At 66.6% G+C, this 112,621-nt stretch carries 115 protein-coding genes and 2 pseudogenes (2 of these 117 cut by a window edge); 66 read left to right on the plus strand and 51 right to left on the minus strand.

Translation table 11 applies throughout. The features are described from left to right. The 3 genes in view from D575_RS0103890 to nadA are tightly spaced (at most 43 nt apart) and all read right to left on the minus strand, a layout consistent with a single transcriptional unit that may run on beyond the window. A protein-coding gene (locus tag D575_RS0103890) for a DUF86 domain-containing protein (RefSeq protein ID WP_018144603.1) crosses the window boundary here: on the minus strand, positions 1-275 show its 5' portion. It extends 67 nt beyond the left edge of the window; 275 of the gene's 342 nt are visible here — the first part of the coding sequence; the start codon lies at positions 273-275; the stop codon falls past the left edge of the window. 4 nt (positions 276-279) lie between these two features. After that, the gene (locus D575_RS0103895; protein ID WP_018144604.1) at positions 280-591 is read right to left on the minus strand and encodes a nucleotidyltransferase family protein; all 312 of its coding nucleotides are present in this window, start codon (positions 589-591) and stop codon (positions 280-282) included. 43 nt (positions 592-634) lie between these two features. After that, positions 635-1,717, minus strand: a complete 1,083-nt coding sequence (gene nadA / locus D575_RS0103900) for a quinolinate synthase NadA (protein WP_018144605.1) — start codon at positions 1,715-1,717, stop codon at positions 635-637. A gap of 134 nt (positions 1,718-1,851) precedes the next feature. Between nadA and D575_RS0103905 the strand changes: the two genes are divergently transcribed. Both D575_RS0103905 and D575_RS0103910 read left to right on the plus strand, forming a co-directional pair. Further along, positions 1,852-2,283, plus strand: coding sequence for a hypothetical protein (locus D575_RS0103905; protein ID WP_018144606.1), 432 nt, complete (start codon positions 1,852-1,854; stop codon positions 2,281-2,283). Further along, positions 2,280-2,819 (plus strand): protein disulfide oxidoreductase, encoded by a 540-nt coding sequence (locus tag D575_RS0103910; RefSeq protein WP_018144607.1) that lies wholly within the window; start codon positions 2,280-2,282, stop codon positions 2,817-2,819. The genes D575_RS0103905 and D575_RS0103910 overlap by 4 nt, the downstream gene beginning before the upstream one ends. A gap of 59 nt (positions 2,820-2,878) precedes the next feature. Here D575_RS0103910 and D575_RS0103915 read toward each other — a convergent pair whose 3' ends face one another. Next, complete coding sequence (locus D575_RS0103915) at positions 2,879-3,178, minus strand: HigA family addiction module antitoxin (protein WP_018144608.1); 300 nt, start codon at positions 3,176-3,178, stop codon at positions 2,879-2,881. 24 nt (positions 3,179-3,202) lie between these two features. Then, entirely contained in the window at positions 3,203-3,481 is a 279-nt protein-coding gene (locus D575_RS0103920) for a type II toxin-antitoxin system RelE/ParE family toxin (protein WP_081612096.1), read from the minus strand. 252 nt (positions 3,482-3,733) lie between these two features. Here D575_RS0103920 and D575_RS0103925 point away from each other — a divergent pair, with 252 nt between their 5' ends. The 4 genes from D575_RS0103925 (at position 3,734) to D575_RS0103940 (ending at position 5,070) form a co-directional block, all read left to right on the plus strand. After that, on the plus strand, positions 3,734-3,985 hold the full coding sequence (locus D575_RS0103925) for a type II toxin-antitoxin system Phd/YefM family antitoxin (protein WP_081612091.1): 252 nt from the start codon (positions 3,734-3,736) through the stop codon (positions 3,983-3,985). After that, entirely contained in the window at positions 3,982-4,236 is a 255-nt protein-coding gene (locus tag D575_RS0103930) for a Txe/YoeB family addiction module toxin (RefSeq protein ID WP_018144611.1), read from the plus strand. Before D575_RS0103925 ends, D575_RS0103930 begins: the two co-directional genes overlap by 4 nt. A 211-nt stretch (positions 4,237-4,447) precedes the next feature. Further along, complete coding sequence (locus tag D575_RS0103935) at positions 4,448-4,690, plus strand: type II toxin-antitoxin system Phd/YefM family antitoxin (protein ID WP_018144612.1); 243 nt, start codon at positions 4,448-4,450, stop codon at positions 4,688-4,690. Then, positions 4,690-5,070 carry a type II toxin-antitoxin system VapC family toxin gene (locus D575_RS0103940; RefSeq protein ID WP_018144613.1) on the plus strand — a complete coding sequence of 127 codons (381 nt, stop codon included), beginning with the start codon at positions 4,690-4,692 and terminating at the stop codon, positions 5,068-5,070. Before D575_RS0103935 ends, D575_RS0103940 begins: the two co-directional genes overlap by 1 nt. A 143-nt stretch (positions 5,071-5,213) precedes the next feature. Here D575_RS0103940 and D575_RS0103945 read toward each other — a convergent pair whose 3' ends face one another. Beyond that, on the minus strand, positions 5,214-6,080 hold the full coding sequence (locus D575_RS0103945; RefSeq protein ID WP_018144614.1) for an SUMF1/EgtB/PvdO family nonheme iron enzyme: 867 nt from the start codon (positions 6,078-6,080) through the stop codon (positions 5,214-5,216). Between the two features lie 314 nt (positions 6,081-6,394). Here D575_RS0103945 and D575_RS0103950 point away from each other — a divergent pair, with 314 nt between their 5' ends. The 9 genes from D575_RS0103950 (at position 6,395) to D575_RS0103990 (ending at position 14,340) form a co-directional block, all read left to right on the plus strand. Continuing rightward, a complete protein-coding gene (locus D575_RS0103950; RefSeq protein ID WP_018144615.1) occupies positions 6,395-6,919 on the plus strand; it encodes a GspH/FimT family pseudopilin in 525 nt (174 codons plus the stop codon). A gap of 140 nt (positions 6,920-7,059) precedes the next feature. Next, entirely contained in the window at positions 7,060-7,542 is a 483-nt protein-coding gene (locus tag D575_RS0103955) for a GspH/FimT family pseudopilin (RefSeq protein ID WP_018144616.1), read from the plus strand. An 18-nt stretch (positions 7,543-7,560) separates the two neighbouring features. Next, on the plus strand, positions 7,561-8,028 hold the full coding sequence (gene pilV / locus D575_RS0103960; RefSeq protein ID WP_018144617.1) for a type IV pilus modification protein PilV: 468 nt from the start codon (positions 7,561-7,563) through the stop codon (positions 8,026-8,028). Between the two features lie 2 nt (positions 8,029-8,030). Then, positions 8,031-9,137, plus strand: coding sequence for a PilW family protein (locus D575_RS0103965; protein ID WP_018144618.1), 1,107 nt, complete (start codon positions 8,031-8,033; stop codon positions 9,135-9,137). A gap of 13 nt (positions 9,138-9,150) precedes the next feature. Beyond that, positions 9,151-9,669, plus strand: a complete 519-nt coding sequence (locus D575_RS0103970) for a PilX N-terminal domain-containing pilus assembly protein (RefSeq protein ID WP_018144619.1) — start codon at positions 9,151-9,153, stop codon at positions 9,667-9,669. Between the two features lie 69 nt (positions 9,670-9,738). Continuing rightward, positions 9,739-13,005: a pilus assembly protein gene (locus tag D575_RS0103975; protein WP_026182041.1), complete on the plus strand. Its 3,267-nt coding sequence runs from the start codon at positions 9,739-9,741 to the stop codon at positions 13,003-13,005. 40 nt (positions 13,006-13,045) lie between these two features. Further along, on the plus strand, positions 13,046-13,465 hold the full coding sequence (locus D575_RS0103980) for a type IV pilin protein (protein WP_018144622.1): 420 nt from the start codon (positions 13,046-13,048) through the stop codon (positions 13,463-13,465). A 256-nt stretch (positions 13,466-13,721) separates the two neighbouring features. Further along, a complete protein-coding gene (locus tag D575_RS0103985) occupies positions 13,722-13,952 on the plus strand; it encodes a type II toxin-antitoxin system Phd/YefM family antitoxin (protein ID WP_017942638.1) in 231 nt (76 codons plus the stop codon). 1 nt (position 13,953) lies between these two features. Continuing rightward, a complete protein-coding gene (locus D575_RS0103990) occupies positions 13,954-14,340 on the plus strand; it encodes a type II toxin-antitoxin system VapC family toxin (protein ID WP_017942637.1) in 387 nt (128 codons plus the stop codon). A 216-nt stretch (positions 14,341-14,556) separates the two neighbouring features. On the opposite strand, the gene typA is transcribed toward D575_RS0103990, so the two are convergent. From typA to speA, 3 genes are all read right to left on the minus strand, one after another. Beyond that, positions 14,557-16,377, minus strand: coding sequence for a translational GTPase TypA (typA, locus tag D575_RS0103995; protein WP_017942636.1), 1,821 nt, complete (start codon positions 16,375-16,377; stop codon positions 14,557-14,559). A 458-nt stretch (positions 16,378-16,835) separates the two neighbouring features. Continuing rightward, the gene (locus D575_RS0104000) at positions 16,836-17,078 is read right to left on the minus strand and encodes a YcgL domain-containing protein (RefSeq protein ID WP_018144623.1); all 243 of its coding nucleotides are present in this window, start codon (positions 17,076-17,078) and stop codon (positions 16,836-16,838) included. A gap of 4 nt (positions 17,079-17,082) precedes the next feature. Beyond that, positions 17,083-18,987, minus strand: coding sequence for a biosynthetic arginine decarboxylase (gene speA / locus D575_RS0104005; protein ID WP_018144624.1), 1,905 nt, complete (start codon positions 18,985-18,987; stop codon positions 17,083-17,085). A 315-nt stretch (positions 18,988-19,302) separates the two neighbouring features. Between speA and speE the strand changes: the two genes are divergently transcribed. The 3 genes from speE (at position 19,303) to D575_RS0104025 (ending at position 20,877) form a co-directional block, all read left to right on the plus strand. Then, positions 19,303-20,154, plus strand: a complete 852-nt coding sequence (gene speE / locus D575_RS0104015) for a polyamine aminopropyltransferase (protein WP_018144626.1) — start codon at positions 19,303-19,305, stop codon at positions 20,152-20,154. Positions 20,155-20,365: 211 nt separating this feature from the next. Further along, entirely contained in the window at positions 20,366-20,593 is a 228-nt protein-coding gene (locus tag D575_RS0104020; protein WP_018144627.1) for a ParD-like family protein, read from the plus strand. Beyond that, a complete protein-coding gene (locus D575_RS0104025; RefSeq protein ID WP_018144628.1) occupies positions 20,593-20,877 on the plus strand; it encodes a type II toxin-antitoxin system RelE/ParE family toxin in 285 nt (94 codons plus the stop codon). The genes D575_RS0104020 and D575_RS0104025 overlap by 1 nt, the downstream gene beginning before the upstream one ends. Before the next feature lie 137 nt (positions 20,878-21,014). Here D575_RS0104025 and fetB read toward each other — a convergent pair whose 3' ends face one another. The 6 genes from fetB to folB form a co-directional block, all read right to left on the minus strand. After that, positions 21,015-21,821 (minus strand): iron export ABC transporter permease subunit FetB, encoded by an 807-nt coding sequence (fetB, locus tag D575_RS0104030; RefSeq protein WP_018144629.1) that lies wholly within the window; start codon positions 21,819-21,821, stop codon positions 21,015-21,017. Then, positions 21,812-22,432 (minus strand): ATP-binding cassette domain-containing protein, encoded by a 621-nt coding sequence (locus tag D575_RS0104035; protein WP_018144630.1) that lies wholly within the window; start codon positions 22,430-22,432, stop codon positions 21,812-21,814. Before D575_RS0104035 ends, fetB begins: the two co-directional genes overlap by 10 nt. A gap of 332 nt (positions 22,433-22,764) precedes the next feature. Continuing rightward, complete coding sequence (locus D575_RS0104040; RefSeq protein WP_018144631.1) at positions 22,765-24,018, minus strand: ammonium transporter; 1,254 nt, start codon at positions 24,016-24,018, stop codon at positions 22,765-22,767. Positions 24,019-24,052: 34 nt separating this feature from the next. Further along, positions 24,053-24,391: a P-II family nitrogen regulator gene (locus D575_RS0104045; RefSeq protein ID WP_012981610.1), complete on the minus strand. Its 339-nt coding sequence runs from the start codon at positions 24,389-24,391 to the stop codon at positions 24,053-24,055. 68 nt (positions 24,392-24,459) lie between these two features. Further along, positions 24,460-25,173 carry a TorF family putative porin gene (locus tag D575_RS0104050; protein ID WP_018144632.1) on the minus strand — a complete coding sequence of 238 codons (714 nt, stop codon included), beginning with the start codon at positions 25,171-25,173 and terminating at the stop codon, positions 24,460-24,462. Between the two features lie 280 nt (positions 25,174-25,453). Continuing rightward, positions 25,454-25,819, minus strand: a complete 366-nt coding sequence (gene folB, locus D575_RS0104055) for a dihydroneopterin aldolase (protein WP_018144633.1) — start codon at positions 25,817-25,819, stop codon at positions 25,454-25,456. Between the two features lie 73 nt (positions 25,820-25,892). On the opposite strand from folB, the gene D575_RS0104060 reads away from it, so the two are divergent. Next, positions 25,893-26,918, plus strand: a complete 1,026-nt coding sequence (locus D575_RS0104060; protein WP_018144634.1) for an amidoligase family protein — start codon at positions 25,893-25,895, stop codon at positions 26,916-26,918. Between the two features lie 49 nt (positions 26,919-26,967). Next, the gene (locus D575_RS0104065; protein ID WP_018144635.1) at positions 26,968-27,735 is read left to right on the plus strand and encodes a gamma-glutamyl-gamma-aminobutyrate hydrolase family protein; all 768 of its coding nucleotides are present in this window, start codon (positions 26,968-26,970) and stop codon (positions 27,733-27,735) included. A 48-nt stretch (positions 27,736-27,783) separates the two neighbouring features. Here D575_RS0104065 and msrA read toward each other — a convergent pair whose 3' ends face one another. From msrA to def, 13 genes are read right to left on the minus strand one after another with little or no spacing between them, the layout of a single operon-like run. Then, positions 27,784-28,416, minus strand: a complete 633-nt coding sequence (gene msrA, locus D575_RS0104070; protein WP_018144636.1) for a peptide-methionine (S)-S-oxide reductase MsrA — start codon at positions 28,414-28,416, stop codon at positions 27,784-27,786. An 11-nt stretch (positions 28,417-28,427) separates the two neighbouring features. Beyond that, complete coding sequence (locus D575_RS0104075) at positions 28,428-29,588, minus strand: PQQ-dependent sugar dehydrogenase (RefSeq protein ID WP_018144637.1); 1,161 nt, start codon at positions 29,586-29,588, stop codon at positions 28,428-28,430. A gap of 42 nt (positions 29,589-29,630) precedes the next feature. Next, positions 29,631-30,458, minus strand: a complete 828-nt coding sequence (locus D575_RS0104080) for a DNA-formamidopyrimidine glycosylase family protein (RefSeq protein WP_018144638.1) — start codon at positions 30,456-30,458, stop codon at positions 29,631-29,633. Positions 30,459-30,468: 10 nt separating this feature from the next. After that, positions 30,469-31,446, minus strand: coding sequence for a lysophospholipid acyltransferase family protein (locus tag D575_RS0104085; RefSeq protein WP_018144639.1), 978 nt, complete (start codon positions 31,444-31,446; stop codon positions 30,469-30,471). Then, positions 31,443-31,802, minus strand: coding sequence for a tetratricopeptide repeat protein (locus D575_RS0104090; protein ID WP_018144640.1), 360 nt, complete (start codon positions 31,800-31,802; stop codon positions 31,443-31,445). Before D575_RS0104090 ends, D575_RS0104085 begins: the two co-directional genes overlap by 4 nt. Before the next feature lie 40 nt (positions 31,803-31,842). Continuing rightward, positions 31,843-33,297 carry a TrkH family potassium uptake protein gene (locus D575_RS0104095; RefSeq protein ID WP_018144641.1) on the minus strand — a complete coding sequence of 485 codons (1,455 nt, stop codon included), beginning with the start codon at positions 33,295-33,297 and terminating at the stop codon, positions 31,843-31,845. A gap of 13 nt (positions 33,298-33,310) precedes the next feature. Then, a complete protein-coding gene (gene trkA / locus D575_RS0104100; protein WP_018144642.1) occupies positions 33,311-34,690 on the minus strand; it encodes a Trk system potassium transporter TrkA in 1,380 nt (459 codons plus the stop codon). 23 nt (positions 34,691-34,713) lie between these two features. Beyond that, positions 34,714-36,093 (minus strand): sigma-54 dependent transcriptional regulator, encoded by a 1,380-nt coding sequence (locus D575_RS0104105; RefSeq protein WP_018144643.1) that lies wholly within the window; start codon positions 36,091-36,093, stop codon positions 34,714-34,716. Further along, positions 36,090-38,291, minus strand: coding sequence for an ATP-binding protein (locus D575_RS0104110; RefSeq protein WP_018144644.1), 2,202 nt, complete (start codon positions 38,289-38,291; stop codon positions 36,090-36,092). Before D575_RS0104110 ends, D575_RS0104105 begins: the two co-directional genes overlap by 4 nt. After that, positions 38,276-38,854, minus strand: a complete 579-nt coding sequence (locus D575_RS0104115; protein WP_018144645.1) for a DUF4390 domain-containing protein — start codon at positions 38,852-38,854, stop codon at positions 38,276-38,278. The genes D575_RS0104110 and D575_RS0104115 overlap by 16 nt, the downstream gene beginning before the upstream one ends. Beyond that, positions 38,854-40,212, minus strand: coding sequence for a 16S rRNA (cytosine(967)-C(5))-methyltransferase RsmB (rsmB, locus tag D575_RS0104120; protein WP_018144646.1), 1,359 nt, complete (start codon positions 40,210-40,212; stop codon positions 38,854-38,856). The genes D575_RS0104115 and rsmB overlap by 1 nt, the downstream gene beginning before the upstream one ends. Continuing rightward, on the minus strand, positions 40,212-41,177 hold the full coding sequence (gene fmt, locus D575_RS0104125; RefSeq protein ID WP_018144647.1) for a methionyl-tRNA formyltransferase: 966 nt from the start codon (positions 41,175-41,177) through the stop codon (positions 40,212-40,214). The genes rsmB and fmt overlap by 1 nt, the downstream gene beginning before the upstream one ends. Further along, on the minus strand, positions 41,177-41,710 hold the full coding sequence (def, locus tag D575_RS0104130) for a peptide deformylase (protein WP_018144648.1): 534 nt from the start codon (positions 41,708-41,710) through the stop codon (positions 41,177-41,179). Before def ends, fmt begins: the two co-directional genes overlap by 1 nt. Before the next feature lie 142 nt (positions 41,711-41,852). Here def and D575_RS0104135 point away from each other — a divergent pair, with 142 nt between their 5' ends. The 16 genes from D575_RS0104135 (at position 41,853) to D575_RS0104210 (ending at position 57,272) form a co-directional block, all read left to right on the plus strand. Next, complete coding sequence (locus D575_RS0104135) at positions 41,853-43,013, plus strand: LysM peptidoglycan-binding domain-containing protein (RefSeq protein ID WP_018144649.1); 1,161 nt, start codon at positions 41,853-41,855, stop codon at positions 43,011-43,013. Positions 43,014-43,034: 21 nt separating this feature from the next. Next, positions 43,035-44,174, plus strand: coding sequence for a DNA-processing protein DprA (dprA, locus tag D575_RS0104140; RefSeq protein WP_018144650.1), 1,140 nt, complete (start codon positions 43,035-43,037; stop codon positions 44,172-44,174). After that, positions 44,171-44,656: a DUF494 family protein gene (locus D575_RS0104145; protein WP_018144651.1), complete on the plus strand. Its 486-nt coding sequence runs from the start codon at positions 44,171-44,173 to the stop codon at positions 44,654-44,656. The genes dprA and D575_RS0104145 overlap by 4 nt, the downstream gene beginning before the upstream one ends. Positions 44,657-44,797: 141 nt before the next feature. After that, positions 44,798-47,368, plus strand: a complete 2,571-nt coding sequence (locus D575_RS0104150; protein ID WP_018144652.1) for a DNA topoisomerase I — start codon at positions 44,798-44,800, stop codon at positions 47,366-47,368. Further along, entirely contained in the window at positions 47,355-47,960 is a 606-nt protein-coding gene (locus D575_RS0104155) for an L-threonylcarbamoyladenylate synthase (RefSeq protein WP_018144653.1), read from the plus strand. Before D575_RS0104150 ends, D575_RS0104155 begins: the two co-directional genes overlap by 14 nt. Before the next feature lie 16 nt (positions 47,961-47,976). Then, positions 47,977-48,906: an oxygen-dependent coproporphyrinogen oxidase gene (gene hemF, locus D575_RS0104160; protein WP_018144654.1), complete on the plus strand. Its 930-nt coding sequence runs from the start codon at positions 47,977-47,979 to the stop codon at positions 48,904-48,906. A 23-nt stretch (positions 48,907-48,929) separates the two neighbouring features. Then, the gene (hemB, locus tag D575_RS0104165) at positions 48,930-49,946 is read left to right on the plus strand and encodes a porphobilinogen synthase (RefSeq protein WP_018144655.1); all 1,017 of its coding nucleotides are present in this window, start codon (positions 48,930-48,932) and stop codon (positions 49,944-49,946) included. Then, on the plus strand, positions 49,943-50,791 hold the full coding sequence (gene aroE, locus D575_RS0104170; protein ID WP_018144656.1) for a shikimate dehydrogenase: 849 nt from the start codon (positions 49,943-49,945) through the stop codon (positions 50,789-50,791). The genes hemB and aroE overlap by 4 nt, the downstream gene beginning before the upstream one ends. 102 nt (positions 50,792-50,893) lie before the next feature. Continuing rightward, a complete protein-coding gene (locus D575_RS0104175) occupies positions 50,894-51,556 on the plus strand; it encodes an OmpA family protein (RefSeq protein WP_018144657.1) in 663 nt (220 codons plus the stop codon). 190 nt (positions 51,557-51,746) lie between these two features. Beyond that, positions 51,747-52,193: a type II 3-dehydroquinate dehydratase gene (gene aroQ, locus D575_RS0104180; RefSeq protein ID WP_018144658.1), complete on the plus strand. Its 447-nt coding sequence runs from the start codon at positions 51,747-51,749 to the stop codon at positions 52,191-52,193. Positions 52,194-52,202: 9 nt separating this feature from the next. Beyond that, on the plus strand, positions 52,203-52,658 hold the full coding sequence (accB, locus tag D575_RS0104185; RefSeq protein ID WP_018144659.1) for an acetyl-CoA carboxylase biotin carboxyl carrier protein: 456 nt from the start codon (positions 52,203-52,205) through the stop codon (positions 52,656-52,658). A 51-nt stretch (positions 52,659-52,709) separates the two neighbouring features. Next, positions 52,710-54,056, plus strand: a complete 1,347-nt coding sequence (accC, locus tag D575_RS0104190; protein ID WP_018144660.1) for an acetyl-CoA carboxylase biotin carboxylase subunit — start codon at positions 52,710-52,712, stop codon at positions 54,054-54,056. A gap of 31 nt (positions 54,057-54,087) precedes the next feature. Then, entirely contained in the window at positions 54,088-54,969 is an 882-nt protein-coding gene (prmA, locus tag D575_RS0104195) for a 50S ribosomal protein L11 methyltransferase (protein ID WP_018144661.1), read from the plus strand. Positions 54,970-55,197: 228 nt separating this feature from the next. Next, on the plus strand, positions 55,198-55,845 hold the full coding sequence (locus D575_RS0104200; RefSeq protein ID WP_018144662.1) for a DUF3426 domain-containing protein: 648 nt from the start codon (positions 55,198-55,200) through the stop codon (positions 55,843-55,845). Between the two features lie 111 nt (positions 55,846-55,956). Continuing rightward, positions 55,957-56,949, plus strand: a complete 993-nt coding sequence (gene dusB, locus D575_RS0104205; RefSeq protein WP_018144663.1) for a tRNA dihydrouridine synthase DusB — start codon at positions 55,957-55,959, stop codon at positions 56,947-56,949. Then, positions 56,946-57,272, plus strand: a complete 327-nt coding sequence (locus D575_RS0104210; protein ID WP_018144664.1) for a helix-turn-helix domain-containing protein — start codon at positions 56,946-56,948, stop codon at positions 57,270-57,272. Before dusB ends, D575_RS0104210 begins: the two co-directional genes overlap by 4 nt. A gap of 93 nt (positions 57,273-57,365) precedes the next feature. On the opposite strand, the gene D575_RS0104215 is transcribed toward D575_RS0104210, so the two are convergent. Then, positions 57,366-58,127 (minus strand): inositol monophosphatase family protein, encoded by a 762-nt coding sequence (locus tag D575_RS0104215; protein WP_018144665.1) that lies wholly within the window; start codon positions 58,125-58,127, stop codon positions 57,366-57,368. Positions 58,128-58,288: 161 nt separating this feature from the next. Between D575_RS0104215 and D575_RS0104220 the strand changes: the two genes are divergently transcribed. Next, positions 58,289-58,606, plus strand: a complete 318-nt coding sequence (locus D575_RS0104220; protein ID WP_018144666.1) for a DUF2322 family protein — start codon at positions 58,289-58,291, stop codon at positions 58,604-58,606. 18 nt (positions 58,607-58,624) lie between these two features. Here D575_RS0104220 and D575_RS0104225 read toward each other — a convergent pair whose 3' ends face one another. Genes D575_RS0104225 through D575_RS0104235 form a run of 3 tightly spaced genes read right to left on the minus strand, consistent with a single transcriptional unit; the run spans position 58,625 to position 60,143 of the window. Further along, positions 58,625-59,209 (minus strand): histidine phosphatase family protein, encoded by a 585-nt coding sequence (locus tag D575_RS0104225; RefSeq protein ID WP_018144667.1) that lies wholly within the window; start codon positions 59,207-59,209, stop codon positions 58,625-58,627. Further along, positions 59,206-59,763, minus strand: coding sequence for a 1,6-anhydro-N-acetylmuramyl-L-alanine amidase AmpD (ampD, locus tag D575_RS0104230; protein ID WP_018144668.1), 558 nt, complete (start codon positions 59,761-59,763; stop codon positions 59,206-59,208). The genes D575_RS0104225 and ampD overlap by 4 nt, the downstream gene beginning before the upstream one ends. After that, positions 59,760-60,143, minus strand: coding sequence for a thioredoxin family protein (locus D575_RS0104235; RefSeq protein ID WP_018144669.1), 384 nt, complete (start codon positions 60,141-60,143; stop codon positions 59,760-59,762). Before D575_RS0104235 ends, ampD begins: the two co-directional genes overlap by 4 nt. Positions 60,144-60,229: 86 nt before the next feature. On the opposite strand from D575_RS0104235, the gene D575_RS0104240 reads away from it, so the two are divergent. Further along, the gene (locus D575_RS0104240; RefSeq protein ID WP_018144670.1) at positions 60,230-62,281 is read left to right on the plus strand and encodes a UvrD-helicase domain-containing protein; all 2,052 of its coding nucleotides are present in this window, start codon (positions 60,230-60,232) and stop codon (positions 62,279-62,281) included. Positions 62,282-62,283: 2 nt separating this feature from the next. After that, positions 62,284-63,078 carry an endonuclease/exonuclease/phosphatase family protein gene (locus tag D575_RS0104245; protein ID WP_018144671.1) on the plus strand — a complete coding sequence of 265 codons (795 nt, stop codon included), beginning with the start codon at positions 62,284-62,286 and terminating at the stop codon, positions 63,076-63,078. On the opposite strand, the gene D575_RS0104250 is transcribed toward D575_RS0104245, so the two are convergent. Next, positions 63,041-64,768, minus strand: coding sequence for a potassium/proton antiporter (locus D575_RS0104250; RefSeq protein ID WP_018144672.1), 1,728 nt, complete (start codon positions 64,766-64,768; stop codon positions 63,041-63,043). The two genes, D575_RS0104245 and D575_RS0104250, sit on opposite strands and share 38 nt — an antisense overlap. Before the next feature lie 88 nt (positions 64,769-64,856). Here D575_RS0104250 and D575_RS0104255 point away from each other — a divergent pair, with 88 nt between their 5' ends. Continuing rightward, positions 64,857-65,816, plus strand: coding sequence for a lipid A deacylase LpxR family protein (locus D575_RS0104255; protein WP_018144673.1), 960 nt, complete (start codon positions 64,857-64,859; stop codon positions 65,814-65,816). Positions 65,817-65,826: 10 nt separating this feature from the next. On the opposite strand, the gene D575_RS0104260 is transcribed toward D575_RS0104255, so the two are convergent. Further along, complete coding sequence (locus tag D575_RS0104260) at positions 65,827-66,795, minus strand: MBL fold metallo-hydrolase (RefSeq protein ID WP_018144674.1); 969 nt, start codon at positions 66,793-66,795, stop codon at positions 65,827-65,829. A gap of 160 nt (positions 66,796-66,955) precedes the next feature. On the opposite strand from D575_RS0104260, the gene D575_RS0104265 reads away from it, so the two are divergent. From D575_RS0104265 to dut, 3 genes are read left to right on the plus strand one after another with little or no spacing between them, the layout of a single operon-like run. Then, positions 66,956-67,558, plus strand: coding sequence for a DUF502 domain-containing protein (locus D575_RS0104265; protein WP_018144675.1), 603 nt, complete (start codon positions 66,956-66,958; stop codon positions 67,556-67,558). Positions 67,559-67,568: 10 nt separating this feature from the next. After that, positions 67,569-68,786 carry a bifunctional phosphopantothenoylcysteine decarboxylase/phosphopantothenate--cysteine ligase CoaBC gene (coaBC, locus tag D575_RS0104270; RefSeq protein ID WP_018144676.1) on the plus strand — a complete coding sequence of 406 codons (1,218 nt, stop codon included), beginning with the start codon at positions 67,569-67,571 and terminating at the stop codon, positions 68,784-68,786. A 20-nt stretch (positions 68,787-68,806) separates the two neighbouring features. Beyond that, positions 68,807-69,268, plus strand: coding sequence for a dUTP diphosphatase (gene dut / locus D575_RS0104275; protein ID WP_018144677.1), 462 nt, complete (start codon positions 68,807-68,809; stop codon positions 69,266-69,268). Between the two features lie 24 nt (positions 69,269-69,292). On the opposite strand, the gene hmpA is transcribed toward dut, so the two are convergent. Then, a complete protein-coding gene (gene hmpA / locus D575_RS0104280) occupies positions 69,293-70,474 on the minus strand; it encodes an NO-inducible flavohemoprotein (RefSeq protein ID WP_018144678.1) in 1,182 nt (393 codons plus the stop codon). A 175-nt stretch (positions 70,475-70,649) separates the two neighbouring features. Between hmpA and argB the strand changes: the two genes are divergently transcribed. Further along, entirely contained in the window at positions 70,650-71,528 is an 879-nt protein-coding gene (argB, locus tag D575_RS0104285; RefSeq protein ID WP_018144679.1) for an acetylglutamate kinase, read from the plus strand. Here the strand turns inward: argB and D575_RS0104290 are convergent. Then, on the minus strand, positions 71,518-72,186 hold the full coding sequence (locus D575_RS0104290; protein WP_018144680.1) for a DUF4124 domain-containing protein: 669 nt from the start codon (positions 72,184-72,186) through the stop codon (positions 71,518-71,520). The two genes, argB and D575_RS0104290, sit on opposite strands and share 11 nt — an antisense overlap. Between D575_RS0104290 and D575_RS0104295 the strand changes: the two genes are divergently transcribed. Continuing rightward, on the plus strand, positions 72,179-72,940 hold the full coding sequence (locus tag D575_RS0104295) for a sulfite exporter TauE/SafE family protein (protein WP_018144681.1): 762 nt from the start codon (positions 72,179-72,181) through the stop codon (positions 72,938-72,940). The genes D575_RS0104290 and D575_RS0104295 overlap by 8 nt on opposite strands. A 250-nt stretch (positions 72,941-73,190) precedes the next feature. Here D575_RS0104295 and D575_RS0104300 read toward each other — a convergent pair whose 3' ends face one another. Together D575_RS0104300 and D575_RS0104305 are read right to left on the minus strand one after the other, a co-directional pair. Beyond that, positions 73,191-75,374, minus strand: a complete 2,184-nt coding sequence (locus D575_RS0104300; RefSeq protein WP_018144682.1) for an HAD-IIB family hydrolase — start codon at positions 75,372-75,374, stop codon at positions 73,191-73,193. Beyond that, the gene (locus D575_RS0104305; RefSeq protein ID WP_018144683.1) at positions 75,371-76,768 is read right to left on the minus strand and encodes a glycoside hydrolase 100 family protein; all 1,398 of its coding nucleotides are present in this window, start codon (positions 76,766-76,768) and stop codon (positions 75,371-75,373) included. Before D575_RS0104305 ends, D575_RS0104300 begins: the two co-directional genes overlap by 4 nt. Before the next feature lie 113 nt (positions 76,769-76,881). Here D575_RS0104305 and D575_RS0104310 point away from each other — a divergent pair, with 113 nt between their 5' ends. From D575_RS0104310 to D575_RS0104325, 4 genes are read left to right on the plus strand one after another with little or no spacing between them, the layout of a single operon-like run. Further along, positions 76,882-77,523, plus strand: a complete 642-nt coding sequence (locus D575_RS0104310) for a TetR/AcrR family transcriptional regulator (protein ID WP_018144684.1) — start codon at positions 76,882-76,884, stop codon at positions 77,521-77,523. A gap of 16 nt (positions 77,524-77,539) precedes the next feature. Next, the gene (locus tag D575_RS0104315) at positions 77,540-77,986 is read left to right on the plus strand and encodes a cytochrome c (RefSeq protein WP_018144685.1); all 447 of its coding nucleotides are present in this window, start codon (positions 77,540-77,542) and stop codon (positions 77,984-77,986) included. A gap of 7 nt (positions 77,987-77,993) precedes the next feature. Beyond that, the gene (locus tag D575_RS0104320) at positions 77,994-79,133 is read left to right on the plus strand and encodes an efflux RND transporter periplasmic adaptor subunit (protein WP_018144686.1); all 1,140 of its coding nucleotides are present in this window, start codon (positions 77,994-77,996) and stop codon (positions 79,131-79,133) included. Then, complete coding sequence (locus D575_RS0104325) at positions 79,130-82,219, plus strand: efflux RND transporter permease subunit (protein WP_018144687.1); 3,090 nt, start codon at positions 79,130-79,132, stop codon at positions 82,217-82,219. The genes D575_RS0104320 and D575_RS0104325 overlap by 4 nt, the downstream gene beginning before the upstream one ends. Positions 82,220-82,232: 13 nt before the next feature. On the opposite strand, the gene D575_RS0104330 is transcribed toward D575_RS0104325, so the two are convergent. Next, positions 82,233-83,312, minus strand: coding sequence for an EAL domain-containing protein (locus D575_RS0104330; protein WP_018144688.1), 1,080 nt, complete (start codon positions 83,310-83,312; stop codon positions 82,233-82,235). A gap of 116 nt (positions 83,313-83,428) precedes the next feature. Here D575_RS0104330 and msrB point away from each other — a divergent pair, with 116 nt between their 5' ends. Further along, positions 83,429-83,827 carry a peptide-methionine (R)-S-oxide reductase MsrB gene (gene msrB, locus D575_RS0104335; RefSeq protein WP_018144689.1) on the plus strand — a complete coding sequence of 133 codons (399 nt, stop codon included), beginning with the start codon at positions 83,429-83,431 and terminating at the stop codon, positions 83,825-83,827. Positions 83,828-83,881: 54 nt separating this feature from the next. Continuing rightward, a complete protein-coding gene (locus tag D575_RS0104340) occupies positions 83,882-85,081 on the plus strand; it encodes an MFS transporter (RefSeq protein ID WP_018144690.1) in 1,200 nt (399 codons plus the stop codon). A gap of 952 nt (positions 85,082-86,033) precedes the next feature. Here D575_RS0104340 and D575_RS0104350 read toward each other — a convergent pair. The 4 genes from D575_RS0104350 to gshA form a co-directional block, all read right to left on the minus strand. Further along, on the minus strand, positions 86,034-89,174 hold the full coding sequence (locus tag D575_RS0104350; protein WP_018144691.1) for an efflux RND transporter permease subunit: 3,141 nt from the start codon (positions 89,172-89,174) through the stop codon (positions 86,034-86,036). Further along, positions 89,171-90,283 carry an efflux RND transporter periplasmic adaptor subunit gene (locus tag D575_RS0104355; protein ID WP_018144692.1) on the minus strand — a complete coding sequence of 371 codons (1,113 nt, stop codon included), beginning with the start codon at positions 90,281-90,283 and terminating at the stop codon, positions 89,171-89,173. The genes D575_RS0104350 and D575_RS0104355 overlap by 4 nt, the downstream gene beginning before the upstream one ends. 76 nt (positions 90,284-90,359) lie before the next feature. Beyond that, the gene (locus D575_RS0104360; RefSeq protein WP_018144693.1) at positions 90,360-91,376 is read right to left on the minus strand and encodes a glutathione S-transferase family protein; all 1,017 of its coding nucleotides are present in this window, start codon (positions 91,374-91,376) and stop codon (positions 90,360-90,362) included. 149 nt (positions 91,377-91,525) lie between these two features. After that, positions 91,526-93,112, minus strand: a complete 1,587-nt coding sequence (gene gshA / locus D575_RS0104365; RefSeq protein WP_018144694.1) for a glutamate--cysteine ligase — start codon at positions 93,110-93,112, stop codon at positions 91,526-91,528. 175 nt (positions 93,113-93,287) lie between these two features. Between gshA and D575_RS0104370 the strand changes: the two genes are divergently transcribed. The 10 genes and pseudogenes from D575_RS0104370 (at position 93,288) to D575_RS0104420 (ending at position 100,464) form a co-directional block, all read left to right on the plus strand. After that, the gene (locus D575_RS0104370) at positions 93,288-94,145 is read left to right on the plus strand and encodes a helix-turn-helix domain-containing protein (RefSeq protein WP_018144695.1); all 858 of its coding nucleotides are present in this window, start codon (positions 93,288-93,290) and stop codon (positions 94,143-94,145) included. Positions 94,146-94,284: 139 nt separating this feature from the next. Continuing rightward, positions 94,285-95,373 (plus strand): class I SAM-dependent methyltransferase, encoded by a 1,089-nt coding sequence (locus D575_RS0104375; protein WP_018144696.1) that lies wholly within the window; start codon positions 94,285-94,287, stop codon positions 95,371-95,373. 162 nt (positions 95,374-95,535) lie between these two features. Then, positions 95,536-95,697 (plus strand): hypothetical protein, encoded by a 162-nt coding sequence (locus D575_RS14360; protein ID WP_018144697.1) that lies wholly within the window; start codon positions 95,536-95,538, stop codon positions 95,695-95,697. Positions 95,698-95,731: 34 nt separating this feature from the next. After that, positions 95,732-96,184 carry a DUF302 domain-containing protein gene (locus D575_RS0104390; RefSeq protein WP_018144698.1) on the plus strand — a complete coding sequence of 151 codons (453 nt, stop codon included), beginning with the start codon at positions 95,732-95,734 and terminating at the stop codon, positions 96,182-96,184. A 45-nt stretch (positions 96,185-96,229) separates the two neighbouring features. Continuing rightward, positions 96,230-96,844 (plus strand): hypothetical protein, encoded by a 615-nt coding sequence (locus D575_RS0104395; protein WP_018144699.1) that lies wholly within the window; start codon positions 96,230-96,232, stop codon positions 96,842-96,844. After that, entirely contained in the window at positions 96,844-97,365 is a 522-nt protein-coding gene (locus D575_RS0104400) for a TlpA disulfide reductase family protein (RefSeq protein WP_018144700.1), read from the plus strand. Before D575_RS0104395 ends, D575_RS0104400 begins: the two co-directional genes overlap by 1 nt. Before the next feature lie 126 nt (positions 97,366-97,491). Then, positions 97,492-97,890 (plus strand): hypothetical protein, encoded by a 399-nt coding sequence (locus tag D575_RS0104405; RefSeq protein WP_018144701.1) that lies wholly within the window; start codon positions 97,492-97,494, stop codon positions 97,888-97,890. Positions 97,891-97,935: 45 nt separating this feature from the next. After that, a pseudogene (locus tag D575_RS14655) lies at positions 97,936-98,109 on the plus strand (UDP-2,3-diacylglucosamine diphosphatase); the annotation flags it as partial. A 50-nt stretch (positions 98,110-98,159) separates the two neighbouring features. Continuing rightward, on the plus strand, positions 98,160-98,561 hold the full coding sequence (locus D575_RS0104415; protein ID WP_018144703.1) for a hypothetical protein: 402 nt from the start codon (positions 98,160-98,162) through the stop codon (positions 98,559-98,561). Between the two features lie 217 nt (positions 98,562-98,778). Continuing rightward, positions 98,779-100,464, plus strand: a complete 1,686-nt coding sequence (locus D575_RS0104420) for an alpha/beta-hydrolase family protein (RefSeq protein ID WP_018144704.1) — start codon at positions 98,779-98,781, stop codon at positions 100,462-100,464. A 12-nt stretch (positions 100,465-100,476) separates the two neighbouring features. Here D575_RS0104420 and D575_RS0104425 read toward each other — a convergent pair whose 3' ends face one another. Beyond that, complete coding sequence (locus D575_RS0104425; RefSeq protein WP_018144705.1) at positions 100,477-100,893, minus strand: ABZJ_00895 family protein; 417 nt, start codon at positions 100,891-100,893, stop codon at positions 100,477-100,479. Between the two features lie 94 nt (positions 100,894-100,987). Then, positions 100,988-101,350 (minus strand): hypothetical protein, encoded by a 363-nt coding sequence (locus D575_RS0104430; RefSeq protein WP_018144706.1) that lies wholly within the window; start codon positions 101,348-101,350, stop codon positions 100,988-100,990. A gap of 250 nt (positions 101,351-101,600) precedes the next feature. Here D575_RS0104430 and D575_RS0104435 point away from each other — a divergent pair, with 250 nt between their 5' ends. Further along, a complete protein-coding gene (locus D575_RS0104435) occupies positions 101,601-102,248 on the plus strand; it encodes an outer membrane protein (protein WP_018144707.1) in 648 nt (215 codons plus the stop codon). Positions 102,249-102,284: 36 nt separating this feature from the next. On the opposite strand, the gene D575_RS0104440 is transcribed toward D575_RS0104435, so the two are convergent. Then, positions 102,285-105,461, minus strand: coding sequence for an efflux RND transporter permease subunit (locus D575_RS0104440; protein WP_018144708.1), 3,177 nt, complete (start codon positions 105,459-105,461; stop codon positions 102,285-102,287). A 3-nt stretch (positions 105,462-105,464) separates the two neighbouring features. Further along, positions 105,465-105,884 (minus strand): annotated as a pseudogene (locus tag D575_RS13600) (efflux RND transporter periplasmic adaptor subunit); the annotation flags it as partial. A 209-nt stretch (positions 105,885-106,093) separates the two neighbouring features. Here D575_RS13600 and D575_RS0104450 point away from each other — a divergent pair. Then, positions 106,094-106,930, plus strand: a complete 837-nt coding sequence (locus D575_RS0104450) for a zinc-dependent peptidase (protein ID WP_018144710.1) — start codon at positions 106,094-106,096, stop codon at positions 106,928-106,930. Continuing rightward, positions 106,927-107,334 (plus strand): flagellar basal body-associated protein FliL, encoded by a 408-nt coding sequence (gene fliL, locus D575_RS0104455; RefSeq protein WP_018144711.1) that lies wholly within the window; start codon positions 106,927-106,929, stop codon positions 107,332-107,334. The genes D575_RS0104450 and fliL overlap by 4 nt, the downstream gene beginning before the upstream one ends. 133 nt (positions 107,335-107,467) lie before the next feature. Here fliL and D575_RS0104460 read toward each other — a convergent pair whose 3' ends face one another. Continuing rightward, positions 107,468-107,764, minus strand: coding sequence for a hypothetical protein (locus D575_RS0104460; protein WP_018144712.1), 297 nt, complete (start codon positions 107,762-107,764; stop codon positions 107,468-107,470). Between the two features lie 86 nt (positions 107,765-107,850). Continuing rightward, positions 107,851-109,764, minus strand: a complete 1,914-nt coding sequence (locus D575_RS0104465) for an ABC-F family ATP-binding cassette domain-containing protein (RefSeq protein WP_018144713.1) — start codon at positions 109,762-109,764, stop codon at positions 107,851-107,853. Positions 109,765-110,029: 265 nt separating this feature from the next. Between D575_RS0104465 and D575_RS0104470 the strand changes: the two genes are divergently transcribed. Next, entirely contained in the window at positions 110,030-110,953 is a 924-nt protein-coding gene (locus tag D575_RS0104470) for a GGDEF domain-containing protein (protein ID WP_018144714.1), read from the plus strand. Positions 110,954-110,971: 18 nt separating this feature from the next. On the opposite strand, the gene D575_RS0104475 is transcribed toward D575_RS0104470, so the two are convergent. Further along, a complete protein-coding gene (locus D575_RS0104475) occupies positions 110,972-111,910 on the minus strand; it encodes a hydrogen peroxide-inducible genes activator (RefSeq protein WP_018144715.1) in 939 nt (312 codons plus the stop codon). Continuing rightward, the gene (locus tag D575_RS0104480; RefSeq protein WP_018144716.1) at positions 111,907-112,263 is read right to left on the minus strand and encodes a DUF3301 domain-containing protein; all 357 of its coding nucleotides are present in this window, start codon (positions 112,261-112,263) and stop codon (positions 111,907-111,909) included. Before D575_RS0104480 ends, D575_RS0104475 begins: the two co-directional genes overlap by 4 nt. A gap of 96 nt (positions 112,264-112,359) precedes the next feature. On the opposite strand from D575_RS0104480, the gene D575_RS0104485 reads away from it, so the two are divergent. Further along, positions 112,360-112,621 carry the 5' end (the start) of an inositol monophosphatase family protein gene (locus tag D575_RS0104485; protein ID WP_018144717.1) on the plus strand. The gene runs 569 nt beyond the window's last position, so only the first 262 of its 831 coding nucleotides appear in the window; its start codon is at positions 112,360-112,362; its stop codon lies beyond the right edge, outside the window.

Below are 112,621 nucleotides of genomic sequence, written 5' to 3' on the forward strand. Positions count from 1 at the left end.
CAGATCGTGTCGCTGTCGATACCCAGATAGGCATGGATCAGCCGATTGCGGGTAGCAACGATCATGCGCCAGGGAATATCCGGATGCGCCTCCCGGACCTCGGGGGGCACATGACTGGCAGCCTCGCCGATCAGCTCGAGGTTACGGAGTACGGCGTCGAAGACGAGCTCATTCCGTATGAACATGTCGCGATCAAGACCATCCGTATAGGCCATCGCCTTGCGAGCGAACCGAATCATGTCGTCCAGATAGAAACGCCACTCGCGCCCGGCCATGGACTCAGACACGGATCGCCTCGCGCTCGACGAACGGACGAAGCTCGGCGCGCAGAGCTTTTTCCGAGACCAGATCCACCGGATACCCCAGAAGATCCTCGAGGTAAAACTGCACACCGAAATACTGTTGTGCGGAGGCCGGGCCGTCGTAACCCACCAGGATATCGACGTCACTCTGCTCTCCGGCCTCGTCGCGGGCCAGCGAGCCAAACAGCGCCAGGCCGCACACGCCGAATTCGCGTTCGAGATACGCACGGTGATCTCTGAGCGCCTTCAAGACGGCGGTACGGTCCAGCCTGCGAGACATTTGGCCCATTACATCGTCCTGTTAATGCCCGTCGGTCATCCCGGCAAAGTGCTCAGGCGTCGCCTTCGGTGGCCTTGCGGTGTTCGGCGGCGAAATCGAGCATGCGCTGGGTGGCGACCAGGGCCTTCTGGCGCGCGGTCTCGTCGACGAAGATCTCGTTCTTCGCCGGCTCGTTGGTGTCTTCCAGCGTCTCGGCCAGCGAGACCAGGTCGTTCATCGCCATCCACGGGCAGTGCGCGCAACTGGTGCAGGTGGCGCTGTGGCCACCAGTGGGCGCCTCGATCAGCTTCTTGTCCGGCGCGGCCTGCTGCATCTTGTAGAAAATGCCCTTGTCCGTCGCGACGATGAATTCCTGTTCCGGGCGGTCCTTAACCGCCGCGATCAACTGGCTGGTGGACCCCACCACATCCGCCTGGTGGATCACCTCGCGCGGGGATTCCGGGTGGACCAGCACGGCGGCGCCGGGATGGCGCCCGCGCAGGTCTTCCAGCGCCCAGGAACGGAACTCGTCATGCACTACGCAGGAGCCGTCCCACAGCACCATGTCGGCGCCGGTAGTACGGCGAATGTAATCGCCCAGGTGCTTGTCCGGGGCCCAGAGCACCTTCTTGCCCTGGTCGCGCAGGTGCTCGACCAGCGGCACGGCGATGCTGGAGGTGACGACGTAATCGGCCTGCGCCTTCACGTCCACCGAGGTATTCGAATACACGACCACGGTGTGGTCCGGATACTGCGCGCGGAACTTCGCGAACTCGTCCGCCGGGCAGCCCAGATCCAGCGAGCACTCGGCCTCCAGCGTCGGCATCAGGACGCGTTTCTCGGGACTCAGGATCTTGGCCGTCTCGCCCATGAAGCGCACGCCGGCGACCACCAGTGTCTCCGCGGGGTGCTCCTTGCCGAAGCGCGCCATCTCCAGGGAGTCGGACACGCAACCGCCGGTCTCGTCCGCCAGGCGTTGCAGGGATTCGTCCACGTAGTAATGCGCAACCAGCACCGCGTTGCGCTCGATCAGCAAGCGCTTGATGCGGCGCACCAGCTCGTCGCGCTGGGTGTCGGTCAACGCGTGCAGCGAGGCCGTCACATGGTCCGTGCGCGGCACGTGGAAGATCGGTTTTTCGGCCACCGGTGCGTTCATCTGCCCTCTCACCCCAGGATCCGGGGTAGATCATCGTCTTCTAATAGTACGACAGGCCCCAGGCCGCTGTCGTTCCTGCACATTGTGGGGTCGTATCGGCGCATCCCAACCGGCCCGCCTATAATGTTGCGGCCATGACCGAGCTGAAGCAGCAATACAAGGCGATGACGTTCGAGGAACGCATGGACCTGGCCCTGTCCGCGGACCTCGCGGACCAGTGGCGCCCGCTACTGGTACGCGACCAGCACGCCCAGGTGAAGGCGTATTTCTCGCGGCGCATGGACCTGACGCCGGAAGAGGTCGTCCTCCTACTGGCCGACCCGAACCAGACCGTGCGCCTCAACTGCGCCAAGCGCCCGGACCTGACCCCGGACCAGGTGGAGGCCTGCGTAAATGACCGCGACCCCAACCTGCGCTACTTCGTCGCGCGCAATCCGCTGTTGACCGAGGCACAAAGGGAACGCCTGATGAAAGACGAGGACGAACTGGTACGCATCGCCGTGCGCAAGGGCCCGAAGACCCGCGGCACCCGCGCACGCCCTGGACAAGCCGAGATGATCCGTTGACCGAGACCCCGCCAGAAACGCCGAAACGCCCCAAGCCCTCGCGGCGCCGCCGCGCGCTCAGCTGGGGCATCCAGATCGGGCTCGCGCTGGTGATCTTCCTGGCGGTGCGCGCCTGGATGGCGCGCGACATGGTCGAGGGCCCGGCGCCTCAATTCGAGGCCCATCTTCTGGATGGAACGCCCGTTTCGCTCGCGGACTACGCGGACGAACCCATGCTGCTGCACTTCTGGGCCACCTGGTGCCCGATCTGCCGCCTGGAGGAAGGCGAGATCGTGCGCCTGTCGCAAGGCCACCCGGTGCTGACAGTCGCCATGCAGTCCGGCGTCAAGGAAGAGGTGCTCGACCACCTGAACGAACGCGAGCGCGAACTGGCCGTGATCAACGACCCGGAGGGCGCCCTCGCCGCACGCTACAACGTGCGCGGCGTCCCGGCCAGCTTCATCATCAACCCCGACGGCGAAATCGTCTTCCGCAAGCAGGGCTACGCCCCGCCGCTCGAACTGCGCCTGCGCCTCTGGCTCGCCCGCTGGCTGTAGCGGCACCGCCCGACACGGTGCAGTTCGCTTCGCTCAGTGCACCCTACGTCCAACCGTGATCACGCGGCGCGGGGTTCGATCTCGCTACGCACGCGGTCGGCGAGTTCGATCTGGGCACGCCGCAATTCGTATTCAACCTGGAGGTTCAGCCAGAAACGCTCGGAAGTACCGAAATAACGCGCCAGCCTCATAGCCGTGTCGGCGGAGACGCCCCGGCGCTCGCGCACAATGTCATTCATGCGCGTCGTCGGCACGTGCAATGCCCCGGCAAGCGCGTTCACACTAAGCCCTAGCGGAGCAAGAAACTCCTCGCGCAGGACCTCGCCTGGATGGATGGGCCGCATACCGTTTGTAGTCATGGTCTAACCTCCTTCGGGAACCCTTCAGTGGTAATCGACGATCTCCACGTCCTCGGCACCCTCGTCCGTCCACCGGAAACAAATGCGCCACTGGGCGTTGATGCGAATGCTGTGCTGTCCCGCACGGTCGCCTGAGAAGGCCTCCAGCCGGTTCCCCGGCGGTGACCGCAAATCCTGCAGCTTCTCCGCCGCTTGAAGCTGAATCAGCTTGCGTTCCGCGATCATTCGGACGCTCGACCAGCGTCGACTCCTGCCCGTTTCGAACAGCGCCCAGGTTTCCCTACACCGAAAGCTCTTGATCATGTGCACATGAATATAACGCTTAACGGTAAGCAGCAAACCAATGGCGCAGCTCGCTTCGCTCAGTGCACCCTACACCCAGCCAGCCAGCCCTGCGTAGGATGCTGTTGAGCGCAGCGAAACGCATCGCTCCCGCCTTCCCCGGCCCATACCCCCCACTACGCCACGATCACTGGACCAACTGGCTTGCGGCTACCCGCCCCTTTATGTACATTATTCTGTACATGTACATCCCCAACCTCCCAGAGGTACCCCATGGACGCCATTAGCTACACCGCAGCCCGGAGTAATCTGGCCAAGACGATGGAAAAGGTCTGCGAGGATCACTCCACGATCATCATCACCCGCAACAAGGCGCCCTCCGTGGTCATGATGTCACTGGAAGACTTTGAGGCCCTGCAGGAAACGGCCTACCTGCTTCGGGCGCCAGAGAATGCTCGACGCCTGCTGGCATCGGTCGCCGAACTGGAAAAGGGAGGGGGCAAGGAGCGGAGCCTGGAGGAGTGAGGCTGCTCTTTGCTGAACTTGCCTGGGAGGACTATCTCTACTGGCAACGACACGACAAGAAAACGCTTCGCCGCGTGAACGAGCTAATCAAGGCCATCCAGCGCGACCCGTTCACGGGCATCGGGAAACCCGAACCGCTCAAGCACAACCTTGCCGGCTACTGGTCCCGCCGGATCGATAGCGAACACCGCATCGTCTACAAGGTGGACAACAATACCCTGCTGATTGCGCAGCTCCGCTACCACTACTGACCGGAACCATCGGGCGCGCCACCGTTCGCAACCAAGCGAACGGTGCTGTTCGCTTCGCTCAGTGCACCCTACACCCAGCCAGCCAGCCAGCCCCGCGTAGGATGCTGTTGAGCACAGCGAAACGCATCAAAATGGCCGTGGCCAGCAACCCAGCTTCTTGACCCCCAACGCGCACAAGTTACACTTCAAAGTGTAACCAAGGGAGGCCGCCATGGAAGCCACCACCAAGGACATGCGCCTGCACAGCCGCGAACTGCTCGCCGCCGTGGACCGGGGCGAGGAGATCGAGATCACGTATCGAGGCCGCCTGCGCGCCAAATTGGTCCCATACCGGAGCGCCGCGGCCCCGCAAGCACGCGCCGCCCACAATCCTCTGTTTGGACTCTGGCGGGACCAGCAAGGCTCGGTTGACGACTACGTCCGACGAATCCGGCAACCGAGGAAATTCAAGTAATGCTAGTGGACACGGATGTCCTGATCTGGAATCTGCGCGGGAATCAGCGAGCCGGCGAATGGCTCGACCGCTCGCCGGGATTCACAGTGTCCGCCGTAACGTACATGGAGCTCATCCAGGGCCTGCGCGACCAGACCGAATTCCGCGCGCTGCGTCAAGCCGTCCAGTACTGGGATGCCCGCATCCAACCGGTAAGCGAAGCCATCTCGAACCGCGCAACCTTCCTTGTCGAGACCTACGCCCTCAGCCACAACATGCAGATGGCCGATGCGCTGATCGCGGCGACCGCTACACAGCTGGGCCTGCCACTCATCACGGCCAACGATCGGCACTATCGGCACATTGAGGGTTTGGAAATACACCTGTTTCGACCCGAATAACGGATCGGTGCAGTTCGCTTCGCTCGGTGCACCCTCCGTCCAGCGAGCCCCGCGTAGGATGCTGTTGAGCGAAGCGAAACGCATCACGCCCGCAACAGCCCACCCAGCGGCTCACCCTGCACCGCGACCTCGCCCGGTACGCCTCAAGCGTCCAACTCCCGCAGGACGCGGAAGCCCAGGTTGGTATCCATCTCGTCGATGTTGCGGCGGCGCCGGGCCGCGCTGCGCGTATTCACGGCAGGGTCGAACCACGAACCACCCTTGGTCACCACCCACTCGTTGTCCGGGTCTCGGCGATAGACGCCGTCACGCGGCAGCGACTGGTGTCCGTCGTGCCAAGGGGTGGAGGTGAACTCCTGCACGTTACCGTGCATGTCGTACAACCCCCAGAGGTTCGGCTGGAAGCTGCCCACATCCAGCGGGCGCGACAACGGGAAACACGCCGGGATATACCACCTGCGCCGCTGGCGCCGCTCCTCGTACGGAAACAGCGAATTGAAGTGCACGTCGCGGCACCCCACCACCTCGCCAAAGGCGAACGGCGTGCGCGTGCCCGCCCGACAGGCGTATTCCCACTCCGCCTCGGTCGGCAGACGATAGCGCTTGCCCGTCTCCTCGCTCAGCCAGTCGAGATACTGCTGGATGCTGTCCGGCTTGATGTTGAAGATCGGCATGCGCGGGGTGCTGGGCCACACCAGCCACTCCCAGGGTTCCCAGCCGGTCGCCGCCTGGAAGGCCTCCCAGTCCTCGAGCGTGACCTGATAGCGCCCCAGGGCAAACGGCCGCTCCAGCAACACAAAGCGCCGCGGCCCCTCATGCGGCTGATGACCATACTCCGAGGCATCCGAACCCATCTCGAACTCCCCGGCCGGGATCACCTGCAGCTCCGGCGTCGGCGCGCCGGAACGTGCCTCGTCACGAAAGCCGACCGACACACCCGCCTGGAGCGCCGCCTGCTGCTGCAGATCCAGCAGATCTGCCTGATCCAACCGCTGCACGTCCTTCACCATGGGTCTGCTCACCTCCAGCACCTTCAATTTCGCAGCAGACGCTACATCCCGTCACTGCCAGGCCTACCCCGTCATTGCGAGCGAAGCGAAGCAATCGCCTGCATGAGCCCGCACGCTGCTGCGATATCCAGCCCAACCGGCGACCCGAACTACCCGGCAGTGCTAACAACGCCGTAGCGGTTCCTGCCACCGACGTCACCACCCAGTAGGCAAGTACCAACGCCCGAGGTTTGCCCAGGGCGCACCGCCGGTTGCACACGCGGTGTCACCATTTTACGCTCCGAATCTTGTTTGGACTCAGGGAGGAGTCGAACATGCCGCACACGCGTGGATTCACGCTGGTGGAACTGCTGGTCACCCTGCTCGTGGCGTCGATCCTGCTCGGTATCGGCGCGCCCGCCTTCGGCAACCTCGTCGAACAGACCCGCCTCACCACCACGACCAACCAGTTCCTCACCACCCTGCACATGACCCGCAGCGAGGCGATCCGCCGCGGCGCCCTGGTCACGCTGTGCACCTCCACCGACGGTGCCACCTGCACCGGAACAAGCTGGGATGCCGGCTGGATTCTCTTCGCCAATCCAAGCCGAGCCAACCAGCCATCCGGCCCCGACAGCATCCTGCGTATCGGCAGCGCCTGGACCAACCCGAGCGTCGCGGTAACCGGAAATCAGCCCGTAAGCCAACGCGTTTCCTACAACGCCCTTGGCCAGACTGAACGTCTCTCGGGCGCCCTGCTCATGGGCACCATCACGATCTGCGCCACAGGCGACGAAGGCCGCGCCGTCGTCATCAGTAGCGCCGGCCGGCCCCGCGTCGAAACGTCCGACTGTACCTGAGCCCGCCCCGGGGCCTCCCCGAGCGGCGTCTCCCGAACCGCTCGTCGGCGCGATTCGACCACTAAGCCGACCAACCCTTGCGGTGCAGCCGCCGCATGCTTATCACTAAGGTTACGGAAACTCCGAACGGCTGACGCCTAATGACCCGACCCCTCGGATTCACCCTCATCGAACTGATGATCACCCTCGCGGTTCTCGTCATTCTGGCGACGATCGCAGTGCCTGGTTTTCAAAATCTTGTCGAAAACAATCGCACGACCACACAGACCAACGAGCTAGTTACCGCACTGAACTCTGCTCGTAGCGAAGCGATCAAGCAAGGCGTGGAAGTCAGCGTCACGGCGTCCGGTAACTTCGCGTCCGGCTGGTGCGTCCACGCAGGGGACAACTGCAGCGGCGACAACATCATCCGACAATATGGGCAGGCCACAAGCATGAGCATTACCTCCTCCCCCGAAACAGACCAGATCACCTTCGATGGCCGGGGGGCAAAGTCCGAGCCCGCGGGTGCGTTCACGCTCACCGTGGCGCCTGAAGACTGCCCTGCTGGCGCTTCCGAACGCGCCAGGCAGATCCAGATCGTAAACACGGGGCGCGTCAGCGTGAGCCGGGCCGACTGCTAGGGAGGAGCGGAATCGATAATGAGACAACCGACACAGCATCCCACCCGCACCCAGAACGGTGGCTTCAGCCTGATCGAAGTTCTTATCGCGGTCCTCGTACTGGCGATCGGGCTCTTGGGGCTTGCAGGGCTGCAAACCACCTCCATGCAGCACAACCATGATGCCCAGCTACGAACGCAAGCCACGCTTCTGGCATACGACATGGCCGACCGCATGCGCGCCAACCGCGAAGTCGCACGAACAACCAACAGCTATGAGTCATCGTTCACCGAGTCCGCATGCACCGACGGATTCGTTTCGACTGCCTCCTCTGTCGCTGCTCGCGATCTGGACGAATGGCGCAACCAGCTTTCCTGCTACCTGCCGCAAGGCGACGGCCAGATACAGCGCAACGGAGACACCCTAACCATCACTGTTCGCTGGACCGAGCGAGAAGCCGACAATCCAGACAACCAGCGCGATTTCGTTTTCCGCACGAGACTTTGAACATGATGACGCACGCTAGCCACTCCCGCGCATCCAAGCGCAGCCGAGGCCTCTCCCTGATCGAGCTCATGATCGCACTTCTGATTGGCTTAATGCTGATCGCGGGCGCTATTCAGATTTTCCTGGGCACCAGCCAGACCTATCGCCTCCACGAAGGCATGTCTCGCGTCCAGGAGAACGTCCGATTCGGCATGGAAACCATGCAACGAGACGTCCGGATGGCCGGCTTCACCGGCTGTGCGCGCAACCTCTTCAACTGGTTGGACCCAGACGGCTCCGAATACAGCGACGCCCTGATGGGCGGAATGCCAGTCGCCGGATGGGAATTCTCCAACACCGGACCGGGCGATTCCTACACCCTTGGCACCACGGGAAGCTGGACCAACGGGGCCGGCGAAGCACTCAGCGCAACGATCGCAGATGCCGCCCGCCCGGGCTCCGATGTCCTGGTCCTCAATCGAGCAGAAAGGCTGGATGTAACATTGTCCGGGAACCCCAGCCCCCCAGCGAACACCATCAACACGGATGGAGCGAGCGGCATACCCCAAGGCACGATCATTGCGGCAGTAACCGCCACGTGTTCCGGCGGCGACATCTGGCAAAAAACAAACCAAGGCACTGCTGTGAGCCTACCCAAGGGTGTGGGCGGGAACCCTGGGAATATAACGCCCGATGGTGGTTTCTCCCAAGTCTACGACAACAACGCAAGCATCTATGAATGGGTGAGTGTTGCCTATTTCATCGGGACCGGAGCCAACGGGGAACCGGCACTCTTCCGCCAGCGCGTCGGAGGTGCCGGGGCACCAACGGGTGGCTGGCCCCAAGAAGAACTAGTCGAGGCGGTCGAAAACATGCAGGTACTGTACGGAGTGGATACCAATAACAACAAAAGCGCCAACCAGTACATCACCGCCGCCGACGTCACAGACTGGGACCAAGTCGTGAGCGTCCGCCTGTCCCTCCTCATGGCAAGCGGAGACCGCGTGAATAGCCAGGCGGAATCACGCACTCACACCCTGCTCGGAACGCAGATCGACCGCGACCAGGCCGACCGACGCATCCGGCAGGTAGCGACCACGACCATCGGCCTGCGCAACCGTCTGGACTAAGGGAATGCCCCCCATGCAAGAACATCCCAGAATCGGCGTAATCTGCCCCACTTCCCGACAACGTGGCAGCGCGCTGATCGTCGCACTCGTGATGTTGCTGCTGATGACGCTGATTGGTGTCACCGCCATGCAGACCACGATTCTCCAAGAACGCATGGCGGGCAACACCCGCGACCGGCAAATGGCGTTCGAGGCGGCGGAAGCGGCCTTGCGTGAGGGAGAATCCTTTCTCTCGAACCCCAGCAGCACGGCGGGATTTCTGGACCCAGCGGAGCCCGGGGACCCGCCCGTATGGGATACCGTTGACTGGCTGGGTTCCAGTGCCACCTCAGTCACGTTCTCGCAGACAGGCACCGAGCTGGTCCGCAATCCGGCCTACATCATCGAAGAACTCGGGATCGCCTCGGACGAGCTGAATCTGGCTGCAGACGAGCCCGCACCCGAAACCCGCATGTACCGGATCACTGCCACCGGATGGGGCGGGAGCGAAGGCGCGATCGTCCGGCTGCAAACGTCATACCGACGTGACTAACTCTTTGGCAGCCCGTAATGGGGAGACCCCATTTGCTGGGCGCCATATGCACCTCTGGAGCCAAACACCATGTCATATCGCCACAAGACCCTGAATAAGCTAGCAAGCGCAGGCTTGGCACTGGCGCTGACCTCTTTCGGGGCCGCCGCCCAAGCCTCCGTGAGCATCGCCCAGAGTCCAGTTCTGCTGGCCGGGACCAACGTTCCCCCCAACGTGATGATGCTCTTCGACACGTCGGGCTCCATGCTGAACATCGTGGAAGACAAGCCCTACGATCCGAACGAGAACATTTTCTGTTCGGCAGGCACTACGCTCGAATACTCCGGCAGCAGTGACCAGATCGATATCCTTATCGACGGCACCACGGTCCAGATCGAACAACAGAACAGTAACTATCTGTGGGGTATAGAAGCCTGCTTCGACTCCGATCAAACCTACAACGCAAGGCTGCACGCGGATATGGATGCAGACGACGGCACCCGGGTACCGGGAAACTACCTCCCTGCGTCATACAGCGGCCATTACTTGAACTGGTATTTCGACACCTTCGAAAGCGGTGAACGGCACAATTCCTTGACCGAAACACGGCTCGAAGTCGCGCGCGCCGCTGCGGCCGCGATTGTTGAAACGACCAACAATGTACGCATGGGGTTGGCCCGCTACTCAGACGAACCCGATGACAGTGCCGATACTTACTTGCCGGCGCATATCCTGGTCGGCATCGACGACATTGACCAGACGCGAACTGCGCTCCTGAACAAGATCCAGGGCCTGCCCGCCAACGCGCTCACCCCCTTGGCCGAATCGCTACACTCACTCGGCCGATATTTCGTCCAAGGACACAATAACAAACTCACCCTCCACCCCGACGGAGGGCCGTTCGAGCCTTCTACGCATAATGCGTACGACATCTTCAATATCGAACCGACATACGAACCGGGTGTCTCCTCCAACTCTCCAATCGAGCAGTTCTGCCAGGCCAGTTTCATCGTCACGATGACGGATGGCCGCCCCCAGGCGGACCGGGCGCTCAGCACCCACAACATCCCCCAATACATCGACTACGACGGCGACTGCACCGGCACCGGGGCGAACTGCGATACGTTTGACCGGAAACCGCACCAAAGCTACGAGAGCCTGGGCAGCGACTACCTCGATGACATTGCGATGGCACTGTTCGACATCGACTTGCGCCCCGACTTGACCGACTTTGATGGAGAACCGGTCAAGAACAACATCCGCAGCTACCTGATTGGCTTCGGCGAAGACGATGTCCTGAACGACCCCCTGCTTCAAGACACCGTGGACCAGGGGGGCGGCGAGTTTTTTGCAGCCCGCAATGCATCCGAGCTGGCCGGGGCATTCCGCGATGCGCTTGGGCAAGTGCTCGACGTGGGCCGGGCATCGGGAGCCGCCATCACGGCCAACTCGACCCGCCTGGATGCCGGAACCCGGATCTATCAGGCGCTTTTCGACAGCACGGACTGGACAGGCGACCTAATCTCCCTGGTCATCAACGAATCGGACGGCAGCGTGGACGACCAGGAATGGAGCGCCGCCGAACAGATGCCGGTCCATCAGGATCGGAGAATCTTCACGTTTGATCCCGATGCGGCTAACGGGATCGCCTTCCAATGGGGTGCGCTGACGCCGGACCAAAAGGAGGCCCTCGCAGAAAATGACGCCACCCTCGGTCAGCAGCGTCTGGAATTCCTCAGGGGCGACCAGTCCAACGAACTCAACCAGGACGGCGGCAGCTTCCGCGTACGCAGTCGCATCCTGGGCGACATCATCAACTCGGACCCGGCCTTCATGGGCGAGCAGGATTTCGGCTACCAGCGGCTGCCCAGCGAGGACGAGGCCGACCACTATGGCCCCTTTTTGGTCGAAACCAAACGCGGACGCACCCCGGTCCTGTTTGTGGGCGCGAACGACGGCATGCTACATGCCTTCAATGCCGAAACCGGCACAGAGTTGTTCGCCTACGTCCCGGACGCCGTCTTTCCCTATCTCGAGCAGCTAACACGTCCCGGGTACAACCACCGGTTTTTCGTCGATGGGGCTCCACGGGTCGTGGATGCATACCTGCCCGAACGCGGGGGCTGGCGCAGCATCTTGGTTGGCAGCACCGGCGCCTTTGAAGGCCAAACCGGTAGCAAGGGTGCGATCTTCGCACTGGACGTCACCGATCCCGAAAACTTCGACGCCAACGATGTCATGTGGGAGTTCACACATGACGAACTCGGTGTCGCGATCGGACAGCCTGCTATTGCACGACTCCCAGACGGAAACTGGGTCGCCCTGTTTGGCAACGGCTATAACAGCGTTTCACACCAGGCTCAACTCTTCATGGTCAACCTTGCGGACGGAAGTCTCCACCGTCGGATTAATACGGAGCGAGGCGGCGACGAAGACGAAGACAATAGCAACGGCCTGGCGACCCCTGTCCCGGTCGACCTGAATGGCGACCGGGTGACGGACCGTATCTATGCGGGCGACCGGCTCGGCAATCTTTGGGCCTTCGACACCAACAACCAGGACAACTGGCGATCGGCCTACCGGTCAGGGCAGACCCCACTGCCATTGTTCACGGCAGCGGCACCTGACGGCCGCACCCAGCCCATTACCGTACGCCCCGAGGTAGGACGACATCCGGATGGCGGCCAAATGGTGTTCTTCGGAACCGGCCAATTCTACGAGACCGGGGCCAACCTGGTCCCCTCGGATCCGTCCATACAGACGTTTTATGGGATACGCGACGACAACGGTAACTCGCCGGTCGGTAGCCGGGACAACCTTCAACAGCAGACGATCGAGTTCGAAGGCTCCGCCTCCCAGGACTCGACTGCGGACTATCGCATCTATTCCGACAACCAAGTGTCGTATTCCACACGGAGCGGGTGGTACCTGGATCTGAAATCCCCTGTCGAGGGGCCCAATGGCGAGCGGGTCATCAGCCGGGCAGTGCTTCGAGATGACCGCATCATCTTCGTCAGCGTCACCCCGTCCGCCACACCCTGTTCCACCGGCGGCTTCAGCTGGCTCAACGAGCTCGACGCAATCAACGGCTCGCGCCTGGATTACGCCGTCTTCGACATCGACGGGGATGGCAGCTTTGATGCTGGCGACCGGATCAGCATCCCTGGGACCGACGGCGAAATGGCCCACGGTGGCGGGCGCCGAATCAACGATCTGGTAACGTCCCCATTCGTCATGGACACCGGCGGTGAGGTTGAACACAAGTACCTCAGTGGCGCCAGCGGAGAAATCACCACGATCGACGAGGCCGCAAGCGGTGTCGAGATGGGGCGCCAATCCTGGGAACAGATCCGATGACACCCGCTCGAAGCAAAGCCAACCACACGGGGCCCGACCAATGAACCAACCTAGAAAGGCGTCAGCCGGCTTCACGCTGATCGAACTCATGATCGTGGTTGCCGTGATTGGCATTCTCGCCGCGATCGCCTATCCCGCCTACAACCGATTCGTCGAGAACAGCCGCATGGCAACCGCTCAGGGGGACCTGATGGAACTGGCTCAGTTTATGGAACGCCAGTACTCAGTGAACAACCGGTACAACTCCAACGTGAGCGATGCAGGGGATCTACCCTTTCAGGCATCCCCTCGGGACGGCGGCACTACGGTCTACACCTTCTCGTTCCAGGCAGGCCCTGACGCAAATTCGTTCACCCTGCAGGCCGCCCCAGCCGGCCCCCAGACGGGACACCGCTGCGGTACGCTAACGCTCGACAACACAGGAGTCCGCGGGGCGGCCGAAACGGACTGCTGGAACTGACCTTCGGCTCCCTTGGCCACGACACGAGAAGGCGGCCGGGGGCTTGCCCGCAACGTGCTCGTCACAGCGTCAAACGTTGCCTTTTGACTTGATGGCGCGCAAGACGCGCGTTGCGAGAGACCTTCGGGGTCAAACCTTGCCTTTTGCGCCGGGCCTGGCGGAGACCCAATCGACGGAGTAACCCGCTGAAACGATTGATTGATGCAACGCCGGCATATAGGCTTAGTCATAGGACTTAGTCAGATGAGGCGAGCTCATGAGCACAACGGTCAACGTACACGAAGCGAAGACGCATCTGTCCCGCTTGCTGAAGCGCGCGCATGATGGCGAGGAAATCATCCTGGCGAAATCCGGCCGGCCGTATGCACGACTGGTGCCGCTGGAGCCCACTCCGCAACGGCGCCAACCCGGGCGCGTAACGGGCCAGGTTGAAGACGCATTCTTCGCCCCCTTGCCGGAGGATGAACTCGCCGCCTGGGAGCAGTAGTGTGCGAGTCCTGCTCGATACCCATGCGTTGCTCTGGTGGTTCACAAACGATGCGCGGCTATCGGCACGCGCACGGGAAGTTATTGGAGACCTGGAAAGCACCGTCCTCGTAAGCGCCGCCAGCGCATGGGAGATTGCGACCAAGCACCGTCTGGGCAAACTGCAAATTGGCGGTGTGGTCATCCAGCGCTTCGATGAGCTGGTCACCGCAGATGGCTTTACGCATCTGGCCGTTAACTACTCGCAAGCCATTCACGCCGGGACGTATTCCGTCGACCATCGCGACCCGTTTGACCGCATACTGGCTGCCCAGGCAGAGCTCGAGCAGATCCCCTTACTGACCACCGATCCGGCCTTACGCGACTTTCCGATACGCTGCGTCTGGTAACACGCTGGCCCGCCCGACTCGACTCATCGTTCATGGTAAAACCGACAACCCTGAACTCCGGGGGTTGCGGCATGGAAATCCCGGATAATAGCTTTGCGATTTCCGGGATGACGAAAATCGTGGTCCCAGCGGACGAGACACAAAAAAGCGCCCGGCAGATGATCCGACCGGGCGCTTCTGTCTGCCCTGCCCACTGGCGGGGCGTTGGCGTCGGCCTTACGCCGAGGCGGCGCGGGAGGCCTTCTTGCGTTCGTGCTCCAGCAGGAACTTCTTGCGGATGCGCAGGCTTTCCGGGGTGACCTCGACCAGTTCATCGTCATCGATGAACTCGATGGCTTGTTCCAGCGTCATGCGGATCGGCGGCGTGAGCTGGATGTTCTCGTCGGTGCCGGAGGCGCGCACGTTGGTGAGCTGCTTGGCCTTGAGCGCGTTCACGACCAGGTCGTTCTCGCGCGAGTGCAGGCCGATGACCATGCCCTCGTAGACCTCTTCGCCGGGGCCGATGAACATCTTGCCGCGACTCTGCAGGTTGAACAGGGCGAAGCCCGGCGCCTTGCCGGCGGCATTGGCGATCAGCACGCCGTTCTGGCGCGAGGCCACGGCACCGCTCTGATACGGGCCGTAGTGGTCAAAAACGTGGTGCAGGATGCCGGTGCCGGAGGTGGCCGTCATGAACTCGGTCTGGAAGCCGATCAGCCCGCGCGACGGGACGATGAAGTCCAGGCGCACGCGGCCCTTGCCGTCCGGGACCATGTTGGTCATGTCGCCGCGGCGTTCGCCGAGCTTTTCCATGACGGTGCCCTGGTGCTCTTCCTCGACGTCCACGGTGACGTGTTCGTAGGGCTCCTGCTTCACGCCGTCGACTTCCTTGATGACCACCTCGGGACGCGCGACCGCCAGCTCGTAACCTTCGCGGCGCATGTTCTCGATCAGGATGCCCAGATGCAGCTCGCCACGGCCGGACACCTTGAACTTGTCCGGGTCCTCGGCCTCTTCGACGCGCAGGGCGACGTTGTGCTTGAGCTCTTCCTGCAGGCGATCGCGCAGCACACGCGAGGTGACGTACTTACCCTCGCGGCCGGCCAACGGCGAAGTGTTCACCTGGAAGGTCATGCTGACGGTCGGCTCGTCGACGGTCAGCGGCTCCATCGCCTCGACGTGGTTCGGATCGCACAGGGTGTCGGAGATGAACAGCTTGTCCATCCCGGTGAAGGTGATGATGTCGCCGGCGCGGGCCTCTTCGACCTCCACACGTTCCAGGCCGTGGAAGCCCATGATCTGCAGCATGCGGCCATTGCGGATGCCGCCTTCGCGGTCGACGATCTTGACCGAGGTGTTCGGCTTGATGCGCCCGCGCTTCACGCGACCGATGCCGATCAGGCCCTGGTAACTGTTGTAGTCCAGCGAGGAGATCTGCATCTGGAACGGCCCGTCCGCGTCGACGTTCGGCGGCGAGACATGCTTGACGATCGTCTCCAGCAGGCAGGTCATGTCGCCTTCGGTCACGCTGGAATCCATGCCGGCAAAGCCGTTCAGCGCAGAGGCGAACACGATCGGGAAATCCAACTGCTCGTCGGTCGCGCCCAGGCGATCGAACAGGTCGAACACCTGATCCACGGCCCAGTCGGGGCGCGCGCCGGGGCGGTCAATCTTGTTGACCACGACGATCGGCTTGAAGCCCATCGCGAAGGCCTTCTGGGTGACGAAACGCGTCTGCGGCATCGGGCCGTCCACCGCATCTACCAGCAGCAGCACCGAGTCGACCATCGACAGCACGCGCTCGACCTCGCCACCGAAGTCGGCGTGTCCGGGGGTGTCGACGATGTTGATGCGGTAGTCCTGCCATTCGATGGCCGTGTTCTTGGCCAGGATGGTGATCCCGCGTTCTTTCTCGATGGCGTTGGAGTCCATGATCCGCTCGCCGTGGTCGCCACGCTTGTCGAGGGTGCCGGACTGGCGCAGGAGCTGGTCGACCAGCGTGGTCTTGCCATGATCAACGTGGGCGATGATGGCGATGTTGCGAAGCTTCTCGGTCATGGAATGCAAACTCTAGATACTGGCAAAAGGGCCGACACTATACAGAGTTATGCGTTGGCGCGCTGAGACTTCCACGTTTTCAGCGCAGGCTCCGCGCGCTTGCCCCCGTCATCCCGGCCAAAGCGCGGCGCAGTTCGCCCCGACAATGCCGAGCGACCTCGTCATCCCGGCCGCAGCTCGCCGCGACCATGCGGTGCTCCCACGTCGTCATCCCGGCCGCAGCGCAGCGAAGAGCAGGGATCTCCCACGCCGGATACCCCCAAGGCCTGGCCAGACCACGGCGCACGAGATCCCGGATCACCGCTGCGCGGTGTCCGGGATGACGGGGGAGAGGCCGGTGCCCAGGACGCCGAAGAGGGCGCCAGCGGCAGGGTGACGACGATATGCAACGATCCGGGGTGACGGAGAGGGTCCCTCCCCCCAGGTCGACGGCAAGGGCCCAAGCGGCTAGGTCAGGGCTAGCGGTCTTCTTCCGGAGGCGGGAACTGGAGGTGGAAGCCCTGCTCATCCAGGTTGGCGAGGACCTTCTGCGGGTCTTCCTGGGCCAGGGTGCGTTCCGGGGTCAACTCGAATTCCAGCGCGAACTCCAGGCGACCGAGCGCCCGAACCACGCCCTCGGGGAGTTCGGAGAAATCATCCTTCTCCGGGAGATACACATAGGTATCGGCACGCTTGGTCGCGCGATAGACGTAACACTGCATGGGTTCAGTCCTCGAGATAGGTGTAGCCGGTCAGGCCGTGTTCCAGTTCCGCCAGCAGGCGCCCGGCGGCCTCGCCGCGCAGGCCGATGGCATCGATCTTGGCGCGGAAGGCGCGGCGCAGGTCGTCCGGGGCAAAGTGCACGTAGGAGAGCAGCTCGTCCACGGTGTCGCCGCGCTCGGGGTTCAGCAGGCGGTAGCCGCCCTGCTCGGTCAGCTCCACGTTCACCGTGTCGGTGTCGCCGAACAGGTTGTGCAAGTCGCCGAGGATCTCCTGGTAGGCCCCGACCAGGAAGATGCCGAGATAGTAGGCCTCGCCCGTTTTCCACGGGTGGAGCGCCAGGGTGGTGTGCGTGCCCTCGCGCTCTACGTAGTGCTCGATGTGGCCGTCGGAGTCACAGGTCAGATCCTGCAGCACGGCGCGGCGGGTCGGGGCCTCGTCCAGGCGGTGCAGCGGCATGATGGGGAAGATCTGGTTGATCGCCCAGGTATCCGGGATCGACTGGAACACGGAGAAATTGCAGAAAACCTTGTCCGCCAGCTTGTCCGTCAGCTCGGCATGGATCTCGGCCGGCAGCGCATCCGGCTGTGCCAGCAGCCGCTGGCACAGGGCGAAATAGATCGCCTCGGCGCGGGCCCGGTCCGCCAGCGACAGCATCCCGCGAGCGAAGCGCGCCTGCAGATCGGACAGGCCGAAGGCGGCGTCGTGATAGATCTCCGAGGCCGGGCGCCCGCGCTCGTCCAGCAGCGCCCGCATCGCGGCGATCTCGGGCAGCTCGTCGTCCGGCGCGGGCGGGATAGCACCATCCCCCGGTGCCGGCTCGCAGTCGATCACGTTGGTGATCAGCACCGCGTGATGCGCGGTCAGTGCCCGCCCCGACTCGCTGAACACCTCGGGCATGGCGAGATCATGCTCCTCGCAGATGCGCTTGAGCGGGCGCAGGATGTTCAGCGCGTATTCCTCCACCGAGTAGTTAATGGAGCACTCGTTGCGCGAGCGCGACCCCTCGTAGTCGATACCCAGGCCGCCGCCGACATCCACCACCTGAAGCGCGGCACCCGCTTCGGTCAGCGCCGCGAAGTAACTGGCCGCCTCGCCCATGCCATTCTGGATGTCGCGGATGTTCGCGATCTGCGACCCCATGTGGAAGTGCAGCAGCTGCAGCCGATCCAGCCAGCCGAGGCCACGCAGGCGCTCGAGGATGCCCAGCACATCCGCCGCGGACAGGCCGAACTTGGCCTTCTCGCCACCAGTGTTCTGCCATTTGCCCTTGCCGATCGACGCCAGGCGCACGCGCAGCCCCAGAAGCGGGGCGATATCCATGTTCTCGGCCTGGCGGATGACCTCCTCCAGCTCCGAGGGCTTCTCGATCACGATGTAGACGCGGTGACCGAGCTGGCGCCCGATCAGCGCCAGACGCACGTATTCGCGGTCCTTGTAGCCGTTGCAGATGATCGCGGCGCCCGGGCGCGACTGCGCGAGCACGGCCATCAGTTCCGGCTTGCTGCCGGCCTCCAGCCCCACCCTCGGGGTAAAGCCCTCGGCATCCGGCGCATCGCCCGCCGCCAGGATCTGATCCACCACGCTGCGCTGCTGGTTCACCTTGATCGGATAGATCGCCGTGAACGCGCCCTGGTAGTCCAGCTCGCGTGCGGCCGCATCGAAGGCCCGCGCCAGGCGGCGCACACGCCCGTCCAGCACGTCCTGGAAACGCACCAGCACCGGCGGCCCGATATGCTCCTCGCGCAGCCGCCCGGCCAGCTCATGCAGATCGACACCCGGGTGATCCGGCCAATCCGGTCGCCGCATCACCACATGGCCAGCGTCGTTCAGATCGAAAAAGCCACCATTCCAGTGGTCGATCCCGTAGGTGGCGCGGGCCTCATCCAGATTCCAGGGCGTGACAGACATGGCGGTTCCGGGTTTCACAGCGGGTATATCCCCGTCATTGCGAGGAGCGAAGCGACGCGGCAATCGCCTTCCATGTCCACCGGAACGTCCAGGGCGAGCAGCGCAACCAAACGCACTGCCCTCGTTCAGGAGATTACTCGCTACGCTCGCCCTTCGGGCCGGCCGGCGGCCGCTCAACGCAGCTAAGCTGCTTTTGTGCTTCGTCGCCTACGGCTCCTCGCAATGACGGGGAGGTTCAGAGTTGCCCGCAGGATACAGGGCACTATCATAGCGGCGCATCATACCGTCCACCGCATCCGCAAGGGGAGCCGCCCAATGGCACTCGACAACAACTGGTTCAGCGAACCGCACGAAAACATGGCGCTGTCCCTGCGCATCAAGCAGAAGCTGCACGAAGAACAGACCCCGTACCAGAAGATCGAGATCTACGAGACCGAGGCCTTCGGCAACCTGATGGTGATCGACGGCTGCGTGATGCTCACCGGGCGCGACAACTTCATCTACCACGAGATGATGTCGCACCCGGTGCTCTACTCGCACAGCGCCCCGAAGAACGTGGTCATTATTGGCGGCGGCGACTGCGGCACCCTGCGCGAAGTGCTCAAGCACGACGAAGTTCAAAAGGCCGTGCAGGTGGATATCGACGAGCGCGTCACCCGCTTGGCGGAGCAGTACTTCCCGGAGCTGTGCGACGCCAACGACGACCCGCGCGCCCAGCTCCTGTTCGACGACGGCGTGCAGTACCTGCAGGACGCCACGCCCGGCTCCGTCGACGTGATCATCGTCGACTCCACCGATCCGGTGGGCCCGGCCGAGGGCCTGTTCTCCACCGCCTTCTACAAGGACTGCGTAAAGGCCCTGGGCCCGGATGGCCTGCTGGTACAGCAAAGCGAATCGCCGCTGTTGCATACCGAGAGCATCATCCGCCCGATGCACGACAGCCTGCGCGCGGCCGGCTTCATCGATGCATTGACGATGCACTTCCCACAACCCACCTACCCCTCTGGCTGGTGGACCTGCACCATCGCGGCGAAGGACGCCCCGGTGTCCTTCCTGCGCGAGGAAGCAGCCGAGGAGGCGACGTTTGTCACCCACTACTACAACGCCGCCATCCACCGCGCCGCCGGTGCCACGCCCGAGTTCTTCCGCCGCAAGCTGTTCGCCTGACGGAACCAGCCGCCCCGGTGGTTTTTTGCCAGCCCAGGGGCTCCAGCCAACGCCTGTGATGCGGTTCGCTGCGCTCAGCGCATCCTACGGGGGCTCCGACTAGCGTCCGTCGTAGGGCGCATTGAGCGCATGCGAAATGCACCGATCCAGTGATTGCGAACCATGCAGGGCCGCGCTAATCTGACTACATTTGTAGTAGAGGAGGCACGCCATGAGTTTGCCCGTCCGCATTGATGAGACGCTGTATCAGCAGGCCCGGGCCCACGCCAAGGCCGAGCACCGGACCATCGCTGGTCAGATCGAGTTCTGGGCCGAAGTGGGACGCACCGCCATGGACAACCCGGACCTGCCCATCGACTTCGTCTGCGAACTGCTGATCGCTCGTGCCGAGGGCCGGGAACTCGCCACCCCGTTCACCCCCGAGGGCAAACGCGACTAATGGCCGCGGACGTGGAGGTGCTGCAAAGCACTCGCTTCCGGCGCGCCTACAAGCGCCTCCATCCCGCCCAGAAGGCCGACGTAGACGCCGCGGTTGCCGAGATCGTCCGCAATCCCGAGATCGGCACCAGCAAGAAAGGGGATCTGGCCGGGATCATGGTCCACAAATTCAAGTCGCGCGAGCAACTGATGCTGCTCGCCTACGAGTACGACCCCACCACGCGCCTCCTGCTCCTGCTGGGCACACACGAAAACTTCTATCGAGATCTGAAACGCGGCTCGTAGGGTCTGCACGCGCAGGGGGTCGCGAAACCCACGCCATGTGATGCGGTTCGCTGCGCTCAGCGCATCCTACGAGGGCTCGGCCGCGCGTCGCAGGGCGCATTGAGCGAATGCGAAATGCACCGTTCGGGCGGATAGGGCTACGTGTGACGGCCCGGCTTGAGGCGGTCGAGGCGCAGGCGCTCGCGGGTGTCGAACAGGCGGCGGGAGGCGAACCAGACCGCGCCGAGGGTGCCGAAGCCGGTTCCGGCGGTGATCAGGAACATGATCAGGATCTGGTACTTGACCGCCTCCACCGGCGGGGCGCCGGCAAGGATCTGGCCCGTCATCATGCCTGGCAGGCTAACGATGCCGGCGGCCGCCATGGCGTTGATGGTCGGCATCAGGCCGGAGCGGGCAGCCTCGCGGCGCATGGTGGCGACGGCCTCGCTCCAACCCGAGCCCAGCGCCAGGCGGGCCTCGATGGTGCGGCGCTCGCGCCAGACCGTCTGGGTCAGGCGGTCCAGCCCCAGCGCGATGCCGGTCATGGTGTTGCCCAGCAGCATCCCCAGCAGCGGGATGGCGTACTGCGGCTCCCACCAGGGCGAGGGTCCCACCATGGTGGTCAGCGCGAGCACGGTGACGGCAAAGGCCGAAACGAACATGGTGACCGCACCGATCCCGTAGCCCCACAGCCCGGAAAAACGGCGCTGCTGGCGCGCCATCACCTCGTAGCCGGCGATCGACACCATGACCAGCGCCATCAGCGCCACCCAGCCCAGGTGCGCGTGGTCGAACAGCGTCTGCAGCACCAGGCCGATCAGCAGCAGCTGGATCACGGTGCGCGCCCCGGCGATCAGCAGGCTGCGCCCCAACCCCATGCGCGCCCAGATGGTCAGCCCAGCCAGGGCGACAACCAGCAGCGCCGCCAGCGTCAGATCCAGCGCGGAAAGCGAGATCAGGTCCACGCGTTAACCTCCAACTGGCCATCGCGAATGGTCAGGATGCGCCCACCCAGACGCTGGCGCTGCAGCGTGTCATGACTGACCCATAGTGCCGCCGCCTCTTCTTCGGCCAAGTACGCCCGCACCGCGCGCTCGATGCGCTTGGTGTTCTCCAGGTCCAGGTTGGCGGTGGGCTCGTCCAGCAGCAGGACACGGGGCCGGTTCAGCAGCGCGCGCACCAGACCCAGGCGCTGTTTCTCGCCGCTGGAGAGACGCTCGACTTCCCACCCCAGCGAGGCCTCGGGCAACGCGACCTGTTCCAGCAGGTGCAGGGCCGCCTCGCGCGAGAAATCGGCCGGCAGGTGTTCGTCCACGCGCTCGCCCCACCAGGCGGTCTCGGCCGGCACATAGGCCACGCGCCGGCGCCACTGGACCGGCAGCATGGCGTCGCGCGCCTCGCCGTTCAGCATCACCTCCCCCGTGCTGGGGTCGAGATCCGCCAGGGCGCGCAACAGCAGGGACTTGCCGGCACCCGAGGCGCCGGTGACCTGCACCAGTTCGCCCGGCTGAACCGCCAGGTCCAGCGGGCCCAGCTGGGCTGTTTTCAGTTGTCGGACGTCCAGCAGGCGATCCATGCGACAGGCTTCCGGTGCGGCAAAAGCGGGATCGTACCCGAAGCCAGGGTACGGGGATGAATGGCCGGACCGGGAGACGCTGCTTGCTGGGAAGAGAGCCGGCCGGGGTGTTAGTAACCCGCGGGCATCAGTCGCAAGAACCGCCGCGGGCGGGGGGGTCGCGGGCAAGCCCGCTCCCACAGGGTGTGCCGAACAAAAAAAGGGCGCCCGATAAAGGGGCGCCCAAAGGCCAACATCCAAGTCCTGGGAGACTGTCTTGTCGGCGTCGGAGGAGACGATGTATCGGGATCGAGCCGGGTTACGGCCCGACCCCGGTTTCAGGTTAAGAGGCTTTATTGCTTCCCGGTGAACTCCGGGTAGGCCTCGAGACCGCACTCGGCGATATCGGCGCCCATGGCTTCGTCCTCTTCGCTCAGGCGGATGCCCATCACCGCCTTGAGGATCGCCCAGACGATCAGGCTGGCCACGAAGACGAACACGAAGATGGCGAGCAGGCCCACGATCTGGCCGAAGAAGGTCGCATCCGGGTTGGACAGCAGGACCGCCATCACGCCCCAGATACCGGCCGTCCCGTGCGCGGAGATTGCACCAACCGGGTCGTCGATCTTCAGCTTGTCGAGGGCGACGATCGAGAACACCACGATCACGCCACCAACGGCACCGATGATCATCGCCAGGACCGGGCTGGGCATCAGCGGCTCGGCAGTGATGGACACCAGCCCCGCAACCGCTCCGTTCAGCGCCATGGTCAGGTCGGCCTTGCCGAAGATCAGACGGGTGGTGATCAGCGCGGCCACCACACCCCCGGCCGCGGCCAGGTTGGTGTTGGCGAACACGGCGGCCACGGCATTGGCGGACTCGATGTCCGACACCTTCAGCTCGGACCCGCCATTAAAGCCGAACCAACCCAGCCACAGGATCAGCACACCCAGCGTGGCCAGCGGCATGTTGGAACCCGGAATGGCGTTGATCTTGCCATCCGCGCCGTACTTGCCCTTGCGCGCCCCGAGGAGCAACACACCGGCCAGCGCCGCAGCGGCACCCGTGAAGTGGACGATGCCGGAACCGGCGTAGTCGAGGTAGCCGATCTGGTCGAGGATACCGCCACCCCAGCTCCAGAAGCCCTGGATCGGGTAGATGAAGCCGGTCAGCACGACCGCAAAGGCCAGGAAGGCCCACAGCTTCATGCGTTCGGCCACGGCACCCGAGACGATGGACATCGCGGTGGCCACGAACACGACCTGGAAGAAGAAGTCGGCACGATCGGAGTAGTAGATGTCACCACCGCTACCCAGCACGTCCGCGACTGCGTTGTCGCCGCTGATCAGGAAGCCCAGCCCCGGGATGATGGAGCTGAGACCATCGCTGTACATGATGTTATAGCCGATCAGCATGTACATGATGCTGGCGATCGAATACAGGGCGATATTCTTGGTTGCGATTTCGGCCACACTCTTGGTGCGCACCATACCGGCCTCGAGCATGGTAAAGCCCGCGGCCATCCACATCACCAGTGCACCGGCCACCAGAAAGTAAAAGGTGTCCATCGCATAGGCGAGTTCGACAACTTGCTGTTCAATTTCCATGATTGAAATTCCTCATTCGCTGGAAGGCAAAGGTTTAAAGCGCTTCCGGTCCGGTTTCGCCCGTGCGAATGCGCACGACCTGCTCCACCGGCGTAATAAAGATCTTGCCGTCGCCGATCTTGCCCGTGCTGGCGGACTTTGAAATGGCCTCGACGACCTGGTCGACCAGGTTTTCGTCAACGGCCACTTCAAGCTTCACCTTGGGCAGAAAATCGACTACATACTCGGCACCGCGATACAACTCGGTATGACCGCGCTGGCGACCAAAACCCTTCACTTCGGTCATGGTCATGCCCTGCACGCCGATCTCCGAGATCGCCTCGCGAACATCATCAAGCTTGAACGGCTTGATCACGGCGGTAATCATCTTCATGTCAGACTCCTGTGGGCGGGCCCGTCGGAACACGGACCCGCCTTTGCATTAAGAGGTAATAGCCGGCTTCAGAACGTCTTGGACCAGCCCACCCAGGCGCCCAGGTCCTCGTCGGATTCGTCGACGTACTCGAGGTTAAGGCTGAATTCGCCCCAGTCCCCGGCGTCGCGCGCCAGGCTGGCGGTATAATGGGTGTAGTTTTCGGCATCGGAATCGTCGAAGCGGGTACGACCCACGAGGAACCCGGCGCTGTAGACATCCATGAACGGGATATCCAGACCGGCGTAGAAGTACATGTCGTCATCCTGCAAGGCCGAGTCATCACTGTCGTGAACAACATAGGCCATGCCGCCGTAGAGACCGACGGTGCCAGTATCAAAGCTGACTTCCCCGTAGATCTCGCCAAAGTCGGCGCTCAGGGAGCCGGTATCATCCCGGGCGTCGGGATAGGCGTAATAGATGTAACCGACGTCATATCCGAACCCGCTGGCGAACTCGTCGGCGAATCCGGCATAGAGATCGAGTTCGTAGCTGGTGTCATCACCAAAATCGACGTTCGACAGCCAGGTTCCGGCGTAAAACCCGGAGGCATGCTCGTAATCAATGCCGCCCTGAATGGCCGCACCGTCATCGCTTTCGGAAAAGCCCCGGAAGTAGTAGTTGGACACCGCACCAATGTTCACGGACAGCTCCGCGGCGGCGGTGGAGGTAAACGCGACGCCACCGGTGGAGCCTACGGTGAGGACAGCAGCGGCCAGCGCGGAACGGGTGAACTTCTTCATATTGGTCATCTCCCAGATTGGTCAATCGAGTGTCGCGTAGTCGACACCCGGTCCTTGCACGGGCTGTGCCAAGTACCAAAAGGGAGCAAAATCGGCTTTTCACAACACGTGTTGCGGCCGAACCACGAGGTTTTGCCTCTGGATGGTGCGCACTAAAAGTGCACACGCACCAAAAGCGTGCGCTCAACAAAAAGTGTGAACACGGTCCGGCCTCCGCACGGGGCAGACGCGGAACAAGAGACAGGAAAGCGGGCCGGAAGGACCCGCAGGAGAAGAGGGGCTAGTCGGACGTCGCGAGGGTGCCGCGTTCGATCTCGATGCCGACCTCGCGTACACCGGGAACGGCCCCGGGCTTGCCCAGCTTGATGCGCACCCAGGGGGTGCCGAACTGGGCCATCAGGGCCTCGGCGATCTCTTCGGCCAGGGATTCCAGCAGCGCGTGCGGCTCGCGCGTGACGATGGCACGCACCGCGTTGGCCACCGCCTCGTAATCGACGGTATCGCCGATCTCGCCGGAATAGGCGGCGATGCGGGTATCCGCCGCCAGTTCGATGTCGAATCGCAGGCGGCGCTGGATCCGCTGTTCCCAGTCGTAGACACCGACAACGGCATCAATTTCGAGGTCGCGCAGATAGATTCGATCCATGGGCTCGGCGGGCTCCTGTAGGTCGGCGCCTATCCTACTGCCCGGGCCGCACGAGGTACACCGAGCCGTTATCATGGAGCTCTCCTTGCACGGCTTCGAGACACGCATGAGCGAGCCCTTCCACGACCTCCCGTGGCCCGACAGCCCCGAGGGCGAACCGCGTCGCATCGGGGTAGAGATCGAGATGGCCGGGGTCTCGCTGGAGATTATGGCCGAAGCAGTAAAGGCCGAATTCGGGGGGGAGATCGTGCCGGACAGTGCGTTCGTCGCCCGCGTGCGCGATACCGATGTCGGCGACTTCCAGCTGGAACTGGACGCCCGGGTGCTGAAGGACCGTGCCTACCGCGAGCATCTCGCGCGCCTCGGCATCTCGCTGGACGACTCCGACAAGGCGGCGCTGGATCGCTGGCTGGCCGACGCCGCCGGCCGCCTGGTCCCGCATGAAATCGTGGCCCCGCCGATCCCGGTGGCCGACCTGCCCCGCCTGGACCGGGTACGCGCGGCCCTGCAAGAGGCCGGCGCCCAGGGCACCGAACGCTCGTTTCTCTACGCCTTCGGGTTGCAGATCAATATCGAGATCCACCGTACCGATGCCGAGTGGCTGCTGGCGATCCTGCGCAGCTTCCTGCTGATGGCCGAGGCCCTCACCGCGGCCGGCGCAATCGACCTGGCACGGCGACTGTCGCCCTACATTCGCGCGTTTCCCGGGCCCTTTGTACGCCACATGCTGGACCCGGACTTCCAACCCGATCAGGCCGGCCTGATCGATGCCTACCTGGCGCACAGCCCGACCCGCAACCGACCACTGGACCTGTTGCCCTTGTTTGCCCACCTGGACCCGGAACGGGTCAACGCCGCACCGGTGGAACACGACTTGATCAAACCGCGCCCGGCCTTCCATTACCGCCTGCCGAACTGCGAGATCGACGACCCGGACTGGAGCCTGGCGCGACCGTTCAATGGCTGGGTCGAGGTGGAACGTCTGGCGGCGGATCCGGAACGCCTGGAGCGCCTGTCGCGGGAATACCTGGACCGCCCCGGCCAGGCCCTCGGCCGCTGGGCCGACGACTGGAGCCAGCGCCTCCGTGACTGGTTCTGACTCGGCTCCCAATGCAACCAGCCGGGTCACGCCCCAAGCCCGTCGCCCGGTGATCGCGATCACCGGGCCGGACCAGGGCGGGGGTCCGGCCTGGCTGTTCACCGCCCTGGCGGTGTGGCGCGCGGGAGGCCGCCCTTTGCGGTTGCGTCCGGGGAGACCGCGCGGCCGTTGCCCGTTCGACGGACTGATCGTGGGCGGCGGGGCGGATGTCGACCCCGAGCTCTACGGCGAGACCCTGCCCGACGGGCCGGATGCGGCCGCCATCCGCCAGGCGGAGCGCCGCCTCTCGCAGCGCCTGATCGGCTACCTCTTCTACCCGGCCCTGTGGCTTCTGCGCCGGCTGTTCCAGTCGCACGGCGGCGTACTGGACGTCGACCGCGACCGCCTGGAGAAGGCCCTGATCCACCGCGCGCTGGACGATCACCGGCCGATCCTCGGCATCTGCCGCGGCATGCAGCTGGTCAACGTGGTGCGCGGCGGCACGCTGCAGCGCGATCTGGGCGAGTTCTACGTGGAAACACCACAGGCCCGCAGCCTGTTGCCGGTCAAGCCGGTCCAGCTGGAGCCGCGCAGCCACCTGGCGGACATCCTGGGCGACGCCACGCTACACGTGAACGCCCTGCACAATCAGGCGGTGGATGGCCTGGGTCGCGGGCTAAGGGTCGCCGGCCGCGAGAGCAGCGGCGTGGTACAGGCGATCGAGGCCGACCGCGGCTGGTGCATCGGCGTGCAGTGGCACCCGGAATACCTGCCCCAGAAGCGCCGCCACCAGCGTCTGTTCCACGCCCTCGTTCAGGCCGCCGCCAATACAGGCTAAAACCCGATTCACCACCAAGCGCACGAAGACATGAAGAAGGGCAGGCGCTTAGACCGGGTACGGCACGGAGAGGCCGCCGAGGCCGCAGTAGCCGTGGGGGACCTTGGCCAGGTATTGCTGGTGATCCTCTTCGGCGAAATAGAACGCCGGCCCTTCGACGATCTCGGTGGTGATCGTTCCGCCCCGCGCCCTGTCCAGCGCGGCCTGGAAGCGTTGGCGGCTGGTCTCGGCGGCCGCCAGCTGGTCGGCATCGGTGGTGTAGATCGCGGAGCGGTACTGGGTACCGACGTCGTTGCCCTGGCGCATGCCCTGGGTCGGGTCGTGGCCTTCCCAGAAGGTGCGGAACAGCGCATCCAGGTCGACTCGCCGCGGATCGAATACCACACGCACCAGTTCGGTGTGCCCGGTCTGGCCGCTGCATACCTCGCGATAGGTTGGATTCGGGGTATAGCCCCCACCGTAACCGACGCTGGTGGAGTACACCCCGTCCAGCTGCCAGAACAGGCGCTCGGCGCCCCAGAAGCAGCCCATGCCGAACTGAATCACCTGCATGCCCTCGGGGTATGGCGGCGCCAACGGGGTTCCCAGCACCATGTGGCGCTCGGGAACCGGCATCGGCTCCTCGCGCCCGGACAAGGCCTGCTCGGGCGCGGGCATGCGCGGCTCGGAAAATGCGAACATCGGCGACTCCATCAGTCGGCCGGGGTGAGCCGGATCAGCTCCCCCGGGTTGTGGTCGGTCAGTACATAGATTGCGCCTTCGTGCACGCGCACGTCGCGCACACGGCGATCCAGATCCGGCAGCACCTCGGACTCATTGACCAGGTCGCGCCCGTCGAAGGTCAGGCGGCGCAGTGTCTGGTGCGCCAGTCCGCCGACCAGCAGGTCACCATCCCAGTCGGCAAAGGCCGGATCGCGCAGGATCGCCATGCCGGACGGGGCAATGGAAGGCGTCCAGTGATGCAGCGGTGACTCCATCCCCTCCTTCTCGGTCAGACCCTCGCCCACCTGGCCGCCACGGTATTCCTCGCCGTGGGTAATGACCGGCCAGCCGTAGTTCAGGCCAGGTTCAATGATGTTGACCTCGTCACCCCCGCGCGGGCCATGCTCGTTCTGCCAGAAGGTGCCGGTCTCGGGGTCCATCACCATGCCCTGCGGGTTGCGCACACCCCAGGCCCAGATCTCCGGGCGGGCGTCGGGTTCATCCACCAACGGGTTGTCATCCGGCACCGAACCATCGTCATGCAGCCGGATGATGCTGCCGATATGGGTGGAGGTGTCCTGCGCATGATCGCGATCGCCGCGGTCACCCACGCTGATGTACACGTACCCGGCCTGGTCAAACACGATGCGGCTGCCGAAGTGGCGGCCGCCGCTGACACCCGGCTCGGCGGTGAACAGCGTCTCCACGTCCTGCAGCTCGCCATCCTGGAAGCGCCCACGCGCCAGGCGGGTCGTCAGTCCGCCCTCCACGCTCGCCGAGTAGGTGAAGTACAGCCAGCGGTTTTCGGCGAACTCCGGATGCAGGGCAAGATCCAGCAAACCGCCCTGGTTGCGCGCCTGCAGGTCGTCCGGCAACCCCGGGACCAGCGCGCCCTGCCCATCGAAGGCCTCGGCGTCCTCGAACCAGCGCAGGGTGCCCGGGCGCTCGCTGATCAGTGCACCGCCGTCGGGCAGGAAGGCGATGGCCCAGGGGTGATTCAGTTCCTCGTGCAGCACGCTGACCTGCAGATCCTGCTGCCCGCCCTCCAGGCCCTCGGCCGAGACCCCGGAGGACCCGGTGCATGCCACCAGAAGGCCCACGGTCATGGGAACCACCGTTACACGTCCCAGGATATGTTGGCGCTTGCTCATGGCTCGCTCCTTGTTCGGTCCGATGTCCATTGGTACCTGTGTTCAGGCGACGGGTTCCCTCGGCTGGCAAACAGGGCACCAGTACGTCGAGCGGCCGTGTTCGCCCAGCAGGGCATATTCGACCGGTGCGCCGCACTGCCGGCAGGGCTCGCCACGGCGGCCATAGACGTTCAGGAACGCCCCCTCCTCCGCGCGCTCGCGGGTGATGCGCGGACCCGGCTTCAGGTTGCGCCGCAGCAGCCGCTCGGCATCGCGGTACAGCCCCGCCAGCACCCGCTGCGATACCTGCCCGAGAGGCCACAGCGGGTGACAGCCTTGCAGGAACAGCACCTCTGACTTGTAGATGTTCCCGATGCCCGCCGCCAGCGACTGATCCAGCAGCACATCCAGGATCGGGCGCGCCGGGTCCGCGACGGTCCGCACCCGCATGACCACGGCATCCAGGTCGATCGCCGGGTCCAGCAGATCAGGGCCGACACGGGCATCCAGACGCGGGACATCCGCCGCCCCCGCCGTGCGCGGGCGCCACTGCAGCTCGCGAGGATGAAAGCAGACCAGCACCCGCTCCGGGAGGCTGAGGATGGCCCAGGCACTGGAGGCCGGCTTGTGCCAGGCGACACCCGGGGCGTACTGGTGCCAGGTCCCGTACATCCCCAGGTGGGTGCGCAATTGCCACGGCCGGCCATCCGCAGCTGCAAGATCCAGCAACAAGTGCTTGCCCCGGGCCTGCACGGTCCCGGCGGTCATCGCGCCATGCTCGAGCAACGGATCGCCGCGCCGGGCGCGGGTCGCTACCGCAGTCAGCGTGGCGCCCTCCAGTACCGGCCGCAACGCGGCGGCCAGCTTGTGGATCGTGTCGCCCTCGGGCATGCGGGCGGGATCAGCGCTCGCGCGCGGGGTACAGGCGCGGCTCGCCCTCGGGCCGGGTGCGGAACAGGCGCATGGACCACAGGTACTGCGCCGGGGCCTGCTCGATGCCACGCTCGATGGCGGCGTTCATCTGCCGCGCATCGACGGCATCATCCCCCGAGGGATAGTCTTCCAGGGGCGGCCACAGGCGCATCACGTACTGGTCCGCCGCCGCGTCATACCAGGCGAAGCTGGGCAGGACCGCCGCCTTCGACATGCGCGCCAGACGCGCCAGCGCGGTCAGCGTGGCCTTCTGCACACCGAAGAAATCCACGAATACCGCGCCCTCCGCGCCCAGGTCCTCGTCCGGCAGGTAATAGAAGAAGCGACCGCGCTTGAGCTGGCGAATGGCCGGGCGCAGGCCCTGGCCGCGGGCGAAGATATCGCCGGAATAGCGCGTGCGGCTGCGGTGGTTGATCCACTCCAGCACCGGGTTCTTCATCGGCTTGGCGAAGGACACGCCGTCGAACATCTGACTCATGCGCACGCCGCCGTAATCCAGCCCCAGGGAATGCGGCGCCAGGATGATCACTGGCGTCCCGCCGGAGCGCAGGCGCTCGTAGTGCTCCAGACCCTCGATGCGAATGCGGGCGGCGTGCTGGCCGGGCTTGCCGAACCACAGCAACCCGTAGTCCAGCGCCGTCTGCGCCTGGTAGCGGTAATAGGCCTCCAGGCGCTGGGCGCGCTCCGCGGCGCTCATCGCCGGGAAGCACAGCTCCAGGTTGCGCTCGACCACCGCCCGACTGCGCCCGGCCAACCGGCGAATCAGCCGGCCCAGCCCGCCGGCGAGACCGCGCACGGCCGGGCGCGGCAACTCCTGCAGCACCCAGGCCAGGCCCAGCAACAGCCAGCTGCCCCAGTAACGCGGGGCGAAGTGCGCGGCGGTCAGCGGGGCCTGGTAGGCACCAGCACCCTCGCGCCGCCCGGTTTCGTCGTCGACAGCGCTCATGCGCCCCCGGCACCGTCGGTGGGCCCGTCCGTGGCGGCCTGCTGCTTGCGGGCGCGCTTGGCGTAGACCTCCATCTCCTTCGCGGCCTGCAGATCACCCTTCTCGGTGGCCACGCGGATACCGCGCTCGCAGGTGGACAGGGCCGACTCGGGGCGCTCCAGCTCCACCAGCGTCTTCGCCAGCAGCTTCCAGGCCGCGGAATAGCCGCCGTCCAGATCCAGCGCCCGTTGCAGATGGGGCACTGCGGCCTCCAGCTGGCCATCGGTCGCCAGGGCATTGCCCAGCGAGAAACGCAGCATGGCGGAATCCTGGCCGCCGTCGAGCATATTCTGGAAGCGTTCGATCATGTCGCTCATGGGGTACCTCCCTCGGCGCGTGCCGATACGTACAGTCAGGCTAACGCCGCCAGAAGGCGGGCGACAGAAGCACCAGAACGGTAAAGATTTCCAGGCGCCCCATCAGCATCGCAACCACCAGGACCCACTTGCTGAAATCGTTGATCGACTGGAAGTTGGGCCCGACCTCGCCCAGACCGGGACCCAGGTTGTTCAGCGAGGCCGCCACTGCCGAGAACGCGGTGACCTGATCCAGACCGGATGCCATCAGCCCCAGCATCATCACTACGAACACCATCACGTAGGCCGCCAGGAAGCCCCACACCGCCTGCACGACGCGATCCGGGGCCTCCTTCCCGTTGACCTTCACGGCGATCCGCGCGTGCGGGTGGATCAGACGCTTGATCTCGCGCAGCCCCTGCTTCACCAGCAGCAGCACGCGCACCACCTTCATGCCACCACCGGTGGAACCGGTACAGCCACCGATGAACGACAGGAGGATCAACAGCACAGGCAGGAAACCGGGCCACAGGTAGAAGCTGTCTGTGGCATAGCCCGTCGTGGTCGCAATGGACACGACATGGAAGACCCCGCGGCGCAATGCATCCCCGAACTGATCGGTAAACCCGCTCCAGAGCATGAAACCGACCACCAGGACGATCGCCGAGCCGAGCACCAGGAGGTAGGCGCGTAACTCCTCGTCCCGCCGGTAAGGCTTCCAGGTCGCGCGGTGCAGCACCAGAAAGTGGAGAGCAAAGTTCATCCCGCCCAGAACCATGAACGCGATGGCGACCATCTCGATCGCCACGGAGTCGAAATGACCGATGCTGGCGTCATAGGTCGAAAAGCCACCAATCGCCACGGTGGTGAAGGAGTGCGCAATCGCATCGAAGGCATCCATGCCGGCGGCCCAGTAGGCCAGCGCGCAGGCCACGGTCAGGCCCAGGTAGATGTACCAGAGGTTGCGCGCGGTCTCGGCGATACGCGGCGTCAGCTTGTTGTCGCGGATCGGCCCCGGGGTCTCGGCCTTGAACAGCTGCATGCCGCCCACGCCCAGAAGCGGCAGGATGGCCACCGCCAGCACGATGATCCCCATGCCGCCCATCCACTGCAGCTGCTGGCGATACCACAGCAGCGCCCGCGGCAGATCATCCAGCCCGGTCAGCACGGTGGCGCCGGTCGTGGTCAGCCCGGACATCGACTCGAAGGCGGCATCGGTGAAGGACACGTGCAGGTTCGGATCGAGGTACAGCGGTGTCGCCCCGGCGATCCCCAGTCCCAGCCAGAACAGCACCACCAGGATGAAGCCGTCGCGCGCCTGCAGGTCCTGGCGCATGCGGTACAGCGGCGCCCACAGCAGACCGCCCATCAGCAACAGGAGGGCGAAGGCCTGCAGGAACACGTACGCGGTGGACTCCCCGTACAGAAAGCCGATGGCCGCCGGCGGCAGCATCGCCAGACTGAACAGCGTCAGCAGGACACCCAGCAGCCGGGCCGTGGAGGCGAGATGGAGCATCCGCGCGCTGCGCCTAGAAAAACAGCGCCGTGGGCTGGAAGAGGCGCTGCACCTGCTTCACCTTGCGCCGATCGGTCACGAACAGGATCACGTGGTCTCCGGCCTCGATGACCGTGTCGCGATGGGGGATGATGACCTCCTCGCCCCGCACCACCGCTCCGACGCGAGTGCCCTCGGGAAAGTCGATCTCGTCGATCCGGCGGCTGACCACCTGCGACGTCCGGGCATCGCCGTTGACCACGGTCTCGATCGCCTCGGCCGCACCGCGGCGCAGGGCATGCACGGTGGCGGTTCCGCCCTCGCGCACCCGCGCCAGCAGCGCACCGATGGTCGCCTGCTGTGGCGAGATCGCGACATCGATCGTCCCGCTTTGCAGCAGGTCCACGTAACTCGGCCGATTGATCAGCGACATCACCTTGCGCACGCCCCAACGCTTGGCCAGCATCCCGGCGAAGATGTTCGCCTGGTCGTCGTTGGTGACCGCGCAGAACACGTCGCTGTGCTCGACGTTGATGGATTCGAGGAAGCGGTCATCCGAGCTGTCCCCGTGCAGCACCAGGACATTGCTGGGTAGCGTCCGCGCCAGATGATCGGCACGCTCGGAATCGCGCTCGATCACCTTGACCCGGTAGCGCTTGCTGAGCGTCTCGGCCAGGCGCTCGCCGATGTTGCCGCCACCGGCCACCATGATTCGCTTGTAGGGCTTTTCCAGCTTGCGCAGCTCCGAGGTCACCGCGCGGATGTTCTTCTTCGCCGCGACGAAGAACACCTCGTCATCGGCCTCGATCACCGTGGAACCATCCGGCTGGATCGAGCGATCCTTGCGGAAGATCGCGGCCACCCGGGTCTGGATGCCCGGCATGTCGTTTTGCAGATTCTTCAGCTCGTGCCCGACCAGCGGGCCACCGTAGTAGGCGCGCACCCCCACCAGCGAAACTCGGCCCTCGGCGAATTCCAGCACCTGGAGCGACCCGGGGTGCTCGATCAGGCGCTGGATGTGGCTGGTCACGATGGCCTCGGGCGAGATCAGCATGTCCACCGGCATCGCGTCCTGGGCGAACAGCGCCGGGGTCTCGTGATAGTCGCGGGCCCGCACACGGGCGATCTTGGTCTCGATATTGAACAGCGTGGAGGCCACCTGGCAGGCGACCATGTTGGTCTCGTCCGAGTTGGTAACCGCGATCAGCATGGACGCGTCCTGCGCACCGGCTGCCTCCAGCACCGAGGGGTGCGCGGCAAAGCCGTGCACGGTCTTGATGTCGAAACGATCCTCCAGCTCCGCCAGCATCTCGGCGCGGTAATCGACCACCGTAATGTCGATCCCGTCGGCGCTCAGCGCCTCCGCCAGCGACTGCCCGACCTGCCCGGCCCCGAGGATGATGATGTGCTTCATGCGTCTCCCGTCCCGGAGCAGGTTCAGCTATCGGTTTTCACGCGCTTGGGGTCGATCCCCAGCGCCTTGAACTTGCGGTACAGGTGCGTGCGCTCCAGCCCCACCCGTTCCGCCAGGCGCGTCATGTTGCCCTCGGAGCGCTCCAGCTGTTGCTGCAGGTATTCGCGCTCGAACTGTTCGCGCGCCTCGCGCAGCGGCAGATCGGGGATGGCGACCGTCCCCTCGCCGCCCTCCTCGGCGCGCTGCGGCTGCCCGCTGAGGGTCCGCTCCACCTCGTCGCGGGTGATCTCGTCGCCCGAGCCCAGGATCATCAGCCGCTGCACCAGGTTGCGCAGTTCGCGCACGTTGCCCGGCCAGTGGTACTGCTGCAGCCGTTCCAGGGCCGGACGCTGGAAGGCGCGCGGCGGCAGCCCCTCCTGCTGGTGCAGGTGGCGCATATGACACTCCAGCAGTTCCGGGATGTCTTCGGGGTGCTCGCGCAGGGGCGGGATGGTCAGTGGCAGGACATTCAACCGGTAGTACAGGTCCTCACGGAAGTGGCCCTGCTTGACCGCCTCGGCCAGGTCGTACTGGCTCCCTGCGATCACGCGCACGTTCACACTGATGGGCTGGTTGCCGCCGATGCGGGTGATGCGCTGGGTATCCAGCGCATGCAGCAACCGCCCCTGGGTCTGCAGATCCATCTCCGCGACCTCGTCCAGGAACAGCACGCCACCCGCCGCCTGCTCCAGCAGCCCATAGCGCACGTGTTCTCCCTGCTCGCTGCCGAACAGCTCGGCGATCGCCTCCTCGCCCGAGAGCGACCCCACCGAGACCACGATGAACGGGCTCTCGCGGCGCGCGCTGCGCGCATGCAGCAGCCGCGCGAAGGTCTGCTTGCCCACGCCTGGCTCGCCGGTGATCAGCACCCAGGTATCGTGCTGCGCCATGCGCTGCACCTGGTCGCGCAGGTTCACCATGGTGGCGCTGTCGCCCACCGGGTCGGCCACCGTACCGGCGTGGCGCTTCAGGCCCACGTTCTCGCGCTGCAGGCGTGCGGCCTCCAGGGCATTGTTCAGGGTGATCAGCAGCTTGTCGATGGACAACGGCTTCTCGATGAAGTCGTAGGCGCCCAGGCGCGTGGCATCCACAGCGGTCTCGACGTTGCCGTGACCGGAGATCATCACCACCGGGCAGGGCAGCCCCTCGTCATCGCCCCACTCCTTGAGCAGGGAGATCCCATCACCGTCCGGCATCCAGACATCCAGCAGGATCAGGTCCGGGCGGCGACTGCGACGCTGCGCCTTGGCCTCGGCCACGGAGCCGGCGAGTGCTACCTGATAGCCCTCGTCCTCCAGCACATCCTGCAGCAGCATGCGGATGTCCGGCTCGTCGTCGACTACGAGTATGTAGGCTTCGCTCATTCGGGCTCCTCGTGAACCACCGGACCATGCTCCACCGGGATGCGGATGCGGAAGACCGCCCCGCCCGGCCCGGACTCTGCATTATGGCACTCAATCATGCCGCCATGCTCCTCCACGATCTTCTGCGCGACGGCCAGACCGAGACCGGTTCCACGCGGCTTGTCGGTGGTGTAGGGCTCGAAGATGCGCTCGAGGAACTCCGGCTTGATGCCCGGGCCGGTGTCGATCACGCGCAATTCGATATGCGGCCCGGCCGAGTCGTCGAGATACGCCGTGGCGACATGCACCTCCATGTCCTCGTGGCCCTCGCCCGCCTCCAGGGCGTTCTTGATCAGGTTGTGCAGCAACTGGCGCAGACGCCCGGCGTCGCCATGGATTCGCGGCAGGGACGCATCCAGCGTGACATCGACCCGCGAGCGCCCGTCCTGGTCCAGGTACAACTCGCAGACGTCCCGGATCAGCTGGTTCAGATCCACCGACGCGCGCTCCAGCTGCGGGGCCTGGGCATAGTCGCGGAAGGCGTTGACCAGGGTCTTCATCGCCTCCACCTGCTGCACGATGGTCCCGGTGGCGCGATCCAGCACCTCGCGATCCGCCCCCTCCAGCACCTTGCCCAGACGCCTTGAGAGGCGCTCGGCGGATAACTGGATCGGGGTCAGCGGGTTCTTGATCTCGTGCGCCAGGCGGCGCGCCACCTCGCCCCAGGCGGCGTCACGCTGGGCCTTCAGGAACTCGGTCATGTCGTCGAACACGATCGCGTGCAGACCGCGGCTGGACCCCGAGGTCGGCAGCCACACCGCACGGGTCATCAGCACCTTGCGCCCGCTACGGGTGAACACCACCACCTGGCGCGACCATTCTTCTTCCTGGCGCACCAGGGCATCGCTGATCGCCTCGAAAAACTGCGCCACCAGCGGGCACTCGGCGCCCACCTCCGACATCACCCGGGTGCGCGCCCGCTGCAGGTCGCACTCCAGGATCTCGCTGGCCGCGGCGTTCGCGGTACGCAGGCGCAGGCTGCCATCCAGCGCCAGCACGCCGGAGCGCAAGTGTTGCAGCACGCTCTCCAGGTAGGCGCGCTCGGCGTCCAGCAGGCGGCGGTTGCGTTCCGCCTCGTCGCGCGCCTCGTTCAGGGTGCGCGTCATGGTATTGAACGACTGCACCAGGAAACCCAGCTCGTCGGCGCGCTGCACCGCCAGGCGGGTGCTGTAGTCGCCCTGGGCGACCATGCGTGTGCCCTGCACCAGGTCGGAGATCGGGCGCACCATGCGCCGCGCCACCAGCAGCCCCGCCCACAGCGCAGCCATCAGCGAGATCGCCAGCGCCAGTGACAGGGTGAACACAAAGCCCTGGATCATCGGCCCGCGCAGGTAGGCGAATTCGCGATAGTCGGCGAAGGCGTCCTGCACCCGTAGCGACAACGCGCTCATGCGCGGGTCCACGGGGTAGATGCCCTGCAGGATACGGTTCTCCGAGCCCGGGCGGCGGCTGCTGGTGGTGGCCACCACGCGGATGATCAGCGAGCCGTCGGGCTGCGGCTCCAGCCGCGAATACGGCTGTTCCGGGCGCACCCGCATCAGGATGTCGGACCCGGGCGGGGTCGGCAGACGACGGATTGGACTGTCGGTGCTGGAGGCGATAATGCGGTTGTTGGAGCCGACCAGAGTCAGCTCCTGCGCCCCGACCTGGCGGCGATAGTCGTTCAGCGCCAGCGGCACCAGCCCCTCCGAGACCCCCTCGAGATCGCTCATCAGTTCCTGGGTCTCGTTCGCCAGCTGGCGCACCCGCAGATCCAGCGACGAGCGCGACAGCTCCAGCGCATCCTCCAGCGCCGACTCCACGCGCACGTCGAACCACGAATCCACGCCCTCGTTCAGGAACTTGAAGGAGAAGTAATAGACAACGGACACCGGCAGCACCGCCACCAGCATGAACACCGCAACCAGGCGCAGGGTCAACCGGCTGCCGGGGACCCCGCGGCGATACTGGATCGCCATGCGCGCGACCTGATAGATGATCAGCCCGCCCAGCGCCACCAGCACGGCGACGTGGAACACCAGCAGCCACAGGAACAGCTGCTCGAAGCGCGCCTGGTTCTGGGCCGCATCGCCCATCACTACCAGCGAGGTCAGCAGCAGCACGAACAGGAGCCCGATGCCGAACAGCCCCCACGGGAAGCCCCTCAGTCCAGCGACCATCGCCGCCACTCCTGTCGCGTCGTCAGGTCACCGCGCAACCCGGCATCCAGCTGCAGGGGCAGAGGCAGCGCCGAGTACACCAGCATCAGGCGCGCCGCCACGTCGAACTCCCCGGGATTCGCGCGCGCCGAAGCGGGAATGCCATCCAGGCGCAGCCGGCCCAGCCGCCGGGCGACCTGGTCCAGGGCATCCCCCAGGGTCGGTTTCAGATCCATGCGCTCGTCGGTCACCGCGGTTACCAGGTAGTGCCGGTTCAGCGCAAAGTATTGCAGCTGGACCCGGCGGGTCTCGCTCGCCAGGGTGTCGCGCCCCACCCGGCGACCGCGCTCCAGACGGGCCTCCGCCTCGAACTCCAGGGTCACGCCGTTGGCCAGGGCAGCTTCCAGCACGGCGGGCAGACGCATGTCGATATCGAGACGCACCAGCACAGTGGTGTCGTCCAGCCACAGGTGATTGGCGCCGCGGATCTCCACCGCCGCAGCCGGCGCAGGCAGCGCCAGCAGAGCAAACAGGCAGCACAGCGCCACGAAGGGCCCGCGCCACGGGGAGGCGCCGCTCGGCATCAGGGGGCCTGCTTCTCCAGGAGCGCATAGTAGAAGCCATCGCCGCCCTCGAGCCCCAGCGGCAGCGACACGCCGACCTCGCGCGGCCGGCTTCCGGGGATCCCCGCATCGCCGTTCACGGGAAGCACCCGCGCATCCGCGGTCGCGGCCACGAACGGGGCCACAACGGCCTCGTTTTCCGGCGACAGCAGCGAGCAGGTGGCATACAGCAGCCGCCCGCCCGGGCGCAGCAGGCGCCAGGCGCCGGCCAGCAGGCGGGCCTGCTCCGCCGCCAGGCGCGGGATGTCCTCGGCTCGGCGCAGGGTCTTGATATCCGGGTGACGCCGGATCACGCCGGTGGCGGAACAGGGCACGTCCAGCAGGATCGCGTCGAAGGCCTGGCCGTCCCACCAGTCGTCGGTGGCCTCCAGGTCGGCGGCGACCAGACGGGCGTCGAAGCCCAGCCGGTCGAGATTCTCGCGCACCTGCTCGAGGCGTTCCGGGTCATTGTCCAGCGCGGTGAGGTCCAACTGGCCACCGGCGCGCTCCAGCAGGTGCCCGGTCTTGCCGCCCGGGGCCGCGCAGGCATCCAGCACCCGCTCCCCCGGCTGCGGATCCAGCAGGTGCCCGGCCCATTGCGCCGAGGCGTCCTGGACCGACAGCGCCCCGTCGGCAAACCCCGGCAGCGCCCCGACGTCGACCGGATTCTCCAGGGTCAGGGCGCTGGCGAGCACCGGGTGCGGCCGGGCCGGCGTCCCCGCAGCGGCCAGCGCCTCCAGCGCCGCCTCGCGGCTGTCACGGTGCAGGTTCACCCGCAGGGTCATCGGCGCCGGCAGCGTCGAGGCCTCCAGCAGCGTCTCCCAGTCCTCGGGCCAGGCGTCGCGAATCGCCTCCAGCAACCAGTCCGGGACCGCATAGCGCAGGCCCGGCTCCGCCTCGATCCGGGCGGCCAGCGCATCCTGCTCGCGCAGGGCACGGCGCAGCACCGCGTTGATCAGCCCCACCGCGCCGGGTCGATGGATCTCGCGCGCCAGCTCGGCCGTCTCGCGCACCGCCGCATGATCCCGCGTACCGAAATGCAGGACCTCGGCCAGGCCCTGCGCCAGCAGCACGCCGATCACCGCATCCTTCTTGCGCAGCGGTCGGTCGAGAAACCCGCCGACCAGCCCCTCCAGCTGCGGATACCAGCGCAGGGTGGTGTAGGCCAGGGCCTGCACCCAGGCGGCATCGCGCGCCGCGAGCCCCTCGGTCACCAGCTCCACCGCCCGGGTCAGCGACTGCCCCTGCAGCACCACGCGTTCGACCGCCTCCAGCGCACGCTGACGCGGCGAACGCGAATCCACCCGCGAGGGCACCACACGCTTTTGCTTGCCTGCCATTAGACCGCCCCCATCAGGGTCTGACCAACCAGGTCGGCATTACGAGCCCAGTCGGCCGCCGCGACCGGGCGACGTCCCGGCAGCTGCACCGTTTGCAGCCGCAGGATGCCGTCGCCCGTGGCCACGTCGACGCCGTCCACCCCAGTATTTCGAATCGTCCCCGGCGCCGCCTCGGCCGGTCCGGCAAACGGGGTCGCGGCATACACCCGCACCACCTGCCCCTGCCAGCCGGTCTGGGCCACCGGCCAGGGGTTGAAGGCACGTACCTGGCGATCCAGGGCGACGGCCGGTTGCGACCAGTCCATCCAGGCCTCCTGTTTCTCCAGCTTGCGGGCATAGGTGGCCTGCGCATCATCCTGCGGCAAGGAGGCGGACTCGCCAGCGGCAATCGCCGGGAGCTGCTCGACCAGCAGTGCGGCGCCTTCACGGGCGAGAACGTCGTGCAGGTTTCCGGTGGTGGTCTCCGGCGTAATCGTCACACCCCGGCAGGCATGCACCGGGCCGGTATCCAGCCCCGGGGCCATCTGCATCAGGCAGACCCCGGTCTCGGCATCCCCCGCGAGGATGGCACGATGAATCGGCGCCGCGCCGCGCCAGCGCGGCAGCAACGAGGCATGGATATTGAGACCGCCGAGCGGCGGGATCGCGAGCACCGCGCGCGGCAGGATCAGCCCGTAGGCCGCCACGATCAGGATATCCGGGCGCCAGGCCGCGAGCGCCGCCTGGGCCTCAGGGGTTTTGAGACTCTCCGGCTGCACTACCGGCAGCGCCGCGGCCTCGGCGACCTGCTTGACCGGGCCGGGGCGCAGCTTGCGCCCGCGCCCCGCCGGGCGGTCCGGCTGGGTGTAGACCGCGACCGGCGCATGCCCGCTCTCGATCAGGGCCTGCAGCGCCGGGACTGCAAAATCGGGCGTCCCGGCATAGACGATGCGCAGGGAGTCGACGTCCGTGTCCGCCACCCCCATCAGACCGCGGGGACCGCGGCCTTGTCACCCGCCCCGGTGCGGACGCCCTGCTTCTCCAGCTTCTTGCGAATGCGGCTGCGCTTCAGGCTGGACAGGTAATCGACGAACAGCTTGCCGTCGAGGTGGTCGATCTCGTGCTGGATGCACACCGCAAGCAGCCCGTCGATTTCCAGCTCGAAGGGCTGGCCATCGCGCCCCAGGGCGCGCACACGGATGCGGTCGGCACGCTGCACCTTTTCGTAGAAACCGGGCACGGACAGGCAGCCCTCGTCCATCTCCTCCTCGCCCGAGGTCTCCAGGATCTCGGGGTTGATCAAGGCATGCGGCTCGCTCTGATCATCGGAGACATCCGCCACCAGCACACGCTTTTGCACGTTGATCTGGGTGGCCGCCAGGCCAATGCCCGGGGCCTCGTACATGGTCTCGAACATGTCGTCCACCAGGGTACGGATCTCGTCATCCACCTCGGCGACCGGCTCGGCCTTCAGGCGTAGCCGGGGATCGGGGAAGTGCAGGATTTCACGCTTGGCCATGAAAAAACCTCAAACTTTGTACTGTACAGACGTCGCAATTCTGCTAACGTTGGACCGCAATATCCGCGGAGTTGCGTCATCCGACTGGGGCCGGGCCACAGGAAGGCTCGGGGAGCGCGCGGACCTGACAGGGGACACTAAAATGTACAAGACCAGGGCCACCACGACCTTCGTTCTGCCGGGCATTCTCTTCAGTGTAACGCTGTTGCTGAGCGCCTGCGCGGCCACGCCAGAGAATGGCAGCGCCGAAACGGCTGTATCCGACACCAGCGAAACGCAAGCTGCCGCCCGCGAGTCGCGCAACGCACTGGAACGACGCAGCTCCGCCGAGGCCGAGCCGGAGATCCGCGAATCCGCGCCGGAACGCTACGTCGTCAAGAAGGGCGACACGCTCTGGGATATCTCCGCGATGTTCCTGCAGGACCCCTGGTACTGGCCAGAGATCTGGCTGGTCAACCCCGAGATCGAGAACCCCCACCTGATCTATCCGGGTGACGTGCTGAGCATTCATTACGTGGATGGCCAGCCGCGCATCATGGTCGACGGCGGCCCGCGGGTGCGCCCGACCCATCGCCTGTCGCCCGAGGCCCGGGTGGTGGAGCGCGACGAGGACATCTCCCCCATCGCCACCCTGCAGTCGTTCATGTTCCGGCCGCAGGTGCTGGACGAAGAGACCCTGGAGAACGCGCCGTATGTCCTCGCCTCGCAGGACGAGCGCGTGATCTTCGGCCCCGGCGACCGCGTCTACGTGCGCAACGCCGAAGACACCGAACGCTACGAGCTCTACCACATCGTGCGCCACGACGGCATGCTGATCGACCCGGATACCGGCGAGGAGCTGGGCGTCGCGACCCTGCCGGTGGGCGAGGCGGAGATCATCGAGCCGGGCAACGTCGCCCGCGCCGATATCCGCAAGGGCGAACGCGAGGCCATCCGTGGCGACCGCCTGGTGCCCTACGCCGAAGAGCAGGACCGGCTGTTCGACATTGGCCGCGCGCCGGCCGGCGCCGAGGGTACGATCATCTCGCTGTTCGACGCCATCAGCCAGATCGGCCAGTTGCAGGCCGCCATCATCAACCGCGGCGAGCGCGACGGCATCGAGAACGGTCACGTCTTCGCGGCCTTCACCGCCGGACGCGAGGTGCGCGACCCGATCAGTGATCGCGCCAACGACGTGGTCACCCTGCCGGAAGAAGAAGTCGGCACCGTAATGGTCTTCCAGACCTTCGAGAAGGTCTCCTACGTGCTGGTAACCGAGGCCGAACGCACCCTGCGCGAGGGTGACAAGGTTCGCGCCCCCTGACCGGACTTGCGGCCTGGCTTCATGCGTGATGCCGGAACGGCGGCCGCTCCGCACCAGGACTGGCTACGCCTGATCAACACCCCCGGCCTCGGCCCGCGGCGCATGCTGCAACTGGTCGAGGCCTTCGGCACTCCGGGCAACGCGCTCGACGCCCCCGCCGCCGAATGGCAGCGCGCGGGCATCGACCTCAAGCTGGACGATGCCGCGCGCCAGGCCCGCGACAAAGGGGCCGAAGCCGACCGGGCCTGGCTGGATGCCGATCCCCGGCATCACCTCCTGTGCCTCGACGACCCCGCCTATCCGCCCCTGCTGGCCGAGCTCCCCGACCCACCGCCAGTGCTGTACCTGAACGGCAACCCGGAACTGCTGCGCGCCCCGCAAGTGGGGATCGTCGGCAGCCGCGAGGCGACCCCGCAGGGCGAGCGCCTGGCCAGCGAATTCGCGCGCGAGCTGGCCACGGCCGGGCTCACGGTCACCAGCGGCCTGGCGCGCGGCATCGACGGCGCGGCCCACGAGGGCGCCCTGGCCGCACCCGGCGGGCGCACCATCGCGGTGGTCGCCACCGGGCCCGACCGCATCTACCCCGCCCAGCATCGCCGGCTCGCCCACCGCATCGCGGACCATGGCCTGGTGGTCTCGTTATGGCCCACCGATACCCGGCCGCTGGCGCGGAACTTCCCGCAGCGCAACCGGGTGATCAGCGGGCTTTCGCTGGCCACCCTGGTCGTCGAGGCGGCCCTGAAGAGCGGTTCGCTGATCACCGCGCGGCTGGCCGCCGAGCAGGGGCGCCAGGTCTATGCGGTCCCGGGCTCGGTACTCAGCCCCGCCAGCCGGGGCTGCCACCAACTGATCCGCGACGGCGCCCAGCTGGTGGAATCGGCCGACGAGATCCTTGACGACCTCGCGGACTGGCTTGGCGTGGCGCCCAACGCCCCTGCGTTCCCGTCCGAACCCGCCGGCGAACCGCTGGACCCGGAGCAGGAACGCGTGCTGAACGCGATGGGGTTCGACCCGGTCCCACTGGAAACCCTGCGCGAACGCACCAAATTGACCATCGAACAGCTTTCATCCATGCTGGTTTTGCTTGAACTCCATGGCCGCGTGGCCGCCCTCGACCACGGACGCTACCAGCGCCTCGACGCAGGATCCCCCGAATCATGAACGAGAACGTGCTGGATGTGCTCATGTACCTCTTTGAGCACACCATCGACGAGGAATCCGACGAGGAGCCGGACCGCTCGGAACTGGAGCGCCACCTGGTGGAGGCCGGTTTCGCCCGGCGCGAGATCGATCGCGCCCTCGGCTGGCTGGACCGCCTGATGAGCGAGGCCCCGTTGGCAGGCCGCGGCGGGGACGGTGCCGCCCAGCGGATCTACGCCCCCGAGGAGCGCAAGCGCCTGGACACCGAGTCTCACGGCTTCCTGCTGCACCTGGAGCAGAACGGCCTGCTGACGGCCGGTACCCGCGAGCTGGTGCTGGATCGCGTCATGGAGCTGGATGCCGAGGAGATCGACCTCGACCAGCTGCGCTGGGTGGTGTTGATGGTGCTGTTCAACCAGCCCGACGACGCGATCGCCTATTCCCGCCTGGAAGAGGTCATGCGCGACGACTCGGGCCCCAGTGCCGTGGATTATCTGCACTGATTGCCCCGTCTTCCGGTGGACACACGGTAGCCACGGGCGATTTCCTCATCTAGTCTTTAGCGCCCGTGAACCCGGTTGCATGCTTGCAACCGCCACCGCCCCGACACGGAACCCGCTGCCACGGAGACGGTCCCGAGCCACATGAGCAAGCACCTCGTCATTGTAGAGTCCCCCGCCAAGGGCAAGACCATCGAGAAGTACCTGGGTCCCGACTACCAGGTCCTCGCCTCGTATGGCCACGTACGCGATCTCGTACCCAAGGAGGGCGCGGTGGATCCGGAAGACGGCTTCCGGATGAAGTACGACATCATCGAGCGCAGCGAGAAACAGATCGAGGCGATCGCCAAGGCGCTGAAGAAGTCCGACGACCTGATCCTCGCGACTGACCCCGACCGTGAAGGCGAGGCGATCTCCTGGCACCTCCACGAGGTCCTGCGCGAACGCGGCCTGCTGGAAAACCGCGACGTGCACCGGGTGGTGTTCCACGAGATCACCAAGAAGGCGATCCAGGAAGCGATCGAGCACCCGCGCGACCTGGCCCAGCCGCTGATCGACGCCCAGCAGGCGCGCCGCGCGCTGGACTACCTGGTCGGCTTCAACCTCTCGCCGCTGTTGTGGCGCAAGATCAAGCGCGGCCTGTCCGCCGGGCGCGTGCAGAGCCCGGCCCTGCGCATGATCGCCGAGCGCGAGAACGAGATCGAGGCCTTCGTCGCACGCGAGTACTGGACGCTCGACGCCCTGACCGAACGCCAGGGCCAGTCGTTCACCGCGCGCCTGACCCACCTGGACGGCAACAAGCTGGACCAGTTCGACCTCAACAGCACCGAACTGGCGCACGACGCCCAGAAACGCCTGACCGACGCCGCCAGCGGCGAGCTCCGGGTCGCCAAGGTCGAGAAGAAGCAGCGCCGCCGCAACCCGGCCGCGCCGTTCACCACCTCGACCCTGCAGCAGGAGGCCTCGCGCAAGCTCGGCTTCACCGCCAGCCGCACCATGCGCACCGCCCAGCAGCTCTACGAAGGGATCGATCTGGGCTCCGGCGCGATCGGCCTGATCACCTACATGCGTACCGACTCGGTGGCCCTGGCCGGCGAAGCGATCGGCGAAATCCGCGGTCTGATCGAGGAGCGCTACGGCGCCAACAACGTCCCCGACAGCCCGCGCCAGTACAAGACCAAGTCCAAGAACGCGCAGGAGGCCCACGAGGCCATCCGCCCGACCTCCGTGCGCCACGTGCCGAACGAGATACGCGATCGCCTGAGCAGCGACCAGGCACGCCTGTACGACCTGATCTGGAAGCGCACCGTCGCCTGCCAGATGATCCACGCGACCTTCGACACCGTCGCTGCTGACCTGGTCCCCGGCGACACCGAACACCGCTTCCGCGCCACCGGCTCCACCCTGGTCGACCCCGGCTTCATCGCGGTCTACCAGGAGGGCCGCGACGACACGCAGGACGACGACGAGGACAAGCGCCTGCCGGAAATGGCCGAGGGCGACAGCGTCAAACTGAACGAAGTCACCGCCGACCAGCACTTCACCGAGCCGCCGCCGCGCTACACCGAGGCCAGCCTGGTGAAGACGCTGGAGGAATACGGGATCGGCCGCCCCTCCACCTACGCCAGCATCATCTCCACCCTGCAGTCGCGCGAGTACGTGGAGATGGATGGCAAGCGCTTCATCCCGACCGACACCGGCCGGATCGTGAACAGCTTCCTGACCCAGCACTTCGACCGCTACGTGGACTATGACTTCACCGCGAAGCTGGAAGACGAGCTGGATGCCATCTCGCGCGGCGAGAAGGACTGGGTCCCGGTGCTGGAAGCGTTCTGGGGCGACTTCCGCGACCGGGTGAAGGAAAAAGAAGAGAACGTGACCCGCGCCGAGGCCGTGCAATCGCGCGAGCTGGGCCCCGACCCGCAAAGCGGGCGACCGGTCAGCGTACGCCTGGGCCGCTTCGGACCGATCGTGCAGATCGGCACCAAGGACGACGAGGAGAAGCCGCGCTTCGCCGGCCTGCTGCCCGGGCAGAAGATGGACAAGGTCACCCTCGAGGAGGCGCTGGAGCTGTTCAAGCTGCCGCGCGATCTCGGCGAGACCCCCGAGGGCGAACCGGTGATGGTCAACATCGGCCGCTTTGGCCCGTACGTGAAGTACGGCTCCAAGTACGCGTCGCTGGGCCCGGACGACGATGTCTGGACCATTGAGCTGCCACGCGCGCTGGAGGTTGTCGCCGAGAAGAAGAAAAAGGACGCCGAACGCTTCATCAAGAGCTTCGACGCGGAAGGCATCCAGGTCCTGAACGGGCGCTACGGCCCCTACGTGACCGACGGCAACAAGAACGCCAAGATCCCGAAAGAGACCGACCCCAAGTCCCTGACGCTGGAACAGTGCCAGGAACTGATCGCCGCCGCCCCGGAACGCAAGGGCCGCGGACGCAAGGGGGCGGCCAAGTCCACGGGCAAGACCGCTGCCAAGTCCTCTAGCAAGGCCGAGGGCAAGTCCGCCAGCAAGACGTCGGCCAAGTCGACCGCCAAGTCGACATCCGCGAAGAAACCGGCGACCAAGAAGAAGGCCACCGCCAGCAAGACGGGCGCGAAGAAGACCACCGCCAAGAAGACCCCGGCGAAGAAGTCGTCTTCTGCGAAGTCCGCCGGCGCTGGCGGCAACCGCCTGAGTGCCGAACCCTCCGGCGATCGTGGATCGGAATAACGCCCCGCTGCTGACCGCCGAGATCGATCCCGTCGCGCACCACGTGCGCGACGGCGGGGTGATTGCCTACCCCACCGAGGCGGTCTTCGGCCTTGGCTGCCGCCCGGACGCGCCGGAGGCGATCCAACGGATCCTGACACTGAAGGGTCGACCGGCGGCCAAGGGGCTGATCGTGGTCAGCGACCGGCTCGACCGCCTTGCCCCCTGGCTGGCCCCGCTGCCCGCCGACCGCCAGGCCGAGATCGACGCCAGCTGGCCCGGCCCCACAACCTGGCTGCTACCCGTAACCCCTGACTGCCCCATCCTACTGCGTGGCGAACACGACAGCCTGGCCGTGCGCGTAACCGCCCATCCAGCCGCACGTGCGCTGTGCGCCGCCGTCGACAGCGCGCTGGTCTCGACCAGCGCGAACCGCGCCGGCGCGGAGCCCTGCCGCACCTGGGATTGCGTTACCTCACAACTCGGGGCGGACATCGATGCGATCCTGCAGGCAGAATGTGGCGGGCGCGACGCCCCCAGCGCGATCCGCGACGCCCGCACCGGCGCCTGGCTCCGGGGTGGACCGGAACCCGACGCGAACACCGACCACTGATCAACCGGGACGCAGCATGAGCCAGGACAACGTCTCCATCGAGCGCGTAATCGACTACCTGCAGGGCCTGCAGGACCGCATCTGCCAGGGCCTCGAGGGCCTGGACGGCCGGGCCCGCTTCGAGGAGGACGCCTGGGAGCGCCCTGCCGGCGGCGGCGGGCGCACCCGCGTGCTGCGCGAGGGCGCGGTGTTCGAGCAGGCCGGGGTGAATTTCTCCCACGTGATGGGCGACAACCTCCCGGCCTCGGCGACCGCCCACCGTCCGGAGATGGCCGGGCGCTCGTTCCAGGCCACCGGCGTGTCCCTGGTGATCCACCCGCACAACCCCTTTGTTCCGACCTCGCACGCCAACGTGCGCTTCTTCATTGCCGAGAAGCCCGGCGAGGACCCGATCTGGTGGTTCGGCGGCGGCTTCGACCTGACGCCCTACTACGGCTTCGACGAGGACTGCACCCACTGGCACCGTACCGCCGAGGCCGCCTGCCGCCCGTTTGGCGAGCACCTCTACCCGGCGCACAAGAAGTGGTGCGACGAGTACTTCCACCTCAAGCACCGCGACGAGCCGCGCGGCGTGGGCGGGCTGTTCTTCGACGACTTCAGCGAGGGCGGCTTCGAGCATGCCTTCGGCTACATGCAGAGCGTGGGCAACGCCTACCTCGACGCCTACGCCCCGATCGTCGAGCGCCGCCGCGCCACCGACTTTGGCGAGCGCGAGCGCCAGTTCCAGCTCTACCGCCGCGGGCGCTATGTCGAGTTCAACCTCGTCTACGACCGCGGTACCCTGTTCGGCCTGCAGTCGGGCGGGCGCACCGAGTCGATCCTGATGTCGCTGCCGCCGCTGGTACGCTGGGAGTACAACTACCAGCCGGCGCCCGGCACGCCCGAGGCCGAACTGTACGAACGCTATCTGAAGCCGCGCGACTGGCTCGCCGAGACTGCCGGCTGACTCCAAACACGCAAGGACCTGGCATGACCGCACCGATCGCCCCCTATCCCGCCGGCCGCCCGCGCCGAATGCGCCGCGACGGCTTCTCCCGCCGCCTGATGCGCGAACACCACCTGCGCGCGGACGACCTGATCCTGCCGGTATTCGTCACCGAGGGCGAGGGCGTGCGCGAGGCGGTGCCGTCGATGCCCGGCGTGGAACGCGTCTCCATCGACCAGCTGCTGGAAGAGGCGGCCGCCGCCGTGCGCCTGGGCATCCCGGCACTGGCGCTGTTTCCGGTGGTGCCGGGCGAGAAGAAGAGCCTGGACGCACAGGAGGCCTGGAACCCCGAGGGCCTCGCCCAGCGCGCGGTGCGCGCACTGAAGGCGGACCACCCGGAACTCGGCGTGATCACCGACGTGGCCCTGGACCCGTTTACCACCCACGGTCAGGACGGCATCATCGACGACGACGGTTATGTGGTGAACGACATCACCACCAAGGCCCTGGTGAAGCAGGCGCTGTCGCACGCAGCGGCCGGTGCCGACGTGGTCGCCCCCTCCGACATGATGGACGGGCGCATCGGCGCGATCCGCGGCGCCCTGGAGGACGGCGGGCGCGTGCACACGCGCATCCTCGCCTACTCCGCGAAATACGCCTCCGCCTTCTACGGCCCGTTCCGCGACGCGGTGGGCTCCGCCGGCAACCTCGGCAAGGGCGGCAAGGAGACCTACCAGATGGACCCGGCCAACGGCGACGAGGCCCTGCACGAGGTCGCGCTGGATCTCGCCGAGGGGGCCGACATGGTGATGGTCAAACCGGGCATGCCGTACCTCGACGTGGTGCGCCGCATCCGCGACGAATTCCGGCGCCCGACCTTCGTCTATCACGTCTCCGGCGAATACGCGATGCTCAAGGCCGCCGCCGAACGCGGCTGGCTGGACGAACGCGCCTGCGTGCTGGAGGCCCTGACCGGCATGAAGCGCGCCGGGGCCGACGGCATCCTCACCTACTACGCCCGCGCCGTGGCCGAATGGCTGGCAGAGGACGCGGCGCGATGAGCGAGCCGCGCCCGGATCGTTATGCCGTGGTGGGCAACCCGATCCACCACTCGCTGTCCCCGCGCATCCACACCCTGTTCGCCGAACAGACCGGTCAGCACCTCGTTTACGAGGCCCGCCTGGGGACGCCAGGCCAGTTTGCCGAGGAGGTCAACGCCTGGTTCGCCGAGGGGCTCAAGGGCCTCAACGTGACCGTTCCATTCAAGGAGGAGGCCTTCGCCCTGGCCCGGGTGCTGAGCGACCGGGCGCGCCATGCCGGGGCAGTCAACACCCTGTGGCGCGATGGCGACCACCGGATCCACGGCGACAACACCGACGGCGTCGGCTTCTGTCGCGATCTCGACCGCCTCGGCTTCGACGTGCGCAATCGCCAGGTCCTGATCCTGGGGGCCGGAGGCGCCACCCGCGGCCTGCTGCAGCCGCTGCTGGAAGGCGCACCAGAGGTGCTGATCATCGCCAACCGCACCGTGGCCCGCGCCGCGGGGCTGGTGGATGCCTTCCGGGATATCGCCCCGGCCACCCGGCTCTCCGCCTGCGGCCTGGACGCCCTGCCGCAGGGCCCCTTCGATCTGGTGGTCAACGCCACCGCCACCGGTCTCGGCGACGATGCACTGGTGCTCCCCGACCACCTCGTCCACGCGGACAGCCTGGCCTATGACCTGGTCTACGGCGCCGGCGCCAAGCGCTTCCTGGACTGGGCCGCCGGCGCGGGCTGTGTACGCGGCAGCGACGGCCTCGGCATGCTGGTGGAACAGGCGGCCGAGGCCTTCTCCATCTGGCGCGGGGTGCACCCCGAGACGGATCCCATTCTGCGTCAACTGCGTCACGAAATCGCTCCCGAATAGCCCACCCACAACCCGGGTTCATGGACGGTTCACGCGCCGCAGCGCAAGCTGAACCTATTGCCCCGTATCCGCACGGGGCCAGCGAATACTGGGAGATTCATCATGCAACGCATTCTTGCTCTGGCCGTCACCAGCGCCCTGGTACTGGTGGTGGGCTGCACCACCACGGATCCGTACACCGGGGAAGAACGCGTCTCCCGAGCCACCATCGGGGCCGGCATCGGGGCCGCCACCGGTGCGGTGCTCGGCAGCGTCACCAGCAGTCGCAACCGCACCCAGCGCGCCATGATTGGTGCCGGCATCGGGGCCCTGGCCGGTGGCGCCATCGGCAACTACATGGACCGCCAGGAGGATGCCCTGCGCGAACAGCTGCGGGGGACGGGCGTCAGCGTGACCCGCGACGGCGACAACATCATCCTCAACATGCCGAGCAACATCACCTTCGATTTCGATCGCAGCGAGATCAAGCCGCAATTCCATGACGTCCTCGACTCGGTCGCACTGGTGCTGGAGGAATTCGACCAGACCGGGATCGAGGTCGCCGGGCACACCGACAGCACCGGCCGGGTGGAATACAACATGGACCTCTCCGAGCGCCGTGCCGAGAGCGTGGGTCAGGCCCTGATCCGCCGTGGCGTACAGCCGGTGCGGGTGCACACCATCGGCCTCGGGCCGCACCAGCCGGTCGCTACCAACGACACCGATGCCGGCCGCGAACAGAACCGCCGCGTCGAACTCACCCTGTTCCCGCTCACCGCCGACTAACCCGCACGTTCCGGCCCGGCCCCCGACGCTCGCCGGGGCGCCGGGCCGACCCCATTCTGGCGACGTCTCCAGCGCCTCGCGCTGGACACTCCTACCCTTCCTGCGGCAGAATCCCGATCATTCGCTGCATCGTGATTTTTCGGTGCAATCGCGTCCATTCTCGACAGGATCGCTACCGATTCCCCCTGCCATGGCGTCCATACTGCTGCTCAACGGCCCCAACCTGAACCTGCTGGGACAGCGGGAGCCGGAGCGCTACGGCGTACAGACCCTGGCGGACATCGAGACCGACCTTAAAGCCCGGGCGGAACAGGCCGGCGCAACCCTCGACTGCTTCCAGAGCAATCACGAGGGCGACCTGATCGACCGCATCCACGCCGCCGCCGGCGAGGGCGTGGGCGTGGGGCACATCCTGATCAATCCGGGCGGCCTGACCCACACCAGTGTCAGCCTGCGCGATGCCCTGCTGGGCGTCGCCATCCCGTTCTACGAGATCCATATCAGCAACATCCACGCCCGCGAGCCCTTCCGCCAGACCTCGCGCCTGAGCGATGTCGCCGCCGGCCTGGTCAGTGGCTTCGGCGTCATTGGCTACCGGCTGGCGCTGGATGCGGCGCTTGCAGCTATCAAGGACTAAGAGGCTTCCATGGACATTCGCAAGGTCAAGAAACTGATCGACCTGCTCGACGAGAGCGGTATCCACGAGATCGAGATCCACGAAGGCGAGGAGTCGGTGCGCATCACCCGCTCCGCCAGCGGGACGCCCATGGCCGCCGCCCCGGCCCCATTGCCCCCAGCGGCGCCCGCCGCCGCGGCGGCCCCGACCGCAGCCCCGGCGGGCGCGACAGAGGCCGTACCGGAAATGGACGGTCATCGGGTCACCGCACCCATGGTCGGCACCTTCTACCGGGCCCCGAGCCCGGGCTCCAAGCCGTTCGTCGAGGTCGGCCAGACGGTGGAGGCCGGCGAGACCCTCTGCATCATCGAGGCCATGAAGATGCTCAATCCGATCGAGGCCGACCAGGGCGGCACCATCCGCGACATCCTGGTCGAGAACGGCAACCCGGTGGAATACGGGCAGCCGCTGTTCATCATCGGATGAACCCATCCGCCGGGCGTCACATTCCCGGCTTCGCTGGAAACAGGTTCGAGCATGTTTGAGAAAATTCTGATCGCCAACCGCGGCGAGATCGCCCTGCGGGTCCTGCGTGCCTGCCGCGAGATGGGCATTGCCACCGTCGCCGCGCATTCCAGCGCCGACCGTGACCTGAAGCACGTTCGCCTGGCGGACGAGTCGGTATGCATCGGCCCCGCGGCCTCGGGCGAGAGCTACCTGAACATTCCCGCGCTGATCGCGGCCGCCGAGGTCACCGACGCCGGCGCGATCCACCCGGGCTACGGCTTCCTGTCGGAAAACGCGGACTTCGCCGAACGCGTGGAGTCTTCGGGCTTCGCCTTTATCGGTCCGCGCGCCGAGACCATCCGTCTGATGGGCGACAAGGTCTCCGCGAAGCAGTCGATGCTGGAGGCCAACGTGCCCTGCGTGCCCGGCTCCGGCGGCGCCCTGGGCGACGACGCGGACACCAACCTGGCGCTGGCGCGCGAGATCGGTTACCCGGTCATCATCAAGGCCGCCGCCGGCGGTGGCGGGCGCGGCATGCGTGTGGTGCACACCGAGGGCGCGCTGCTGAACGCCATATCGCTGACCCGCAACGAGGCGCAGCAGGGGTTCGGCAATGACACCCTGTACATGGAGAAGTACCTGGAACACCCGCGCCACGTGGAGTTCCAGATCCTCGCCGACAGCCACGGCAACGCCGTCTGCCTGGGCGAGCGTGACTGCTCGATGCAGCGACGCCACCAGAAGGTCATCGAGGAGGCACCGGCCCCGGGCATTACCGATGACCAGCGCCAGGCCATGGCCGAACGGCTGATCCGCGCCTGTCAGGAGATCGGCTACCGCGGCGCCGGTACCTTCGAGTTCCTGTACGAGAACGGGGGGTTCTATTTCATCGAGATGAACACCCGGCTGCAGGTCGAGCACACCGTCACCGAGCAGGTCACCGGCATCGATCTGGTGCGCGAACAGATCCGCATCGCCGCCGGGGAACCCCTGGGCTACACGCAGGACGACGTGCGCATCACCGGTCACGCGATCGAGTGCCGCATCAATGCGGAAGACCCCCGTACCTTCATGCCCAGCCCCGGGACCATCCAGCAATACCACGCGCCGGGCGGACCGGGCATCCGCATGGATACCCACATCTACAACGGCTACATGGTGCCGCCGCACTACGACTCCATGATCGGCAAGCTGATCGCCCACGGCAACAGCCGCGAGATCGCGCTGGCGCGCATGCGCGGGGCGCTGGGCGAGATCGTGGTCGACGGCATCCAGACCAACGTCGCGCTGCACCACGACCTGATGATCGACGCGAACTTCCAGCGCGGCGAGACCGATATCCACTATCTCGAGAAGAAGCTCAAGGCACAGGCCTGACCCTTCCCCCTCGCGCCACGAGCCTGATGCCATGAGCCTTGCCGAACTTGAATGCCAGATCAGCCCGGAACAAGCCGAGCCGCTGGAGGACACCCTGTTCGAACTGGGTGCCGTCAGCGTCGAGCTGTTCGACGCGGCAGACGAACCCCTTTTCGAGCCGCCCCTGGGCACCCATCCCCTGTGGTCCACCGTGCGCCTGAAGGCGGTGTTCCCGGACACCACCCAGGCGGACCTCGCCGCCGCCGCGCTGGCGCGCCAGGCGCAGGCCCCGGAGGCGATCCAGGTCCAGGCGATCGAGGACCAGGACTGGGTCCGCGCCGGGCTGGACGGTCTTGGCGCCATCCATTGCGGCGGCGCGCTCTGGATCGTGCCCTCCTGGGAGGACGAACCGGCGATCGAGGAAGGCACCTTCGTGCGCCTGGACCCCGGTCTTGCCTTCGGGACCGGCAATCACCCGACCACCGCGATGTGCCTGGCCGCCCTGGCCCAGCAGCCACCGCGCGATCAAGAGGTCCTCGACTACGGCTGCGGCTCAGGCATCCTCGCGATCGCCGCCCTGAAGCTGGGCGCACGCCATGCACTGGGCATCGACATCGATGAACAGGCCGTGCAAGCCACCCGCAGCAATGCCGACTCCAACGCCATCCCGCCCGCACAGCTGGAGACGGGGCTGACCGATCACCCTGTGCCCGGCGCGGCCTATGACCTGGTGCTGGCCAACATCCTCGCCAAGCCGCTGATCGATCTGGCACCGGAGTTGGCTCGGGCGGCGAAACCGGGCGCACGCATCCTGCTCGCCGGGCTGCTCGAACGCCAGGCAGACGAAGTCATCGCGGCCTACTCTGACACCTTCGATATCGGCGTCGAGGACTGCCGCGAAGGCTGGGCCCTGCTCGGCGGCCGCCGGCGCTAGGGAGACGCTGAGTCATGGACGCGCCCGGCCGGGTCGATCGCTCTCAACGGCAAGGCGCCGCAAGCACAGGATCGCCCGGCTGCACCAACGAGCCGCAAGCCCATCAGCAGGCCCCATCGGGCGAATCCTCGCGACACCTGACGCCCAGCCCGTAGGATGCTGGCCCGCTGCCCCCAATGCGGCGTCACCCACGCCCTCGCCCGCGGGGCCAAGCTCCGTCAGAGGCGAGTGCACTGCTCCAATTGCGATGCCGAGTTCGATCTGTTCCCGGCACTGGAGATCGGCGGCGCGGGCGAACGCGTGTTGGGCCAGGGGCTCCTCCCGGCACGGCAGGCGCCCCTCCACGCCATCGAGCGGGCTCCGGGCGCTGCAATACCCCTCAACATCGAACGCCACGCAAGCCCCCTGGGCTCGGCAGGCGCAACACACCGGCGCTCCTGGCCGGGGATCGTACTGGCCGCCGCCCTGATGCTGCTGCTGAGCGCCCAACTACTGGCAATCCCGCCCGTGGCACCGGACCAGAGCGCCCAGCTGACCCAGGCCCGGGCGCAAGTGTGCGCGACCCTCCCCTGCCCGACCTGGCACCCGCGGCGCGCCCCTGGACAAATCCGGACCTCGGCGCCCAATTTCTTCACCACCAGCGATGGCACTCTGCACCTGCAATTCGTGCTCGAGAGCCCGATCCGGCAGGCCTGGCCGATCCTCGATATTCGCCTGACCGACCAGCTGGGGACGCCCCATGGCACCCTCCGGCTGACCCCCGACGACTACACCGACACCCACGCACCGATGAATGCCCACTCCCCCCATTCCGTGCGTCTGGCCGTTGCCAGTCCTCATGGCCACATTGCCGGCATCGAAATCCAGCCCCGGTAATTCCCGGGTCCAAGCTCGCGCGCATTCACATGCGTCTCGCGATCGACCGCACCGGAAAGCGCGCAGGTTAGCTGCTAGACTGGCCCGCTTGCTCCCGACCCGATAGCCCCGATGCAGCTCGGAACTCACCACTTCCCCGACCCTGTCGTGTTTCTGGCGCCGATGGCCGGGGTCAGCGACCGTCCGTTTCGGTTACTGGCCCGCCGCCTGGGGGCCAGCGCGGCGGTATCCGAGATGGTGACCTCCGACACCCGACTATGGACCAGCGACAAGAGCCGCCACCGCCTGGATCATCGCCAGGAGCCGCGCCCGCGCATCGTACAGTTGCTGGGTAACGAACCCGAGGCCCTGGCCGAGGCTGCGCGCGAGAACGTTCGCCGCGGCGCCGACGTGATTGATCTGAACCTCGGCTGTCCGGCCAAGAAGGTCTGCAGCAAGGCCGCCGGATCGGCGCTACTGGGCGAGCCGGAACGGGTGCGCGAACTGCTCCAGGCGCTCACCACCGCGGTCACGGTCCCGGTGACCCTGAAGATGCGCCTGGGCCTCGACCGCGAACGGATCAACGGCGAGACCATCGCGGCCATTGCCGAGGACTGCGGCATTGCGATGCTGACCGTGCATGGCCGCACGCGGGCCGATGCCTATCGCGGAGAGACGGACTACGCCGCCATCGCGCGCATCGTCCGGGCCGTTTCCATCCCCGTGCTTGCCAATGGCGACATCACCGGCCCCGAAAAGGCCCTGCAGGTACTGGATACGACCCGCGCGGCGGGCGTGATGATCGGGCGTGCCGCCCAGGGCCGGCCCTGGCTCCCGGGTCAGATCCGGGCCGCGCTGGCGGGCGAACCGATACCGCCGGCACCCGGGCGCGCCGCCCGCCTGACCCTGATCGAGGAGCACATTGGCGAACTGCACGCCCAATACGGCGAACCGCAGGGCGTGCGCATCGCGCGCAAGCACCTGGGCTGGTATCTTCAGGGCCTGGGTCTCGACGAGGCCCGCACCCGGGCGGCCCGGGCTGACCTTCTCGCCGCCCCCACGGCCAGCGAACAACTGTGGCGCCTTCGGGCCCACCTGACGGGAATCGCAAGCGAGGCTGCATGAGCATGAACATGCCACTCGAACAGGACCCTGAGGTCCACGAGACGCCGGTTGCAGGCGTGCTCCCGTCCGACTGCGTGCTGGCCGAGTCCGTGCGCCATGCACTGGACCAGTACTTCGAGACCCTGGATGGGCAGAGCAGCCACGATCTCTACGCGCTGGTGATGAACGAGGTGGAGCGCCCCCTCCTGGCCAGCGTGCTGGAGCGCTGCGGGGGCAACCAGAGCCGCGCGGCGGCCCTGCTCGGACTCAACCGCGCCACCCTGCGCAAGAAGCTGCGCACCCACGGACTGGTGGGAACCAACGGGAACGGCGCCGGAGAATAGCCTCCGGCGCCGGCAACCCCACGCGCCCCAACCGAGGCGCCGGGAAGGCGCTTATCCATACGCGACCAACAGTCGCTCGGGTTTGGGCGACTGCTAGCCCTTCCAGCCCAAGCGGGTCAGGGCCGTACGATGCAGTTCCGGGGTGGCCGCGGCCAGGACATTCGCGGTCTGCAGGTCCAGTTCGCCGCCAGAGAGGTTGGTGAACACGCCCCCCGCCTCGCGCACGATCACCGCCAGTGCGGCGATATCCAGGATATTCACGTCCGACTCGACGATCAGGTCGATGCTGCCGCGCGCCAGCAGGTGGTAGTGGTAGAAGTCGCCGTAGCCACGGGTGCGGTTCACTTCGGCCGTGATGCTACCCAGTGCCTTCCAGGCTTCAGCATTCTGCGCCAGGGACTTGAGGTTGCCGGTGGACAGGGAGGCCCGACCCAGATCAGTGGTCTTCTCGACCGCGATCGGGTCGCCATTCAGGAACGCGCCCTGGCCCTTTTCCGCCCAGGCCCGCTCACCAAACTGGATGCCATTGGACAGCCCCAGGATCAGATCGCCCTTGTACATCAGCGCGATCTGGGTGGAGAAGAACGGGTAGCGGCGCACGAAGCTCTTGGTGCCGTCGATCGGATCGATCAACCAGACGTAGTCGGAATCCATGTCCGACTGCCCGGTCTCCTCGCCGTAGAAACCGTGATCCGGGAAGTGCTCGCGGATCACCTGGCGGATCGCCTGTTCGCTCTCCACGTCGGCCCGGGTCACCGGGGTATCGTCGGGTTTGGTTTCAACGTCGACACCCGCCTCGTAATAGTGGCGGATTACCTTCTCGGCGGCATCGGCGGCGGCCTGGGCGGCCTCCATGAACGCGCTTCGCGACATGTTCGTGTCCCCTCGACAAAAGCCGCTATCTTAGCATGTGGCGCCTTCGTCGCTGACCCGGCGCGACCCTGCCGCCTTCGCGGGTTGGTTGTCGCCACCGGGTCATGCCCCGATAATGCCGCCATTATTTCGAGGAGCCCGACATGTCCAAGAAGCTGCCCGACGTCAGCAATATCGAACGCCTGGAATTGTTTGGCGAAGACTACAACCCCACCGCGACCATCGAAAACGTGGAAGGCCAGAGCCTGTCGCTGCAGATCTACTATCAGCTGGCGCTGGACTTCGGCGGCATCGGCCCCAAGGCGGCCAACTCGGGGCTGCTGATGTACGGCAACCACGCCGATGACGCCCGCGCCAACCCCGGCAAGCACCCGAACATCGATCGTCTGATCGACGTGCTGAACAACGACTTCTACCTGTCGGTGAAGGCCGTCCCCAAGCGCAGCAACCAGGCCGGGTAGACCGGAGCTGCGTCCGACTCAAACCCGGTTGGCGTGGATCAGGCGCCAGCCCCGGGTCGGGTGCCGGTGCAGGCGAGTGCGACTGGCATAGTCGCATTCCAACTGGAACAGCCGCGCGTCCGGCACCCCCATCACCCAGCCCACCAGGGCGCGGATCACCCCGGCGTGCACGACCAGCAGCACGCGCTCGGCCTCCAGGGGCCGCAACGCCGCCTCGAAGCCGGTCTCCACCCGCCGCCGAAAGTCCGCCAGCGGCTCGGCCCCTGCCGGCCGCGCGTGGACTGGGTCGGCGTAGAAGGCTCGGTACTCCTCCGGCCGGTCACGCTGAAGCTCAACCCGGGTCCGCCCCTCCCAGTCGCCGAAGCCCACCTCGCGCAGATCCGGCGCCAGGGACAGCGGTAAATCCTGTCCGGCGGCGAGGCGTTCAGCGAAGGCGCGGCAACGCTGCATCGGCGAACTGACCACGTACTGCCAGCCGGCCTCGCCTTTCACCGCCTGCTCCATCTGGGCCCACCCGCGCGGGCTCAGCGGATCGTCGCAGCCATGACCGCGATAGCGCTGACCGCCCTCCGGCTCCCCGTGGCGCAACAAATCCACGATCATGCCGTCACCGCCTGCAATTCCCGCCGCAGGCGCGTCCAGTCGAAGCAGGGCCCGGGGTCCGTCTTGCGCCCCGGCGCAATATCGCTGTGACCCACCAGCCCATCCGCGCCAATACCGGGGTAGCGTGCCCGGAGCCAGTCCACCAACCGCGCCAGTTCGGCGTACTGCGCCGGGGTGAACGGGTCCTCGTCGGTCCCCTCGAGTTCGATCCCGATGGAGAAATCGTTGCAGCGCTCGCGTCCGCACCACTGCGACGCCCCTGCATGCCAGGCACGGCGGGAGAACGGCACGAACTGGGTGCCCCCCCCGTCGCGGTTAATCAGCACATGGGCGGAGACATGCAACGCCGCGATCTCGGCAAAGTAGGGATGGGCCTGCGGATCCAGCCGGTTCTGGAACAACTCGGCGATATGCGGTCCACCGAACTCGCCGGGCGGAAGACTGATCGCATGCACCACAATCAATTCCGGGTCCTGTCCCGGCGGGCGGGCATCCTGGTTCGGGCTTTCCACCACGCGCGCGGGCGGCCACCAGTCGATGTCGTTCGAGGTCATGGTGCCTCCTCGGGTGGGCGCGCGAGGCAGGCGGTCAGCGCCTCGCGCAGCAGGGGCAACCGGGGCGGGGCCTCCAGGCGACCGTGGTAGGCGCCCTCCTGGAACACGAACAGCGCCGGCAGATGGAAGACCTCGAATTCGCGCACCAGGGCGGTATCCGTCTCGGCGTCCACCACGAACAAGGCGGGCGCATCCGCGGCCGCCTGCCACTCCGCCAGGACCCGCCCCATCACCTTGCACGCGCCGCAGCCCTGGCGCGTGAACAGAATCACCGCCGAGCCCGGCTCATCCATCAGGCGCTGATGAAAATCAAACTGGGTCAGACGCGGGAGCGACCCGTCCGTCCCGGCCGCGGCTGCAGTGCCCGACACATCGGTCAATGGCTTACCCTCACCGTTACTGTCTTTATGAATGCTGGATCGTGGGTTAGTTTACGCGCCCCGCTGAGAAGGAATCGATCACCCCGGTGTCTGAACTGAATCCTCAACAACAGGCCGCCGTGACCACCACGGACCACCCACTGCTGGTGCTGGCCGGAGCGGGGTCGGGCAAGACGCGCGTGATCACCGAGAAGATCGCGCACTTGATCGAGCAGCGCGGGCTCGAGGCGCGCCGCATTGTTGCCATCACCTTCACCAACAAGGCCGCGCGCGAGATGCGCGAGCGCGTGCAGGGCCGCCTGGCGCGCGAGCAGGCACGCGGGCTTAGCGTCTCCACCTTTCACACCTTCGGGCTCAATTTCCTGCGCCGCGAACTGCAGGCGGCCGGGCTGCGTGCCGGCTTCTCCATCCTCGACCCGGGCGACTGCCGGCAGTTGCTGCGCGAGATCACCTACCGCGACGACACGGGCTCCGAGGTGGACGCACTGGTCGCGCACATCAGCCGCTGGAAGAACGACCTGATGACGCCGGCGGAGGCGCTGCATGAGGCGAGTCAGATGACCGACGCCCCGGAGGCCATCGCCGCCGCCAACCTCTACCCACGCTACGAGGACGCCCTGCGCGCCTACAACGCAGTGGATTTCGACGACCTGATCAAGCGCCCGGTGGACTGCCTGCGCGACGATCCGGAGCTGCGTAACCGCTGGCAGGACCGCATCCGCCACCTGCTGGTCGACGAGTACCAGGACACCAACTCCGCGCAGTACCAACTGGTGCGCCTGCTGGTTGGCGTCAGTGATGGACTGACGGTGGTGGGCGATGACGACCAGTCGATCTACGCCTGGCGCGGCGCGCGCCCGGAAAACCTCGTGCGCCTGCAGGACGATTTCCCGCGCCTGGAGGTAATCAAGCTGGAGCAGAACTACCGCTCCACCAACCGCATCCTGCACACCGCGAACGCGCTGATCGCGAACAACCCGCACGTGTTCGAGAAGCGCCTGTGGAGTGCGCTGGGCGAGGGCGAAAAGATCGAGGTCATCGGCTGCTCCGATGCCGACACCGAGGCGGCGCGCGTGGTCTCCGAGCTGATGCGCCGGCGTTTCCGTCTCAACGCGGGCTGGGGGGATTTCGCGATCCTCTACCGCAGCAACCACCAGTCCAGGCTGTTCGAGAAGCTCCTGCGCGAGCAGGGCATCCCCTACCGCCTGAGCGGCGGCCAGTCGTTCTTCGAGAAGGCCGAGATCAAGGACCTGGTTGCCTACCTGCGCCTGCTCGCCAACCCGGACGACAACACCGCGTTCCTGCGCGTGGTCAACGTCCCGCGCCGCGAGATCGGGCCAGCCACCCTGGAAAAGCTCGGCCACTACGCCAACCAGCGCGGCACCTCCCTGTTGCAGGCCGCGCGCGGCGCCGGTCTTTCCGAATACATGGATGCCCGCGCCCAGGCCCGGCTGGAGCGCTTTACTGACTGGATCGATGGCTTCCAGGGCCGCGGCGCGGAAGAGTCCCCGGACGTCCTGCTACGCGGCCTGGTCGAAGACATCGACTACGAATCCTGGCTACTGGAAAACAGTCCCAACCCGCGCGCAGCGACCCGGCGCATGGACAACGTGCGCGAATTCATCGACTGGGTCGGGCGCATGGGCGGAGCGAACACCACGGCCGAATACGGTGATGACGAGGCCGAGGACACCCGCAGCATGGGCCTTGCCGACATCGTCAATCGCATCAGCCTGATGGACATCCTCGATCGCAACCGGGATTCCCAGGACGGCAACGAGTCGGTACAGCTGCTGACCCTGCACACCGCCAAGGGCCTGGAGTTTCCGCATGTCTGCCTGGTCGGCTTCGAGGAGGAACTTCTGCCACACCGCGTCAGCGTCGAAGACGACTCCATCGAGGAGGAGCGCCGCCTGGCCTATGTTGGCCTGACCCGCGCCCAGCAAACCCTGCTGATCACCTACGCCCAAAGCCGAAGCCGCTATGGCGAAAGCCTCGATTGCGAGCCCTCGCGCTTTCTCGACGAACTCCCCGAGGAGCATCTCGACTGGCCCGACGCCAAGCCGCCGGACCCCGAGACCCAGCAGCTCACCGCCCGCGCCCACCTCGCCGGCCTGAAGGCCATGCTCGAAAAGTAGGGATGAGGCTCGTCAGCTGGAATTGCAACGGCGCGTTGCGCAACAAGCTCGATGCAATCGCCAGACTGGATGCCGATGTACTCGTCGTTCAGGAATGCGAGGATCCCGCTCGCTCGACTCCGGCCTTCCACCAGTGGGCCGGCAATTACCTCTGGGCCGGCGAATCACGGCACAAAGGCATCGGGATATTTCCGCGAAAAGGCCATTCGGTTCGAGCCCTGCACTGGTCCGGAAACTTTCAGCTGCCCGGGCTTTCCGGGACCAGCCCGGCCCTCGAATGGGCAACGGACGATCTGAAACTATTTCTGCCGTTCGTGCTGGACGAGAATCAGGTCTTCATCGCCGTCTGGACCAAGGGCAGTAACCAGCAGGCCTTTCGGTACATCGGACAATTCTGGAAATACCTCCAGATCCACCGCGAACAAATCCGTCAGCATCAGGCGGTCATCGTTGGCGACTTCAACAGCAACACGGTCTGGGATCGCCCCGACCAATGGTGGAATCACACCGACGTCGTGTCCGAACTCGAGGCAATCGGGCTGCGAAGCCTTTACCACCACCAGTTCGACGAATCACAGGGCGGCGAGTCCCAGGCCACGTTCTATCTCCAGCGAAACGCGAACAAGCCTTATCACATTGACTACGCCTTCGTACCCCGCGACCGGCTGGCACAGTGCGCGATCGAAATCGGCTACCCGACCGATTACTGGCTGAAAGTCAGCGACCACATGCCCCTGCTTTTAACCTGGCAGGATATGATCACGAAGGCTTCAGCAGCTTCAAGCCGACGCGGGTGATGCGGGCGCCGTCCATTTCGCGGATGACCAGGCGCATCGGGCCGAGATCGACGGCATCGCCGACGACCGGTTCGGCCTGGAGCTCGCGACGCAGATAGACCTCCAGGGTTTCACCCTGGCGTTCGGGCGGGACCGGGGCTCCATAGGCCATGCCGACTGCGCCCAGCTGGGCGTCGCCGTTGAGCGCGAATTCGCCGAACACGCTGCGCTCGGTGAGGCGTTCCGGCACCTCGTCCTTGGGCACGAACAGGCGGTCGAGATCATGCAGATCCGCGGGCGTGACCATGATGTAGAGGTGGTCGCCGGCGTGCAGATCCAGCAGCTCCAGGGTCTCCAGCAATTTGCCCTTGCGCAGATGCGCCACCACCCGCGCGCTGCCCGGCAAGCGGAAATTCGACCAGGCCTCGCGCACCACCGGGGTGGTCTCCGCCAGACGGTAGCCGACCAGCTCCATCTCCTGCTGCCCCGGAATGTCGAGCTCGGTGCGCTGCACCCGCGCGGTGGTGGGGGGCAACTCCAGCCCCAGCCAGCGTGCCGAGGTCGCGACGGTCCAGCCCTGCACCAGCAGCGAGATCAGCACGACGAAGAACACCACGTGGAAGAAGTAGCCAGCCAGTTCCAGCCCGGCCAGCAGTGGGAACAACGCGAGGATAATCGGCACCGCCCCGCGCAGACCGACCCAGGAGATGAATACCTGCTCGCGCCAGGGAAAGCGGAACGGATAGAGGCAAATCCACACCGCCAGCGGCCGCGCGATCAGGATCAGCACGGCGGCGACCAGGCCGGCGTCCAGCGCCACCGGCGGGAGCTCGGACGGGGCGACGATCATGCCCAGCATCAGGAACATGCCGATCTGCGCCAGCGAGGCGATGCCGTCGTGGAAGCGCTTGATGTTCTGCGAGGCCTCCAGCGGTCGGTTGCCGAGCAGCAGCCCCGCCAGGTACACGGCGAGGAACCCGGAACCGCCGACCAGCCCGGTGAGCCCGAAGATGGCCAGTGCCCCGGCCATCGCAAACAGCGGATAAAGCCCGGCCGCCATCGGCACCCGGTTGATCAGCGCGAGCAGGGCAAAGCCGCCACCCACCCCGAGCAACGCGCCCAGGCCCATCTGCTGGACGAACTCGACCAGCACCACCAGGCCGAACTGCTGTTCCGGCATCAGCAGCAGTTCGATCAGCACAATGGTCAGGAAGATCGCCATCGGGTCGTTGGAGCCGGACTCGATCTCGAGCGTGGCGCCGACACGGCTCTTCAGCTCCAGCCCGCGCGAGCGCAGCAGGGAGAACACCGCCGCAGCATCGGTGGACCCGACAATCGCCCCGAGCAGCAGCCCCTCCAGCCAGGACAGTCCCAGCCACCACACGGCAAACGCCCCGGTCAGCCCCGAGGTGACGATGACCCCGAGTGTGGCCAGGCCCAGCGCCGGTTTCAGCCCGATGCGGAAATTGCGCGCCGGTGTGCGCATCCCGCCGTCGAACAGGATGATCGCCAGCGCCGCCGAGCCGATCAGATAGGCAACGGTGATATTCTCGAACACCAGACCGCCCGGGCCTTCCGGGCCCAGCAGCATCCCGATGACCAGAAACACCAGCAACAGGGGCACACCCAGCCGCGAGGTGATCACGCTCGAAAGGATGCTCCCCAGCAGCACGATCGCGGCCAGGAAGATGATCTGGTTGGAGAGGTCCATGCGCCAATCATACCGGAACGCCCCCGCATCCCGACGGCGCTCCACCCGCTGGAGAGAGGCTGGCCTGCTGGCCACGGCACTCCTGTGCGTGGCGGTCGCCAGCCCAACCAGCCTGGCCGGGAGCGGCGTGGATGCCCTGCACTTCGAATTCGAGAACGACCTGTTCGGGGGCGAGGATCGCTACTACACCAACGGGGTTCGCATCGGCTGGACGCGCAGCGAGGAACGCGTGCCACCCTGGCTGCGGACTGTGGCGGACAGCCTGCCGTTCTTCATCCGTCGCGAGGAGCCCGAACGCCTGAAGGCGGCGATCCACCTGGGTCAGAACATGTACACCCCGGAGGACATCGAGCGCACGTTACCGGACCCGGATGATCGGCCCTACGCCGGCTGGCTGTACCTGAATTTCAGCATGGCCGCGGAACACGAAGACCGACTGGACCGCCTGCAGGTCACGCTGGGCACGGTCGGCCCGGCCTCCCTGGCCGACCGTACCCAGAGGGAGGTCCACAACTGGTCCAGCGCGCCGGAGCCGCAAGGGTGGGATCACCAGATCGGCAATGAACCGACGCTGATGCTGGCCTACGAGCGCCAGTTGCGCGGCCGGTCCCATCGCACGCAAAACGGCTGGGGTGCCGACCTGACCCCGCACTGGGGCGCGGCGGCCGGGACACCCTTCACCTTCGCGAATGCCGGTGCCATCGTGCGCGCGGGGCGCAACCTGCCGGGCGATTACGGCCCGCCCCGGATCCGGCCGGCCCTGTCCGGCACCCACACCTTCGAGACCACCGCGCGCGCCGGCGGCTATGCGTTTGCCGGTGTCGACACGCGGCTCATGCTCTACGACCTGTTCCTGGACGGCCCGGTCTTTCGTGACGGACCCTCGGTGGACAAGCACCCCGTGGTGGGCGAGCTCACCGCGGGGTTCGTGTTCCATGTGGGCGGGGTGCGCCTGGGCTACACCCATGTCTGGCGCTCGCGCGAATTCAGCGGCCAGGCCAAGGGCGCGGCCGAGTTCGGCTCGCTGCACGCCACCTGGCAGTTCTGAACGCCGGGATTCAGAACACCGCAGCCTCGACGGCCGGGTAGGTAGTGGCCACCGAGCGGTCGATCTTGTCCTCGAAGCCGGGGTAGTGATCGATCAGATCGGCCATGCGCTCGCGCACCAGCGGCACGGTCTCGAAATCGGCCAGCCCCTGTTCCACCCCTTCCTCAATCGCATCCCAAAGGGTGACCAGATAGCGCTGCAGCCGGTCCAGCGCCTGCGCATCCTCCAGCCGACCGTGGCCGGGTACGACCACCGCCGGTTCCAGCGCAATCAACTCGTCCAGCAGGTCGATCCATTGCGCGACATCGCCATCCCAGACCGACGGCGCACGATCGCTGTAGACCACGTCCCCGGCCAGCAGGACCCGCGTCTGCGGCAGCCAGACGCTCAGGTCTCCCGGCGAATGGGCACCCCCGGAGGGAAGGATCACGACCTCGGTGCCGCCGAGATCACGGGTGATGCGCTCGTCCACCGCAACATTCGGCAACAGCGGCGTGGTGTCACCGGTCGCGCCCTCGGTCATCTCGCGGAAATTCTCGACCCAGCCGTCGCCCTCCGCCTCCATGCGGGCTAGCGCGTCGGAACCGGCCATGATCTCCGGGTCGGAATCGGCGAAGGCGTGGTTGCCCAGCCAGTGATCCCCGTGGCTGTGGCTGTTCACGATCCAGCGCACCGGTTGATCGGTAACCTCGGCAATCGCCTCGCGCAGCGCCACACCCATGGTCTCGGAAGACCCGGTGTCGAACACCAGCACCCCGTCGTCGGTCACCACGAACGCCATGTTCGCGTTCCAGCCGAGGTTCTCGCGACTGGGGAGATCCCGCGCCGGCGTCATCACCGCATAGACGCCCGGCGCCACCGCCTCGGGCGTCATCGCGTAGTCCTCGGGCGCGGCCGCGTCCGATGGCCCCGCGACGGAGGCCTGCGGTAGCGCAACCGCCGAGACTACCAGCGCCAGCAACCCGGTCCATCTGCTCATGATTCACTCCCTCTACCGGCAATAATGCCGCTCAAACCCAATTCATAGACTGCACCCGATCACGGAAGTGCCGCCCCGAGCAAGCGTGGACCGGCAGCCGACCGTACTGCGGACGCGGATGCGTTAGCATTCCGGAGATCCCCCCTGCACGGAGCCTGTTGTGCGCCGAATCTCCCGCACCTTCCTGACCGGCCTGGCCGCGATCCTCCCGGCCGCGATCACGCTGGCCCTGCTGTGGTGGCTGGGCAGCACCGCCGAGGATGTCCTCGGGGGCCTGCTGCAGGCCGTCCTGCCGGATCTGCTCTACTTCCCGGGCATGGGGATCCTGGCCGGCATCGGCCTGATCTTCGGCCTCGGGGTGTTGCTGCAGGCCTATGTCGTGCGCTGGCTGTTCGACTGGCTGGAGGGCCTGATGCAGCGCATCCCCGTGATCAAGACGATCCACGGCACCGTGCGCGACGTCACCAACCTGCTCTCCGGCGACATCCATCAGCGTTTCGGGAAGGCCGTGCTCGTCACGTTCCCCGGCACCGACTTCAAACTGGTCGGCTTTGTCACCCGCGAGGACTTCGAGGGCCTGCCGGACAACCTGGGGGGGCCGGAGACGCTCGCGGTCTACATGCCCATGAGCTACCAGATCGGCGGCTACACCCTGATGCTGCCGCGCGAGCGGGTCGAGCCGCTGGACCTGCCGCTGGAGGATGCGATGCGCTACGCCCTGACCGCCGGCGTCTCCGCGCGCCAGGACAAGGGAACCGGGTAGAATCCGGCGCATGACGGAACACGACACCCAGCCCCGGATACTGGTCGGCATCAGCGGCGGCATCGCCGCCTACAAGGCCTGCGAGCTGGTGCGCGAATTGAAGCGCGCCGGCTGCGCGGTGCGCGTGGTGATGACCGCGGGCGCCCGCGCCTTCGTGACCCCGCTGACCTTCCAGGCCCTGTCCGGCGCGCCGGTGCGCACCGAACTGCTGGATGCCGAGGCCGAATCGGGCATGGACCATATCGCCCTGGCGCGCTGGGCCGATCGCATCGTGGTCGCCCCCGCGAGCGCCAACCTGATCGCCCGCTACGCCCAGGGCCTGGCGGACGACCTGCTGAGCACCCTGCTGCTGGCCACCACCGCGCCGGTCACCCTGGCGCCGGCGATGAACCACCGCATGTGGGCGCATCCGGCCACGCAGGCCAACATTGCGACCCTGGTCGAACGCGGCGTGACCCTGATCGGACCCGACAGCGGCGACCAGGCCTGCGGCGAGCAGGGCGAAGGCCGCCTGCGCGAGCCGGCCGCGATCGCGCGCGAACTGCTGCAGCCGGCAGACGCCCCGCTGGCCGGCCGCCAGGTGCTGATCACCGCCGGCCCCACGTTCGAACCCATCGACCCCGTGCGGTTTATCGGCAACCGCAGCTCCGGGCGCATGGGCTTCGCCCTGGCCGCGGCGGCGCGCGACGCCGGAGCGCGGGTGACGCTGGTGCACGGCCCCACCGCACAGGCCGTGCCCGCCGGCGTCGAGGGCGTTGCCACCGAAACCGCCGCCGCCATGCACGCCGCGGTGATGGAACGCCTGCCCGCGACCGACATCCTGATTGCAGCAGCGGCCGTGGCCGACTACCGTCCGGCCGCACCACAGACCCACAAGCTCAAGAAGTCCGACCCCACGATGAACCTGGCCCTGGAACGCACCCAGGACATCCTCGCCGACGCCACGCGCCAGGCGGCCACGCTCCCCCGGCGCCCGTTCCTGGTGGGCTTCGCCGCCGAGACCGAGGACCTGCGCGAGCACGCCGACAGCAAGCGCCGAAACAAGGGGCTCGACCTGATCGCGGCCAATCGCGTCGGTGAGGGCCTCGCCTTCGGTACTGCCGCCAACGAGCTGCTGTGTCTGTGGGAGGGCGGCGAGCGCACGCTGCCGAACCAGCCCAAGGCCCAACTGGCGCGCGCGCTGATCGACCTGGTCATCGAGCGCCTGAACCCACGCGAAACAGATTAGTCATTGCCAAGGAACCCCGGATGCCCGTCCCCGAGATTGACCTGAAGATCCTCGACCCGCGCATGGGCGCGGACTTCCCGCTGCCCGCCCCGGCTACCGACGGCTCCGCCGGCGTGGACCTGCGGGCAATGATCGGGGCCCCGCTGACGCTGGAGCCGGGCACGGCCGAGCTGATCCCGACCGGGCTGTCGATCCACATCGAGGACCCGGGCTATGCCGGGATGATCCTTCCGCGCTCCGGGCTAGGACACAAGCACGGCCTGGTGCTGGGGAATCTCGTGGGCCTGATCGACGCCGACTACCAGGGCCCGCTGATGGTCTCCTGCTGGAACCGGGGCGCGAGCGCCTACACACTCGAGATCGGCGAGCGCCTGGCGCAGCTCGTCATCGTCCCGGTCATCCAGCCGAAATTCCGCGTGGTCGAGGACTTCGAAGAGACCACCCGCGGCGCGGGCGGCTTCGGGTCTTCGGGCCGGGGCTGACCCCGGCCCGGCACCCCAACCGCGTCAGGTCTCCAGCGCGGAGGCGGGCCCGAAGAACTCGTAGTTCACCCGGTCGTCCGGGATACCCAGCCCGCGCAGGTGGGCGCGCACCTGCTGCATGAAGGGTTTCGGTCCCAGGAAATAGACATCCACCTCGCGGCTGTCGGGCAGCCACTCGGCGAGCTGCTCCCGGGTCAGGAAGCCTTCCGCATGCGGCTGGTCGCCGGCACGCGGTTCGCTGTAGCAATAACGACGCGTCAGACCGGACATCTGTTCTGCCTGACGTTCCACCCAGTCGTGGAACGCATGCACGCCACCGTGTCGCGCACAGTGGAGAAAGTGCACCTCGCGACCGTCCGCCAGCGCCGCCTCGGTCATCGCCACCGCGGGCGTAATCCCGATCCCCGCGGTCACGAAGGCCACGGGGCGATCCGACGTCCGCAGCACGAAATCGCCGGCCGGCGGGAAGACATCCAGCACGTCGCCCTCCTGAACCCGGTCATGCAGGAACGTCGAGGCAACACCGCCCGGCTCGCGCTTGACGCTGATGCGCAGGCTCTTGCCGTTCGCCGCCGCCGACAGGGAATAGTTCCGCCGTACCTCCTTGCCGTCGATCATCAGGCGCAGCCCGAGGTATTGCCCTGGCTGGTGCGGCGGGACGGGCTGACCGTCCACCGGCTGCAGATAGAACGAGGTGATCTCCTCGCTCTCGGGGAACTTGCGCTCCACACGAAAGGCGCGGGCACCACGCCAGCCGCCGGGTTGCTGTTCGTGCGCGGTGTACACGCCCTCTTCGGCCTCGATCAGGATGTCGGCCAGTTGCTGATAGGCCGCGCCCCAGGCCTCCAGCACCGCATCGGTCGCGACCTCCTCGCCCAGCACCTCGCGCATGGCCTGCAACAAGCAGGTGCCGACAATCGGGTAATGCTCGGGCTGCACCTGCAACGACACGTGCTTGTTGACGATCTGGCCCACCAGCGGGCCCAGGGCCTCCAGGTGGTCGATGTGCCGTGCGTAATTCAGGACCGCATTGGCAAGGGCCCGTGCCTGTTCGCCACTGGCCTGATGCGCCTGGTTGAACAGCGGCTGCACCTCCGGGTAGTCGCGCAACATGATCTCGTAGAAGTGACGGGTGAGGGCTTCGCCACCGGATTCCAGCAGCGGCACGGTTTGCTGGATGATCGCCTTCTGTTCGGTCGAGAGCATGGGACACCTTCGTTTGTTGTATGTGGTGCGCAGCTTTATACCCGCCACGGCGTCACCGGTCAAACCATGCATATCGAATCGACCTTCACGGAGACGCTGACCATGGCCGCCCCGACGCACCCGCAAGGCGGGGTGCTAAACTGCACGGCTGCGAAACCCGACAACCGGACCCGCCATGGATACCCAGACGGCCCATTCCGTTGCCCACGTACTGATTGAAGCGCTGCCCTATATCCAGCGCTTCGCAGGCAAGACCATCGTGATCAAGTACGGCGGCAACGCCATGACCGAGGACCACCTGAAGGCCTCGTTCGCGCGTGACATCGTTCTGCTCAAGCAGGTCGGCGTGAATCCAGTGGTCGTGCATGGCGGCGGACCGCAGATCGGCGAACTGCTGAAACGCCTGGGCAAGGAGACGGAATTCGTCAACGGCCTGCGCGTGACCGACCGCGAGACCATGGACGTGGTGCAGATGGTGCTCGGCGGGCTGGTGAACCAGGAGATCGTGTCGCTGATCAACCGCTTCGGCGGCCGGGCCGTCGGCCTGACCGGCAAGGACGGGCAGATGATCCGCGCGACCCCGTTGCGCGACTACAGCGCGGCCGAGGGCGAACCCAGCGTCGACCTGGGCCATGTCGGCCAGGTGGAAGGTGTGGACCCGAGCATCGTCCACACCCTGGATCAGAGTGACTTCATCCCGGTCATCGCCCCAATCGGCTTCGACCGCGATGGCAAGGCCTACAACATCAATGCCGACACCGCGGCCGAGAAGCTCGCCGTGGTGCTGGATGCGGAGAAGCTGTTCCTGCTGACCAACACCCCGGGTGTGCTCGACGGCAGCGGGGCGCTACTACCGCGCCTGGCCGCGCCGGAGGTGGATGCCATGATCCGCGACGGCACCATCCACGGCGGCATGATCCCGAAGATCCGCTGCGCCCTGGATGCCGTGCGCAGTGGCGTGAACGCCACCCACATCGTGGACGGCCGAGTGGAACACGCGGTGCTGCTGGAGCTGCTGACCGACCAGGGTGTGGGGACGTTGATCAGTCGTTAACGCGGCCGTTCAGCACCAGTTGCTGAAAGTCGCGGCGGTCCAGATCCAGGCGCTCGTGGATCGCGGACAGGCGCTCACGCTGGCCCCGACGGTACTGGCGCTCGCGGGCAATGCGCGCGTCCAGCTCATCCAGCTCCGCCCGGTAACGATCCGCCAGCGAGGAGTTTTCATTGGCGCCGTCCAGCTGCCGGCGGATGCGCTCGCGTTCACGCAACAGGGTCTTTTCCTGGGCCTCGCTGCGCAGGACATTGCCGCCAATCGATCGCTCGCGGCGCTCGCGCAGCTCCTCGATCTCCTCCAGCGAGGTGTAAGCCCGGCGCAACTGGTGCTCGCGCGCAACTCGATCCTGACGCGCGCGCTGCGTCGCCTCCAGGTTGCGTTCCGCCTGCTCGCGCTCGGCCGCGGCCTGCGCCCGCTCCTCGGCGCTCATCGGGGCCGGCAGGATCTCGCGCATGCGCCCCTCGGAGTCGTAGATGCGGCGTTCGCGCTGGCTGGTCTCGGGCTGCGGGGTGCTGGAATAGTGTACGGTCCCGTTATCATCCACCCAGCGGTAGATATCCGCCTGGACCGGGACCGCGAGCCCCAGCAACAACGCACCGGCCAGCGCCGGGCGAAAAAGCCCTGACCGCTGCCCATTCCACACACCCCAAATGACCATTTTCGAACACCTCGGACTCGTCTTCATCGCCATCGTGGCCAACGGGTTCTCCGCGTTGGCCGGTGGCGGGGCGGGCCTGTTGCAATTGCCCGCCCTGATTTTTCTGGGCCTTCCCTACCCCGTGGCACTGGCCACCCACAAGATCGCATCCGTGGCCCTGGGTGCCGGTGCCGGCCTGCGCCACTTCAAGAAAAGCACATTCGAGCCCGGGCGCCTAGCCATTATCCTGCTGGCCGGTCTGCCTGGGGTGTTAATCGGTGCCTGGCTGGTGTTGGGGATCCCGCCGCGGGCCGGCGAAATCGCCCTGGGTCTGCTGACCATCGGCCTCGGCTGGTACTCCTGGCGCCGCCCGCAGCTCGGGCAGGTGGTGCGCGAGATCGGCTTTTCCTGGAGCCACGCCCTGATCGGCGCGGCCGGTCTGTTCCTGATCGGCATCCTGAACGGCTCGCTGGCCTCGGGCACGGGGCTAATGGTCACCCTGTGGCTGGTGCGCTGGTACGGCATGAACTATACCCAGGCGGTCGCCTACACCATGGTCCTGGTCGGCCTGGTCTGGAACGGGGCGGGCGCCCTGATGCTCGGGACGCTCGGCACGGTGCAGTGGGACTGGCTGCCGGCGCTGCTGGTGGGCAGTTTTGTTGGCGGATATCTGGGCGCCTGGGCGGCCCAGCACTACGGCAACCGCCTGGTCAAACGCGCCTTCGAGGTCGTCACCGTCCTCACCGGGATCGCCCTGCTGCTGCCCGTGCCCTGACAGAAAAAGAAAGCACGGGAAGGAAGAAGGGAGGCCCGGAGGGGCGTTCAGTACGATGCGGTTGAGCGCAGCGAAACGCACCCATTCCCGCAGCGTGCCAGTCCCTTGATGGGATTCGCTGCGCTCATCCCATCCTACGACCCGGTGGCTGGCTGAACGTCTTTGCTTATCAGGTCCGGCCTTCCAGCCTCCCTGGGAATGGCTGCTGACCTGGAACCCGCTCCTTCGTGTGCTTCGGGGTGAAAAAGACCTATTCTTCGGCCTCGGCGTCGCCCGGGCTTTCGCAGCGGTTGAGGAGGTCGAAGTGCTCGATCCCTTCGAGGAGGCCCCGCGCGTGCGTGGCCCCGGCGAAGAAGATGCGCTGGAAGCCGCGCAGGCTCTCCAGCTCTGGCTGATGGTTGCCCACCACCGTCCCCAGCAGGCGCCCACGCAGCATGTCCTCGTCGTTGCCGGAATCGCCGGCGACCAGCACGTGCTCCAGCGGGATGCCCCACTTGTCGGAGAGATAGCGCACCGCCAGGCCCTTGGAGGCGCGCACCGGCAGCAGGTCGAGGAACCGGTCGTGCGAGTAAATCACCCGGGCGTGCAGGTCCTCGCGGTATAGCCGGCTCTCCACCGCCTTCGCATCCAGACTGCCGGGCGGCTCGACGAAAAAGCTGACCTTGAATGCGCGCTGGTCCACATCCGGCTGAAGGACCAGATTTTTCTCCTGCTGCAGACATTCGCGCAGCCGGTCCGGCTCCCAGCGATGACTGATATGTCGCGCCCAGCCGCGATCCTCGGTCTGCTTGGTGCCGTAATGAATCTCGCTGCCCACCGAGGTGATCCAGACGTCCGGGGTGGGCACGCCATGCTCCTCGAGGATCGCCGCGGCCGAATCGATGCGCCGTCCCGTGGCCACGCCGAAGGCGACACGCTTGCGATTGCGCTTGAGCCAGGCGACGAAGGCACGAGTGGCCTTGTCATCGCCCAGCAGGGTGTTGTCGATGTCGGTGATCACGGCGCGATCCATCTGCGCCAGATGACCGGAGACCCGGCGCTCGTGGTGGCGCTCCTGGCGCACCTCGCGGGTCAGCGACTTCACCAGTTTGACGTATTTCTCGGCGTGGCCGTCCCAGGAATAGTGCTGGCGCACGCCCTTGAGCCCGGCGCGCGAGTAACGCTGCCAGCGCGGACGATCCGCCAGGATGGCCTGGATCGCGGCGGCGATGCCCTCCGGGTCCAGCGGATCGATCAACTGTCCGTTGTGGCAGCGCGAGATGATCTCCTCCGGTCCGCCGTCGTTGGTGGCCACGATGGGGGCGCCGCTGGCCGCGGCCTCGATCAGGGTCAGGCCGAAGGGCTCGGTCAGCGCCGGGTTCACGAACACGCCCTTGCTGGAGGCCACCAGGCGGTAGAGATCCGGCACGTCGTCGGAGTCGTGGTGCTTCGGGTAGGCCACCAGGCCATGCAGGTCGTGGCGATCGATCCGCAGGAGCAGATCGGTCATGACGTCGCGCGCGCCCTTGTCGAGGTCGGCGATGTCGTCACGGTTACCAGCAACGATCAGCAGGTTCGCGTTCTCGCGCAGCCAGTCATTCCCGGCGTAGGCCTCCACCAGGCCGCGGATGTTCTTGCGCTCGTCGGCGCGCGACAGGGCCATGATCAGCGGGCGATCGGGGGTTTCCAGGAAGCGCCGGACGGCGGCCCAGATCGGGGGCTTACGCTGGCCCCGCTTCGGCGGATGGAAGCGCGTCAGGTCCGTGCCCGGCGGAATCACCTCCATGCGCTCCGGCTGATAGTTGTCGTAGGTCGCGTACTGTTCCCCGATCTCCTGGCGGGTACTGGCAATCACGCGGTGGGCATGGGCCAGCGCCTCCTCCTCCGCATGAATGCGGGTGGAGATGTTGTAGCGCGCCTCGATGTCGGCATCCGACATCCCGCTCTCGCGCAGGCGTTCGCGCTTGACCCGCCCCAGCGAGTGGCCGGTCTGCAGCATCGGCGCGCCCAGCAGGTTCGACAGCTGCACCGCGACATGCCCGGCATCGGCGTAATGCCCGTGGATCACGTCCGGCCGCAGCCCCACCCGCCGGATATGCCCCAGGGCGTTGTCGGCGAAGCAGTCCAGATAGGGCCAGAGCTTCTCCTTGCGCAGGTAGCGCCGCGGGCCGCAGTCCAGACGCACGATATGGGCCCCATCGCCCAGGTCTTCTTCCGGTTCGGCGTAGTCGGCGGATACCTTGCTGTCGACCACCCGCCGGGTCAGCAGGTCAACCCGGCCGACCTGCGGGTGGCGGGCCAGCGCCCGCGCGAGCTCGACCACATAGAGCGTCTGCCCGCCAGTGTCGGCGTCACGGCCGAGCTCCATCTCCCGCCCGCGGACCAGGCCGTGGACACTGATCAGGACGAGATAAAGGCCTTCACCGTCGCGTGACTTGCTCTGGGTCTTTTTCATGGCACCTCGGGTTCCGGGCTGTCGAACAGGCTGAGGGTCTCGGGATTGTCGATCAGGCCCTGCGAAACGAGCACCGCGGTCGCCGACCAGGTCTGGCGATAGTTGGCTCGCCGGCCGACCAGACGACCATGGCGCCCGTCGTAGTACTCCGGCCAGTTATCGCGATACAGGCGCTCGGCCGCGACCGCATGCACGCTACGCGCGAGATCCGGCCGCCCGACGCGCAGGGCCGCGCCAGTGAACGCCCACAACAGCGCCGGCCAGTTGCCGCCGTTGTGGTAGGACCACGGGGTATTCTTGGGATCGGACCCGGTCAGCAGCCGCCACTCCTCGCCCACCATCGCCGGATAGCAGATCTTGACCGGCATGGTCCCGATCAGGTCCTCGAAGCGCTGCTCGAAGGTCTGCATGATCGAACGCGACTGGTGCTCGTCGGCCAGCCCGAACAGTACCGCCAGCAGGTTGCCGAAACTGAAGAAGCGAAAGTCCATGCGTCCGGGGCCGAGGTTGCCGACCAGGTAGCCGCTCTCCGAAGGGATCCAGTCCACCAGCCAGTCGGGGATGCTCTCGGGATAGATGTTCAGCGAGTTCTCGGACTCGTGGCCGAAGTGCTCGGTGCGATAGCGATGGATATCGTTCAGCCGCTCGAGATCCAGCCAGTAGTAATTGCGAATGTAATCGGACAGCTGCCGCGTACGAATCGCGGACTGCTCGCACAAGAGCTCCGAATCCTTGTCGCAGGGTTCGAGCATCGCCAGCGAGGCCTTCAGCATCCCGTAGAACAGGGCCTGGATCTCCAGCGGGTGGCCGAACACCCCCATGCGCCGGTCGATCATGAAGCTGCCGTCCGGGACCAGCAGGGTCGGGAAGACCTCGAAGCGGTCCTGCAGGCAGATGCTCAGGATCAGCCGGATGCCGCGCTGCACGTCGGCGCTCTTGATGAAGGCATCGTCGCCCGTGCGGTTCTGGTAGGCGCGCAGCAAAAGCACCCACCACATCATCGAGTCCACCGGCGCCACGCGCCCGATCGCGCGATCCCCGAAGTCCGCGGCCAGCGACTCGCGGCCGTTCTCGTCGGTGAACACGCGGAAGCTCGCCGGCATCACTCGCGGCAGGCGGCGATGGCCCTCGATCTCTTCCTGGGTATCGCGGATCTGCAGGATCAGCGCGAGAAAGTCGCGCACCACCTCGGGCTCGTCGTTCATCAGATAAACCAGCCCCGACGGCACAAAGTCACGGATGAAGCAGTCGGCATAGTTTTCCGCGGGCGCCCGCTCGTCCAGGCTGGCCACCGTGCCCACCGTGCGCCCGCGATAGCGCACCTCGGCATCGTGCAGCAGCTGGTAGGCGGATTCGAGCGTCGGATTGCGGGCGTCGGGCGGGAGCTGATTCATGACCCCGAGTCTATGTAAACGCGTGCGTTTGTGCACGCACCGGGACCGCTTGCAGCGCTCCCATAAACTTCATACAGTATGCATTATTATCAAGAAAGCGAGTGATTACTTGCATGAAGCGCAAGTCGGGTGAAGAGCGACGCGAGGAAATCGTTCGGGCATTGCTTGACCTCACGGCCGAGCGCGGTACCCGGGAGATTTCCACCCAGGCCATTGCCGACCGGGTGGGGATCGCCCAGCCCACGATCTTCCGGCATTTTCCGACCCGCGACGCCATCTTCCGCGCGGCCCTGGATTCCATTGGCCGCAAGCTCCTGGACGTACTCACACCGATGCTCTCCGGACGAGGGCCAGCCGACGTCCGTCTGCGCAAACTCCTGAGCCGGCAATTGCGGTTCATCAGTCGCCGAAAGGGGCTGCCTCGTCTGATCTTTTCCGAACGCCTGCATCTGGAAGACCCCGAGCTGAAGGCCGTGGTCCGCGACATCATCGACCGCTATACCGCGCGGCTGGAGGAACTGCTCCGGGACGGCGTCCACCAGGGATGCTTTCGCCAGGACCTGGACACGGCCGAGACCGCGCGCCTGATCGTGGCGCTGATCCAGGGGCTGGTCATGCGCTGGTCGCTCTCCGACTTCGAGTTTCCGCTTGACCAGCAGGGCGACGTGCTTTGGCGCCTGCTGGAGCCTGCATTGCGGGCACCGCAGGGCCAGCCAGCTCAGGCATCCGGCCCGCACGCGAACACGTCCGACTAACCCGAGGAGACTGGATATGCTTTTCCCCCGAGCCACAAGCCGTACCGCCCTGGTCGTCACGATTCTCGCCGTTCCCCTGGCCAGCACTGCGGCGGCCGATACCTTTCAGTCCGTGATGCAAGGGCTCGCGGACGAGATGAACCGGGTGCAGTCCGCGCTGTTCGTCGAGGACTTCGACACCGCCACCGAGGCAGCCGAGGCGATCGCGGATCATCCGAAACCCTCGCTCGGCGAGCGGCGGCGTGTCCTGTCGGCAGTCGGGTCGCGAATCAGCGAGTTTCGTGCGCTGGACCAGCGGGTGCACGAAACCGCCAAAGGGCTTGCCAACGCGGCGCGGGACCAGAATCTGGACCAGTCCATCCGCTACCACGGCAGGCTCGTGAATGCCTGCATCGCCTGCCACAGTGCATTCCGCGAGGACGTGGTCAGCGCCCTGTCCCCGGAAAATGCGCCGGAACGCTGAGCAGCACATGAACGCCTCCCGCACCTCATCCAGACGCCGTGGCCTTCGGCGGACCCTGGGCCTCCTCGCATTGGCCGGGGTGGTGATCGTGACGGCCTGGAGCGCGACGGACCGGCTGTCGGAAAGGTTTTCCCCCGAGGCCGCGCGCGCCGCGCCACCGCCGGCCGTCACCACGATCTCCGCGGAACCCACGCGGGCCACGTTTTATAGCCCTGCGTATCGGGGCAGCATTGAGACCCACGAAGAGGCGACCATCTCGGCCCGGATCACCGCCCGGGTACTGGAAAGCCCCCTGAACGCCGGCGACCGGGTCGAAGCGGGTGAAGTCCTGGTGCGCATGGATACCGACGAGACGCGTCTGGAGGTCCGCCAGAGAGAGGCCGCGGACCAGCGCCTGGATGGGGAACGGGCCACCGCCCAGCGCAACCTCGATCGCCAGCAGGACCTCTTTGCCCGGGATCTGATCCCGGAAAGCGAACTCGACGACGCTCGCCAGCGCGTCGCCACACTGGAAGCCCAGCTCCGGGAGAACCGCTCCGCGCTGGAACTGGCCCGCAAACGCCTGGAATACACAACGGAGCGGGCCCCCTTCACCGCCCAGGTGCAGCGCACCCATGTCCGCCCCGGCGACCTGGCCGTTTCGGGCACGCCCCTGATCGAGCTGGTCGGCCTCGAGGGCCTGCATGCGGTCCTGCGCGTCCCGGAGCGCGACACCCTGCTGCTCGAGCCCGGCCTGGACGTCGAGCTGACCATCCCCGCCCTGGAACATACCGTGACGACCCGGCTGGACCGGGTCCATCCCACACTCGACCCCAGCCGGCGGAGCGGGCGCTTCGAGACGCACCTGACCGACCCACCGGAGGGGCTGCGCCCCGGCATGGCCGTACAGGCACGGGTCGTCCTGGATCACCTGGACCGGGTCATCCGGGTGCCGGCTCACGCGGTGCGGAGCGACACCGATAACCAGTGGGTCTATCGGCTGGAAGACGGACGCGCATACCGCACGGAAGTGGTGACACGGTCCTTGCCGAACGGAGAACAGGCGATTCTCGAGGGCATCGAGCCGGGTGACCGCATCATCGTGACGCCGGATCGCCGGATCCGGGACGGGGGGCCCGTGCACGCCGTGGACGACAGCCCCCGATGACCTGGGTCGAAGGCCTCCTTCGGTACCGGCACACGGTACTGGCCCTTCTGGCGGCCGCCCTGATCCTGGGCCTGCAGGCGCGCTTCGATTTGCCCGTCCAGCTGTTTCCCGATACCGATCCGCCGACCGTCACGGTCATCACGGAATACCCCGGCATGGCGGCCCTGGATGTCGATCGCGAACTCACACGCCTGCTGGAGGAGGAGTTTGCCAGCCTCGATGGCGTCACCCGCATCCGTTCCTCCAGCCAGACCGGCCTGTCCGTGGCACGGGTGGAATTCGACTACGGCATCACCAGCGCCCTCGCCGCGGTGGACGTCCAGAACGCCGTCGGCCGGTTGCGCCCGGACCTGCCCGCCACCATCGAAGAACCGCAGATTCTGGAGTTCTCCACCGCCGACAAGCCGATCATCACCATCGCCCTGACCAGCGACACATTGCCGCTCGACGCGATCCGCGAACAGGCCGATAACGCCGTCCGCGAAACCCTGGAGTGGATCCCAGGTGTCGCCGCGATCGACGTGGTCGGCGGACACAAAAGGGAACTTCATGTTGCGCTCGATCCCGAACGCACCGAGGCCCTCGGGATCGATATGTCCCGGGTACTGGAGGCCCTCGACGACTGGAATCTCATGGCGCCGGGCGGTCGTGTCCGCATCGGTGAGCTCGAGAGTGTGGTGCGGTTCGATGCGCCGCTGCGAAGCGAGGCCGATGCACGCGAGATTATCCTCATCGCAGACGGCGATACGCGTGTACGCCTGGGCGATATCGCCCGCGTCCGTCTGGAGCCCGGCGAGCCCCGCTCGGCCTACCGTCATGACGGCCGGGCGGCGATTGCCGTGCAGGTGCTGCGGCGGGACGATGCCAACACCGTGGAGGTGGCCGCGCGCGTGCGCGAGGCGCTGGGACCCCTGCGCGACGCCACGCCCGAACTGGACATCGTCGTCGCCGACGATGATTCGGTGTTCACCGAGAAGGTCATCGCCGACATGACACAGACCGTGATGATCGCCATCGCCCTGACGATGGTGATCGTCCTGCTGTTTCTCGCCGACCTCCGTCAGGCCGGGATCATCGCCCTCTCGATTCCGGCGGCGTTCCTGGCGACCTTCGGCCTGATGCAACTGGCCGGCCTGGATCTGAACATGGTCACCATGTCGGCGCTGATCCTGGCCATCGGCCTGCTGGTCGATGACGGCATCGTGATCCTCGAGAACATCCACCGCCACCTGGACGAAGAGGGCCACCCCCCGCGCCAGGCGGCCATCGAGGGGGTCGGCGAGGTCTTCGGCGCCAAGCTGGGCGGGACACTGACCACGCTCGGCGTACTGCTGCCTCTCACGTTCATGGGCGGCTTTGTCGGCGAGCTGTTCCGTCCGCTGGCGCTGACCCTGGCGTTCGCCCTCGGCGCGTCGTTCGTGATGGCCGTCACCCTGATCCCGCTGCTGGCCACCTACTGGCTGCGCCCTGCAACGTCGACCACCACCCCGCGCTGGAGGGAGACCCTGGAGGCGCCGGCGCGAGGGGTCCGCAACCTCTATCTGGACGTCCTTGCCCTGGCACTGCATCGTCCGCTGGCGACGCTGGTGGTGGCGGTCATGCTCCTGGCACTCAGCCTGGGCATGCTCCGCATGACCGGAAGCGAGATGCTGCCGCGTTTCGACTCGGGCAGCTTCCAGGTTCTGGTCGACATGGCGCCGGGAACCCGGCTCGACACCACTCTGACAACCCTGGAACCCGTCGAGCGGTATCTGGCCGAACATGAATACGTCGTGGATGTCAGCAGCCAGTTCGGCCACGAAGCCGGCGCCCGCTCGATGGGCGACCGCGGCGCCATGGGCGTCAATCAGGCCGAGATCACGGTGACGCTGCTGCCGCGGACGCAACGTTCCCTCACACAGTGGGAGATCATGAACGACGTGCGCCAGCGCCTGGAGGCCACCCCGGGCGTGACCCTCGCCGTGCCCCGGGAACTCGGCGGCACCGCGCGCTCGTCAACCGCCGCCCCGATCATCGCCCGGATCAGTGGCGAGCAGGCGCAAATCCTGGACCACACGGCGAGCGAGCTGCTGGACTATCTTGCCGGCATCCCCGGCATTACCGACCTGTACAAGGACTGGGCCCTCGACACCCCCGAGGTGCGGGTCCGGGTCGACCATGACCGCGCGGCCGAGCTCGGCCTCACCGGCACCGCGATCGCCCGCGCGGTGCACCAGGCCATGGACGGGGCCGTGGCCACACGCTTCCGCCAGCCGCCGAAGCGGGATCTGGACGTGGTCGTGCGCTACCAGGTATCGGACCGCCGCTATCCGGAAGACCTGGAGGGCATCCTGCTGCCCACCCGCGAGGGCCCGATCGCCCTGAGCGAGGTCGCAAGCCTTGAACACACCCTGGGTCCACGCATCGTCACGCGGGAAAACGGCCAGCGGACCCTGGACATCCTCGGCTTCCACCTGGGGCGTCCACTGTCCGAGGTGGTAGCCGACGTCCAGCAGCGCCTGGACAGCTTCACCGCCCCCGACGGCTATCCGGCGACGCTGGCCGGCGAGCAGGCAGACTTCGACGAGGCGCGTGGCCACATGATGCGGGCGCTGCTGCTGGCCACCCTGGCCGTCTACCTCCTGCTGGTCGTGCAGTTCCGCAGCTTCGCCCACCCGGTCATCATCATGGCCGCCATTCCGTTGCAGTTCATCGGCGTAGTCGCGGCACTGCTGATCGCCGGAAAGTACGTCTCCATGCCGGCGCTGCTCGGGATCATCCTGCTGATCGGCATCGTGGTGAACAACAGCATCATCCTGCTCGACCTGGCCCGGCGCCGACTGGCCGAGGGCCGGGACGTTTACGCCGCCGTGACCGAGGCGGTGGAAACCCGCATGCGCCCCATCATGATGACCGCCCTGTCCACCATCGCCGGGATGCTGCCGCTGGCCCTGGAGATGGCCGTCGGGGCCGAACGTTTCTCGCCGATTGCCACAGTGATCATCGGCGGCATCCTGGCTGCGACCGTTCTGACGCTGGTGGTGATTCCGGCCCTGTTTGTGCTTCTGCACCGATTCGGCCCCATGACCGCCAACGCCCGGGGGTAGAACGGATGGGCAGTCAGGACTCCGGGTGGTTCGGCAGCGGCGGCTCCGCGGCCGGGCGCGCGAACAGGTAGCCCTGACAGAGATCCACGCGTTCCTTGAGCCAGCGCCATTCGTCCACAGTCTCCACGCCCTCGGCCACCACCCGGATATCCAGATCCTTGGCCAGCTCGATGATCTTTTCGAGGATCTTCTGCTGGTAGATGTCCTGGTCGATCCCGCTGACCAGTTCGCGGTCGATCTTCACGAAATCCGGGCGCAGTTGCGACAGCATGTTGAGCGATGCGTACCCCGCCCCCAGGTCGTCCAGGGCGACCTGGAACCCGGCGCGGCGATAGCGCTCGACGATCCGCGACAGGTGCTCCATGTCGTTGACCTGGTCGCTCTCGATCACCTCGAACACGAAGCCGGCGGGCCCCGGCTGGCCCGGCACGCGTGACATGATCTCGCGCACGGTCGTTTCCAGGCAGAAGGCCGGGTCATAAATCGCGGTCGGGTTGAAGTTGATGAACAGATGGCTACGGACCCCGCGCTCACTGGCACGACGGATGGCATTGATCCGGGCGGAACGATCCAGATGGAACAGCAGCTCGGCATTGCGCGCCGTCTTGAACAGGTCCAGCGGCGGGATGATGTCGCCGCCCGGTGTGGAGGCGCGCACCAGGGCCTCGTAGGCAAAGACCTCGGTGGGGTTCGCGGCATGCACAATCGGCTGGAAGTGGAAGTCCAGGGTGTCGTTGGCCAGGATCGCGGAGAGATCGCGCGCGTTGTGCCGCGCAATCAGCGTGGACAGCAGGTGGGTGTCCTGCAGATGCGCCAGCCCGAAGTCCTCGCCTTCCGGCACGAAGGTCGCGCGGCAACCGGCCTGCTCGGAGCTGCTCAGGGCCTGCTCCAGCCGCACCAGCATCTCGCCCAGCCCGCCGGCACCCTTGACCGGCAGGGCCAGGATGCCCGAGCTCGGCTCTGCGCAGGGCAATTGCTCGTCCACCATGCGTTGGCGCAGGGCCGCGCGGGTGTGCGCCAGCACCGGTGCCAGGTAAAGAGTGCCGGAGGCCGCCGGCAGCAGATCGATACGTTCGCAATCGGGACAACCCACGACCACCTCCAGCGGTCCAGTCTTTGGCCACCCGGCCGAGAACCGGGGATAATTTTCCCGGTCCACCGGAAGACCCATTCTCGGTTCGCAAACAATAGCATCAACCCGGAGATTGCATGAGCTCATCCCAACGCCCGACCGACGCCGAACTGCGCGACCGCCTGACACCGGAGCAGTATCACATCGCCCGCGAGGGCGGGACCGAGCGGCCATTCACCGGCGCCTACAACGAGCACAAGGCCGACGGCCTCTATCACTGCGCTGCCTGTGGCGCGCCGCTGTTCGATTCCGCGGCCAAGTTCGACTCCGGTAGCGGCTGGCCCAGCTACACGGCCCCCGTGTCCGCTGCCGCCGTCGACGAACACCGCGACCGCGCGCTGGGCATGGAGCGCACCGAGGTCCGCTGTGCCGCCTGCGACTCCCACCTGGGCCACGTCTTCCCCGATGGCCCGGCGCCCACCGGATTGCGCTACTGCATCAACTCGGCGGTGCTCGAGTTCCATCCGCGCGGCTGACCCAGTTACCCGAACCGGGCCATGAGGCCCGGGCCCAATGCCGAAAGGAATCTCATGTCCGGCCAGACCACCCCGCGCGAGCGCGCGAACGTCCTGATCCTTGCCCTCGGCCAGGCCCTGTTCCTGATCGCCGCGGTGACCGTGATGACCCTGAGCGGCGTGGTCGGCGAGCGCCTGGCCAGCGACCCGTCGCTGGCCACCCTGCCGGTCGCCGCCATGATGATCGGGACCCTGGTCACCACCCTGCCGGCCTCGCTGTTCATGAAGCGCTTCGGGCGGCGCACAGGCTTCCTGCTGGGGGCGGGCGTCGGCGGCTTCGGCGGGGCGGCAATCGCCGCGGTCGGGGTATTCGCCGAGGCCTTCTGGATTTTCGTGCTCGGCAATCTCCTGCTGGGCGCCTACCAGGCCTTCGCGATGTACTACCGTTTCGCCGCGGCGGATGTCGCCAGCGACGCCTTCCGCCCGCGCGCCATCTCCCTGGTCATGGCCGGGGGCGTGGCCGCAGCCTTCCTCGGCCCGTGGAACGCCCACCATGCCCAGGCCCTGCTGCCACAGACGCCGGAAGCCGGTCCCTACCTGCTGCTCGGGGCACTCGCCCTGCTGGCCATGCTGCTGCTGGCCTGGCTGCGCGTACCCGCACCCCCGGCAGCAGAACGTGCCGTATCCCGTCCCCTGCGCGAGATCATGCCCCGGGGCCGCTTCATCGTTGCGCTGACGACGGCCGCCCTGGGCTACGCGGTGATGATCCTGCTGATGACCGCAACCCCGCTGGCCATGCGCCAGGCCGGCTTCGACATGGGCCAGGTTGCCCTGGTGATGCAGTGGCACGTGCTCGGGATGTTCGCCCCCTCCTTCGTCACCGGCCACCTGATCACGCGTCTCGGACTTACGCGGGTGCTGGCGCTGGGCAACGCGCTGGTGCTGTTCAGCGTGGCCACCGCCGCGCATGGCGACACCCTGGGCCACTTCTGGCTGGCGCTGTTCCTGCTGGGGGTCGGCTGGAACTTCCTGTTCATCGGCGGCAGTACCCTGCTGACCACGACCCACACGGCCGGCGAAAAGGGCAAGGTCCAGGGCGTGAACGACCTGACGGTGTTCGCCCTGGTGACCACCGGCTCCCTGCTGGCCGGCGCGCTGCTGCGCCCGCTGGGCTGGGATGGCCTGAACCTGGCGATGCTGCCGGTGATCGCGGTACTGACCGTCGCCATCCTCTGGCTCTGGCGCGACGACGCCCGCGCCCCGGCACGCGCCTGACGCGACTCTTCGCGCCGGTTGGACCCGGCAAGCGGCCGGATGATCCGTGGGCCCGAGTGGTCATCCGCTGGTTATGCTGCCTTTTACGCACAACCGGCGTTGTTCTGGCTGGCCCTGGTTCGGCATCCAGTGTTTACGGTGGCTCCGGTCCACATACTGCCAGGCGCTGACTCGCCAGCGCGCCGCGAGGTACTTCTTTGCTCGTGCAAAGAAGTACCCAAGAAACACGCCCGACTGCCGCGACCCCGGCCCGCGCAGCGGTCCGGGGTTTCCCTCGCTCCGAGGGTTTTCGCGGGCGGCGCTGAACTCGCTACGCTGCGCTTCGCTCAGACATCCAGCGCCTTGAATCCCGCGAAAACCCTCTCCACTCGGCGCGACGACAACGGGGAGGTAGATCAAACAACGGCTGGCCTGACAATTGTGCTCATGGATAAAGGCTAGGTCTTCGAACATCCTGGGCACGCTCGGCCCCTGGCCGTTGCGTGCCGCGCCCGCAGAGCGGGCGCCGGGGGGCGTAGGATGCCGATGAGCGTAGCGAATCGCATCAGGGTGTCGCACGGCGTGGGGAACGGTGCGTTTCGCTGCGCTCAACCGCACCCTACGGGATACCGTCTGTTTTGACCTTCTCCTCCCGTATGAAGCCCCTCGCGGAGGGCGTGATGGGCCGGACCGTTTTCTACAAATTCGGGGCGCTGGATGTCTGAGCGAAGCGCAGCGTAGCGAGTTCAGCGCCGCCGGCCCAGCACGTCCGGAGCGAGGTTCCCGGGCAGAATCCGGGGGCCCTTCTTTAGGTACTTTCTTGGGCAAGCAAGAAAGCACCTCGCGGTGCGCTCGCGAGAGAGCGCCTGGCAGGCGGCCAGACGAAAGCACCGTAAACACCAGATGACGAACCCGGCCTAGCCACAATCCTCGACGGCAGCAGTCCGCAGCCGTCTACCGAAATCCTGAGCGATCAGGGCGCGGCGCGGGCGCCCCGGCGCTCGCCGTCGACGTCATCGACCTCGGCGTCGAGGTCGTGCAGGCGGCGGGTGGTCGCCAGCGGCGAGGTCGTTCCGCGGGCGACCAGGCGATAGGCCGCCGGAATCACGAACAGCGTGAACAGCGTGGCGAACAGCACGCCGGAGAACACCGCTACCCCGATCACGAAGCGCGTCTCCTCGCCCGGACCGGAAGCCAGGATCAGCGGGATCGAACCGGCCACAGTGGTCAACGCGGTCATCAGGACCGGCCGCAGACGCATGCGCGAGGCCTCGAGGATCGCGGTATCGAAATCGCGCCCGCGATCGCGCAGCTGGTTGGCAAACTCCACGATCAGGATGCCGTTCTTCGCTGCCAGCCCGATCAGCATGACCATGCCGATCTGGCTGTAGATGTTCAGCGTCTGACCGGTAACCGTCAGCCCGATCAGCGCCCCGACCACCGCCAGCGGCACCGTCAGCATGATCACCAGCGGGTGCACGAAGCTCTCGAACTGCGCCGCCAGGACCAGGAACACCACCAGCAGGGCCAGCGCGAACACGAACAGGATGGCCTCGGAGCCACTGCGCAAATCCAGCGACTCGCCCTTGTAGTCGATCCCCGCCTCGGCCGGCAGCAGCTCGGCCGCCTTCGCGTCCAGGGCGTCCAGGGCCTCGCCCAGGGTCATGCCGTCACGCAGCCCGGCGGTCAGGGTCACCGCGCGCGAACGGTTGTAGCGCTCCAGCGACGACGGACCGGCCTGCTCCTCGTAGGTCACCAGGCTGGACAACGGCACCATCGAGCCAGAACTGGAACGCACGTAGAGGTTGTCGATATCCCCGGGCGTGCGGCGCTGGTCGGCCAGACCCTCGATGATGACGTCGTATTCCTCGCCACGGTCGACAAAGGTGGTCACATCGCGGCCGCCCAGCACGATGTCCAGCGTGCGCCCAACATCGCGCATGGAAACGCCCAGGTCCCCGGCCCGATCCCGGTCCAGACGCACGTTGAGCTGCGGCTGGGTGGGCTCGTAGTCCAGGTCCACACGGGTCAGGCCGTCGATGCCCTCGGCGGCCTCGCGCATGATCTCGCCCCATTCCTCGAGTTGATCGTAATCCGGCCCGGAGATGACAAACTGCACCGGCGGACCGATACGGCCACTCGATAGCCCCTGACGCATGATCACCCGCGCCTCGACTCCCGGCATCTCGTCGATGATGCCGCGGATCTGGTTGATGACCTCCTGGCCCGAGACGTCACGGTCATCCCAGTGCTCCAGGATCGCGATCACGAAGCCATTGTTCATCAGCTCCGAACCACCAAAACCGCGCGGCGTGCGCACCAGTGCACGGCGAATCGGGCCATCCTCGATCAACGGCTGGATGCGTGCCTCGACCTCGGCCATCTGCCGGCTCATGTACTCGAAGTTGGCACCCTCGGGGCCATCCACCAGCACGAAGAAAGATCCGCGGTCCTCCTGCGGGGCAAATTCTTCGGGCAGTTCCGCGAACAGGTACCAGCCACCCGCCAACACGGCGGCGAGGAGCGGCAAGACCAGCCAGGAGCCCTTGAGCCCCTTCGCCAGTATCCGACCGTAGCCAGCCTCCAGCGCGGCAAAGCCGCGGCCGATATAACGCGCCACGCCGGTCTCGTCGTCGCCCTTGTGCATGAGGCGCCCGGCCAGCACGGGGGCCAGGGTCAGTGCCACGATGCTGGAGAAAAACACGGCAATGGCCATGGCGATGGCGAACTCGGTGAACAGCTGGCCCACCGTGCCGTCGAGGAAGGCCAGCGGCACGAATACCGCGATCAACACGGAGGTCGTCGCGACGATCGCGAAGCCCACCTGCCCGGCGCCGCGATAGGCCGCCAACAGTCCCGGCTCGCCGCGCTCGATGCGCCGGTGGATGTTCTCCAGCATCACGATCGCGTCATCCACGACCAGGCCGACCGCCAGCACCAGCGCCAGCAGGGTGAGCAGGTTGACCGAGAATCCGAACAGGCTGATGCCAATGAAGGCCGCGGTGATCGCCACCGGGACGGTCACCGCCGGGATCAGGGTCGCGCGCCAGCTGCCCAGGAACAGGTAAATCACGAACACCACGGCCGCGGTCGCCACCGCCAGGGTGATGTAGACCTCGCGGATCGCGCCCTCGATGAATACCGATTCGTCGTAGGTGGTCACCAGCGAGGTGCCCTCCGGCAGGGAGCCCTGCAGGCTGGCCGCCATGGCCTTCACGCCGTTGGCCACCTCCAGCACGTTGGCGTTGGACTGGCGGATGATCCCCAGCCCGATCATGTCCTCGCCATTGCCGCGGAACTCGCTACGTTCGGTATCCGCGCCCACGTTCACCTCGGCGACATCGCCCAGGCGCACCAGTTGTCCGCCCTCGCCACGCTTCAGCACCAGACCGGAGAAATCCTCGGGCGTGCGGTACTGGCGCTCCACGCGCACGGTGAATTCGCGCTCCAGCGAATCCAGGCGCCCGGCCGGCAATTCCACGTTTTCCTGCTGCAAGGCGTCAGCGATGTCGGTCACGGTCAGCTCGCGCGCGGCGAGGGCCTCGCGGTCGACCCAGATACGCATCGCGTAGCTGCGGGCGCCGCCCCGGCGCACCAGGCCCACGCCATCGACCACCGAGAGGCGGTCGATCAGGTTGCGCTCGGCGTAGTCCGCCAGCTCCAGCGCATCCATCGTGGTGCTGGCAAGGTTCAGCCACAGGATCGGGTTGGAATCGGCATCCGCCTTGGTCACCTCGGGCGGGTCGACTTCGTCGGGCAGATCGCCCAGTACCCGGCTGACCGCCTCGCGCACGTCATTCGCGGCGGCGTCGATGTCGCGACTCAGATTGAACTCGATGGTGATCCGCGAGCGCCCGTCCTCGCTGGAGGACTGCATGAAACGGATCCCCTCGATCCCCGCGATGCGGTCCTCGATCCGCTGGGTCACCTCGCGCTCGATGATCTCGCCACTGGCGCCCGGATAGATGGTGTCCACCGTCACCACCGGCGGATCGACATCCGGATACTCGCGCAGCGGCAGGCTGTCGTAGGCGATCAGGCCGAAGGTGATCAGCAGCAGGTTGAAGACAATCGCCAGCACCGGCCGGCGATTGGCGACGTCCGAGATAATCATGTGTCGGCCCCGGCCTCGCCGTTGCCGTTATCGGAATCCGGTACGCGCGGCGGGAGCACTCGTACTTCCCGCCCGTCACGGACCCGCGAGACCCCTTCGGAGACCACGGTATCCCCCGGCTCCAGGCCATCCAGCACCTCGGCGTAGCCCGGGTCGCGGCGGCCAATACGGATGCGCACGCGCTCCACCGTGCCGTCGTCGCGCAGCCGGAACACGAAGTGCTGATCGGCGACCTGCTGGATGGCCCCCTCTGGCACCCCCGGGCGTTCGACCGGGTCCAGCGGCAGACGGATGTTTACCAGCATGCCGGGGCGCAGCAATAGATCGGGATTCTCGACCAGGGCGCGCACGGTCAGGGTACGGGTAGCCACGTCCAGACGATTGCTGACCGCCGCCACCTGCCCCGCGAACTCTCCGCTCGCGCTGCGGCCCGCGACTTCCATACCCAGACCGATGGCGGCGGCATGGCGCTCGGGCACGGCGAAATCGACTTTCACCACCGATACATCATCCAGCTCCACGATCGCGGTACCCGGACTCACCAGGGAGCCGGGGCTGACCTGGCGCAAGCCCAAACGGCCACTGAACGGAGCCCGGATCACCCGGTTCGCGACCCGCGCCTCCGCTGCCGCCAGGCGGGCCTCGGCCTCGTTCAGCCGCGAACGCTGTTGATCCACCTGCTGTTGCGTGACCACGCCATCGGCCACCCGGTCGCGCACGCGCTCCAGCTCGCGCCGGGCCTCGTCCACCTGCACGCGGATCTCGCGTACCGCCGCGCGTTCTTCGTCGGCGTCCAGGCGAACCAGCACGTCGCCGGCCTCGACCGCATCGCCATCATCGAACAGGATCTCGACCACACGCTCGGTCACGCTCGCGGTCACCACGACCGACTCGTTGGCCTCCACCGTGCCCAGGGATTCGACCATGGTCTCGAAGGTGCGCGGAGCCACCTCGCTGACCCGCACCGGCGTGCGCTCGTCGCGTTGGGACGCGGCGGGGGCATCGCCTCCCTCGTCACGGGCGCCATCCTCGGGGCCGAACGCAAACCAGGCCGCGGCCACGATCGCCACAACCAGGACCAGCCCCAGGAACCCGCCTATCGCCTTCACTTGCCTTTCCCCCGACACGAATGCGGCCCGGCATCTAGCCGGGCCACGGTTGAACGTCCCAACAGTGTAACGACCGTCACGTTTCGTCGACGTTCCGCAACGCGGCCGGCAGGTCGCCCAGGGGGCGGCCATGCGGCCGGGCGTAGTCAATCATTGGGCCCTTCGGCACGATGCCGCTGGGATTCAGCATCGGGTGACTGCCGTAGTAATGCGCCTTGATGTGATCCATGCGCACGGTCTCGGCCACCCCCGGGCGCTGGTACAGCATGCGCAGATAGGCGGAGAGGTTCGGGAAGTCCAGCAGCCGCTGGCGATTGCACTTGAAATGGCTGTAGTACACCGGATCGAAGCGCAGCAGCGTGGTGAACAGCCGCCAGTCGGCCTCGGTCAGTCGCTCGCCGATCAGGAACGGCTGGCGTGCCAGGCGCTCCTCCAGCCAGTCCAGGGTCTCGAACAGACGGTCGAAGGCCGCCTCGTAGGCCTGCTGGCTGGTCGCGAAGCCGCTGCGATACACCCCGTTGTTCACGTTCTCGTAGACCCGCTCGTTGACCGCGTGGATCTCCTCGCGCAGATCTTCCGGATAGAAATCCAGGGTGTTGCCGGTAATGCCGTCGAACGCGCTGTTGAACATGCGCACCATGTCCAGCGACTCGTTGTTCACGATGCGGTCGGTCTGGGTGTCGAACAGCGCCGGCACGGTGATGATGCCGGTGTAGTTTGGATCGGTACGGGTGTAGAGCTCGTGCATGTAGCGCGACCCGTGCACCCGGTCCCCGGTGCAACCGTCGCAGTCATCAAACGACCAGCCGGCGTCACCCATGTAGTGGTGCACCACCGAAACCCCGATATGCGGCTCCAGACCCTTCAGTTTGCGCAGGATCAGCGTGCGGTGTGCCCAGGGGCAGGCGTAGGAGACATACAGGTGATAGCGCCCTGACTCGGCCGGATAGCCGCCGTCACCCATCGGGCCCGGCGAGCCATCCCTGGTGACGTAGTTACGGTACTGCTGGTCCTGGCGCACGAACTCGCCGCTCTCGTCCGACTCTTCTTCCAGCCAGCCCTCGCGCAATTCACCGTTGATCAAAAGACTCATGCCATGCTCCCGCCGTCTGTGCCCGGCACCGAATGCGCGCACGCCTCAACGGCTGAATGTATGTGATAGCCCGATCATCCCATCGATTTTATCGAAGATAAATCGCGTTAAATGCGGTCGACCGTTCTGAAAAATCGAACGAAACCGATTCAGGAGGCCCGCAGGGTGCCGTCGAAATAGCGCATCAGGAAGGTATCGAAGTCCAGCTCGTCCGCCTGCTCGATGGCCGCCTGATCGGCCAGGCTCTCGCGGGCCAGGGCCTCTAGCGTCTCGGCGCGCGGCAGCGGCCCGTTAAAGCGAAAGGCCTCGCGGTGCTGGGCCGACAGGCGGCGCGCGTAGGAGTAGAACCCCTCCTCGCGCGCCATCATGTCTTCCAGCATGCGCGCGGACGGGGTCAGATCCGCCTGCTCGACCTTGCCCCACTGCTCACTGAGCGCACGGCGGTAGGGGTCACCCGGCAATTCCTGATCCAGAACGGCCGCCACCGGTCGCATCAGCGCCAGCAGCTCGCGCGCCCAGGCCTGGAGCGCAACGCTCTCGCCCCCCCGGCGGAGCTCGAGGCCCGGGCGACGCCCGTAATGCGCGACGTCCAGCAGGTTGCGGTCGATCGCGTCCAGCTCGCCGTCGGCCAGCAGCGGGCTCGGCTGCAGCAGACAGGCCAGCGCGAACACCTCGAGAAAACGCAGCTGAGTCTCGTCCACCCCCAGCGGGTGCTGGGCGTTGATGTCCACCGAGCGCAGTTCGACGTATTCGATGCCACGCGCCTCCAGGGCGTCGGTCGGCTTCTCGAAACGCTCCAGCGGCTGCTTGGGCCGCACGGTGGAGTAGTACTCGTTCTCGATCTGCAGGATGTTGGCATTCAGCTGGCGATACTCGCCATCCACCTTCACCCCGATGTGCTCCCACTCGGGGCTGGGGGTATTGATCGCACAGCGCAGGGAGTCGACATAGCCGGCCAGCGAGTTGTAGTCCGCCTTGATGCCGGTGTCCGCCTCCTTGCGGTTGGTGTAGCCGATATCGCCCATGCGCAGGCTGGTGGCATGCGGCAGATAGGAGGTGTCGTCGTCGAAGTCCTCCAGCACCGCGCCGTGGCCTTCGAGAAAGGAGTTGCAGACGGCCGGCGACGCCCCGAACAGATAGGGCACCAGCCAGCCAAAGCGCAGCAGGTTGCGGATCATCCCCATCATGCGCTCGTCGCGGAAGGCGCGGCCGTCGGGCGCACCGAGCACCTCCGCCAGCGCCGGCCAGAATTCCGGGCGCGGGGAGTAATTGAAGTGGACCCCGGCGATCACCTGCATCTTGCGCCCGTAGCGATGCCCGAGACCGATGCGGTAGACGGTCTTCATGCGCCCGGCGTTGGAGGCACCGTACTGCGCGACCGGAATCGCATTGTCATCGGCCGTCACACAGGGCATGGAGGTCGACCACAGGGTCTCGTCGCCGACGTTGGCGGCGGCGAAGGCCTGCAGGTCGTGCAGGAAACCGAGGGTCTCGCGTACATCCTCGAACGGCGGCGTCACCAGTTCCAGCAGCGCCTCGGAGTAATCCGTGGTGATGTATGGATGCGTCAGCGCGGATCCCAGCGCGGCCGGGTGCGGCGTAAGCGCCGGCGAGCCTTCCGGCCCGACCCTCAGGGTCTCCTTTTCCAGCCCGATCTGCCCGTGCAACCCGACACCCGCCAGCGCCTCGGCCAGCTGGTGCGTCAGATCCTGCAGCTTGCGCTCGTCCGTACTCACGTGATGGTAACCCTGCGGTCATCGAAACCCGGCGAACATACCCGAATGCAACGCCACGGTCACATACGACCCGGTGTGGTCCGCGAGGTTCGTGCGACGCCTGCACCGCAAGCGGTTCCCAAATGGCCTATAACAAACTTGCGGGGTACACGGAATGCTGCAACCTTCATCCAGCATGCTCGACTTTTTCGCCCGGGGACGTGACGCGCCGTTCCTGGAGGAGGCCCGTGCGCGACCCGATCTCCCGGTGCCGATGATCGAGAACGCGCACCCGGCCGGCCACCTGAGCACCCCGCCAGTCTGCGAACTGATGCTGAGCCAGTCCGTGGGCGCCCCCTTTCGCTACCACTGTGACATCGGGGCCGGTCCGTTCTCCGGTTGCGCCGGCCCGCGCGAATTCGTGGTGATCGCCCCGCAGGTCGCGGGACGCTGCCATATGCGGGACCCGGCACGCATGCGGTTTTTCGGCATCCCGCCCGAGCTGGCCCGGGACTGCCTGGAGCGCGACCCCGGCGATCCGCTGGACTTTGGCCACCTGCATACCCGCCACCACCGGGACCCCCTGATCACCCAGGCCCTGGATGCCCTGTGGCAGGAGATGGACCGCGACGACCCGGCCGCGCAACTGTTCGTCGAGAGCATGCTCGCCGTTCTGATTGTGCGCCTGGCCCGCATGGCCGAACACGACCGGGACCTGGACAGGCGCCGGGGCGGCCTGGCACCGCACCAGTCGGCACGGGTGATTGACTACATGCAATGCCACCTGGATCAGCGCATCACCCTGCGCGATCTGGCGGCCCTGACCGGACTCTCGCCCTGGCACTTCGCGCGCGCCTTTCGCGATACGCACGGCCTGCCACCGCATCGCTATCTCACGCGCCTGCGCGTGGAGCACGCCCGCGACCTGCTGACCCGAACATCCCTGAGCATCACCGAGATCGCTGCCGCGACCGGGTACTCCCCGCAACAGCTGGTCCGCCATTTCCGCCAGGCCCTGGGTGTGGCCCCCGCGGCATACCGGCGCCAGCATTAAAACGGATCCATGCGCCCCTGAAATAACCGCAAGATTCGCCCCACCCCCGCAAGATCGTGACCGCCCGCAAGGGCTTCCCGGCCTAGGCTCGAAGTAACGCCGACACCCGGCCCGGTTTGTCCTGGCGGAGGTCCACTGCATGTCGTCAGCCCCGGAATGCCTGTCACCCCCATCTGCCGCCGAGGCCTTCGGCGAGCATCTGGTCAGCGTGCTCAACCACGGCGCGCTGTGCCTGACCCTGTCGATCGGGCACCGCACCGGGCTGTTCGACCACATGCGCGACCGGCCGCCTGCCACCTCCGGCGAGATCGCCGCCGCCGCGGGCCTGAACGAGCGCTACGTACGGGAATGGCTCGGGGTCATGGCGACCGGCGGCATCGTCACGGTGGATGCGGATGGCCCACGATTTGCCCTGCCCGCGGAACACGCCGCCTGCCTGACGTGCGCGGCAGCGGCCGACAACCTGGCCGTGTTTGCGCAGTACATCGGCCTGCTGGGTGGGGTGGAGGACACGATCGTTGCGAAATTCCGGACCGGCGGTGGCGTGGGGTACGAGCACTTCGCGCGCTTCCACGAGGTGATGGCCGAGGACAGCGGCCAGTCCGTACTGTCGTCACTGGAAAGCGACATCCTGCCCTTGGTTCCGGGCCTGACCGACCACCTCGAGCGCGGCATTCAGGTCCTGGATATCGGCTGCGGCAGCGGGCGCATCCTCAACCAGTTGGCCACGCTCTACCCGCACAGCCGGTTCACCGGCCTGGACCTGTCCACAGAGGCCATCGAGCGCGCCCGCGCCGAGACACGCGCCACCGGGCTGGGGAACGTCGAATTCATCCAGGCCGACGCAGCCGAACTGGATCGGCATGTCGCCGCGCAACAGTTCGCGCTGATCACCACCTTCGATGCCATCCACGACCAGGCCGACCCGCTGGGCGTACTGACGGGCATTCACCGCGCGCTCAAGTCCGAAGGCATCTACCTGATGCAGGACATCCGCGGCTCCGGACAGATTCATGGCGATCTCGAGCATCCGCTCGGACCCTTTCTCTACACCATCTCCTGCATGCACTGCATGCCGGTATCGCTCGCCCGGGGCGGACCCGGCCTGGGCGCGATGTGGGGCGAGCCCCGGGCACGTGACTACCTGGAGCGCGCCGGCTTTCATGACATCCGGGTCCACCAGCTGGTCCACGACCCTCAGAACAACTGGTACGTGGCCACCCGTTAACGACGGCGCGAGGAGGACTCATCCATGACCGAAGCCAATCTCTACGAACGCCTGGGCAGCAAGGCACGGATCCGCGGGCTCGCCAGGCAGCATCTTCGACAAGGGGAACACTGATGCATCTGCAACGGCACCGGCGGCCCGCAGGCCTGCAGGGACCGCGACATGCTGACCATCCATCGCGGCATGAACATCCGCGAGGAGGCATTCGTCGGCGTGGTCGACGACCTCGCCGAGACCCTGGAAGAACTCTGGATTGGGCAGCGCGAAAAGGAAGCGCTGCCGATGATCTCCGGGTCATTGAAACCGGAGATCGTTCGCGTCTGACGCGCCTTCACCCACACACCTGGAGGACACGATCATGAAAACACTCACACCCATCGCCGCCTTCACGCTGGCCACTGCACTGGCGCTGTCCGCCCCGCTGGCAGCCACCGAGCCAGACGACCACTTCATCATCCGCGACTGCGAACAGTCGCGCGCGGACCTGGCGGGGGCGATTCGCGAATACGCCGAAAACGAGGAGGACTGGATCTTTCTGGCCGAGTTCGACCTGGCGGGCGGTGACATCACCGCGCTCAAGGTCTGCTACCTGCCGCTGGGACCGGACATCCTGGATGCCGGGCTGCATGTCGGGGCGATGATGCCCTGCGGCCACATCGGCCTGTACGAGGAGGACGGGGGCACGAAACTGTCCATGCTGCACCCGAAGTTCATGACGACACTGCAGCCGCACCCGAGCCTTGAACGTGCCGTGGAAAACGCCGAGCCCGCCTTCGAGGCGCTGCTGGATCATGTCCTTGGTGGGTCGTAGGGACGCCGCGCCAGGCCACCCCGTCGGTTTGCCACGAGGCGCCCAATGCCCGGCCCAGGGTTGACGGTCGTCGCATGGTCGCTTCTGGCTCTGGCGGGGCCGGCCCTTCCGGGCGGCGCCGGGACGGCGGAGGAGATGCAGGTGCATACCGACCCCGACAGTGGGCTGATGACCTGGCACTGGCAGGGCGAGGGGCTTTCGCTGGAACTCGCACAGCGGCTCCCGGACCAGACCCGCGCGTTCTTCCTGGGCCGCGGGTTCGACACCGAGGATGCGACGTTCATCGCCGGCCACTGCGTGTTTCAGGGCGTCCTGCGCAATACCGACCACAGCGCATCGGCCACCGTGGACCTGCGCCAATGGCGCAGCCAAACGCCAAACGGGGCCGCGCGACCGCTCCCCAACCGCGACTGGCAGGACGAGTGGGCGAGCCGGGAGGTTCCAGAAGCGGCCCGCATCGCCTTTCGCTGGGCCTTGTTCCCTGGCGAACACCAGTTCCAGCCTGGCGACTGGCTGATGGGCATGATCGTCTTCAAGCACCCGCCCAGCACAACATTTGATCTGACCGTGCACAGGCGGCAGCAGACGACCCTGCGGCAGTCCACCCTGCCCGACCTGCGCTGCGCCGGGGAACCGGAACGGGACGAGGCCGAACCATGATGAACCGGCGCCGCTTCCTGACTGCCATTCCCGGTGGCCTGCTCGGCCTTTCGCTGCGGCCTGTGTGGGCGGAGGCCACGCACCTGACCGCGCTGGATCCACGCCCCAAGGGCCCGCCCCTGGCACTGGAGGACATCAATGGGCAGCACCACCGACTGGAGGATTATCGCGGACGTGTGGTGGTGGTGAACTTCTGGGCCACCTGGTGCCCACCCTGTCGCGACGAGCTGCCGTCGTTGCAACGACTCTGGGAGCAGTTGCGCGATGCGGGCCTGGTGGTGCTGGGCGTGAACGTGGGCGAAGACGCCGATCGCATCTTCTTCTTTACCGCCGACTACCCGGTCGATTTCCCTCTGCTGCTGGACCAGGATTCCGCCACCATCGACCGCTGGCCGGTTCGCGGCATCCCCACCACGTTCATCATCGATCCCGAGGGCCGCATCGCCTACCGCGCCATCGGCGCCCGCGACTTCGATCATCCACGCCTGCTCGAGCGCCTGCGCGCCCTCGGGCTCGACTGACAGCCCGCTGCAGCGCCCATGGCGCTTTCTGCGGGGCGGCGGCCTTCCCGGATATCGCGGCCGCCCGGTATCCCGATGCCGGCCGATCTTGTAGATTAGCAATCCCTAATAATCAAGGGATGAGACGTGGAGTCGTCCGGAGAACACCGCAGCTGGGAGGACCGGATCGTGGATGCGCTACGCGCGCCCGCGACCTGGCTGTTCGTGCTGGGGCTCGTGCTCGGTGCCGCCGCCGTGCACTGGGGCGTCGAGCGCCCACCGGCCGAGGGGGCATTGATGGTCACGGTGCACAATGACAGCGACGTACTGATCCAGGCAATCCACTTCGACTTCGGCCACGACCTGTCGGAATCGAGCATCCGCGAGGGCCAGCTCCGGCCCGGGGAACACCGGCGGGTGGCGCTGAACCATGTCCCCGCAGCCGGCTTCAACATGGAAATCCGCTACGCCGACGGGCAGGTACAGGAGTTTTGCGCCAACCGCGGCGTGGAAGGCTGGGAACAGGAAGTCCGGGTCTACCGCTAAGGAGACACCACCCAGGCCAGGTGTTCAAGTGCCGGCCAGCACCGGGGCGACATCGGCGAATGCAAAGACTGGGTCGAGCACTGCACCGCATTGGTGGAGGACCGCGCCGGCAACCTCAGCCTGCTGCACTGGTCCGATCATGGCACTGTGCAACACGCGAAGACGGGCACCCCCGCGGTCAATACACTCGATCTTGATTCGCTCCTGGCCAAACGATAGGTGGGCGCTTGTCACCGGGCTGTCATGGCCCCTGTAGTACCGTGGACACAATGAACGAATCGCGATCGCGTCACTGGGCGGGAGCCGGCGCCGACCTGCTCCTGCTGCTGCAATCCATCACTAACCATGAACAGGCCCAGCGCCTGGCGCGTGTGACCGGCTGGGTGCTGGTGTTCGCCGGGGTCGTGGTGGTGATGCTGGGCGTCCTGGTGCAGCACACGCCGACCATGCTCGAAGGCACGCTGGTCGCCCTGCTGGCACTGGTGGGCGGCTGGCTGCGCAGCCGGGTCGCCGCCACACTGCTGATGCTGCTGATGGCACTGGGGCTCGCCACCGGCCTCGCGGTGGGCGCGGCAACCGGCGGACTCCTGCTGCAAGTCGCGTTGTTCGGTGTCGCCCTGCGCATGGTCGAGGGCAGCTTTCGCTTTCGCAAGTCCGTCACAACCCAATAGGCCATATTACGAGGCAGCGAAGCACGAGGGGTCGAAGCACGTTAAGAGGCATTGGTGGCGCCGGACAGCGATTGCTTCGTCGCTGCGCTCCTCGCAATGACGGGGACACAACAAAACGCGATATCGGCGGGCCGCCCGCGGGCGCGGAAACTTGAACCCAGCCGGCGGGGCGGACAGGATGAGCGCCTCCATACCCCGCCAAGGAAGCGCGAACGCGATGTCCGTCGTCGGCCGCCTGCAAACCCGCCTGCGAGCCTTCATCTGGCCGGCCTGGGCCACCCGCATCCTCGGGACGCTGTCGATCCCGGGGCTCATCCTGGCCACGCTGTTCTTTGCCGCCTCGTTGACCCCCAGCCTGATCCCGCGTACCGACGACGTCCAGGGCATCCTGTCCGGGGTGTCGCTGGCGGCCGGCTACGGCCTGGGCGTGTTCTTCCACTGGCTGTGGTCGTACCTGGAACTGCCGGAGCTCGGCGAGCGCACCCACAACACCCTGGTCGTGATCGCCGGCGGCGGGGCCGTGCTGATCGTGCTGATCTTCCTGTGGCAAGCCACCGAGTGGCAGAACAGCATCCGCGCGCTCATGGAACAGGAGCCGGTGGATGGCGGCTTCCCCATCCGCCTGGGGCTGATCGCGGCGGCGGTGTTCATCGCCACGCTTGCCGTGGCACGGCTGTTCCAGTTGCTGGTGCGCTTCCTCGCGCGGCACCTGCGCCGCTTCATCCCGCGCCGGCTGTCCAACGTAATTGGCGTGCTGGTGGCGGCCGGGGTGTTCTGGGCGGTGATCGATGGGGTCATCCTGGAATACAGCCTGCGCGCCGCCGATCGCAGCTTCCAGCAGTTCGACGTACGCGAACACCCCGGGGCGGAGCAACCGGGCGCGACCTTCCGCACCGGCAGCCCGGCCTCGCTGATCAGCTGGGACGAGGGCCTGGGGCGCCAGGGCCAGCGCTTCATCCACCAGGCCCCGGACGCCACCGCCATTAGCGACTTCTCCGGCGAGACCGCGTTGGATCCCATCCGCGTGTATGTGGGGCTGAACGCCGCCGAGACCATCGAGGAACGCGCGCGACTGGCCCTGCAGGAGATGCTGCGGGTCAATGCCTTCGACCGCTCGGTGCTGGTGCTGGCCACGCCCACCGGACGCGGCTGGGTGGACAATCGCGCGATCCAGCCGGTCGAGTACCTGCACGGTGGCGATGTGGCCACGGTGGCCGTGCAGTACTCCTACCTGCCGAGCTGGCTGTCGCTCATGGCGGAATCGCAGTACGGCCATGAGACCGCCCAGGCGGTGTTCGCGGAGATCTACGGCTACTGGAAACAGCTACCGCCGGACGCCCGCCCGGACCTGTACCTCTACGGCCTCAGCCTGGGCGCGCTGAACTCCGAGCGGGCCGCGGACCTGTACGACGTGATCGGCGACCCGTTCTCCGGCGCGCTGTGGGCGGGCCCGCCGTTTCGCAGCGAGACCTGGCGCGACATCAAACGCCAGCGCCAGCCCGACTCGCCGGCCTGGCTGCCGCGCTTTCGCGACAGTTCGGTGGTGCGCTTCACCAACCAGGGAAACCACCTGGATATCCCCGGCGCCGAATGGGGCCCGATGCGCATCGTCTACCTGCAATACGCGAGCGACCCGGTCACCTTCTTCGAGCCCCAGGCGCTGTACCGCCAGCCGGAATGGATGCAGGCACCGCGCGGCCCGGATGTCTCCCCGGACCTGACCTGGTACCCAGTCATCACCATGCTGCAACTGGCGGTGGATGTAGCGATCGGCGATGCCGCCCCGCGCGGCTACGGCCACGTCTACGCCACCGAGCACTACATCGACGCCTGGCAGGCAGTGACCAACGCAGACCGGTCCGCGGACGAGATCGAGTGGCTCAAACGCCACCTGGCCGAGTGACCGACAGGGTGCCTACCCCGCGCTTTCCCCGGCGACCAGGCCTCGCTTGCGCAGGTTGCGACCCGTGAAGTTCACCATTGCCACCACGGTCCCGGCATACAACAACGCGACGCCCCCCACGATCCCGAGCATCACGGCGTCCAGTGCAATCCCCTCGGCCCACATCACCAGCAGGGTGAGCGGAATCTGTGTACCGAGGAGCACCGCGATCATGGCGGCGATCACGCGCCACTTCTCGGCGCGCGACAGATAGCGCCCGTTCCTGCGCCCGAAGGACTCGCAGGGCCACACCACCGCCAGCGCCAGAATGCCCATCCCGATCGCCGTACCGGCTTGATCCAGATCGACATAGGCGCCCGCTACCATGGCAGCGATCGACAGCGAGAAATAAAGCAGTACAAACCGAAACAGCAGACCCTTGATGGACATCGTCTCCCCTCCCTGGGATATCTGAAAGCCGCACCACCCTGTGCGGCCTGGATGCATGTCGGAGTGCCCCGACATGCGCAATCATGACATGCGGCTACTGCTCGGTGAACTTGGCACCTTCGAGGATCACCGGATAGCTGTAACCCGCCCCGAAGTCGCGATCCAGGATCAGCGTTCCGGTCACCAAGACGCGGTCGCCCACCTCGGGCAACTCGGTGGAGGTGATGGTGATGTAATCGCCCTCGCTGCCGGTACCGTCGACGAAGTGGATGAAGTTGCGCCCCATGATGTCGTCGTTCACCCGGGCCACAATGCCGTCGAGCCGAACCTCTTCCCCATCCAGCTCGGACGGGGCCTGATTCAGCTGTTCCACGGTATGCATCGGTTCGGCAGCAGCCACGCCCCACCAAAGCAGCCCCGCCAGCAGTCCGGCCAGAATTCCCGCTTGTCCGCGCATTGCTCGACTCCTGTTCTTTTTACTTTCTTGTGTGCGTACGGGAGGCGCTGATCAGCGCCTCCTTGGGCGAATCGTACCGGGAGCGGCGCAACGCATGCCCTAGATTCATGCAGGGGCACCCACACGCCCGGCGCTCTATCGTCCCATTCTGGCACACAAGGGCGGGCGCCCCATCTAGCCGCCTATGCCACTATGCGCCCGGACGGGGCACCCGTTCACTTCCGCCACCACACCACAAAGGAGAGCCACCATGTCCAGCTATTATCGCCTTGCCACCGCCGTGACCGGCACCTGCATCCTCTTGGCCTCGGCCGGAGCGGTTCAGGCGAGCCCCTTTCACGGTTCCTACATCGGCGGCCAGCTCGGCTGGGTCGGTTATGACATCGACTACCGCGACCCCACCAGCGATGGTCGCATCTCCGGGCTCAGCGCCTCCGGCTTCACCGGGGGTATCATGACCGGCTGGGGTACGGTCCTGGACAACGGCCTGTACCTGGGCTTGGAACTGGATGCGCAGAACGAGGACGCCGACCTGACGGTCACCCTTGATGAGAACGAACTGGGCGTGGATAGCAAGTACAGCTATGGCATCACCGGCCGGCTCGGCACCACGGTAAACGACAACGTCCTGTTCTACGGCCTGGCCGGCTACCAGCACTCGCGCCTGGATTACCGCCTTACCGATACAGACGAGGACATATCCATTCGCTTCAAGGACAGTATCAACGGTGCCCGGCTCGGTGTAGGCGTCGAATACCAGATGGACAACCGCCTGTTCATGCGTGCCGAGTATTCTTACACGCTCTTCGAAAGCGAGCGCTATCACATCGAGGGCGAAACCCTGCACTTCGATCCCGACGCCTCGCGCTTCATGGTCGGTCTCGGCTACCGCTTCTAGCCTGACTGGATGCCCGCCACTTCAATGGCGGGTTTTTCAGGTGACAGGGGCGGCACCCCATGCGCTACTCGTCAGGCGCCGCTTCAGTCCCTCCGCAGCGCGGTTCACTACCAGGTACAGGCAGGGCACCACCAGCAGCGTCAGGATCATCCCGGCAACCAGGCCACCCACCACGGTCAGCGCCAGCGGGCGCATGATCTCCGCCCCTTCGCCGAGGCCGATCGCCAGCGGCAGCATCCCGAGCACCGTCGTCAGCGTGGTCATCAGGATCGGGCGCAGGCGCAATGCCCCGGCCTCCACGACCGCCCGCGCCGGGCTCAGGCCACGGAGTCGACGGCCCTGCTCGATGTACTCCACCAGCAGGATCGCATTGTTCACCACCACCCCGATCAGCAGGATCGCGCCGATCATCACCGGGGCGGAGACCGGTGTGCCGGTCGCCCACAGGATCGCGACCACCCCGATCAGCGACAGTGGCGCGGCCGCCACGATCACCAGCGGGTTGGCCAGGCGCTCGTACTGCACCGCCAGCACCACCAGCACGAGGAAGATCGCGAGCGCCACCACCGTGGCCATCTCGCGCTGGGTCTCCTGGATGGTCTCCCACTCGCCACCGATCAGCAGACTGTAGTGCTCGGGCACATCCACCTCGGCCAGGCGCTGCTCGACCGCGGTCATCACCGAACCGACATCGTTCACCTCGGTGTTGATATCGCCGTTCACCCGCACCACCCGGCTCTGGTTCTCGCGCTCGATATGCGCGGGTCCCTCGCCGATCTCGAACTCGGCCACGTCCGCCAGGCGCACGGGATCCCCGTTGTCGCGGAACAGGATCATCCGCCCCAGGGTGGCCGTATCCTGCACATCCTCGCGCGGCAGGCGCACGCGCAGGTCGTATTCGCGATCGTCACGGACGTACTGCGTCGGCACGGCGCCCTCCACCGCGTCGCGGATCGCCTGCCCCACCTGGCCCACCTGCAGGCCCAGCGCAGCCGCCCGCTCGCGATCCACATGGACGCGCAGGATCGGGCTCTGGTCCTCGCGCCCGACCTCGACGCCCTCCAGGCCCCGGATGCCTTCGAGGCGCCCGGCGATCTCGCGGGCAATGCGGCGCATCTCGGTCAGATCCGCCCCGACCACCGCAATCGAGAGGTCATCCCCGGTGATACTGAACTGCAGCCCCTGGATACTCGGCGGTCGCACGGTAATCCGTGCCCCGGGGAGTTCCAGCGCATCCATTGCCTCCTGCGCCTCGGCCACCCATTGTCCCGCGCTCATCTCGCGCTGTCCGGCCGGGGTCAGCTGGACGGTGATATTGGAGGTGCCGGGGCGCTCGTTGACCACGCCGCCACCGAGATGCCCGCCGACCATCGCGAACACGCTCTCCACATGCGGCAACGCCTCCAGCGCGGCCTCGATATCGCGTGCGGCCGCATCCGTCTCGTGCGGGGGCGTGCCCGGCGGCAGGACCATGCGCACGCTGACCTGGCCATCGTCGACCTGCGGCAGGAACTCGGTGCCCAGCTCACCGCCCACCTGCACCGCGCCGATCAGCAAAACGACGGCCGCCCCCAGCACCGCCCAGCGCAGGCGCAAGATCTTCGGTAGCAGACGGCGATAGCGCCGGCGCAACCCCTGCACCCCGCGATCGAACCCGCGCAGCAGCCAGGTCCGGTCCAGCCCGCTCTCCCAGCGGATGCGCGAAAGAAGGGCCGCGAGCATCGGCACCAGGGTGATGGCCGCGGCCAGGGTCGCGATGATTGCAAACGAAAGCGTCAGGATCAGCTCGCGGAAGATCAGCGCGCCGATCCCGGTGATCAGCAGGAACGGGAGCACCGCGGCCAGATTGGTCAGGGTGCCAGCGGTCACCGCCGAGACCACCTCGCCGGCCCCGTCATGGGCCGCCTGCTCCGGCGACTTTCCGAGCTTGTCGCGATGGCGGACGATGTTCTCCAGCATCACGATGGCGTTGTCGAGCAACAGCCCCACCCCCAGCGCGAGCCCGCCGAGGCTGATGATGTTCAGGGTGAGCCCGCCCAGGCCCATCATGGCGAAGGTCGCCATCAACGCGATCGGGATCGACAATCCGATAATGAAGCTCTTGCGCAGACTGCCGAGAAACAGGAACACCGCCAGCATCGCCAGCACGCCGCCCAGGATCGCGGCGGTACCCACCGAACTGACCGCGCCACGGATGAACGGGGCGGAGTCGCTGACGACCTCCCACTGGATGTCCTCGGGGATGAAGCCCGAGCGCTCGAGTCGTTCGAGCGTGGCGCGTACCGAGTCCACCGATTCGACGGTATTGGCATCCGGCAGCTTGAACACGGACACACGCGCGGCCGGCGTGCCATCCAGGCGGATGAACAGGCGCTGCTCGCGGTGACCATCGCGCACCTCGGCCAGCTCGCCCAGGCGCACATGCGCGGACTGCGGGCCCGGCAACGGGATCAGCACGTTGCGCACGTCCGCCTCGGAGGTAAACAGCCCCTCGGTCTTGGCCATCACATCGAAGGTGTCGGAGGTCACCCAGCCACCGGCCACCTCGCGGTTCTCGGCCGCCAGCGTCGTGCTGATCGCCGCCAGCGACAGGCCGTAGCCGCGCACCCGCTCCTGGTCGAGGATCACCTCCAGCTCGCGCTGCTGGCCACCGGAGGCCTCCACCGAGGAGATGCCGTGGATCGCGATCAACTGCGGCGCCAGCTGATGTTCCACCCAGTCGCGGACCGCGGTCTCCGAGCGCACGGTGGAGGAAAACCCCGCCTCCCAGATCGGGTCCTGCGAGGGGTCGTACTTGTACAGGCGCAGGGACTCGAAATCGTCCGGCAACTGGGTGCGCGCCAGCTCCAGGTGGCGTGCCGCATCCTGCAACGCCAGATCCAGGTTGGTCCCGTACTCGAACAACAGATTGACGTTGGTGCGGCCCTCGGAGGCACGGCTGTAGATGCGGGTCAGGTTCTCGGTGGCCGCGAGGTTGCGTTCCAGCACGCGGGTCACCTGTTCCTCCATCACCTCCGGCGCGGTGCCGGGATGGTTCACGGTCACGCGGATATGCGGATACTCGACGTGCGGCAGCAGGTCCACCGGCAGGCGATCAACAAAGAACATGCCGAGCACGATCACCACCGAGGCCAGCGCCATGATCGCCACCGGCCGGCGAATGGAGAAGCTGGTCACCCGCCCGCGCGGACGGTCCTCCGGTTCGGCCGCCACCCCCTAGCCCCGCCAGCCAACGATGCGCACGCGCTGGCCCTCGCGCATATCGATCGGGTTGGTGGCCAAAACAATCTCGCCGTCCTCCAGGCCGTCCGTGATCTCGGTCCATGGGCCTCGGGTCACGCCGGTCTCGACGCTGCGGCGCTCCAGCTGCTCGTCCACCACCACGTAGACATAGCGCTGGTCGCCGTCCTCGCCGATGGCGGCGGCCGGGACCGCCAGCGCATCCGGGCGTTCGTCGACGGTCATGCGGATGCGCGCAAGGTTGCCCGGGCGCACGCCGTTGTCGGCCGCCTCGGCCGGCAGGGCAATCTCCACCGTCACTTGCTGCGAGTCCGGCGAGGCCGCCGGAAAGATGCGCCGGATCTTCGCGACATAATCGGCATCCGGAAACGCATCCAGCCGAATGGGCACATCCTGGATGTTCGGCATGTGCAGCGACCTGTTTGGCGAGGGGGGCGCGCGGTGCCATCGTGCTCCCGCGGGCGACCGACCGTTGGGATTGATCCCCATGGTAGCGGTTCCTGCCCACGCCCCGCAGGCCAGGGAGGCGCTCGGGGTTCGCGCGGGTGCCCCCTGTTTTCCGGTCCTGCACGGCGCCCGGCGGGCAAACATGCGACGATTGGACGATGCACTCGACACCGCATTTTCCGCTGCGTGGCCTGTTCCGCCGCCTGCTGGGGCCGTTTGCCGGCCTGGAGCCCGAGGCCGTGCAGCTGGACAACGATGAGTGGGAGACCCTGCGCCGGCGGGTCCCGTTCGTCGCCCGCCTCACACCGGAAGAGCGCTCCCGGCTGCGCGAACTGGTCGGCCAGATCCTGGCGCAAAAGGAATTCATCGGCATCGCCGCGGAACCGGAACCCTGGCAGTGCCAGGTGATCGCCGCCTACGCCGCGCTGCCGGTGCTGGAACTGGGCCTCGAGCCCTACCGTGACTGGCGCACGCTGATCCTGTATCCCGACACCTTCGTGCCCGAGCACGAGTGGGTGGACGAGGCTGGCGTCGTCCACCAGGGGGCGATACCCCAGTCCGGCGAGGCCTGGGAGCGCGGCCCGGTCATCCTGTCGTGGAACGATGTCGAGCGCGACGGCGCTGTGGTCGTGCACGAGATGACCCACGTACTGGACGCCGGCAACGGCGAGGTGAACGGGTTTCCGCCGCTACGCCGCGGGCAGTCGGCCGGTGCCTGGACGGAGGATTTCTCGCGGGCCTTCGAGGCATTCGTGGAGGCCGTGGAGTCCGGAGAGATCGACGAGGCGGAGCTGCCGCTGGACCCCTATGCGGCCACCGCCCCGGAGGAGTTCCTGGCCGTCGCGACAGAGTCCTTTTTCTTCGAGCCGGCGCGCCTGCGCGAGGCCATGCCCGAAATCTATGAGCATCTGGTGGCATACTTTGATCAGGAGCCCCATCGACGCGGCGACCTGATCGCCTCCAGCACGCAACCCGCCCCGGAGCACACACCATGATCCGCAGTCCCTTTCGTTCCCTGCACCTTGCTCTTCTGGGGATTGTCCTGATGCTGACCGCGCCCCTCGCGCTCGCCGTGGACGACCTGGACAGCCATTACGTGACCCTGGAGCCCGTGGTGGTGAACATGGCGTCCTCCGACCGCGGGCGCTACCTGCAGGCCTCCATCCAGCTGGAAGGCAACGATCTGGAAGACGCCCGCGCGATCCGCGAGCACATTCCCGCAGTGCGCGACCGACTGATCCGCATCCTTGGCGGGCGCAGTCCCGACAGCCTGACCGGCGGTGGCGCGCGCGAGGACCTGCGCAACGAGGCCACGGAGGAGCTGAACGAGTTGCTCGATGAGATTACCGGGGCGCCGCGGATCGCAGCCCTCTACTTCTCGGATTTCATCCGCCAGTAATCCTCACTCGCCGGCAAGGAAAAGCCCCCGGCAGCACAGGCTACCGGGGGCCGATGCTCCCGCCAGTACATGACGGGATCGAGCCCCGCTGGGGGCTCACTCCTTAATCGATCATCGCTCCTTGATGGAACGATCAGTGCGGCCGATGCAGCAGCGGCATCTCGCCACGCTCCATCATGTGCCGGATCAATGCAGCCCGACCGGGCTCTTCCTGCTCCAGCTCGTCGGCGCACTGCGAAGGCTCGTGCGCGGCCTCCGATAGCATGACCTCCAGCTCGCGCAGGTCGACCTTGGGTTCCTGCAGGTCTTCCGGCTTCGGGTTCTCCAGCATGTTGGTTTTCCAGAACATGCGCGGGTGCCAGCAATGCAGCTTCGCATCCGGGTTGTGAAAGAGCTCGACACAGCGACGATTCAGTTCCTGTGCATTCATGGGGATCACTCCTCGCTCCAATGCGTTCACCCTGATGTATAGACCCCGCAATACCCGAGTTCAAGGGTTGGTCTTTGACGAGCCCCTCATTCGGTGGTTTCTCCCTGCGCCGCCTCAAGGGCCTCCAGCGCCTCCATCCACTCGGCCTCCGCCGTTTCCAGCCGACTGCGCAAATCGCCCTGTTCGCGGGTCAATTGGGCCAGGCGATCCGCCGCCTCATCGGCGTACAGCGCCGGATCGGCCAGCTCGGTCTCCAGCGCATCCAGTCGCTCCTGAACACGGACACATTCCTGCTCGGCTCGGTCCGCACTCTTTTTCAGTGGCTTGAGTGCGGCACGCGCCTGCGCCGCCTGCTGCCGCCGTTCCTTCTGTGACAGTGCCGGACCACTCGGGGACGTCGTGGCGGGCGTTCCGGGGTCTTTCGCGGCGACACTTTCCCGCTCGCGGGCCTTGAGCTCGCGGGCGTAGTCATCCAGGTCCCCCTCGAAGTCGCTCAGGTGGCCGCCTTCCACCTTCCAGAAACGGTCGCAGACGCGAGCCAGCAGTTCACGGTCATGCGCCACCACCACCAGGCCACCGGCATAGTTCTCCAGCGCCTCGGCCAGCGCCTCGCGCATATCCAGATCCAGGTGGTTGGTGGGTTCATCCAGCAGCAGCAACGAGGGCGCCTGCCAGATCAGCAGCGCCAGTACCAGGCGCACCCGCTCCCCGCCGGAACACTGACCCACCGGAGCGTCCGCTTTCTCGCCGGGAAAACCCATGCCACCGAGAAAGTTGCGCAGGCGCTGCTCCTCGGCGCGCGGGTCCTGACGTTGCAGGTGCACCAGGGGCGAGGCCTTCAGGTCCAGCTGCTCGCTCTGGTGCTGGGCAAAATAGCCGACCTTCAGGTTGGGCTCCACGCGGCGCTCGCCCGCGGTCGGGGCCAGCTCACCGGCCAGCAGCGTCAAGAGTGTCGATTTTCCGGCGCCGTTCGGGCCCAGCACGCCGATCCGGTCCTCGGGGCGCAGACGTAAAGTCGTCGGATGCAGGCGGACGCGATCCCCGGATCGCACCTCGGCATGATCCAGCGCCAGCAGGGGGTCGGGCAGGCGCTCCGGGGTCGGGATCTCCAGATGAATCGGCCGGGCCGCGCGGATCACCGCAACCTCGTCGAGCTTCTCCAGACGCTTCAGTCGGCTCTGGGCCTGGCGGGCCTTGCTCGCCTTGGCACGGAAGCGACGCACAAAGTCCTCCAGGTGGGCGCGCTCGGCCGCCACCTTTGCGGCCGACGCCTCGCTCTGGGCCATCGCCTCGGCGCGCTTGGCCTCGGCGTGGGTGTAGCTGCCGGCGTACAGCGCGATACCACCGCGCTCGATGTGCGCGATATGGGTACAGACCGAATCGAGAAACCGACGGTCATGCGCAATCACGATCACCGTCCCCGGATAACGCGCCAGCCAGTCCTCCAGCCACAGGATGGTCTCGACATCCAGGTGGTTGGTGGGCTCGTCCAGCAACAAGAGATCCGAGCGCGTCATCAGCGTGCGCGCCAGGCCCAGGCGCATGCGCCAGCCGCCGGAGAAATCGCTCATGGGCCGATCCGCATCCGCCGCAGCGAATCCGAGGCCTGCCAGCAGTCGGCGCGCACGGGCATCGGCCGTCCAGCCGTCAATCGCCTCCAGCGCGCCAAACAGGCGGGCCTGCTCGGCGCCATCGGACACCTGCTCCAGGCGCTGCTGCAGGTCGCGCAGTTCGGTATCCCCATCCAGCACGTAGTCCACGGCCGAGCGCTCGCTCCCCGGGACCTCCTGCGGAAGGTGCGCCACCACCCATTCCGCGGGCTGGTCGATCTCGCCGGCATCCAGGCTCAATTCGCCCTGCAACGCCGCCAGCAGGCTGGATTTGCCGGACCCGTTGGCGCCGGTCAGGCCGACGCGCCAGCCCGCATGCACGGTGAGGCTGGCGTGCTGCAGCAGGATCTGGCGGCCGCGACGCAGCTCGATATCTTGTATTCGAATCATGCGGCGCAGTGTAGGGCAAGCGCGCGCCCGGCTCATGTAGGCCGGCCGTTCCTCGGGAAACGCCGCCCCGGCGCAGGGTGTCAGAATCCTGCCACCCCTTGCCGCCTGCGGCGGTGAGGACCTGCCGGGGGCGGCGAAAAATCGCCGAATTTCCGTCAAGACCTCTGTTATCCGTGATGCAAATCACTGTTTTAACTAAATATACGATAAGTGGCATGGATCTGGCTTTACTCTCGACCCAACGATCGATGCGAGCGAGACGGCCATGAACCGCGACGGGAACGCCCACAACCTGCGACTGGTATCCGCCAAGGGCAAGACGACTGGCGATGCCGGGACGCCCTTTGATGCCCTGGCCTTCGTGCAGGCCCTGTCCTCCAGCCTCGAGCTCGGGACCGTCCTCGCCCGCCTGCAGGAACACCTGCACGCCCAGGTCCACCACAGCGGCTGGTTCTTCATCCTGCAGGAGAGTGACGAGACCTGGTCCGGCGGCGACGAGGATCGCCATCGCATCGAGTACGGCATGAGCTTCAACAACGAGACCATGGGCTCGCTGATCCTGATGCGCGGCCGCCGCTTCAGCGACGACGAACAGCAGTTGATCGAGGCTTTGCTGGGGCTGGCCGCCCCGGCACTGGCCAACGCCCTGCGTTTCCAGCGCCTGAACGAAAGCCTGGAGACCGATGAACTGACCGGTCTCGGCAACCGCCGCGCCTTCGAGAAACAGGGCGCCCAGTGGCTGGCCGACTGCCGCCGCCAGGATCGCCCGATGTCGGTGCTGGCCATCGATCTCGATCACTTCAAGCGAATCAACGATGAATACGGCCACAGCGTGGGCGACGACATCCTGCGCCTGGTGGCGAAGACCCTGCGCAGCACCACCCGCGAGTCCGACCTGTGTGTGCGCATGGGCGGCGAGGAATTCCTGGCGGTCCTGCCCGGCGCGGATTTGAGCCGCGCGATGGAATGTGCCGAACGCATCCGCCTGGCACTCGCCAGTCTGCGCGCCGGCGCCACCGCCGGCGACAAGTCAACACTGGAGAGCGATGGATCGGTCAAGGTGACCGCGAGCATCGGGGTGGCCGGCATCGGACCCAACGCCACGCTGCAGTCCGCCTACCAGGCGGCCGACGAGGCCCTCTACGCCGCCAAGCGGGCCGGACGCAACCGCGTCCTCGCCGGGAACTGAATTCCCGGAAAGCCGCCCCTATCCGCTGCCAGGCGGAATGAAGTCGACGCAGGTCAGCGGGGTCGACAGCACCGCCTGACGCAGCGCCTCGATGGCCTCCGGACGCGGGAAGCTGGTGCGCCAGGCCAGGGCGACGCGGCGGCTGGGCGCCGGATCCTGAAACCGGCGCACGGCCAGCAGCCGCTGGGCATAACGATCCGCCCCCACCGCCGTGCACGGGAGGATGGTTACCCCCATCCCCGAGGCCACCATGTGGCGGATTGTCTCCAGCGACGACCCCTCCAGATTGCGCGGCGTACTGCCATCCGCAGTCACCGTACGCTGACAGTCCGGGCAGCGCTCCAGCACCTGGTCGCGAAAACAGTGTCCGGCGCCCAGCATCAGCAGGGTCGCATCGGCCATGTCCTCCAGGCGCAGGGGGTCCTTGTCCTTCAGCGGGTGCGCCGCCGGCAGCACGGCCATGAACGGTTCGTCGTACAAGGGAAGCGTGACCACGCCCGGCTCCTCGAACGGCAACGAAATGAGGATCGCGTCGAGCTCACCCTGCTTGAGCCGCTCGCGCAGCCGCCCGGTGTAGTTCTCCTCGATCACCAGCGGCATGTTCGGCGCGCGCTCGCGCAGCGCGGGGATCAGCTCCGGCAGCAGGTACGGCCCGATGGTGTAGATCGCGCCCAGGCGCAGCGGCCCGGACAGCTGGTCCTGGCTCTGCACAGCCACCGAACGCAGCTGCTCGACCTCGGCCAGCACACGCCGTGCCTGTGCGATCACCTGCTCGCCCGCCGGCGTCACCGAGACCTCGCCGCGGCCACGCTCGAACAGGGTCACACCCAGTTCGTCCTCGAACTTGCGCACTGCCACCGAAAGCGACGGCTGGCTGACGTGGGAGGCCTCGGCCGCGCGCCCGAAGTGACGGGCATCGGCCACGGCCACCACGTATCGCAACTCGCTCAGCGTCACCGGGATGCGCCTCCGTTCGGGTCGTCGCGGTCCGGCCCCTGAAACTCGCGGCCGCCGTCCGGCCAGTCCAGGGTCACGCGTTTCAACTGCCGGCCTTCCAGCGAGATCTCGCCGGGGTGTCGCCCCGCCCCATCGGCGGAAAACTCGAAGCGGTAGCGGCGTTGCAGGGCCAGGCCACGGTCGCCCCAGACCAGGCGCTGACCGGTACGCACGACGGTGGCATCGAGCAACTGCACCCCTGCCCGCTCGCAGGCCTGCCGCCCCACCCGACGGGCACGTTCGTTGGCACGCCAGGTGTCATTAACGTAAAACCCTATCAAGGTAATGGAGATGATTATGATCAAGCCGGTCATGGACCGGTATGATAAGCGCAATCGAACCCGAGTTTTTCCGGGCATGCCCGGCCGTCTCCGGTTCGTTTACCTTGCCACCAGCGTTTCCGGGTCTGCATGACTACCACTGCCATCCCCTTCTCCGATCTCGCGCAGGGCCTGCGCGAGATCGGGCAGCAAGAACTGCTGCCCCGCTTCGAGGCCGATATCGCCGTTGATTACAAGGCGGACGGCAGCGTGATCACCGAGGCCGACCACGCGGTGGATGCGCGTGTACGCACCCTGCTGGGCGCATACGGACAGAACACGCCGGTACTGAGCGAGGAACAGACACGCGGCGAACAGGCACGCGTACTGGAGACAGCCCCCGCCTTCTGGC

This window comes from Thioalkalivibrio sp. AKL6, from assembly GCF_000376905.1.
GTDB classification, from domain to species: domain Bacteria; phylum Pseudomonadota; class Gammaproteobacteria; order Ectothiorhodospirales; family Ectothiorhodospiraceae; genus Thioalkalivibrio; species Thioalkalivibrio versutus.

Coding starts and splice junctions, on each gene's coding strand:
- D575_RS0104450 (WP_018144710.1), top strand. CDS start 106,094: ATGCACTCGACACCGCATTTTCCGCTGCGTGGCCTGTTCCGCCGCCTG.
- dut (WP_018144677.1), top strand. CDS start 68,807: ATGCCCGTCCCCGAGATTGACCTGAAGATCCTCGACCCGCGCATGGGC.
- dusB (WP_018144663.1), top strand. CDS start 55,957: ATGCAGCTCGGAACTCACCACTTCCCCGACCCTGTCGTGTTTCTGGCG.
- D575_RS0104460 (WP_018144712.1), bottom strand. CDS start 107,764: ATGAATGCACAGGAACTGAATCGTCGCTGTGTCGAGCTCTTTCACAAC.
- D575_RS0104300 (WP_018144682.1), bottom strand. CDS start 75,374: ATGAAAAAGACCCAGAGCAAGTCACGCGACGGTGAAGGCCTTTATCTC.
- folB (WP_018144633.1), bottom strand. CDS start 25,819: ATGGATCGAATCTATCTGCGCGACCTCGAAATTGATGCCGTTGTCGGT.
- D575_RS0104295 (WP_018144681.1), top strand. CDS start 72,179: ATGACCATTTTCGAACACCTCGGACTCGTCTTCATCGCCATCGTGGCC.
- D575_RS0104090 (WP_018144640.1), bottom strand. CDS start 31,802: ATGAGCGACATGATCGAACGCTTCCAGAATATGCTCGACGGCGGCCAG.
- D575_RS0104105 (WP_018144643.1), bottom strand. CDS start 36,093: ATGAGCGAAGCCTACATACTCGTAGTCGACGACGAGCCGGACATCCGC.
- D575_RS0104220 (WP_018144666.1), top strand. CDS start 58,289: ATGTCCAAGAAGCTGCCCGACGTCAGCAATATCGAACGCCTGGAATTG.
- D575_RS0104135 (WP_018144649.1), top strand. CDS start 41,853: ATGTACAAGACCAGGGCCACCACGACCTTCGTTCTGCCGGGCATTCTC.
- D575_RS0103895 (WP_018144604.1), bottom strand. CDS start 591: ATGGGCCAAATGTCTCGCAGGCTGGACCGTACCGCCGTCTTGAAGGCG.
- fliL (WP_018144711.1), top strand. CDS start 106,927: ATGATCCGCAGTCCCTTTCGTTCCCTGCACCTTGCTCTTCTGGGGATT.
- D575_RS0104250 (WP_018144672.1), bottom strand. CDS start 64,768: ATGGACCTCTCCAACCAGATCATCTTCCTGGCCGCGATCGTGCTGCTG.
- D575_RS0104260 (WP_018144674.1), bottom strand. CDS start 66,795: ATGAGCAGATGGACCGGGTTGCTGGCGCTGGTAGTCTCGGCGGTTGCG.
- D575_RS0103940 (WP_018144613.1), top strand. CDS start 4,690: ATGCTAGTGGACACGGATGTCCTGATCTGGAATCTGCGCGGGAATCAG.
- D575_RS0104375 (WP_018144696.1), top strand. CDS start 94,285: ATGTCGTCAGCCCCGGAATGCCTGTCACCCCCATCTGCCGCCGAGGCC.
- D575_RS0104225 (WP_018144667.1), bottom strand. CDS start 59,209: ATGATCGTGGATTTGTTGCGCCACGGGGAGCCGGAGGGCGGTCAGCGC.
- D575_RS0103950 (WP_018144615.1), top strand. CDS start 6,395: ATGCCGCACACGCGTGGATTCACGCTGGTGGAACTGCTGGTCACCCTG.
- D575_RS0104305 (WP_018144683.1), bottom strand. CDS start 76,768: ATGAATCAGCTCCCGCCCGACGCCCGCAATCCGACGCTCGAATCCGCC.
- D575_RS0104465 (WP_018144713.1), bottom strand. CDS start 109,764: ATGATTCGAATACAAGATATCGAGCTGCGTCGCGGCCGCCAGATCCTG.
- coaBC (WP_018144676.1), top strand. CDS start 67,569: ATGACGGAACACGACACCCAGCCCCGGATACTGGTCGGCATCAGCGGC.
- rsmB (WP_018144646.1), bottom strand. CDS start 40,212: ATGGCAGGCAAGCAAAAGCGTGTGGTGCCCTCGCGGGTGGATTCGCGT.
- D575_RS0104210 (WP_018144664.1), top strand. CDS start 56,946: ATGAGCATGAACATGCCACTCGAACAGGACCCTGAGGTCCACGAGACG.
- msrB (WP_018144689.1), top strand. CDS start 83,429: ATGAGCTCATCCCAACGCCCGACCGACGCCGAACTGCGCGACCGCCTG.
- D575_RS0104245 (WP_018144671.1), top strand. CDS start 62,284: ATGAGGCTCGTCAGCTGGAATTGCAACGGCGCGTTGCGCAACAAGCTC.
- D575_RS0104035 (WP_018144630.1), bottom strand. CDS start 22,432: ATGGATCGCCTGCTGGACGTCCGACAACTGAAAACAGCCCAGCTGGGC.
- D575_RS0104080 (WP_018144638.1), bottom strand. CDS start 30,458: ATGCCCGAGGGCGACACGATCCACAAGCTGGCCGCCGCGTTGCGGCCG.
- D575_RS0104400 (WP_018144700.1), top strand. CDS start 96,844: ATGAACCGGCGCCGCTTCCTGACTGCCATTCCCGGTGGCCTGCTCGGC.
- D575_RS0104215 (WP_018144665.1), bottom strand. CDS start 58,127: ATGGAGGCCGCCCAGGCCGCCGCCGATGCCGCCGAGAAGGTAATCCGC.
- D575_RS0104110 (WP_018144644.1), bottom strand. CDS start 38,291: ATGGTCGCTGGACTGAGGGGCTTCCCGTGGGGGCTGTTCGGCATCGGG.
- D575_RS0104000 (WP_018144623.1), bottom strand. CDS start 17,078: ATGCAGTGTTACGTCTATCGCGCGACCAAGCGTGCCGATACCTATGTG.
- D575_RS0104350 (WP_018144691.1), bottom strand. CDS start 89,174: ATGATTATCTCGGACGTCGCCAATCGCCGGCCGGTGCTGGCGATTGTC.
- D575_RS0104025 (WP_018144628.1), top strand. CDS start 20,593: ATGGCCGCGGACGTGGAGGTGCTGCAAAGCACTCGCTTCCGGCGCGCC.
- D575_RS0103925 (WP_081612091.1), top strand. CDS start 3,734: ATGGACGCCATTAGCTACACCGCAGCCCGGAGTAATCTGGCCAAGACG.
- D575_RS0104115 (WP_018144645.1), bottom strand. CDS start 38,854: ATGCCGAGCGGCGCCTCCCCGTGGCGCGGGCCCTTCGTGGCGCTGTGC.
- D575_RS0103965 (WP_018144618.1), top strand. CDS start 8,031: ATGATGACGCACGCTAGCCACTCCCGCGCATCCAAGCGCAGCCGAGGC.
- D575_RS0104395 (WP_018144699.1), top strand. CDS start 96,230: ATGCCCGGCCCAGGGTTGACGGTCGTCGCATGGTCGCTTCTGGCTCTG.
- msrA (WP_018144636.1), bottom strand. CDS start 28,416: ATGTTCGCATTTTCCGAGCCGCGCATGCCCGCGCCCGAGCAGGCCTTG.
- speA (WP_018144624.1), bottom strand. CDS start 18,987: ATGTCTGTCACGCCCTGGAATCTGGATGAGGCCCGCGCCACCTACGGG.
- D575_RS0104150 (WP_018144652.1), top strand. CDS start 44,798: ATGAGCAAGCACCTCGTCATTGTAGAGTCCCCCGCCAAGGGCAAGACC.
- D575_RS0104435 (WP_018144707.1), top strand. CDS start 101,601: ATGTCCAGCTATTATCGCCTTGCCACCGCCGTGACCGGCACCTGCATC.
- D575_RS0104095 (WP_018144641.1), bottom strand. CDS start 33,297: ATGCTCCATCTCGCCTCCACGGCCCGGCTGCTGGGTGTCCTGCTGACG.
- accB (WP_018144659.1), top strand. CDS start 52,203: ATGGACATTCGCAAGGTCAAGAAACTGATCGACCTGCTCGACGAGAGC.
- D575_RS0104480 (WP_018144716.1), bottom strand. CDS start 112,263: ATGACCGGCTTGATCATAATCATCTCCATTACCTTGATAGGGTTTTAC.
- D575_RS0104075 (WP_018144637.1), bottom strand. CDS start 29,588: ATGAGCAAGCGCCAACATATCCTGGGACGTGTAACGGTGGTTCCCATG.
- D575_RS0104325 (WP_018144687.1), top strand. CDS start 79,130: ATGACCTGGGTCGAAGGCCTCCTTCGGTACCGGCACACGGTACTGGCC.
- dprA (WP_018144650.1), top strand. CDS start 43,035: ATGCGTGATGCCGGAACGGCGGCCGCTCCGCACCAGGACTGGCTACGC.
- D575_RS0103985 (WP_017942638.1), top strand. CDS start 13,722: ATGAGCACAACGGTCAACGTACACGAAGCGAAGACGCATCTGTCCCGC.
- D575_RS0103915 (WP_018144608.1), bottom strand. CDS start 3,178: ATGACTACAAACGGTATGCGGCCCATCCATCCAGGCGAGGTCCTGCGC.
- D575_RS0103945 (WP_018144614.1), bottom strand. CDS start 6,080: ATGGTGAAGGACGTGCAGCGGTTGGATCAGGCAGATCTGCTGGATCTG.
- D575_RS0103905 (WP_018144606.1), top strand. CDS start 1,852: ATGACCGAGCTGAAGCAGCAATACAAGGCGATGACGTTCGAGGAACGC.
- fmt (WP_018144647.1), bottom strand. CDS start 41,177: ATGGGGGTGGCGGACACGGACGTCGACTCCCTGCGCATCGTCTATGCC.
- D575_RS0104470 (WP_018144714.1), top strand. CDS start 110,030: ATGAACCGCGACGGGAACGCCCACAACCTGCGACTGGTATCCGCCAAG.
- accC (WP_018144660.1), top strand. CDS start 52,710: ATGTTTGAGAAAATTCTGATCGCCAACCGCGGCGAGATCGCCCTGCGG.
- D575_RS0104370 (WP_018144695.1), top strand. CDS start 93,288: ATGCTCGACTTTTTCGCCCGGGGACGTGACGCGCCGTTCCTGGAGGAG.
- argB (WP_018144679.1), top strand. CDS start 70,650: ATGGATACCCAGACGGCCCATTCCGTTGCCCACGTACTGATTGAAGCG.
- hemB (WP_018144655.1), top strand. CDS start 48,930: ATGACCGCACCGATCGCCCCCTATCCCGCCGGCCGCCCGCGCCGAATG.
- pilV (WP_018144617.1), top strand. CDS start 7,561: ATGAGACAACCGACACAGCATCCCACCCGCACCCAGAACGGTGGCTTC.
- nadA (WP_018144605.1), bottom strand. CDS start 1,717: ATGAACGCACCGGTGGCCGAAAAACCGATCTTCCACGTGCCGCGCACG.
- ampD (WP_018144668.1), bottom strand. CDS start 59,763: ATGACCTCGAACGACATCGACTGGTGGCCGCCCGCGCGCGTGGTGGAA.
- D575_RS0104310 (WP_018144684.1), top strand. CDS start 76,882: ATGAAGCGCAAGTCGGGTGAAGAGCGACGCGAGGAAATCGTTCGGGCA.
- D575_RS0103975 (WP_026182041.1), top strand. CDS start 9,739: ATGTCATATCGCCACAAGACCCTGAATAAGCTAGCAAGCGCAGGCTTG.
- D575_RS0104145 (WP_018144651.1), top strand. CDS start 44,171: ATGAACGAGAACGTGCTGGATGTGCTCATGTACCTCTTTGAGCACACC.
- D575_RS0104315 (WP_018144685.1), top strand. CDS start 77,540: ATGCTTTTCCCCCGAGCCACAAGCCGTACCGCCCTGGTCGTCACGATT.
- D575_RS0104175 (WP_018144657.1), top strand. CDS start 50,894: ATGCAACGCATTCTTGCTCTGGCCGTCACCAGCGCCCTGGTACTGGTG.
- prmA (WP_018144661.1), top strand. CDS start 54,088: ATGAGCCTTGCCGAACTTGAATGCCAGATCAGCCCGGAACAAGCCGAG.
- D575_RS0103955 (WP_018144616.1), top strand. CDS start 7,060: ATGACCCGACCCCTCGGATTCACCCTCATCGAACTGATGATCACCCTC.
- aroQ (WP_018144658.1), top strand. CDS start 51,747: ATGGCGTCCATACTGCTGCTCAACGGCCCCAACCTGAACCTGCTGGGA.
- D575_RS0104420 (WP_018144704.1), top strand. CDS start 98,779: ATGTCCGTCGTCGGCCGCCTGCAAACCCGCCTGCGAGCCTTCATCTGG.
- D575_RS0104060 (WP_018144634.1), top strand. CDS start 25,893: ATGGAGCTCTCCTTGCACGGCTTCGAGACACGCATGAGCGAGCCCTTC.
- D575_RS0104045 (WP_012981610.1), bottom strand. CDS start 24,391: ATGAAGATGATTACCGCCGTGATCAAGCCGTTCAAGCTTGATGATGTT.
- typA (WP_017942636.1), bottom strand. CDS start 16,377: ATGACCGAGAAGCTTCGCAACATCGCCATCATCGCCCACGTTGATCAT.
- trkA (WP_018144642.1), bottom strand. CDS start 34,690: ATGAAGCACATCATCATCCTCGGGGCCGGGCAGGTCGGGCAGTCGCTG.
- D575_RS0104360 (WP_018144693.1), bottom strand. CDS start 91,376: ATGAGTCTTTTGATCAACGGTGAATTGCGCGAGGGCTGGCTGGAAGAA.
- D575_RS0104340 (WP_018144690.1), top strand. CDS start 83,882: ATGTCCGGCCAGACCACCCCGCGCGAGCGCGCGAACGTCCTGATCCTT.
- def (WP_018144648.1), bottom strand. CDS start 41,710: ATGGCCAAGCGTGAAATCCTGCACTTCCCCGATCCCCGGCTACGCCTG.
- D575_RS0104320 (WP_018144686.1), top strand. CDS start 77,994: ATGAACGCCTCCCGCACCTCATCCAGACGCCGTGGCCTTCGGCGGACC.
- D575_RS0104415 (WP_018144703.1), top strand. CDS start 98,160: ATGAACGAATCGCGATCGCGTCACTGGGCGGGAGCCGGCGCCGACCTG.
- D575_RS0103980 (WP_018144622.1), top strand. CDS start 13,046: ATGAACCAACCTAGAAAGGCGTCAGCCGGCTTCACGCTGATCGAACTC.
- D575_RS0104425 (WP_018144705.1), bottom strand. CDS start 100,893: ATGTCCATCAAGGGTCTGCTGTTTCGGTTTGTACTGCTTTATTTCTCG.
- D575_RS0104020 (WP_018144627.1), top strand. CDS start 20,366: ATGAGTTTGCCCGTCCGCATTGATGAGACGCTGTATCAGCAGGCCCGG.
- D575_RS0104290 (WP_018144680.1), bottom strand. CDS start 72,186: ATGGTCATTTGGGGTGTGTGGAATGGGCAGCGGTCAGGGCTTTTTCGC.
- D575_RS0104430 (WP_018144706.1), bottom strand. CDS start 101,350: ATGCGCGGACAAGCGGGAATTCTGGCCGGACTGCTGGCGGGGCTGCTT.
- aroE (WP_018144656.1), top strand. CDS start 49,943: ATGAGCGAGCCGCGCCCGGATCGTTATGCCGTGGTGGGCAACCCGATC.
- hmpA (WP_018144678.1), bottom strand. CDS start 70,474: ATGCTCTCGACCGAACAGAAGGCGATCATCCAGCAAACCGTGCCGCTG.
- speE (WP_018144626.1), top strand. CDS start 19,303: ATGGCACTCGACAACAACTGGTTCAGCGAACCGCACGAAAACATGGCG.
- D575_RS0104085 (WP_018144639.1), bottom strand. CDS start 31,446: ATGAGCGCTGTCGACGACGAAACCGGGCGGCGCGAGGGTGCTGGTGCC.
- D575_RS14360 (WP_018144697.1), top strand. CDS start 95,536: ATGCTGACCATCCATCGCGGCATGAACATCCGCGAGGAGGCATTCGTC.
- D575_RS0104390 (WP_018144698.1), top strand. CDS start 95,732: ATGAAAACACTCACACCCATCGCCGCCTTCACGCTGGCCACTGCACTG.
- D575_RS0103935 (WP_018144612.1), top strand. CDS start 4,448: ATGGAAGCCACCACCAAGGACATGCGCCTGCACAGCCGCGAACTGCTC.
- D575_RS0104040 (WP_018144631.1), bottom strand. CDS start 24,018: ATGGAAATTGAACAGCAAGTTGTCGAACTCGCCTATGCGATGGACACC.
- D575_RS0104050 (WP_018144632.1), bottom strand. CDS start 25,173: ATGAAGAAGTTCACCCGTTCCGCGCTGGCCGCTGCTGTCCTCACCGTA.
- hemF (WP_018144654.1), top strand. CDS start 47,977: ATGAGCCAGGACAACGTCTCCATCGAGCGCGTAATCGACTACCTGCAG.
- D575_RS0103970 (WP_018144619.1), top strand. CDS start 9,151: ATGCAAGAACATCCCAGAATCGGCGTAATCTGCCCCACTTCCCGACAA.
- D575_RS0103920 (WP_081612096.1), bottom strand. CDS start 3,481: ATGATCAAGAGCTTTCGGTGTAGGGAAACCTGGGCGCTGTTCGAAACG.